Consider the following 96,259-nt stretch of genomic DNA (forward strand, 5'->3'; position numbering starts at 1 on the left):
TTTTCTTCGAATTTTGGAGAGTCCCCATCCCGCCCATGTCGTAAAAAATTGCGGTGAGGTGGCAATGATAATATCATATTTTTGAAATAGACCTATCCAAAAAGCCATGAAGGCAAAACTTACGTAATCCAATACCCGTTTAACAAAGCCGCTGTTAGCAGTGACATAGCTCCAGACTCGGATTACTTCGATACCATCCATATTTGTTTTTTGGTAGAGTTTATTTTTATAACCGTCATATATTTTTCCGTGAGGAAAGTTGGGTGCACAGGTGATAATAGTTACTTCGGCACCATTTTTAATCCATTCCTGAGCATGCTCATAGGTGCGAGTCGCTGGAGCATTTACCTCTGGCGGGAAGTTATCTGTGAGAAAGAGAATTTTCATAGGCTTATTTCCATTTTTAGGGTTTCGTTAAACATAATTTCAATAACAGTAGAGGGGATAAGAGTATTAAACTCTGGAGCATAGTTATAAGTATTTAGAGCTAATGAATTATGATTGAAGCAGGTAAGTTTGGCATTATTTATTTGTATTGCATTATCGTTGATAGTGACCGTGACATCCGGATGACAATGTAAATATGCGATGCATTGATGCAATTTTTTACCTTTAATCATATCTTCAATGGTAATTTTATGGGTATCAAATGAAAATTTACGGGTATGTAAAGCTCCGATTTTTAGATAACCGTCATGGGTAGCTTCAATACTGTCGTGGTTTTCAATAAGGCGGATGACTTTAGCCCTTTTAGCTACTCGAAATCCACCCCACACTTCACTTTGTTCTTTTCTGTCAATCACAACAGTGTTGTGGGCTGCTGTGGAGCGTTCTGAAGTGCGCTGTATATTGGTTTCATAGGTGGAAAGTCCAGTATCAACAATTATTGCTTTTTCATCAATATGCAGTTCAAAGTTAAAGGTATCGCTGTGTGCATGTCCTGGGATGTAATCGGGTCCGATATTTCCTACATCTATAATACATTCATAATGATCTTTGACAATTTTACGATATCCGGAGACTTGTAGGGGAAGTTTTGTCGAATAAATACCTTGCAGTAAGGCATATGCAAATAAATCGTGAGATGTTGGAGCAATACCGTTAGTACTGTCATTAAGTAGAGGTATCGAACCATTGGCATAGGTAATTGTTTCAAGCCATCCTAACATGACGGATGCTTTACTCTCAAGCAGTGCTAAAAGTTCATCTGTTTTCCAGGAATTATTTTTGACAAGATTGATACAATCAAGTATACGAAATAGCATGGTTTGATGATACATTGGGCTCAATTCAAAATGGGCGCCATCTGAGAGAATTTGCTCTTTCAATTCAGCCGATAGAATTTTTTTAGCTGTTGTATAAAACCGTTCATCTTGAAAATAATAGGCCCCAAAGAGGAGGCTAAAGCCATTTTCGAGTAGGTGGTTTCCCAATAGATGATATTCCAGATTTTCCAGCAAAATGTGATATTGTGCAAAGAGTGAATCATTAATTCTGGAATCAATTATATTCTGATTGGCAAGAAATTTGACCCAGTTAATACCGCGTAAAGAGATTGGGAAAGGTTCAAGGGCATCATTTAGGGTAGCGGATTGATCGATAAAATCGTGCATCAAGATCAATCCTTCCTTTTTAGTTATTGACTTTTGATGTAAAAAGTCAAAATAGGTGAGGTTATAAGTCCAAAGTCTGCCGTATTCCGAAAAGTTCCAATCGATAGTTCCACGAAATGCTTTGGTACGATTTAAAAAGGTAAATTCGTTATTTTGATAGCAAGTATAATGTTTGATTGAGCTTTCAAGTTTAATCGTGAATGATTTTGAACCTTTAACTTTTTTATAGTCAATAGCTGCATATTTTCTAAAGTTCATTTTGAAAAAATAAAAAAATCTGTAATAAAATTGTATCGGCTGTAGATATTTTATTGTATGGTAAAGTCTAATATATCTATTCATCCAACTGATTTTCCTTGAAAATGTATCATGTGTTTATTTATATTTACCAGACAGAATTTGATCAATGGGATCTTTATATTGAATACCTTTAATTTTGAAATAGATTTGTGAAACAATATTGAATAACAAGTATTTCAAAGGATTAATAATAACTCGAAAAGTGTAACCTTCCTTTAGAGAAGCACCGAAATGGCTTTTGAATTTTTGAATATCAGCATATTTTGTTCCGGGCTTGACATTAATTCTTGCTCCCACAAAATCATATACAGTAGTTCCTTGATCACGTAAAATCTTCATAATTTCATAATGCATAAGATTGATACTTCCATTGGATGGCTTTTCAATGCTTCCGGCATACATGGCATATCCTCTGACTCCATCATATATGACAACTGCCGCGCCCTGAGGTTGATTGTCTTTTTGTACGGTAAAAAACAAAGCATGTGTTTTGAGTTTTGACTGTAAAGTCTCAAGGTAATTTAGTGAAGGATAGTGAATGGAATTTTGACGGCTCAGGGTTTCTTTAATGATACGATAGACAAGGTTGATATCAGTAGTAGTCTGGACGTATGCACCTTCTTGTATCGCCTTGCGAATTCTATTTCGATGTTTACCGTCGAATGAGAGAAGAAGTTCTGTATCATCTTTATTGATATCAATTTCATGTGTTCCCCATGGTACTGATGTACTCTTGGTAGGAAACGTCGCGAATACGACATTCGATTGCGCTTTTGAGATAAAGTCACAGACTTTTTCTTTTTGACAGTATTCAACCATTGCATCTAAAAACTGCTGCTGATCTTCTACTCCAGTGTTTTCGACTCTAGGAATAAGATCATAAGTAAAAACCATTCTTTTAAAGATCAACCGTTTATCAATAAAAAACGGCAAAATAAATTTTTCGGATACAAACCACCCATATCTACTGCTTTTTGCTGATAAATAGGATTCAGAAGATAAGACGGGGAGAGGATCGGTTATCTCAGTTTGTGTTTGAATAATTTTCATTTTGATGCTTTTTTTTGAAGTGCGTATTCTATTGCTTCTTGATAGGTCCAATATTGGACCGTTTCAGGGTAATGATCGTTCAGATAGCTGTAAAAAAGATGTAGGTCATCACACCCATAACTTACTTTAGGGTGACCTAAAAGCATCAAAGGGATAATGGAGTCAGTTTCATAAACTGTATCATCATGTATGGCTCGTTCCACCATTTCAATGAGGGTTTGATAGCTCATTGTATTAATATCTGCCATATAATAATCTCTCGACAATATTTTGTAAAGTTTTTTCCAAATGGAAAAATTTCTTTCGCAGATTTTAGTAGAGTATAATTTTTGAACAATATTTTTTGAAAGAAAGTATTTTGAATTGAAATATTTCAGAAATGCAAAAAAAGTTTTTATTGTATACGGCGGTATTTCAAAAAAGTTTGTTTGTCCATTATTAGATTGTTTTGAAATAAAGTTATCGACCATCCAATATTTATAATGGTGGGGGCAATTCTCATATTTAAAAGTAACTTGTTCTGACTCAAATTTTGCATTAGGGACAACTGAACTGTCGGCATGAAAACCGCACGCTTTTAAAGCTTTGAGAAGTTTTGGCTCATCTCTTACTGCCCATGAACCGGATCTGAAGCCAATACATCTATAATTTGGATTTATAGGAGTAAGTAGATCCTCTAAAAATTTTTTGCCTTCTTTAAGTATTTCAACCATTGTTTGATAGTCCAAAGAGGTAAAATCGACATGATTTAAATCTACATCAAACGTGTGCATAATTGGATTATAGAGTGCTTTATACCATTGAGCATGATAATGGAGTTGAACATCATGCCCATTTTTAACCAAGTCAACTAATTGAGCCATTATTTGGGTATTTGAGATTTCGAAACTGTCGTTCCATTGTTTATTCTCTTCAAAAGCTTTAAATTGCCCATATTCAAAAAGGATTGAAAGCTTTGCACCATAGAGTGATGCAATGTTTTTTAAATGATCGGTAGGAAATATTTGCTCCCTATCTACTCTTCCACTACTATCACCAAAAAGTTCATAATCAAGTGATGTTATGATTGCTATTTTATTCATAAAGTTACTACAAATATTGTTGTAGGCATGGATCTTGTATCAACAATATCATCTTGCCTCGCTGGCTTTTGATAATTTCATCTTCTTCTACAACTCTCACATTTACTTCAAACTCTTTTAGCTTGGATCTGATTTCATCACTAAAAGTTTTACCTACACTTTCTGCTGATAAAAGACTGGTTGATTTTTGCAAGACACGTACCTCAATTTTCCCAAATTCTTTTTGGTGTATTTGATAATATACTATTTCACTTTGTATTTGAGAATGCAGATTTATAGCTGCTGTTGAAATCCTTTTATCCTTATTTAAATAAAGAAAATCTTTCCCCCATCTCCCCGTTAAGTTTTTTAGATAGAGATAATGTTCATCTTCAATCAGTTCGGCTCCGTCCCCTATCTTGTAGTTGATTAAAGGCATAGCCCGGTTGACGAATGACGTTAGAATAAGTTCACCGCCAATAACTCTAGGGTACCCATACGATGTATATACCCTATGCATATCATTAGAGTCAATATCCACGGCTATTAAGGCTCGTTCAGACTGTCCATAAAAGGAGATTACTTTGCATTTGAAGAAATCAGCGATTAAACGCTTGTCTTCGACAGTTGCATTCTCACTTGCCAAAAAAATTCCTTTTAACTCCGACTTGTAATGATTTTTTTGAAAATAAACCATATACTCTTTCACAAGTGATGGATATCCATGTATGTATTTTATATCATATTTGATGATTTCATCTAAAAGTTTGGCAAAATTGTTATGGTTGATTTTAAAAACATCAACCACCAGTTCATTGTACAATGGATTGTATTCTATGAGGTTATCACCGTTAAGACTTTTGCCGCGAAGTGTTAGCTTTATATCCCTTTGTCTATTGTATCCGGCATATGACCAAATATGATGGACATGAGCCCATTCAATGCCATAGAGTTCATTTGAAAGAAGGAGTGTTGTCGGATTTCTTCCTGTCCCTCCGGTTGTGGTTGTGTACGAATTCAGTCGGTTGAACTCATCAGATGTGTAATAATTCAAATTCCTTGCTAAATCATCAGAAGTTGTGAGGGGAAGTGATTCTAGAATAGTACGTACTTCAGATATATCAAATTTTTTTGGTATGTGATCTTTGCCGTATTGCGTGTGTTCTCGGGCATAATTCAGTGTATCGAACAAATTTTTATCAATGAGCGTTTTATCAAAGGATACTTTATTTTTCCATTCAATATACGATTTGCCAAATAATAATCGATCTGGAATATTTCGCAAAAATTTGAGATGTTTTTTCGGTAGGGAATCGTAAATTCGTTTCATTATTCCTAACATACTCTCCCCTCCCTCTCTATTTTATGGATCATATAGTTAACTCCTGCATTAACAAAATCATTTTATCTTTCTGGCCCACTAACGATCTCAATATTTTTTTACTATTATATCGAAATATGTTATACTAATATTAAATATAATGTTAAATGTTTTTAATAGTTTTTGAAATGAGGTTGCTGTATTTGTTTTTTTCATAGCAATTACTAATCCTTTTAAGTTTATATTTTTAGTTCCTGCACCAGTATCATGAGTTTTCCGCGATGGCTTTTTACAATTTTAGTTTCTGAAACAATACGGATATCGATATCGAAATCTTTTAATCTTTCTTTCATCTGATGACTGAAAGTGGTCGCTATTTCTTCTGCAGAAATAGGCGAAGTTATTTTCGGTACGATCCATATTTCAACTTTTCCGAATTCCTTTTGGTGAAATTGATAATAGAGAATTTCATTTTGAATAGAGGTATGGAGGCCCAAAGAGGTTGAAGCTATTTTTTTCTCTTTTGTGAGATAGATAAAATCTTTTCCTCTGCGGCTTGATAGATTTTTGAGATACAGACAATGTTCATCTTCGAATATTTCAGCACCGTCACCTATTTTATAGTTAACCAACGGAAGGGCTCGATTGACAAAAGAGGTAATAACTAATTCACCATCGACAATACGGGGATATCCATATGAGGTATAAACTTTATAGATCCCATTTGCCTCAAAATCGGCTGCGATAAGGGCTCTTTCAGATTGTCCGTAAAAAGAGAGAACTTTGCATCCGAAAAAATCGGCTATCCATTTTTTATCTTCGATATTGACCCCTTCACTTGTCAATAGGATAGCTTTTAGTTTAGGGATATAGTTATGGAGTTTAAAATAGGTTGTATACTCTTTAACAAGAGATGGATACCCATGGATATATTTGATATCATAAGATTTAATAGCTTCCAATAACTGCGGAAAGTTATTGGCATTGACTTTAAAAACGTCGACAACGAGTTCATTATAAACCGGATTGTATTCGACCAGTTTTTCCCCTTTTAGCATTTTCCCACGGAGGGTAAGCTTCGTATCTTTTTTGCGATCGTAGCCTACCGAAGACCATATATGGTGTACATGTGCCCACTCGATACCGTACAATGCATTTGATAAAATAATAGTAGTCGGATTTCCCCCTGTTCCTCCAGTAGTTGTGGAGTAGGAGTTAAATGAATTGTATTCATCAGAGGTATAGTAGGAAAGATTAGTTGCCAGATCATATGAAGAAATTAAAGGGAGGGTTGCTAAGATATTTTTAGCATCCTTAAGTTCAAAAGTTTTTGGTATATGATCTTTGCCATATTGAGTGTGCTTTCTTACGTAATTTAATGTATCGTACAGATTTTGATCTATCAAGTGTTTATCAAAAGAGACTTTAGATTTCCACACAAAATATGATTTTCCAAAGAGGATGCAGTCGGGAATATATTGTAAGCATGTCAAATGTTTTTTATCTAGCAGGTCATAGAATTTTTTTAAATAAAACAGCATTATAAACCTCTACTTTTTTAACAATGATATTAATATACTGATTCAATTGATTATTACTCTCAATTGAAATTAATTGTAGTAAAACAATAATGATTATCTCTTGTGTTTCATTAATTAAACATTTAATTCCTGAACCAATAAAATCATTTTACCTCTATAACTTTTAATAATCGCATCTTCTTTTACTATTCTGACAATAATTTCAAAATCAGGTATCTCAGTTTTGATTGCATTATTAAAAATGTTTGACAATTTATCAGGTGACATTGTGCTGTTGATTTTTTGTAATAATCGGATTTCAACTTTTCCGAATTCTTTTTGGTGAAATTGATAATAGAGTATTTCGTTCTCAACATTGGTATGCATCGCAAGCAGTGTCAGAGGTATTTTTTTATCTCTGGTAAGATAGATAAAATCTTTCCCACGTCGACTGGAAGGATTTTTGAGATATAGATTGTACTTGTCTTCCACTATTTCTGCACCGTCACCTGTTTGATAATTGATTAGAGGCATAGCCCGATTTACAAATGACGTGGCGACAATCTCTCCATTTACAACTCTAGGATAGCCATAAGATGTATAAACTTTATGCATTCCATTCGCTTCTGTATCGGCTGCAAAAGTCACTTTTTCTGTTTGGCCATACATGGATAAGACTTTTGCTTTGAAAAATATCGCCATTTTTTCTTTATCTTCAACGCTGATTTCTTCACTAGAGAGCAAAATACCCTTTACGCGAGGAATATAATCGTATTTTTCAAAATAGGTCATATATTCTTTTATAAGTGACGGATAGGCAAAAATATATTTAATATCAAACTTTTTGATTTCGGCAATGAATTGCTTAAAATTAGTATCATTTACTTTGTAGACATCAACGACAACTTCGTTATAGATAGGATTGTACTCTATTAACTTATTATTTCGAAGACTTTTGCCTCGGAGAGTAAGTCTTGTATCTTTTTTCCGATCATAGTCTGCCAACGACCAAAAATGAAGACCATGTGCCCACTCGATTCCGTAGGCCTCATTGGAGAGCAGGACGGTTGTTGGATTTCTGCCTGTTCCACCTGTTGTTGTTGTATACGAATTAAATCGATTGAATTCATCGGAAATATAGTAATCAAAATTCGTTGACAGATCATAAGAGGAAACCATTGGTAAAGACTCAAGAATACTTCTAACTTCTAGAATATCAAATTTTTCTGGAATATGATCTCTACCGTATTGTGTGTGTTGTCGTGCATAACATAAAGTATCAAATAAATTTTGATCAATTAGGTTCTTATCAAAAGATACTTTATTTCTCCACTCATTATACGATTTACCAAATAATAGTCGATCCGGAATGTAGCGTAAAAATGTGAGATACTCTTTTGGAAGAGAATCGTAAGTTTTTTTTATAATAGATAGCACTGATACCCTTTTGTGTGTAGATGAGCTAACGTATTATTACAAAAGACCAATATGTGCAAAAAATTGCTCAGTTTGATGGCTGGTTTCAAATTGATTAAACTGTTTCAGTGCGGCTTCCGATCGTTCGATATAATTGGTTTCTGTAAATGACTCAATGGCTTGTTTTAGTTGGTCAACATTTTTCGGTTCAATAAATACAGAGGAACGCTCATCTATCATCTCTCGAATCCCCTCTAAATTTGTTGCGATCACAGGAAGTCCGACGGAAAGAGCTTCTATAATTACTCCCGGGTATCCTTCAATATAAGAGGGAAGAACTAATACATCATACTCTCTGAGGGTATTAAGAACATCTGTGGCGGCCAAGGCTCGTTTGTATTTTGCTTTATAACCTTCAAAATTAAACGTTAAAAGATCGTCACCGATATACCCATATAAATCGATTATATAACTATTATCAAGCTGATTTGATGCTTCCAATAATTCTATGATTCCTTTTTCTTTTGTAACTTTTCCAAGAAAAATAAATCTTTTTTGAAATATACCCTGGCGAATCATATGAGGCTTTTCCCGAACATTTGGAAACCAGTAGGTGTTTTTGTTATAACGTGAAAAATAATCGACCAGATATTTGGTTTCGAAAAAATTTGCATCCGATTTTTTTAATGTCCAAGATACGACTGATTTTAATAAAAAGTTCATTGTGTCATATATTTCATAAAAACTGCCGGCAAACTTTCGTAAACTTACTGTTTTGCCAAACAATTTTGCAAGAAAAACGGCAACAGGAGCTATAAACATGTAATCATTGGCTGTTCCATGAAGTGAAACATGCGTACAGTGTCTCATTTTGATAAATAACATAAACCAGATACTTAAAAGGGCGGTTACTTTATTGGAGTAATGTGCTTTATTGGTATCGATCACAAAATAGTTAATATCATGTTTATCACATTGATGAAGTAAATCTGAAAAGAGAACAATAACCCCACCTGTTCTGGTAAGGTCATTTTTATTTTCCATGGGTCCTAGTAGCAATAATTTTTTCATTTCACACACTCACAATACGATAATCAAATTTATTTCTTGATGTGGCATCTAGTCTATTTTGAAAAAATTTCTCAATATTCAACATAATCATTCCTTTAAGAGATGTTATGTATATAGTTTGCTGAGCCAGTATTGGAAATTATTTTTGCTGGTATACCCCCAACTGAAACGCCATGAGGAATATCATTTATGACTACGGCATTTGCACCAATCGCCACATCATTTCCGATAGTTATATTACCAAAAATTTTTGCTCCGGGTCCGATGTATACTCTGTCACCGATTGTAGGAACGCCGGGGTGTTTGCCACCATTTGCTATACCAATCGTTACACCTTGAGAAATGTTACAGTTTTCACCAATTTTTACATGCTTATTGATGACAATATTGCCCCAGTGCCCAATATAAAAACCTTTGCCTATATCTGTTTCCGGATAGATTTCTATTCCGTATTGAATCATCTTGCGATGCAGTAAATATTTCATAAACCCATTCTTGTATTTTGATGCTAAGCGAAACCAAACCACATAGTTAAATCCGGGAGATAAAAAAAAGTTTTTGAGATACGATCGAAACGTGTGATTTGTACTTTGACGATAAAAATCATATTTCATAAATTCAATCATATTCTTATCCTTTATTATAGAGATTAAGATATTTTTGTGCAGTAGAAGTGATGTCATAAGATTTTTTAAAATCTATCAACACATTATTGGAAAGGGTTGTTTTTACTTCTGCCGTTAATGATAAAAACTGTTTTATTTTTGCATAATAGGAGTCGCTAGAGAGATCGGTACTTAATAGTCCATTCTCCATGTCACGGATAACATCAACAATACCTCCGGCAGGTGTACAAATGGGAATGACACCCAAAGACATTGCTTCTATCAGAGTGATTGGAAGTCCCTCGTAGAGTGATGAAAGACAGAACGCATCGCTGCAAAGGAGATAATCGGAAACATTTTGCCGTTCACCTAAAAAATGAATTTCAGGTTTGGCTATTTGTAGTAATTGCTTCAGTAGCGGATCACCTGCTTCAGTATCTTTGCCAATAATAAGTAAAAGAACATCCTCCCCTTCGACTAAAAGTTTATTAAATACATCGACCAGCATCTTGTGGTTTTTTTGATATGCAATACGCCCTATGGTTAAAAAGACTTTTGTTTTAAGGTTTTTTTTGTAGTTCTGAATTTCTTGACGAACGTATTCGATTTGATCCGTAGGTTCAAGTTGTTTGGTTCCATTATCAATTAGGGTATTAAATTGGTTTCCGTATTCAGTTTGGATGCTCTTGGATACTTTTGTTGAGATTCCTATGGGTGTAACCTTAAAAAGTTTAAATAATATTTTGTAGATAAGTCGCTGGGATTTCCCTGTTTCTTCTTGCGCCATATTATGCACTGTATGGAAAAAATTTGTTTTATTGAACATAATTGCCAGAGCACTATAGAAGAGTCCTCGAAGATGAGTATTTACACTATCATAATTGCCAGTTCGTATGAGCTGGTGAATTTTAAAAAATATGCTCGTATCCAATCCAAGTTGCTTATGGAGAGTTATTAGCGTTATGGTTGGACTTAACGCTTTTGCCATAAACATATGCTCTTCGATATCAAAGAGAGAGCAAATGGTTACGTCGTGCTCTTTAGAGAGCTCATTACATAAATTGATACAAAATGTTTCGGCACCTCCACCATGTAAACCGGGGATAATATGTAATATTTTCATAATTTGCGGCCTTTTTGTTGTAATTGGTAATTGAGATTCATAATAAGGGCAATAGAAAGCCATAGATATTTATCGTACAATATTCCAAGTGTCAATCCCATCAAAAGAATTGAAAGAAGAGACATGAAAAGAAACCATTCATTTTGATAAAACAATGTTTTAAAATTTACTTTAATTATATATATGAGGAAGGTCATGAAGAGTAAAAAGGCAGGAATACCTGATTCCGCTATCAGCTTAATATAGATATTGTGAGGAGCAGGAGCACTTCCTACCATATGAAATTCTTCATAAAGCGGTTCATTTACGGCAAAAGCATCACCACCGACACCAATAAGAGGATGGGCCTCCGTCATATGCATACCGGCAATCCATGAGTGCATGCGGAAAAGTGCTGTATCTGTATTTTTAGTTCGCCCAAGCATATTTTGAATAGCTTCTATTTTTGTGAAGTCAATTTGCGTCAAGATGATTAATAAGGTAAAAAGTAGAAGAAGCGCTTTTGCATTAAAGAAATAATTTGGTTTAATAATAAGGAATCGGATAAGACTGATCAAGCCTAGGCTGCCCAGTATCAAAAATGAAGTCATCGATCCTGCTTTAAAAAGACCATATGTAAAAAATACAACTGTCACTGCTAAGAATGTTTTACTTCGATTGTGTAGGTAAAGATAAATACTTCCAAATAAAAAGGCGAGTAGCTGTGTTGCAAATTCGTTGGGGTCTTCTGTCCCTCCCGATGTTCTAAAAGTCCATTCACTGAGTGGTTGGTTAAAATAGCATATAACTATCGAACCCATCATCGCAAACCATATAAAGTAAAGGGCTTTATCGATGGAATAGCGATTAAAATAAATAAGCATTGAAATAATGGCTAGCAATGCCGATCCTGCAGGGGCAAAAGTAACATTCCAGTCGAGCAATAATTCAAGCAGTAATAAAGTAAATAAATATGCGAATAGCGCATAAATTAATTTGAATTGTGTTGTATTTGTAGTTTTAAAATTCCTAAAAATAGCAGAAGCGAAGAAGAGCCAGAAGAGGGGAAATATCACTTTAAAGCCTGACTCACCGAGAATGTGATCAGCTACGAAATTGTCATTATAAAAGCTAAAGATAAATAATAAGATATAAAGATTGCTTAACAGTAATAAAAATTTATTAAACATAATGCAACCTTTTTAAAATGATTTTTGCTAAGAATACTTCTCCCAATAATAATACCAAATTGATGAGTAAAAATCCTAAAAGAGGATTTTCTAAAAATATGAACCGTGTGATGATAACGGTCATTATCAGACGGATAAGATTGATGCTAATTTCCAGGGTATTGTAATTCATTGTTCGGGCTAAAAATGTAATAAGACTCATCAAAAAAATGATCCCATAGGTGACAGTCATAATAAATACGAAAATGGGTGCATTGATCGACAAATAATTAGGCATGATAAGATAGACCATAGCGCTAAGAAGTGCAGCAATAGTAATAGCGTAAAAAACGAACAATTTCATTTGTCCAATATATTGATCCAAATGTAGGATAATTGAACTTTTGTCTCCTAAATGAAATTTAGCGACAAAAAAAGTTCTAAAGGATGCAGATGCGATTGACATTATTCCAAGAAATGTCATTGCATATCCCAAATCCGCTAGCATAGCTATCTGATGCATTTCAGTGAGATAAATAATCAAGTAGCGGCCTGAAAAAACATAAAGTACGCCGATAATAAAGGTCATAAAAGAAAATTTTATGAAACGTTTTAGATAAAACATAAATATTTTTTTCGTACGATTATAGTTGATAGTGTTATTTAACTGGGTTATGATTTCAATGCCGTTTGTAAGTAAAATGTAAAAGACCGGTATAAATGGAATGATGAACATTGTGATCAAAATACTATTTATAAAGAGTGTTTCCTGAAAGAAAAGATATCCAAGTAAAATTCCCCGTATAAGAAGAATTAAGCCGGAGAGAATGAAAATATAAGTAAACCTGCGTTCTGTCAATAAAATATTTCTACTAAATGACCAACCCACTTGAGTAATAAGAGCTATAAAAAAGAGAGGGATACTTATTGTACTTTGCCCTAAATGAAACCCTTTTAACAGAAGTGACCCTATGGGTGTAAATGTGGCAATTACTAACGTGATCAAAATTGTCATTTGTAAAACAGTATTGATTAAATAAGTAATTTTATACATTTGATAAAATCGTAAAAAACTTATCGGTATTCCAAATTCAAAAATACCGAGTAAAAGTATCAGGGCGTTGTAGACTGATGAAAATTCTGCCATCGATTCTACGGTTAGCATATACGGTACGAGCAACATTACCAAGTAGGTGGATGCACTAAATACAATATTTGCCAATAAAAAGATACTTTGATCACTTGAAAAAAGTGAAAGAAGTTTTTGCCGCATTAATTAGTTGTTAGTAACGTTACAAAAATCAAGTACAACTTTATTAGCAATCCTAAGTCCTTTGAACACTTTGTGTCCGACTAAGAATACAATAATATCGGCTTGGGCAATTGCCACTTTGAAATCTATGATATCGAATTCTTTGAACTTGTCAATATTTGGTTCCACTGCAAGTACATTTGTACCATCGGCTATCAAGCGACGTGTAATAAAGAGAGCCGGTGATTCACGCAGATCATCGATATCAGGTTTGAATGCCAATCCCATACAGGCGATTTTAGGTATTCTTCCATGCGTATTTTCAAAAGTAAGTGCCGTATTTTTTACTTTTTCTATTACCCATTCACTTTTGTAATCGTTAACACGACGAGCTGTTTCGATCAAACGGGCTGATCCACCTGCTGCATCGACAATAAACCACGGATCAACAGCGATACAATGTCCACCGACACCTGCTCCCGGCTGGAGGATATTGACACGCGGATGACGGTTGGCTAGAGCGATTAGATTCCATACGTCAATACCGAATTTATCACATAAAATCGAAAGTTCATTTGCAAAGGCAATATTAACATCGCGGAAGCTGTTTTCGGTCAATTTGGCCATTTCAGCTGTTTTTGCATCGGTTTCAAGCACTTCACCAGAGACAAATGTTCGGTAGAAGTCGGCGGTAGCTTTGGTTGCTTCTGCGGTAGTTCCTCCAACAATACGGTCATTTTCAACCAGTTCTCGCATGATATGACCAGGTAATACACGTTCCGGACAGTGTGCGATATGAACGAGTGATATGTCTACACCACTTTCAGCAAGTACCTCGGCTACTTTATCCGTTGTCCCTACGGGTGAAGTTGATTCGAGGATAACGATGTTTCCGGGGCGAACGTATGGTGCGATCGAACGAGTAGCTGCGATGACATAGTCAATATTGGGTGCAGGGCAGGCATGCAGGTCATCGTTATGATGAAACGGTGTGGGAACGGCAAGAATAAAGCAATCGGCTTCAATCGGTTTGATGTCGGCTTTTAGGTTACCGGAGTTTACCGCGGAACGGACAAATGTATCAAGCTCGGGCTCAACGATATGTATTTTGCCTTCATTGATCGTGTCAACAGTACTTTGTACGACATCCACACCGTGGACGTAATAATTTCGGTTGGCTAGAAGAGCAGCGGTAGGCAAGCCGATATAGCCTAGTCCTATGACACATACAGTTTTAATTTTCATGGGTATCCTTAGATAAAAAATTGACGATTCGCTTACATGCTTTGCCATCGCCATAAGGGTTATGAGCTTTGGCCATCGCCAGATATGCTTCGGGTGAATCTAAAAGCAATTGTGCTTCAGAGATGATCTTCCGGGTGTCGGTTCCGACCAGTTTAACGGTTCCTGCTTCAAGTGCTTCAGGGCGTTCGGTCGTATCGCGCATAACGAGTACAGGTTTACCTAGACTAGGCGCTTCTTCTTGTACACCGCCGCTGTCTGTGATGATGAAATACGATTGGTTCATTAGATAAAGGAATGTTTCGTATTGCAAAGGTTCAATCAAGAATACATTGGTAATCCCTGAGAGTATTTCACGAACCGGTTTTTGGACATTTGGATTCAAATGAACGGGGTAAACAATATCAATATCGGGATTGTTTTCAGCTAATGTTTTGAGGGCACTGCAAATATTAATAAATCCTTGCCCATGATTCTCTCTCCGATGACCTGTGACCAAAATGGTTTTTTTATCAGGACCATAAGGATAGAGATAGGTTAATTTGGTGATGATTTCCTGCTCAAGCTCAGGGTTGCTTTTGATTTTTTCAAGTGCTAAAAAGAGTGCATCGATAACGGTGTTTCCGGTAACAGCAATGTGAGAGGGATTGACATTTTCGCGTAAAAGGTTCGCTTCACTCGTAGATGTAGGGGCAAAATGGTAAGCGGTAATTTGAGTGGTGAGCTGACGATTTGCTTCTTCAGGCCAAGGGCTATAAATATCACCCGTTCGCAGACCCGCCTCGATATGGGCTATTTTAATTTGCTGATAAAAAGCAGCCAGTGATGCAGCAAATGTGGTGGTCGTATCGCCGTGTACAAATACAACATTGGGTTTGAAGGCGTTAAGAACCTCTTTCATTCCCAAAAGAACGTTCGCAGTTATGTCGTAAAGGTCTTGTCCCGGTTTCATGATGTTTAGATCAAAGTCGGGAGTGATTTCGAAGAGAGAAAGAACTTGATCGAGCATTTCACGATGTTGAGCTGTGACACATACTTTGGTTTCAAAGAGATCGGGATGTTTTTGAAACTCTTTGACCAACGGGGCCATTTTGATCGCTTCGGGACGAGTTCCGAATACGATGAGGATTTTTTTCATACGTAACCTTTTGGATTTTTGGATTGAAAATTCCACGCATCACGGCACATCGTCTCTAAGTCCCGTTTGGCACTCCATCCGATGATTGTTTTAGCGGAGGAAGGATCAGCATAGCATGCAGCGATATCTCCCTCCCGTCGAGGTGCAATAGTATAGGGGATGTTTTTACCGCTTGCTAAAGTAAAGGCATTTACGACATCCAAAACACTGTAGCCCGTTCCTGTACCGAGATTGACAGCAGTACATTGAGGATTGTTTAAAGCTTGGAGTGCTTTGACATGGCCATCGGCTAAATCAATGACATGGATATAGTCTCTGACTCCTGTACCGTCATGAGTAGGATAATCTCCTCCGAAGATATTTAGCGTTTCACGTCGACCGATTGCCACTTGAGTGACAAAAGGCATCAGATTGTTAGGGATCCCTTGAGGATCTTCACCGATAAGTCCACTCTCATGTGCCCCTACCGGATTGAAATAGCGGAGAATCATAATATGCCATGAAGTGTTCGAACGGAAAAGATCCCGTAAAATTTCTTCGATGACAAGTTTCGTTTGACCATACGGGTTGGTAGTACGCAGAGGATGATCTTCTCTCAGAGGGAGACGTTCCGGATCACCGTAAACAGTAGCCGATGAGCTAAAGACGATTCTTTTAATATTGTTAGTTTGCATTGCACGTAAAAGTACGAGGGTTCCCTGGACATTATTATCATAATATTCAAGAGGTTTCGCAACTGATTCACCGACTGCCTTGAGCCCTGCAAAGTGGACGATAGCATCACAGCCCGCCATTGCTTGTGTAAGAGCTGTTTCATCACGGATGTCACCGATGATTAATTGTACTGTTTTTCCGGTAATCGTTTCAACACGTCTTAGCGCTTCAGCTGAACTGTTTGAGAGGTTATCATAGACGATAACATCATAGCCGGCATTTAAAAGTTCTATACAGGTATGTGAACCGATATATCCGGCTCCCCCGGTCACAAAGATTTTCATTTTGTCTCCACTTGTGTGAGGCTTGAGGGCAATGTGGATTCATCCGATATTTGCTCCAAAGGAGAATTACGTTCTTTTGAAAGTATACGCATATGTTCTAGTTTATGCCTTCCCTTTTTTCGGCGTCTTAGACGCTGATCGAAGAGATTTAAGAAGGCAAAAAAGAGTAGACCGAAAAGGACAAGGGAAAGGAAATCATCTTCTTCACGAAGTTGAAAGCCGATAATAGAAAAGATGAGCTGAATAGCAATCAGAAGAATGACCGTAAAGCGGACATCCCCTTTCATGTTAAAGAGGAAATGGTGCATGTGATTTTTATCCGCTTTAAATGGCGATTTACCACGTTGTATACGGCGTGTCATAACAATAAAAGTATCCAATAAAGGGATGGCAATAATAAATAATACAGCAGTTGGGGTAATGTATTGGATCGATTGAATACTCAAAATGGAAATAACAAATCCTAGTGTCAAAGAACCGCTGTCTCCCATGAAGATTTTGGCCGGATGCCAGTTAAAAAGTAAAAATGCGATAACGGCAATAATAAATGAAGTGGAGAGGGTAATGATAAGGGTGTCGTTATAGGTGATTCCTATCGCAAAAAAGGTGATGAGCATTACCAACGATACGGTCCCTGCAAGCCCATCTAAGCCATCTATCAGGTTAAGTGCATTGGTGAATCCGGCAATGGCAAAAAAGGTAAAAGGGAAGATAAAGTACCAAGGGAGGGTAATGTGATAATTGAAATACGTCCCTAAATTTTCAATATGGATACCACCCTGATAGAGGAAGATGGTTGCAAAAAAGATAACGACAAATTTGAAACGAGGAGAAATATCGTTCCGATCATCCACAAGTCCAACCAAAAAAACAAATAGAATAGCGATATGAATGTACGCATGGGATAAAACATATTCCCAATTAAAGAAGAAATGGGCAAACGCAACTGAAAAAAATATTGCGATTCCGGCAGCGCGTGGAACCACTTTTTTATGCATACTCCGTTCATTTGGCGTATCTACTAATCCTAATAAATGAGCATAACGGATTAAGATAAAATGTAGAACAATGGCAATTATAAAAATCGAAGGTAACAGTATAATTTGCATAAAATAATTATATTCAATTATTTCTTAATAATCAGGCAGATTTTTTTTAATTGAAATAGTTTTTAAATAGCATTACAGAGCGATTACAACAACAACGTTGTTGTAATTGAGGAGCACTTAAATTGGCGACGTATTTTTTAAAAATGATGGATGTCGATTTTATGTTCTGAAAGGTTAGTCTTTTAGGGAGTTTGTAAAAGTTGGTGGTGGCCAATCTCGGAATCGAACCAAGGACACGCAGATTTTCAATCTACTGCTCTACCGACTGAGCTAATTGGCCACTTTTGTGAGGCCGAAATTATAGCTAGGTAAGCTTAAAAACAAGCTTAAGAGTCAAAAAACGACTATTTGGTCGCTTTTGCAAGTTCTTTGAAGAGATTACCGCGTTCGGCATACGAGCTGAATTGATCCAAGCTTGCTGCTGCTGGAGAGAGCATTGCGATGCTGTGGCGGTTATGTTTTTTGCTGATCTGCTCAACGGCAACATTGAGTGTGTTACAGAGAATGCATGGAATAGTATATTGTTTACATAATGCTTCAAGGCGTAGAGCGTTTGACCCGATTGCATATACATTCACATCATAGCGTTTGAGCGGTGCAAAAAGTTCTTCGAGATCAACCCCTTTATCATCTCCGCCTAATACCAGATGAATTTTATGATCACTGTAGGTGCGTAGTGCAGCCAAGGTAGCATCAATATTGGTCGCTTTGGAATCGTTTACCCAAAGACGATCACGCGAGTCACGGAACTCCTCTTGGCGGTGGGGGTCAAGGACAAATGCATTGATTCTATCATAATCGCAGCGATCGTAGAGAATTTTATCAATCCCCATCGCGATCATGGCATCCATCAAAAATGCCCCTTTAAACTTGATTTTACTTATATCAAATCCGAAGTATTCAGCAAGATCTTTTTCATCTTCGTAAATGATTTTAAATCCGTTAGTCGGTGCATCGGCAAACATTTTTGGAAGGATGATGGCTTCTCCCTCTTTCATCATGGATAGAGGTTTGAGTTTGGCATTGTAGTACTCTTCCATACTCCCGTGCCAGCTTACATGGTCTGGGGTAACTGGGAGGAGGGCGTAGATATTTGGATGTGATACATTATTATAATGCATACTGAATGAGCTGGTTTCTAAAATCCAGATAGGCGCCTCAGGTGACATCTCGGCAAGGGGAGTTCCAATATTTCCGCCACTGATAGCTCCTTTATCACTTAAAAGATGCTCGACCATTTGAGTGGTAGTGGTTTTTCCGTTGGTTCCGCTGATCCAGATCGAAAAGGGCATTTGTGGGGCAAAAAAATCGTATTCGCTGATGAGGTGCTGTGCGTGTTTAATCAGCGTATGTGAAGGAGGGAATCCTGGAGAGGGGATCTCATGGGTAAAGAGATTTGTCTCAAATTCAGTGACAGGTTTGAGTGTATTTCCTTCTTCATCAATAGATGAGGAGATGAATTTATCATCATAAAAGGTACACGGACCGAAATGTTTGGCTATGGCTCGGGTTGTTTTTCCGTACCCGAAGCAGGCAATATTCTGACTTTTCATTAGCGTATCTTTAGTGTAATAAGTGCGAAGATGTTCGAGAGAAGAGAGATGATCCAAAATCGGACGATGATTTTATTCTCTGCCCACTGTTTCATCTCAAAATGGTGATGGATCGGTGCCATGAGGAATACCCTTTTTTTACGGAGTTTATAACTTCCGACTTGGAGAATAACGGATACGGTTTCGATAACGAAGATGAGGCCGATAAGGATAAGAAGCACTTCGCTTTTACCGATGATGGCCATATACGCGATAAACGCGCCGAGGGTGAGTGAACCGCTATCCCCCATAAAAACTTGTGCCGGATGGCAGTTAAACCATAAAAAACCAAGCAAGGAACCCATGAGTGCCGCTGCGATAATGACCACTTCCCCCGCAGGTATTTTAGGCATTAATAGATAGTGTGCCAATGCAGCATTTCCGACAATGTAAACAATAATACTGAGGGAGAGAAGAGCAAAAATAGAGGGGACGGTGGCAAGTCCGTCCAGCCCGTCAGTGAGGTTTACGGCATTGGACGTAGCGATCATCACCAATACCCAAAAAGCGACACTCCACCATCCCATATCAAAAAGACTTGCTTTAATAAACGGAATATAAAAGCCGGTTTCAAGTTTGGCGACGTAAATCAGGAATAATCCGATGGCGATACCGAAAATAAGTTGCAAGAAAAGTTTTGCTCGGGCACTCAGCCCTGCTAAATTATCGCCGCCACGGATTTTTCCCCAGTCATCGGTAAAACCGATATAGGCGTAAAATATCAGCGTTAATAATCCGCCAATGACGAAAGGATTCATTACATTGACTGTCAGCAGTGAAGCAATTACGGTGGAAGCGACAAAAACGATCCCACCCATTGTCGGTGTTTTTGCTTTGCCTTGATGGGCACTTACATATTCGTTGATCGGTTGTACGCGGCTGGAGCGCTGTGCCCAGGCAATAAAGCGCGGCATAAAAAAGAGGGTGAGAAGTAGACCGATGAAAAAAGCGATGCCTGCACGGACGGTAATGTACTGAAATAGATTAATACCAAGTGCTTTGTGAAACCAATATAACATTCTATTAACTCTTTAAGATAAAATTTTAAAAGCAATGCAAAAGTGACATTTTAATATAATCCCCCAAAAGTTTGATTAATCGAAGGAGCGAATGTGAGCAAAAAAACCGTTTTGGTCATCACGGATGGAATAGGGTACTCTCCAAAACGTGAATATAACGCTTTTCATACGGCAGTCAAACCGACATATGATCGATTGTTTCGTGAAGTTCCTCATACGCTGATCGATACGTTTGGTCTAAGTGTCGGGCTTCCTGAGGGACAAATGGGTAATTCCGAAGTAGGTCATATGTCGATCGGAAGCGGTCGGGTACTGTATCAGGATTTGGTCAAAATTTCTCTTGCTCTCGAAGAGGGGACATTTTCGCATAACGGAATTTTTTCTTCATTGCTCAAAACGAGCAAGCGCCTTCATCTCATCGGTTTAATGAGTGATGGCGGTGTTCATTCGCATATCGATCATATTATGGGGGTTGCGGAGATCGCTGCCGAAGAGGGGAAAGAGGTATGGCTACATCTTATCACCGATGGACGCGATGTAGCTCCGACCTCGGCAAAACTGTTTTTACATACGGTCAATGCGCACGGGTATCCTAATGTTAAAATCGGCTCACTTGGCGGGCGATTTTACGCTATGGATCGGGATAATCGTTGGGATCGTGTCGAAAAAGGGTACAACGCGATGGTATGTGCTAATCCTCTGAGTGAGCAAAGCGTTGCTGATTATATTGAAAACGCTTATGCTGCGGGAGAGAGTGATGAGTTTATCACACCGACTGCATTCGAGGGGTATGATGGATTTAAAGAAGGGGATGCGGTATTGACACTGAATTTTCGAAGTGACCGAATGCGTGAACTTACTACGGCGATCGGCGATCCGGAGTTTAATGGATTTGATCGAACGTTTGTGCCGACCCATTTGGCGACAATAACGCAGTATGATAAAAACTTCCCGTATCCGGTCTTATTTCCAAAAGATGCACCGATAAATACTTTGGCCGAAGTGATCTCTAATGCAGGGCTTCGACAGCTTCATACGGCAGAGACGGAGAAATACGCACATGTTACTTTTTTCTTTAATGGCGGTGTTGAAGAGCCATATGAAAACGAAACACGAGTACTGATCCCCAGTCCGCAGGTTAAAACATATGATATGAAGCCTGAGATGAGTGCTCCTGAAGTGGGTGATGTCGTTGTCAAAGCAATAAATGAGGGGATCGATTTTGTTGTGGTCAATTTCGCTAACGGCGATATGGTTGGGCATACAGGTAACTTTGAAGCAGCGGTTCGCGGAGTCGAAGCGGTGGATGAGCAGCTTGGACGGATTGTCGAAACAGCGCGAAAAAATGGTTATTCAATGGTGTTAACTTCCGATCATGGTAACTGTGAAGAGATGCGTGATGATGCCGGTAATATGTTGACCAATCATACAGTTGGCAAAGTGTGGTGTTTTGTGATGGCAGATGGTGTGAGTGAAGTTCATCCTGGCGCATTGAACAATGTAGCACCGACGGTTTTAAAACTCATGGGTCTTGAAAAGCCTATTGAGATGGATATGGCATTGATTTAACAAACAAAGGAGTTAGTATGAAATTTAGTGGCAAAAATGTATTGGTAACAGGTTCAAGCCGGGGAATCGGTGCGGAAGTGGCAAAGGTTTTGGCAGGTTATGGTCTTAAAGTCTGGATAAACTATCGCAGCGGTGCAGCGGCGGCAGATGCAGTGAAAGAAGCTATTGAAGCTGAAGGGGGACAAGCGGCGGTTATCGGGTTTGACGTAGCAGACGAAGCGGCGTTTGTGGATGCGGTGAAAACTATTGTCGATGCAGACGGTGAACTTGCATATTTGGTCAACAATGCAGGAATTACCCTTGATAAATTAGCGCTTCGCATGAAAGCGGAAGAATTTACGAGTGTCATCGATGCCAACCTTACATCGGCATTTATCGGATGCCGTGAAGCGATGAAAGCGATGCGTAAACAAAAATTCGGAAGTATCGTTAACATGGCATCTATCGTCGGTGAAACAGGAAATGCGGGACAAACTAACTACGCAGCGTCTAAAGGGGGAATGATAGCAATGACCAAAAGCTTTGCAATCGAAGCGGCAACCAGCGGTATCCGCTACAACTGTATTACTCCGGGCTTTATCGCTACCGATATGACCGATGAACTCAAAGAGGAAGTGAAAGCGTCATTTACCGCTAAAATTCCGATGGCTCGTTTCGGAGAAGCGAAAGAGGTCGCGGAAGCGACGGCGTTTTTACTAAGTGATCATGCCAGCTATATCACAGGAGAGACTCTCAAAGTCAACGGCGGGATGTTTATGTAACACCGCTTGGAAGGGCTATTTTGCCTCTTAAGCTAAATATGGTATAATTTTGCGATTTTATTCATAGGAACAGGAGCTATTATGGCACTTATCGACGATATTAAAGAAGTAGTGGTTGAGCAATTGAGCGTTAACCCGGACGAAGTTAAAGAGGATTCTAAATTCGTAGAAGATCTTGGCGCTGACAGCCTTGACGTTGTTGAATTGGTAATGGCTCTTGAAGAGAAATTCGATATCGAAATCCCTGATGACGAAGCGGAAAAAATCCAAACTGTTCAAGATGTTATCAACTACATCCAAAGCAAAAACTAAGAATCCTTATCGAGGTGCAGCCTCGATAAATCCAAAAAATCTAAATTTATGGTCTAAGAGATTGGCTTAACGGAGCCAAAGTTTCAGACCATCCACCATCAGGAGAAAATGTGAAAAGAGTAGTAGTAACCGGAATGGGAATGATCAATGCGCTTGGTCACGATAAAGAGAGCTCGTTTAAAGCGATTTGTGACGGTGAATGCGGGATTGATATGATCACAATTTTCGATGCTTCGGCTCAAAGTGTTCAGATTGCCGGTGAAGTAAAAGGGTTTGACCCTGAGAGTGTAATGCCTCCTAAAGAGGTCAAAAAAGCAGACCGTTTTATCCATTTTGGACTCAAAGCGGCGCAAGAAGCGATGGCAGATGCTGCAATTCCTGAAGATATCGATAAAGATCGTTTTGGTATTAGCGCTGCGGCAGGTATCGGCGGATTGGCAGCTATCGAAGCTAGTTCTATTATTTTGGAGACCAAAGGGCCTCGTCGTATTTCACCATTCTTTATCCCGTCTGCCTTGGTTAATATGCTCGGTGGATTTGTGTCGATCGAACACGGGCTTAAAGGGCCGAATCTTTCTTCCGTAACAGCATGTGCGGCAGGTACTCACGGAATTAGCGAAGCGGCAAAAACAATTATGGTTGGCGGTGCAGATCAGATGCTTGTCGTTGCGGCTGAATCAGCAATCTGTGGTGTCGGTATCGGTGGATTCGCGGCCATGAAAGCTCTCTCAACACGTAACGATGAACCTAAAAAATCGTCTCGACCGTTTGATGCAGATCGTACAGGATTTGTCATGGGTGAAGGCGCTGCGGCATTGGTACTCGAAGAGTATGAAAGTGCAGTTGCACGCGGTGCTCGTATCTATGCAGAGCTTATCGGATTCGGTGAGAGCGGTGATGCTAATCATATTACCACTCCGGCTCCAGGCGGTGAAGGTGCAGCGCGCGCGATGAAAGCGGCGATGAGAATGGCGGGATATCCAAAAGTTGATTATATCAACGCGCATGGAACCAGTACAAAATACAATGACTGGTATGAAACTATGGCGACCAAAGAGACATTCGGCGGGGTAGAAAATTGCCCTCCAATCAGCTCAACAAAAGGCCAAACAGGTCACTGTCTCGGTGCTGCTGGCGGTATTGAAGCGGTTATTAGTATTATGGCAATGCGTGACAGTATCATCCCTCCAACCATTAACTATGAAACACCGGATCCGGATTGTGATTTGGATATTGTCCCTAATCTGGCACGTAAAGCAGAACTTAATATTGTTATGAGCAACTCATTTGGATTTGGCGGCACCAACGGTGTCGTTATTTTCAAAAAAATATAAGAGGGCAAGCCTTTGGCTACCTATTTAGATTTTGAACAGAATATTCGCCAAATTCAAGAGGAGATTATTGCTGCAGAGGTTCGTTACGATCATCACGCGGTAGAGATACTCAAGCAGGATTTGGATAAAGAGGTTCAAAAAACCTATAGCAATCTTTCTCCTTATCAAGAACTTCAATTGGCGCGTCATCAAGATCGTCCCTATGCACTTGATTACATCAATCTTCTTTTAGATAAAAAATACGAAATTCATGGAGATCGCCATTTCCGTGATGATCTCTCGATCATCTGCTACATTGGGTACATCGGAGATGAGCGTGTGATGGTGATCGGTGAACAAAAAGGGCGCGGAACTAAAAATAAGCTCAAGCGTAACTTCGGTATGCCTCATCCGGAAGGGTACCGAAAAGCACTCCGTGCAGCCAAAATGGCGGAAAAATTCAATCTCCCGCTTCTAATGCTGATCGACACTCCGGGTGCATACCCAGGATTGGGTGCAGAAGAGCGGAACCAAAGTGAAGCGATTGCTCGCAATTTGCTCGAACTTTCTAATCTTAATACCATTACTGTTTCCATTGTAATCGGCGAGGGGGGAAGCGGTGGAGCACTCGCTATCGGCGTAGCCGATCGTCTTGCAATGATGCGTTACTCGGTATTTAGTGTGATCTCTCCTGAGGGGTGTTCCGCTATTTTATGGAATGATCCGTCCAAAGTGGAAGCGGCTACCAAAGCGCTTAAAATCACCAGTGCCGATTTGAAAGAGCTTGATTTGATCGATGATATTATCGATGAGCCGCTTATTGGTGCGCATCGTGATAAAGAAGGGGCTGTTAGTGCCCTTAAAACGTATTTTATGGCACAAGTGAATGATCTGCGTCAGCTTAGCGATACGGAACGTCTTGATAAACGTTACGAGCGTCTTGTCGGGATGGGACGCTTTAGCGAGTAAGGGATTTGCCTCTTACTCTTCCTCTTTCTTTTCTTCTGCTTTCACTTCTTTTTTAACTTTTAGTCGTTTTAACCGTTTTGCTTCTTTCGAAAATGCGATCAATTCTTCGGTATTTTTAATGGTATTTGGAATTAGGGCAAGGGTTCGCTTGAGAAGCTTTGTAGTGGTCATCGCATCAGAGAGGGCACGATGATGGGTTGCATCTTTGTAGAGCTCAAGTTGTTCATTGAGATAGGCCAATCCGTAGCGTTCGCTCTCTATTGTTCGCTCTGCTAGATCGATCGTACACAGTGAACGGTTGAGAAGTTTATTTAGCCCCACGCGTTCCAACATTGCTGAGATAAAATTGTAATCGAATTTGGCATCATGCCCGACAAAAACAGCATCGCCTAAAAAGAGGCGGAATTCCCTCATTACTTTTCCAAGAGCAGGAGCTTTAAGGGTTTGCTGTACGCTGATACCGGTGATTTCCTGGATTTGATTTGATATTTCGGTGCAATAGACCAAAGACTCATAAGTCTCTAGAATATGACCGTTTTGTAGCTTGACCGCACCGATTTCGATGATTTGATCACGAGAGGGTTTGGAGCCGTTGGATTCAACATCGACAATACAAAAGAGGGTATCATCGACAGAAGTTATCGCACTTTGAAAACGATAAAAGTCATTATACAAAATAATATTCATCCCCTGAGCTTTGAGCAGTTCCATATTCAGATCGCATTCAGAGCCTAGCATAGCTTCAAATTCTTCTTTCGGGATACCGTTTTTACTCAAACGGTTGAGGATTTTTACTTCCATCGGATTCACGATTTAGCCCGTTTGATAAAGGTTTCTACGAGTAAAGGATTTTTTTTACCTTTGGTGGCTTCGACACCGCTGCTCACATCAACACCATAGAAACCGTATGGTTGCACACTCTCAATATTATCAGGACTCAATCCTCCGGCGAGGATGATTTTAGAGCAGTCTATCCCATCAAACCACTCAAGATTGAGCCGTTTTCCGCTTCCGCCATAAGCATCACAATAGGCATCTATCAAGCGGTATTCATCAGCGTACGAGAGTATATCTTCTCTTTTTTTGGCACGAATTACACGTAAAGTCGGAAAGTTAACGGCAGAAAAAAAATCATCATTAACGTCAAAATGAATTTGGGCTAACGTGCATTTACTCTCTTGGCAGATTGAACGTATTTGTTCAGGAGTTTCATTGACAAAAAGAGCCACTTTTTCAACAAACGGGGGAAGCTGTGTAATGATTGCTTTGGCATTTTCGACCGAGATGTGACGGGGTGATTCGGGATAAAAAACAAACCCCAACGCATCTGCTCCGGCATTTATGGCGATAAGTGCATCGTCGAGATTGGTAATACCGCAGATTTTGACTCTCATATGCGGAGGCTGTCTATGGCTGTTTTATAATCCTCGGCACCGAAAACGTAGCTTCCTGCAACACAGATATCGACTCCAGCCTCTTTGAGCAGCGCGATGTTTGAACTTCCGACTCCGCCGTCAATCTCAATCAGACAATCAGGATTGATACGATCACGCAGCACTTTGAGTCGGTGAATTTTTTCCACCACAGTAGGAATGAACTTTTGTCCTCCGAATCCCGGATTGACCGACATAACGAGAACCATATCCAAATCCCCCAGAAGATATTCGATCGATTCGGCAGGGGTGTGAGGATTTAAGACGATGGCTGGTTTGATTCCGAGTGAACGGATATATTGGATCAGACGGTGAGGATTTTTTTCCTCTTCGATGTGAAACGAGATATATTTTGGTTTAAGAGGTGCAAAAAGATCGACAAAAAAGGTATTGTTTTCTACCATCAAATGGATATCGAGCGGTTTAGTTGCCGCTTTTGCGATAGCACTGACCACAACTGGCCCGATGGTCATGTTGGGAACAAAGTGACCGTCCATGACATCGACATGAACCAGATCGCATCCCGCGTCACAAATGGCACGAACATCGCGCGCTAAATTTCCAAAATCGGCAGAGAGGACACTCGGAGCGATAAGCATAATAAAAGCCTTCGTTATTTTTTTGACATTTTAGCGAAAAACTTATCGCGTCAGGAAAAAGATAAAATTACTACCCTCGAAACTAAGGTTAACTTGAACCCCTTTTTTGTTTTGCGCCATCTCCATTAGCGATGCAACGTCATGATAGGTTCTGGGAAGGGTAATGTCTACATGATGTTTTTTATCTCCTAAAAGGGCTTTGGCGCGTCCTCCGATGATATTAACAAACTCAGCCAGAGAATCTAAAATTATCTCTTCATCTTCCGTTGATTCGCCGATGAGAAGTTCACACGCTTTTTTAGCTATTTCCTTTGGAAAAACGAGGATAATCATTCCATCCACATCCCCGTAAAATCCTATAGAACTGGCAAATTGGTTTTGGGTGTTTATAATCTCTAAGGTTTGGACATTCATTGACTCTTTGGAAGCTTTTGCATTGGTCATCATGGCAATAGTTGAGACAGTTGCTTCGATGAAGTGGGGGAGTTCATTGACAAGTGCTTTATTAAGGCTGCGAACGTGTTTTGAAACGGCAGCACTGCTTCCACCTAGTTCCTGGAGGAGCTCTTTGTTTTTGAGAATATCATCCATATTATCGAAAAAGAGGATACCGGCATCTTCGAGATCATTTTTAAAGCTTTGCGGAGTTTTTTCAAAGGTTAGTCCTACGAAACAAATCGATGCGTTATATTCTGCAGCGGAAGAGGCAAGCTTCGTGAAAAAATTGAGGGCATGGACATTCATCGAAACGACTTTATAGGCATCGAAAATAAAGAGGCGGAATCCGACATTGAGGGAATTGTTGTGATAGGCAATGTTAAAAGTATTTCCGATTTCGGCATCCAAAAAGTTTGCGATGGTATAGATAATTGCATTGCCGGTGACGCGTGTGGCAATTTTTTGCCCGAACAGACCCAAATAGGTGTCCTCAATGATCGCATAATAAAGATCAGGAGTTTTCTTTTTCTCGTCAAACTCTTTTTTAGTTTGCGCTATGACAGGGTTGTGTCCAAAATCGAATAGTTCAATTGCCATTGCGGAGCGTTGGGACGGATCATCGTTGTAGAGGAGAACGGTTCGGGAATCACCTTTGTTGGTAGGGGCAAAAAGTTCAGCAATTTTATCGGTTCGGAAAAGGGAAAAGTTGAGAGTGTCACCATAAAAACTGTTGATTGTTTTAAATTTGGTATGGTCATAATCACATAAACCGACGGCGATATGTTTGTGATTTCGAACCGAGATGAGAAGTTTAATAAAAACATCTAAGCCGTTTTTATTAAAAAAAATCACTTTTTTAAGCGATACCAAAAGCATATCGACATTAAGAGCTTCCGTTGCTTTGATGTCTTCAATTGTCAGATAAGAAGGAGCGTTGTTTCCATCTAAAAAGCCCTGAGGACTGAAAATGGCAACGCGTCCTTTAACAGTTGCTCTCATCGTTCCCCACCACCTGCATAAAAGATTCATATATTTCTTGGACAAAATCGATTTGAAAGTCAATAAACTCATTGAGCCCGGCACTGACATAAACACTTTGTGAGAGTTCATAAAAAAGGAGTAAATGCATCCATTGGCCCAAAATTTTTGTATCACCGCTGATAGAGGTATTTACTCCTGAAGAGGCTTGAACAATATCCGAAACGGTTGAGGGGATCTCCCATTTTTCCGCGATTTGCGCACAAAGATCAAATAAAGTGCTCCCCGTAAGGCGCTGAAGAATCGTATTATAATCCAACGCTTTTACGCTGCGTAACTGTTTGACTTCGTTAATATGATCTTTGAAAAGAGCATCGCAAACGATAATGCTGGCAGGTAACAGCGTTATTGCACTTTCATTATCCCGACTGTGAAGCCCCAAATGGTTAAGGATACGTTCCCATTTGCGTCCAAGTGATGCTTGCAAATCATAAAAGGCATGATTGGAGAGGGTAAACAGAGACCACTCTTTAGGTACTAACAACGTCATTAGGTAGTTGTAGAGAATCTGTTGAGCTGTAGCCGTCCCCAAGATTCCAAAAATTTGGGATATGTCCGTCACTTCGTTTCGAAAGCTGTAGATAGGACGGTTGACAAGGGTGCGAAGATAAAGTTTTAATGCAGGATCTTCTTCAGCACATTTGGCTGCTTTGGGTAAGTCACCGGCACGAACATACGCCAATGACTGACGTACAACTTCGGGGGTAGGAGGAATATTTTGGATATAAAGAGTGATTTGTTCAGAGGTAATCACGTAATGGGGCATCCGATCTTTTTATTTAAAGTTAACTATATTGTAATGGCGTATTGATTAAAGGAGCCTTTACAGGGGAAAAGAAAAATGAAAACACGATATTAAATCAGTCCTTAAGGTAAACTTTGGGTTTACTGCGATAGAATTCGCAACCAAAATTTTACGCAAGGAGCCTCAAAATGGCAAGAAGATGTGCTATTAGCGGTAAAGGCCCAATGAGCGGGAACAATGTTTCTCACGCGAAAAACAGAACTAAACGTCGTTTTTTACCTAATCTTCGCACGGTACGTGTAATGCTTGAAGACGGTACGACGAAAAAACTTAAAATCGCTGCTTCTGAGCTTCGTACTCTAAAAAAAGATTCGTAATCTTCCGCGTGGAGATCCACGCATTTCGGGAGTTTACTCCCATTCTTTCTTCACCAAAACTTCCTTTTATTACATTTTAAGAACACTGTTTTTACCTTGAGCTAGGTTATAATATTGTAATTATTAACATATCCTTTTGGGAGAATATCAACATGTATACTATTAATCGTATTGAAGGCGGTGTCTGCGCGGCAGAGGGATTTTTTGCCGATGGAATCCATATCGGTTTAAAAAAAGAGGGGGCATATGATTTAGCCTTTATCTATTCCGAAACTCCTTGTGCGATTGCCTCGGTTTTTACCACTAATAAAATGACAGCGGCACCGATTCGCCATTTTCGTGCCAAGGGTGAATTCGAGGGAAATTTTGTCCTCATAAATGCGAAAAATGCCAATGCAATGACGGGACAAGCGGGGATCGATGATATCGATGAGGTTCTGGATGCGGTGCAAGAGCAGTTTCCTCAAATTCAAAATCCGGTGATGAGTTCGACAGGAGTAATCGGAGTACGATTGCCCAAAGCAAAAATTATCGAGGGGGCTAAGACTCTCGATCTTACTCGACGCGAGGGAGTACATGCATCGGAAGCGATTATGACGACCGATACGTTTTCGAAGCGAATCGCGTATGAGGTTGTTTTGAATGAAGGAAAATCATTCCGAATCGGTGCGATGGCCAAAGGGGCTGGGATGATCAATCCAGCCATGGCAACGATGCTTTGTTTTATCACCACGGATGCTGAGGTGGATAGAACTACGATGCAAAGTATCCTTGATGAATGTGTCCATACGACGTTTAATGCGGCAAGTGTCGATGGAGATACTTCAACGAATGATACGGTATTAGTGATGGCTAACGGTGTGAGCGGAGCATTTCATGCAGGTGCTTTTAAAGAGGCATTGGAATCAATGATGCTCTTTTTGGCGAAAGAGATGGTACGTGACGGAGAAGGGGCGACGAAACTGGTTACTTACAAAGTTACCGGCGCTATCAATGCCCATGAAGCGGAGATTGCGGCGAAAGCTCTCAGCAATTCACTTCTTGTCAAAACGGCATTGTTCGGTCAAGACCCCAACTGGGGACGTATCGCTTCAACAGTCGGTGCCAGCGGAATCATGTGTGATGAAGCATTTTTGAGTATTTGGTTTGACGATGTATGTGTTTATAAGAAAGGAGAGCTGCTGTTTGATGAAAAACTCGAGCCATATGCCGCTGCCGTGATGCAAAAAAGTGCCTTTACGATCCATTGCGATATCGGGCTTCAAGACGGTGAATTTACCGCATACGGATGTGATTTGGGTCATGAATATGTCAAAATCAACGCGGACTATCGTACATAATTTTAACCGTTACTAAAGTCATGGGTCGCTATAATCGCGATAATTTATAGGCAACAGGAAGACTAATGCGCGGATATAAGATTTTCAGCGGTTCAGCGTGTACCGAGTTTGCAGCGGAAGTGTGTAGAACCCTCGATGTTCCCCTTTCCAAAGCTTCAGTAAAACGTTTCAGTGACGGAGAGATTAACGTTCAAATCTCCGAAAGTGTTCGCGGACGTGATGTCTTTATTATCCAAAGTACAGGTGCGCCATCGAATGATAATTTGATGGAATTGCTCATTATGACCGATGCCCTTCGCCGTTCTTCGGCAAACTCAATTACCGCGGTTGTTCCGTATTTCGGATATGCACGACAAGACCGTAAAGCGGCTCCTCGTGTTCCGATTACCGCAAAACTCGTTGCCGATATGTTCGAAACGGCAGGGATTGATCGTGTTGTAACAATCGATTTACATGCAGGTCAAATCCAAGGTTTCTTTGATATCCCTGTTGACAACCTTTACGGTGCGATTATTTTTGAAGAGTATATTCGCTCTAAAAATCTCTCAAATCCGGTCATCGCTTCGCCGGACATCGGCGGGGTAGCGCGTGCCCGTTATTTTGCCGAAAAATTGGGTTTGGATATGGTTATTGTCGATAAACGCCGTGAAAAAGCGAATGAAAGCGAAGTCATGAATATTATCGGTGACGTTGCCGGTAAAGACATCATTATCATCGATGATATGGTCGACACGGCTGGAACGATGGTAAAAGCGGCTTCGGCACTGAAAAAACGGGGAGCAACGTCGGTTATGGCATGTGCTACTCATGGTGTCCTCAGCGGAAAAGCGTATGATAATCTTAACAACGGTGAACTCGATGAATTGGTCATTTCCAATACATTGGTATTGAGTGGGCAAAGTGACAAAATTAAAGTGTTGAGCGTTGCTCCGCTGTTTGCCGAAGTCATTCGCCGTGTTTATCACAATGAGAGCGTTAACTCGCTATTTAGTTAATGAACAATATTCGCAATTTTTCGATTATCGCCCATATCGACCACGGCAAAAGTACCTTAGCCGACCGTATCATCCAAGAGTGCGGCGCGGTGAGTGATCGTGAACTCACCAAACAGATGATGGATACGATGGACATCGAACAAGAGCGCGGGATTACGATCAAAGCGCAAAGTGTCCGTCTCGATTACGTCAAAGATGGACAGCATTATATTTTGAACCTGATCGACACTCCGGGCCATGTCGATTTCAGCTATGAAGTCTCAAAATCATTGGCTTCAAGTGATGGTGCATTGCTGATCGTTGATGCGGCGCAGGGAGTTGAAGCCCAAACCATCGCTAACGTCTATATGGCGATGGAAAACAACCTCACCCTTATCCCCGTTATCAACAAAATCGATCTCCCGGCCGCAGAACCGGAACGGGTCGCCGAAGAGATCGAAACGACGATCGGGATCGATGCGACCGATGCAATAATGATCTCTGCTAAAACGGGTGTGGGCATTCGAACTTTGATCGATGCGATTGTTGATCGTATCCCAGCTCCAGCGGGAGATCCAGATGCTACGACCAAAGCGATTATTTATGATTCGTGGTTTGATACGTATCAAGGGGCAATGGCACTGGTGCGCGTATTTGACGGTGAGATCAAGATGGGTCAGATGATTAAACTGATGCATAATGATGAAAACCATCAAGTGCTGGAACTGATGTATCCTCATCCGCTGCGCCGCCAAAAAACTCAAAGCATTAAAGCCGGAGAGATCGGAATCGTGATCTTGGGGGTTAAGGAGGTAGGGTCTATCCGTGTCGGCGATACAATCACCGATGCTCGAAACCCTACGAAAGAGCCGGTAGGTGAATACGCTCCTGCCAAACCGTTTGTCTTTGCAGGATTGTATCCGATCGATACCGATGAGTTTGAAGCAGTGCGTGATGCTCTTGATAAGCTCAAACTCAACGACAGCTCTCTCAGCTATGAACCGGAAACTTCTATTGCTCTGGGATTTGGCTTCCGTGTTGGATTTTTGGGTATGCTTCATATGGAGGTGGTCAAAGAGCGATTGGAACGGGAATTTAATCTCGATTTGATTGCGACTGCTCCATCCGTTATTTATAAAGTTTATAAGACCGACGGATCGATGGTGGAAGTGCAAAATCCAAGCGAACTCCCTGAACCGCAAACGATCGAGAAAATCGAAGAACCCTACGTTCGTGCAACGGTGATCGTTCCGACCGATTATTTGGGGAATGTAATTACCCTTTTGACCAACAAGCGGGGTATGCAAGAGAAGATGGAGTATCTCAATGAGACACGCGTCATGCTCATCTACGTTATGCCGATGAACGAAATCGTCGTCGATTTTTACGATAAACTCAAATCAACCTCCAAAGGGTATGCGAGTTTCGATTACGATCCGATTGAATTTCGTCAGGGCGATTTGGTCAAACTCGATGTCCGTGTTGCGGGAGATGTGGTCGATGCCCTCAGCGTTATCGTTCCGCGCACCTCTGCCGATATGCGCGGCCGAGCATTGGTTACCAATATGAAAGAGATCGTTCCGCGTCAGCTGTTCGAAGTGGCGATCCAAGCGAGTATCGGAAACCGTGTTATCGCTCGTGAAACGGTCAAATCAATGGGTAAAAATGTTACCGCCAAATGTTACGGCGGGGATATTTCCCGTAAACGAAAACTCCTCGACAAACAAAAAGAGGGTAAAAAACGGATGAAAGCGATTGGGAAGGTTCAACTGCCTCAAGAGGCATTTATGTCCGTCCTCAAAATGGACTAACATGCGCTGTATGATGTGCGAGCGATTCAGCTTCTCGCATATCTGCTCCGCGTGTCAAGAATCGCTTCTCGCTCCAACGCTCCATAAGCGTAAAATTATGGGTTCTATCCCTGTCTATTCTTTTTTCCCGTACAACGATATCGAACCGCTATTACTCACGAAACATACCGATATCGGATACTATATCTATACGATTTTAGCCAAACGATCACTGGGGATTTTTGCACGAGAATGGCAATATGAAAGTTCTGTTGCTTCTATCGGTATTGACGATCATGCTACGAGTGGCTACTCTCATACGGCAGTGCTGAACCGGGCATTGAAATCTTCAAATATCATCCCTCACTTCGGCAAACTAAGGGCGACGCAACATTATAAATATGCGGGTAAAAGTGTCGAAGAGAGATTGATGAATCCGCGAAAATTTGTCTATAAGCCGTTTGAAGAAAAGGAGGTAATTCTAGTCGATGACATTGTCACGACGGGAACAACACTAAGTGAAGCCGCAGAAATACTTTCTGCTCAGGGAAAAAAAGTAATTTTTTGCCTTACTCTGAGTGATGCGGAGAATAAATAATTAATTTTCCAAAGGAATAGAAAAATAAAAACAGCTCCCCTCGCCAAGTGCACTGGTAGCCCAAATTTTTCCATGATGTGCATGAACCATCTCTTTAACAATGGCTAATCCTAATCCTGTCCCTTTGATAGCGTTTTGCGTTGAATCTTCAAGTTGGGTAAAAGGGTCAAAAATGGTTTCCAAATATTCCGATGCGATACCGTTTCCTTGATCGCATATGCTAAATTGATGGTTCTCCTTGCGTTGATAGGTTATTGTTATCGATGAGTGTTCCGGTGAAAATTTAATGGCATTACTCAAAATATTGATCAATATTTGCTGAATCATTTTATGGTCTGCTTTCATCGATTCTGTAGTAATGATAGGAAACTGCAAGGATATATGACGCTTTTTAGCGAGTGGTTCACTCATAACCGCGACATCGTTAAAAATTTCGGATAACTTAAATGTACTTTCGTTAAGTTCCATTTTCCCTGCTTTCATTTTTGAAAAATCGAGAATTGTATTGACCAAGTCAAGAAGATGTTTACCGGAAATGAGAATTTTTTCGATGTAGGTTGCAAATTCTTTCGGAGTATCGCTTCGTTTAATCAGAATTTGAGAGAACCCGATAATAGAGTTTAACGGAGTGCGCAGCTCATGACTCATTGTAGCAAAGAACGAATCTTTTGCAAGCGCCGCTTGGCGGGCTTCTTCAAGAGCGCTAATGAGCTCTGTTTGATATTTTTCTTTTTCGAGAATCTCTTGAAGTAAATTTTCATTAAGCTGCTGCGTATACTGCTGCTCTTCTTCCAAATTACGAACTAAATCTTCTTGTTGCAGCTGCAATATAACAACTTCGGAAAAATTAGCATGAAATTTTTTGCTTGATAGAATCATCATAACGGAAAAGAGTACGAGAGCCGTTCCAACCATCCATGAGGCTTCATGTAATTTATCCAGCATAAAATGCAAAGCATAAGGCCCGATTACAAACAGATTGTAAAACACATAGCTTTCCGGACGATATGAACTGGATCCTACTCCGCCTGCTACCATCCCGCCAACGATAATGAATAACAGCATCTCATGTAGGGGAGAGGCTGGAAGAAGATAAAAAACACTCGATCCCCATACGATTCCGGAAGCAATAATACCAATCATATAGATTCGGTAGGCAAAGATAAGTAAGTTGTGATGAATTGATGAACGAAAACGGAGGTAACTGATAGAACGAAATATAATGACAAGCAGATTCAAAATAATCCACAATGCAAGGGCATTATATGAAATCTGGTCTTTTAAAATAAAAGCAATAATAACGGAATTAAAGAGAGTTGCCACCAACGGTATGGGTAGAGCACGATAAAGTGCGTCTAGTTCTTTTGAAAATATTTCATTTTGCACCAAACAGTCCATTTAATCCAGATAATTGTTGATTATAGAAGAGATATCCTTTAATGCCTATAAGGTTGCTGAGTAGAAATCCGTGTATCGATAATAGCACGACCGATCGTAAAATGATAAAGAGATTGGAATTGTTGGTTTTGTATGCCCAGCAGGGCATGAAACTCATCATCCAAAAAGCAGCCGATACCGGTAGCACTTAAACCCAGGGATGTCGCTTCGAGATAGAGCATCTGTCCGATCATGCCGCATTGGTGATAGAGATTTTTGTATCCAATCGCACCGTATTTTTCGAGGGATGAGGCAAAATTGCAGAGCATTCCGAAACTAAAGGCGCCGTCTTTAGCAATCTCTTGGTTACACGAGATCATTTGTGCCGCGCCGCGATAATCCCCTTTTTGCAGTAAATACAATCCATTATGACAATCTTCCCAAACAAAGTTTTGATCCATCGATTTTTTGAGTTTTTCGAGATCATCCATATTCCGGATAAACGCATAGAGCCCTTTATCAAGCCGCTCGACGCGATGAACGAACAGTATGAAATGAACATCAGACGCTTCTGTACAAAAAAGTGAGCTATCAAGTAAAGTACGAAACTGCTCCATCGTGATCCCGCTCCCATCCATCATTTGGGCACTGCGCCGTTTTAAGATTATCTCTCCGGCATTTTTAGAGGGAGGGGGAATAGACCGTGTAGTACTTAAAGGTTCTATTTTGGGATAAACTCCTTGGGTCGCTTCGTCAATCACCGTCAAAATAGGCCACTCGTGATGAGATGGACTGAGGGTGTTGGCCGGATAAGGGATTGTCACAGCTGAGGGGAGCGAACCGCTATTCCCAATACGAATCAGCATATCAGGACTCTCATTTTCATACGGATCAAAGCGCTCACGTTGATCTAGACCGCAAAGCATTGCGATTTCATCTGAATTGACACTCACAATCTCGCATTTCCATCCGAGCATGCTTGCTGCCGCTTTGATTGCGCCATAGGCATGCCCTGCATCGAGCTGACAATAGCGCCAGCACCGCTCTCCGTATTTCCATGCTTCGCGCCACAGTATGGAACTAAGTACGATATAAAATCCATTCCCCTCTAAAGGCGTTTTATACGTATGAAGCAATTCAAGTGCGTGTTCACGTGGTGCATAATGCGATAGTGTAGCATGCGAACTGATCTCCTCTGTGGCAGGTACTATAACATAGCATTCTGTGGGTTGGAGATTGCCGCTGGAGGCATTGCAACGTAATGCCCATGATGAACCTCCGTGATTTTTGATCGCGGCAAGTCCGAGTGAATAGCGTAATAGCTGTGAAAGGGATTCGATGCACAGCGGTGCTGTCGGCAGAATATCTTTTTGAAACAGGAGATGATAGGGTGGGGTAGTTTCGGAATGAGTGAGAGGGATCAGTGGTGCACCCAGATAGCGCCGATAGGGGTCAGGCTGGGTTGCCCAGTCCATATAGCCTAAACTTGCGGCATATCGAGAGGGACGGTGTTTGGTTCGGTCGTGATAATGGAGGACATCGTTAATATTTTTCATGGGGAGATTGTCGGGTATCGGGGGTAAAATTTCCCTATACTTTTAAATCAGCGCAGGGTTTTTAAGAGTTCGGCAAGCATTTGATCGTGGGTTGTGGTATTGTCGATCTCCATACGGCTGAGATCCGATTTAAATGAGCCGTGATAATGGACCCCTTTTTCAGCGATATCGGCATGGACATCTGCATTGAAATGGATAAGTGGCTGAGTGATTTGATATTCATTACGTAATACGGTTGGAATTGTGGTACCTTTGGTGATGCTTACATTGAGATTACCACCTGTAAGATTTAGTTCTCCGTATACATCTCCTTGCCCCAATATCGGCGCGTTAAGGGCAAAAAGGGCAAACGTTTGCTCCATATTCGCGTGTTTGAAATTAAAGCTTACGGATGAGGGTTCCAAATCAGGGATAGTGACGACAAGGGAAGTATCACTTTGTGCAACTCCGGTATGAGCTCTTAAATGGAGAAGTTTTTCATTTCCGCGAAGGGTAGTATTTAGCTCTACTGCTCCCCCCAGAGGGATGCCAACGAATTGTTCTAAAATTCCGGCATGTGCCAATGAAGTATCAAGATTGATATTCACATTAAAAGGTTTGATCCGCCCGTATTTATCGGCCAATAGCGATTTAAGATCAAATGATTCGTTATCATCTTCTTTAATCGGTGTTGGAGTAAAACGGTGAGTTTTGGAAGTCAGATGAATATTTCCTTCGACATCACGGCGATCAAACCCGCGCAAAGAAATTTCTCCCGAAATGGCGGTATCGGTCAGCGACGGATAGTCAAGTAGATGAAGAAACGGTTCATAAGCGATATTATGGAGTTTAACGTCAAGTATCGCGAGATGAAAACGGTGTAATTCTAGTTGATAGAGAACATTTCCTCCAAAAATAGAGCCGTTTCCGCGAATATTAAATGCTGCGATCCCTCCGCTGAGAGCACCGTCGGTTTTAAATGCGACAGCAATCGGATTCATCCCACCCTCCTGAAAACACTCTAGTCGGTAATGGGCATAAAGCCGAAGGGTAAGGAGTGAAAATCCCCCCTGGGTCGAGAGTGTATTTCCATAGGTATCTTGAACAATCATATGAAAACGGTTGTGACGAAGTGAAAACTCTCTCAATGCAATAGGTGAGGATAGGGCTGAACTGAGCGCTTTTTCAAAAATCGGAGTCATCAGCCGATTTCCCCATGGGGTAAAGAGGAGCACATAGAGCAGAATCACTATTCCTAAGAGAAGATAAAGTGCTTTTCGCGTGCGACGGAGAAAGGCAAACCGTTTCATAGCTGCGTCACCGCTAAAATCCACGGCGTACCGATTGCTAAAAAGATGATGAGGTTGAGGAGTGTAATTGCTCCACCATAGATATAAATGTCACGGGCACTGATGTAGCCGGAACTGAGATAGATAGCGTTGCACGAGGAGCCTTGCGGGGTGATCGTAGCGTTGAAATTGGTTGCAAAAAGCAACATCATCGCCATCAACTCTCCGGGGACACCGGATGTGATTCCGATACCTAAAAAAATTCCGAAAAGGGCCAGTAAGTGAGCGCTTTGGGAGACGAAGAGGTAATGGATCAAGACGTAGACAATCACAAGCAACAAGTAAACCCAGCCCCAAGACAAACCGACCAGATAGAGTGTAAAATGGTCGGCGACGGCTCCCATAAATCCCATTTCAGCAAGCTGTGTACTCATGGAAAAAAGGATTGCGAACCAAATGAGAGTACTAAGTGCTTCACCTTGTGTTCTAAAATCGTCGATACCAAACACTTTGGACGCCATCAACAGTCCAAGCCCTCCAAAAGCAACGGCAGCCTTGTCGATCGGAAAGATACCCGAGAGTGACCAGAGGGTCAACATCCCCAAAAATACCGCTCCAGTAATCCATTCATTACGGCTGATTCGTCCCATATTCATCAATGCTTCACGTGCCATTTTGGGTGCATCGGGAGTTGATTTGAGCTCTGGGGGATAAATGTGAAACAAGACCCATGGTATAAGGATAAAGGCGACTAATGTCGGTAATAGCGCATAGAGCAGCCATGAACCGAACGAGATATGAATTCCCATCGTCTCGGCAATTTTTGCTCCGATCGGGTTGACCGCCATGGCGGTGAGCCATAATCCAGAAGAGATGGTAAGCCCCGCCATCGAGGTCATCATCAGATAGCTGCCGGCTTTTTTTTCGGTTCCGTCACCTATTTTCGAATGGCAGTCATGGGCGAGTCCGTAAACAATCGGATAGAGAACACCGGAACGGGCTGTATTGCTTGGAAATGCGGGGGCTATCAGGATATCGGTGGCAATAAGACTGTATCCCAGCCCCAGAGTTGAGTGGCCGAAGCGGCGAATAATATGCAAGGATAGCCGTTTACCCAGTCCCGATTTATGGACGGCATGTGACACCAAAAATGCTGCGACGATCAGAAGGATAAAACTCTCTGAAAATCCGGCATACGCTTTTGCGGGTTCGATTACTCCCAAAGAGACACTGAGCGCTAAGGCAATGACAGATGCGGCGATGATTGGCAGTACGTTACCTAAAATAGCTATAATAGTTGTCAGAAAGATGGTAAAGAGTTGCCATGCTTTAGGTGCAATAGCGAGTGGAGGGGGAGTAAACCATAAGGTTAGGGCGAAAAAGCCTAATAATGCTATAGGATAAAGTTGTTTGAATCGTATAGACATCAGCCCCCCTTTTATTAACCTTATTATAGCATTTTAGGTCGGTATATATACTTGATACAGATAGACTAAACTATTCTGCATAAAAATAATCATATACCACTTGACAACAGTTGACTCAATGTACTATAATAACGCCGGATTTCAAAAAAGGAGTCGTATAAACTTATGTCTAACGAAGTAAATGAAGAAGTGATCAGCGACGAACAGCCTACCCTGCAAGAGGGTGAGGAAGCAGTTGCTGAGAGCATGAATGAATTAGAAACTATCCAAGCCGAATTAGCGTCGTTCAAAGACAAGTATGCTCGCGTACATGCCGATTTCGACAATATCAAAAAACGTCTTGAGCGTGAGAAATATCAAGCGCTTGAGTATGCAAACGAAAAATTTGCGAAAGATTTGATCCCCGTTGTAGATTCGCTTTCTATGGCGATCGGTGCAACGGCTATTGAAGCGGATGCAAATGTGCTTCTCGAAAAACTTAAAGAGGGTGTTGAGTTAACTATGAAACAGTTGCTTAGCGTTCTTGAAAAGCACGGGGTAACCCCTGTCGATGAGAATGAGCCGTTTAATCCGGATATTCACAACGCCGTACAGCGTGTGGACAGCCCGGATCATGAAAGCGGAGCAATCGTAAACACTTTCCAAAAAGGGTTTCGATATAAAGAGCGAACATTGCGCGATGCAATGGTCGTTATTGCAAACTAAATTTAAAACAAGGAAATTATTATGTCAAAAGTTATTGGTATCGATTTAGGAACAACAAACTCATGTGTTGCAGTCTATGAAGGCGGCGAAGCGAAAATTATCCCGAACAAAGAGGGAAAAAACACTACCCCTTCCGTAGTAGCATTTACCGATAAAGGTGAAATTCTCGTAGGTGATCCGGCAAAACGTCAGGCGATCACTAACCCGGATAAAACAATCTACTCGGTCAAACGTATCATGGGTCTTATGATGAACGAAGAGAAAGCAAAAGAGGCTCACGACAAAGTTACTTATAAAATCGTTGATAAAAACGGTATGGCTGCGGTAGACGTTGCAGGTAAAGTATATACCCCTCAAGAAATTTCCGCGAAAATCCTTTCTAAATTGAAAGCGGATGCAGAGAGCTACCTCGGACAAGCGGTAAGCGATGCGGTTATTACCGTTCCTGCGTACTTCAATGATGCTCAGCGTAAAGCGACGAAAGAAGCGGGAACCATCGCAGGGCTTAACGTTCTTCGTATCATCAATGAGCCGACAGCATCTGCATTGGCATACGGTTTGGATTCAAAAGGGGATGAAAAAGTTCTCGTTTATGATCTAGGGGGCGGAACATTTGACGTTACGGTTCTTGAAATCTCTGAGGGGACTTTCGAGGTTCTCTCAACGGACGGTAATGCGTTCCTCGGTGGGGATGATTTCGATAATAAAATCGTAGATTTCCTCGCAAACGAGTTCAAATCCGATCACGGCATTGATCTCAAAGCAGACAAAATGGCGCTTCAACGTCTTAAAGACGCGGCTGAAAATGCGAAAAAAGAGCTCTCTTCAGCAGAAGAAACTGAGATTAATCTTCCGTTTATCACCGCAGACGCATCAGGTCCTAAACACTTAGTTGTGAAATTGACCCGTGCAAAATTCGAAGGGATGATCGACACGTTGGTTAAAGAGACTATTTCTCATATCAAAACTGCGATGAAAGATGCAGGGATGAGCAATAACGAAATCAACGAAGTTATTATGGTTGGGGGTTCAACTCGTCTTCCAATCGCACAAAAAATGGTTTCGGATGAGTTCGGCGGAAAAACCCTTAACAAAGGGGTAAATCCGGATGAAGTAGTCGCAGCCGGTGCAGCAATCCAAGGTGGAGTTCTTCGCGGAGATGTTAAAGACGTACTTCTTCTTGACGTTACACCATTGTCACTCGGGATTGAAACTCTCGGCGGTGTTATGACAAAAATCATCGAAAAAGGGACCACTATCCCGGTGAAAAAATCACAAATCTTCTCAACAGCAGAAGATAACCAACCGGCTGTTTCTATCTCAGTCGGTCAAGGTGAGCGTGAGTTTGCCCGTGATAACAAAGCCCTCGGATTATTCGAACTTACCGGTATCCCATCAGCACGTCGCGGTGTACCTCAAATCGAAGTAACCTTCGATATCGACGCGAACGGTATCTTGACGGTATCTGCTTCGGACAAAGGGACAGGTAAAACCCAAGAGATCAAAATCACCGGGTCAAGCGGGTTGAGCGAAGAAGAGATCAACAAAATGGTTCAAGACGCTGAAAACCACAAAGCCGAAGATGCAAAACGCAAAGAGATCGTAGATCTTCGCAACCAAGCGGATGCGTTGGCAAACCAAACCGAAAAATCTCTCGAAGAGATGGGTGATAAAATCGACGCAACGGAAAAAGCAACGATTGAATCAGCGCTTGAAGAGCTTAAAGCGGTACTCAAAAATACCGATGCTTCTAAAGAAGAGATCGAAGCGGCTACGAAAAAATTGGCAGACGCGAGCCACAAAATGGCAGAGCAAATGTACAAACAAAACGAAGGCGGCGAAGCTGCTTCAAGTCACGCGAAAAAAGATGACGACGTCATCGACGCTGAAATCGAGTAATTTCCCCCGTACGTCATACCCTATAGGGCACAAGAACCTCTAGGAGGTCCTCGGGCGTGACCCGGGGATCCATTTCCATAAATACAGCTTTCTCCTTTTAATTCTTTTCCTTTTCTTCACATTTATCGTCTCAATAATAAAAAACTATTTTCTGAAAAACCGATATTATTTTTTATAAGTAAAATATTGTATGATTAAAGAAAAAAAAGAGTAATCAATGTTTAATGAATTTCAACAAGAGATTATAATCACCGTAGCTGTCGTGGTAGCCATTTTAGTTGTTTACTTTATTTTTAAAAGAAGCTCAACCCCTCAAATTCCTAGTGAAAAACCGGAAAAACATGATATACCTGAAGTAGCGGCCCAAGAGAAGGTAACGGTTGCCCCGGAGATAAAAGAGGAGCCACAAGCAAAGCCGCTTCCGGAAATTCCCTTACCTGTAAAAGAAGAAAGAGATTTTGAAGGCATAACACCAGCTCATGAAGATACGTTCAAAGACGTAACGAGCAGACGAAAAAGTGACAAGACAATACCAAAACGGTCTGTTCCGGAGCATGGAAAAATTACAAAACAAAATTTTTCTGAATTCGCCGGGGAGAGAATATTGGTTGCAGAAGATAACATCATCAACCAAAAAGTTCTTTTGGGTCTTTTAGCGGGAAGCGGTATAGAGCTAATCATGGCCAACGATGGTCAGGAAGCTCTGGATATACTTGAAAATGACACTAACTTTTTGATGATTTTAATGGATGCGCACATGCCGCGAGTGGATGGTTTTGAAGCAACACGTATTATTCGAGAAAATCCTAAGTACGATCATATCTTAGTGGTAGCACTTAGCGGTGACACAGCATCGGATGACATACAAAAAATGAAGAGTGCAGGAATGGCTGAACAGCTAGAAAAGCCTCTAAGAATGGAATCCCTCTATAAAGTCATCTATGCATATTCAGGTAAAGAAACTCAAAAAGATGAGTCGATAGAAGTCAATTTGAGAAAAAATTTAGATGTTGAAAAAGGGCTTCAAACATGTGGAGAAGATGAGAATTTTTACCGTGAAATCTTAGCCGAGTTTATGCTTGACTATGCCAATTCTTCTGATAAGTTAGGAGAACTTTTACGTTCTAACAACCTTCAAGATGCTGATGCATACCTTCTTGATATTATCGGTGTAACTGAAAATATCGGGGCACACCCACTCGGTGAAATTGCTTCAAACATGAAACTTGCTCTCAGTGATCCTCATGAACAGAGCTACTTTATCCTTTTCGACCAGTACAAGATCCAGCTAGAGAGATTAAAGCAAGATATTAGAGAGTATCTTTAAAGCTTTTATCGTACCTGCAGTTGTTATTTTTTCTCCGCATTTGCGGAGAAAACCTCCTCTTTTAGATAACTCCAGTCAACCTTTGTTATAATCATTATCTATATTATTTTTTTGGATTTATATGAGCGATAGATATATCGGACGACAGCCTATTATCAATGCCAAAGCTAAAATTGTCGCATATGACTTGCTTTATCGTGAGTCAGGTCATAATGATGATAATGGATTGACCGCAGCTGTTATCAGTAATCTTCTGATTTCTATGGAGACGGTTCTGGGTAAACATATCGGTTTTATCCGCGTCAATACCGAGTTTCTCCACTATGATGTTATTGATTTACTTTTACAGGAAAAGGTAGTCTACTCTCTTTTTGCCGATGCTGTCATTGACGAAGCACTTGCGGATCGAATGCGGTTTTTACGTGATCAGGGATATCGCTTTGCTCTCAATGATTGTATTTTGACTCACGAGAGTATGAATCGATTTACGTTGATTTTACCTTCACTCAGTTATATCAAGATCGATGTGACTCAAAGCGATTTGGGATTGGTTGGACGTAATATTCCCATGTTTCATGATGCGGGAATCGAAGTGATCGGAACAAAAATCGAGACCCATGATGTGTATGATTTGTGCCGTTCGATGGGAATGGATTATTTTCAAGGGTACTTTATCTCGGAACCGAACATCATCAAAAATACCTCTTTTTCTCCTGAACAGGAAGGGATATTCCGGTTATGGAATCTCTTGCAAACGGATACCGAAATGTCTGAGCTGGTCGACGCCTTTCAAAACAATCATGCAATCAGTCTGAAGTTGCTCCGTTTTATCAATTCTGCCGCATTTTCACTCAAAACCCCGGTCGCATCGATCGCGCAGGTATTATTACTGATGGGGCGTGATCCGATTTCTCGTTGGATTATGCTAATGATGTTCTCCGAATCGCACGGCGGTGTTGAAAAGCGGGTTCCGCTTTTGCTAATGGTGGTTTATCGTACCGAGTTGATGAGTTCTTTGGTTCAGGTGATCAATCCAAACGCATCGAAACATGAACTTTCCATGGCTTATTTTACGGGAATGCTCTCGTTGATCCACCTTTTATTCCATATGCCGCAGCGTGAAGTTTTGGAAAAACTCAATATCTCAGATGAGATTAAACAAGCGCTTTTGGAAGGGAAAGGGTTTTATGGCGAGATGCTTGATCTGGTTCGCTCTATCGAGTTGTTTGATACCGAAGCGATCGAAGAGTATTTACAGACTTTGGGTCTAAAATATGCGATAATAGAGCCGATTATTACGCAAGTTATGGACAAAGTAAATAGGTTTGAAAAGGCGATGGAAGAATGAGAAAAAATGGGATGAAGTTTGTACTGATCAGTTGGATAATTTTGTTGGTATCAATCCATTCGCATGCCGCAGAGGCAGAGGGGTATAAAGTTGTATTGGCCTCATATGCTACTTTTGATGAAGCAAAAGATGCTTTGGGTAAGCTCGATTCTAAAATAGGGGCTTCGGAGCTTGCTCTACAGAAAGAGTACCATTTTGACATTGCTGCCCGAGCATCAGGAAAGGCATTTATGTTGGCTGTTGAGCCAATTGAGACCGAAAAAGGGGCTGGCACTGTACTGCAACAGTTTAAAAAGCATTATCCTGATGCATACATAAATGGCTATTTCGGACCTACCAAAGGGGCTGTATTTTTCAAGCCGTCGCAGCCTGAAATTGATATCAAAGAAGTGCCTGTACCCGAAGTAAATATGACGACAGCAGTAAAGGACGAGTTCGAGCAGAATACTACTGCGTCCGCACCTGTAAAACCTGTTATTGTGAATAAAAATCCTGAAGAACCAAAAAGTAAAATAGAAGTAATGATTGCTTTATTTAGCATCGTTGCTATTGCATTGGTGTTATGGAAAATGCGTAAGCAAAATTCTTCCAAACCGGTGAAAGAGTTCAAGGAAAAATACGAAGAGGCTGTTGAAGAGAGCGAGAGTGAAGATCGTGTCGAGAGGATTGAATCGGAAGCATTTATACCGGTTAATACAAAAGAAGTGCCTCAAAGTACTCAAGCAAAAGTATTTGAACCTGACCCCGATATTTTTTATAAACTTAAAAAAAATATTTTTTTTATGACGTTGATTGGAGAACTAAAAGCCGCAGCAGATAGCAAAGACGATCAACGATGCCATGCTTTAATGGATGAAGTATTACGTTATCAGAAGAATTTTCGCAAAAGTGAAACAATCACAGCCATGCAGAATTTAATAGATACGAAAGCGTACGACCAACTCTCTCTTTTTATCGCTCGAGAGTCGAATTAAGAATTCAAGGATAGAAAAATGGAACAATTTTTAGAAAAAGCAAAATCGGCCAGCCGTGTTCTGGCAACATTAAGCGGAAGCGAACGAAACCGAATTCTACGGGAGATGGCAGAGTCGCTTCGTGCCAATACGATGAATATCATCGAAGCCAATGCGATTGATATGCGTAATGCCGATGAAGGCAATCTAGCAACGTCGATGAAAGAGCGGTTATTGCTCGATGAAAAACGGATTGAATCTATGGCGGTAGCGATCGAAGAGATTGCCGCACTCAAAGATCCTATCGGAAAAGTGATTGAAGGGTGGGTAACCGAAGCGGGACTTAAAATCGAGAAAGTGAGTATCCCAATCGGGGTGATCGGGATCATTTACGAATCTCGTCCGAATGTCACCTCCGATACGGCGGCACTTTGTTTCAAAAGCTCCAACGGCTGTGTCCTCAAAGGGGGAAAAGAAGCGGAAAAATCAAACGCGGTTATAGCTGAGGTATTGCAGCAGGTTTTAATACGTAATAACCTCCCTAAAGAATTGATCGCTCTGCTGCCGGATGCGACGCGTGAGGGGGTGGCGAAACTGATCAAGATGGATCGATATGTCGATTTGATCGTTCCGCGCGGAGGAGAAGCTCTGATCCGTTTTGTGAGTCAAAATTCGAGTGTCCCTGTGGTTAAACACGATAAAGGGCTATGTCATACCTATATTGATAAAGAGGCGAATATTGAAAATGCTCTTGCCATTGCCATCAATGCAAAAGTACAGCGTCCCGGCGTTTGCAATTCAATGGAAACATTATTAATTGACGGTGCGATTGCGACAGAGGTGTTGCCACTGTTTAAAGAGGTATTTGATCGTGCCCATACCGAATTAAAAGGGTGTGAACAAACCCGAGATGTCATCAGTGTTTCACCTGCCAGTGAGGAAGATTTCGATACTGAATATCTCGCCAATATTTTGAATATTAGAGTGGTTGACGGTGTGGAAGGGGCGATTAGCCATATCGTCCGTTTTGGATCAGGGCACTCCGAAGCGATCATCACCGAAAATATCACAACGGCGGAGCGCTTTATGGATGCGATCGATGCGGCGGCTGTCTATGTCAATGCTTCAACAAGATTTACGGATGGCGGAGCCTTCGGTTTCGGTGCCGAAGTGGGGATCAGTACCAACAAACTCCACGCACGCGGACCGATGGGAGTAGAGGGATTGACAACGTACAAATACAAAGTATACGGAAAAGGACAGATTCGTTGAAATCTGTATTAGATATTGAAAATATATCTTTTAGATATAGTAAAGATATCGCTATATTTGATAATTTCTCCCTTACGCTTAGAGAAGGGGAAATAAAAGCGATTGTCGGCCCCAGCGGTGTTGGTAAGTCGACCCTGTTCGAACTCATATTAGGCCATCGCAAGCCTTCACATGGAATGATCCGATCAGAATCCTATTCTCAAGTCTTTCAAGACCCCTATAGCTCTTTTCATCCCACCTATACGGTACGTGAGCAAATCATGGAAGTGACATCAATGCAAGGGTACGAATCGCTTTTAGTACAGATGGGGCTAGAAGAGGCTTTTTTAGATTCATTGCCTCATAAGCTTTCCGGCGGGCAACTGCAACGATGTTCGATATTGCGCGCACTCTTGATGAAGCCAAAACTCTTGTTGCTCGATGAACCAACTTCGGCACTCGATAATCTTAATCAGCTTGATATTATGAAATTGATTGTGAGTCATATTGAGGGGATGGGGGTATTACTTATAACCCATGACGGAGATTTGGCACGGTGGTGTGCCGATGAGATTATTACTCTAAAATATTCTGAAACAGATAAAATCCCGCTCCAGCCATAAGAACCGTACCGAAGAGGTTCAGCGCCATATTCGCCGCCGCCATGATGATATTTCCGCCCCCGAGTAAAAAGACTGTTTCCATTGCAAAAGTGGAATAGGTGGTCAGTCCTCCTAAAAAACCGGTTGTCAAAAACGATTTGGCATGTACACTAAAGAGGGTTGTATAACTGAAATAAGCGAACAGTACACCGATGATAAAACTGCCGATCAGATTGACGGAGAGGGTTCCAAACGGAAGGGTGTGAGGGAAATGATGATTGACGACACCGTTCATATAGGCACGAAGGATCGCCCCTAAGAAAGCACCGCTACCGATAGCGAGGATGGTTTGCCAACTCATCGTCATACACCTTTTGCATTGTGATTTGTAGATTTTTCAGCCAATCCGGATCACTTTTATCCGCTGTGAAAGAGTCCAAATAAATTGCGTGAACGGTTCCTGAATTAAAGTCTTTGCGCTTATTGCTGAAATGCCATGCAGTAGCTAAAAAGACAACCGGTTGAACTTTGAGCGCAAATTTATCGGCAACCATTTTAGCGCCCGGTTTAAAGGGCTTCATTTTTCCGGTTTCGGTACGCGTTCCTTCCGGGAAAATGGTGATAACACGTCCTTGATCGATTCGGTCTTTACAATCTTTAATCAATTTTACAAGGGCTGTTTTGCTTTCACGTTCGAGTGCAATGTCATTGGGCAAACGGAGAACAAGGCTAAAAAAAGGGACTTTAAATAGCTCTTTTTTGGCAACCCATGCGAGGTCTTTGGAGGTGATGGTTTCCATAATCCCAATATCCATTTCACTCTGGTGGTTAATGAGGTACATTTGGGCATCTGGATCGGGAGTTCCATGGACTTTAACAGGGACAAAAACGAGTAACCGGATAAACCATGCTGAAAATTTGACGGCATAAGGTTTGGGGAGAAGATAGAACGTTGTAATCATCAGTGTCATCCCTGAAAAGATGACGACTATGGCATAAAGCCATTTAATTCGAGCAAATATCACGCTTATTTACCCATCCGACTTTTTCGTTAGTGAGGTGGACCTTTGTGAAGTCACCTACCTCTTTTTCAGCTTCCAAATGCTCTTCTTGAAGCGTTGTCTCGAAAATAGTCCCATTGTTGATTGGAAGCAAATAAATTGAAGCATCTTTTTTGACACAGATATCTTGGTTTGGCAGAATGGCAAAGACGATGTAGAACATCGGAACTACAGAGGCATACAAATACCCTTTTTGCCGTCTCCAGTAGAATAGACCAAACAAGATGACACTGACAACGCCTGCTGCTCCTACTTTGAGCTCTGTATGGCGTGCATCAGTAGGGGATAGATCACTTTGCGTCGAAACGGTATCATCATCCACAATGATGGGGATAACGAGGGATTCATAGCGTTGCTTCTTAAGATTGAAAAAAGAGAAGTTGAGATTTTGTTCAGTATTCGGGATAATTGCATAATAGGTCATCTGTGATTCGCCGACATTAGGGAGTTTGGACTCAAACCCTTGTTTGATGGCATTGGGAATCAAAAAATCGCTGATATTACATCGTGATGCTTTTACTGTGAAAATAACAACATTACTTTCGTTATTGTACGGAGTGGTTTTATAGTTTATGATCTCAAACTTATCGGCTAAAACTTTTGCAAACGTAGAGGGAGGATTGAGGGGCGTTGCGCTCAATGTTGTACCGATTAATGTTTCAGAGTTTGTCCCTGTAGAGGTTAGTGTGGCGGTAATATCGGGAAGACGTACTGCAGAGGATTGGACTAAAAAGTAGAAAGTGTCATATACACCGTCTTCTTTAACACTTCGGCGCGGGGTATCGCTGAAAATCCGAACTCCCTCTTCATTTTGAAGAGTGTATTCAATATTGCCCGATGCAACATCAACCGGCGTCAGTTTAACGGAAACGGCAATAATTTCTCCGACATATGAATGGGATGGAAGATTGTCAAATTGTAGAGTTAGGGCAGAGGCAGTACCCGAAAAGAGAGTATCTATTTCTGATTTCTGATCGGTAGGGGTAGCCGCTGTAGTTTCTTCTTGGACAGCTGTATCTGTCAGAACGGACGGCTCGGTCGCAAATAAGTGTGCAACAATCAGAAAGAAAAGTAACAGCGTTTTCAAGCGTTTATAAACCCTTCGAGCATAGCCCGTCCGTCATTCGAACCTAAAAGTGATTCCATTGCTCGCTCCGGATGCGGCATAAGGCCAAAAACATTTTTGGCTCTATTGCAAATTCCTGCGATACTATCGACGGATCCATTGGGGTTGTCGATACTTCCGGTGCTATCAGTATATTTTAAAAGAACTTGGTTGTTGGCATAAAGTTCTTTTAATCCGGCATCATCGATGTAAAAATTACCGTCATGGTGGGCAATCGGAATATTCAGCACCTGATCCGTTTTGCAGAAGCGTAAAAATTCATTCTCATTATTCACCACTTTGAGATGGTGATGGCGAGAGATGAAATGCAACCCCTCATTACGTTTAAGGGCACCCGGAAGAAGCCCGATTTCGGCCAATACTTGAAAACCGTTGCAGATGCCTAAAACTTTTCCGCCGTTGTCCGCATAGATTTTAAGTGCTTTCATAATCGGAGACATTTTTGCAATGGCACCGCTGCGAAGGTAATCGCCGTAGCTAAATCCGCCCGGAACTACTACTAAATCCGTATCGGAAGCGATCGTATCTTCTTTGTGCCAAAGAATTTGTGTTTCACACCCTAACTCAGCAAACGCATGTTGGGTATCGTACTCACAGTTTGTCCCCGGGAACTGAACAATACCTACTTTCATGCTTGAATCTCAATCTCGTAATCTTCAATAACGGTATTGGCCAAGAGCTCTTCGCACATATGGGCTACTTTTTCTTTGGCAGCGGTTTCATCGCTTTCATTCATTTCGATAATGATTTGTTTGCCGACACGAACATCACTGACCGTTCCAAAACCATGACCGCTAAGGGCATGAAGTACTGCTTTGCCTTGAGAGTCAAGAACGCCGTTTTTTAAAAATACGTTTACAATTGCTTTCATTCTAATTCCTTACTAAATTATCCGAGAATTCGGTTGAGAACTTCTTCATAGGCTACTTTAAGCCCGCCGAGACCTTGACGGAAACGGTCTTTATCCATTTTTTCACCCGTTGCTAAATCCCAAAAACGGCAGTTGTCCGGGCTGATTTCATCGGCGAGGATGATTTTTCCGTTTGCATCACGACCGAATTCGAGTTTGAAATCGACGAGATTGAGCCCTTTTTCATGGAAATAAGGGCGTAAAATTGAGTTGACTTCACGTGCCATAGCGCGCAATTGATCGAGTTCAGCTTCATTTTTGACGAGTTCAAGGATCAAGCAGTGTTGATCATTGAGTTTTGGATCACCGAGTGCATCGTTTTTATAGTCAAATTCAACAAGGGTAAACGGAAGGATTGTACCGTCTTTTATGCCGAGGTTTTTACTAAGGCTTCCTGTCGCAATATTACGTACAATAACTTCGATGAGGATGATGTCCACTTTTTTGCACAGCATATTATTATCATCGAGCATCTCTACGAAGTGCGATTCCACTCCGCGTTGCGCTAACATTTTAAACAGTTCGGTTGAAATTTTATTGTTCAACGCCCCTTTACCGGATTCACTATCTTTTTTAGCTCCGTTAAATGCCGTAAGATCATCTTTAAACTCGGCAATGACTAGATTCGGATCGTCTGTACTAAAGAGGCGTTTAGCCTTTCCTTCATAGATGAGATCGCGTTTTTCCATGGTTATTTTCCTTTGACTATGATAAGAGCTTTGATGATATCGACACCTTCTCTGAGTTGGATATCTTTATCCAATTGTTCAGGAGTGATAATGGTTTTATTGGTAGCATTGACTTCGGTGACATCAAGCATACCGCCGTCTTTTTGAAGTTCACTTTCCAAATGTTTTTTGAGATCGGACTCTTTGAGGTTGAATTGATTATCGTGATTTTTGACCTCTCCGGATGCTACGACAATATCAGGGACGACGCCGACGGCTTGAATAGTGCGGCCGCTTGGTAAATAATAGCGCGCAATCGTGAGCTTGATCGCTTCAGTTTCAGTGATCGGCATGACGACTTGCACAGACCCTTTTCCGAAGGTTTTTTCACCGACAACGACACCGCGTTTGAGATCTTGTAAAGCACCGCTCACAATTTCAGAGGCACTGGCACTTCCTTCATTTACAAGGACAACGAGAGGCAAATCGGTGATTTTGGCACTTTTAGTGGCACTGTAAGAGATGTCGTCTGCTTTGTTACGCCCTTTTTGGGATACGATGACTCCTTCACTCACAAACAAGTTGGTCAGTTCAACCGCTTGATCCAATAACCCTCCAGGATTATTGCGCAGGTCCAAGATGATCCCGTTGCTTTTAGCGGCGTGTTTTTTGATCGCGGTTCTGACATCGACTGCTACTTTTTTATCGAAGCTTGTAACTCGGATATAAAGGATATTGCCACCGATTTTACGGGTATAAACGGACTCTACGGTGATAATGTCACGGATGATATGAAATTTCAACGGTTCCGCTGCTCCTTTGCGAACGATGGTTAAATCGATTGGAGTTTTAGGAGTTCCTCGCATTAATCCGACTGCATCGTCAATCGTCATGCTCAGGGTGGATTTGTCATTGATTTTAAGGATAATATCACCTGCTTTGATTCCTGCTTTATCTGCCGGAGTCCCTTCGATTGGTGCGATAACCGTGAGGGCATTGTCGCGCATACCAACGGTAATGCCTAATCCGCCGAATTCGCCGTCTGTTTGACTTTTGAGGCTGTCGTAGCTTTGTTTGTCCATATAGGTAGAATGGGCATCAAGATTGGACAAAAGTCCCTGCAACGCTTTATCGATCAACTGATCAATGGTGAGTCCGTCAACATTGTATTGCTCAACGATCCCCAGTACTTTGGTAAATTTTGCTAATGATTGTAATCGGGAAGCCTCAACAGAAGTTTCGCTAACGGCAGGAACATCGCTTTTGGCTAAGAGGGTAGTGGAAAGAGCGACAGTCACGGCAACCGCACTGGCGAAGCCGACAACCATCATTTTGATATTTTTCATCTCTGTTTTTCCAAGCTTTATTTAATGCGTGATTATAGTCAAAACTCTATTAATAAACAATGTATTAGATCACGTCGATGGTGACGTCACCGATCGTAATTTTCTCCCCTTTGGTGATTTTTGCCCGCTTGCGGGTTTCAACTTCGCCGTTGCGGAATACTTGAGCATTTTCGATCAATAGTTTCGCTTGCCCGCCGGTATCGACAAGATCCAAAAGTTTAATAAGTTTGTGCAATTCGATAAAAGGTTCAGTGAGCGTATAAGTCATGATATGTCTTTGTTAAAAAGTTAAAAGAATTTTTAGAAAAAAGGAAAAGTATTGAGTGGCATGAAAGCCCCTAAGGGCTTCATGGAAGTGATTACCAGCGGTCGTTGCGTGGAGGGCGTGGTGCACGAGGACGAGCTTCGTTTACACGAAGTGTACGTCCGCCGAAATCGTTACCTTCGAGGGCTGTGATCGCTTTATTAGCTTCGTCTTGGTTCGCCATTTCAACGAAACCGAAACCGCGGAAGCGGCCTGTTTCTTTATCATTTACGAACTTAACCGAACTAACTTCACCGTATTGTCCGAAAAGATCTTTAAGATCGTTTTCGTCTTTGCCGTAGGGAATGTTCCCGACATAAATTTGTGTCACATTGTACTCCGTGAAAAAATCGAACTATAACCAGCATAATCCTTGGCACATTTTAGCCATTACAATCTTATGGGAATGTTAAATAAAATTGTATTTTAAAGATTAGTCTAACCATAGGGATGAACCTTTACAAAAATGCGCTGGCCTCGTGCAATGTGGTAAAACACGGCTTGGTGTGTTTGCGTAAATAAGAGAGAGCATCGCTCATCATTGCCCCACCTAAAAGAATGGGATAAATCGGTTTTTTCCACGGGTATTCGAGTAGTCGGACAATGTTTAGGGTATCGGTCATCATTTGCGGAGTGATCAGAAGATAGATCATTTCGATGGCCTCGATCGCATCCACACAACGCAACGCTGCTTCAAAACGTTCACTCTGGGCATCTCCGATAATATCGATGGGATTGTTGTTCGACCAGTTGGACGGTAAAACAGCGTTGAGTGCATCGATATCACGGACGGTTAACGTATAAAGTTTTGCCCCCCTTTCAATAATACAATCGGTTAATATGGTTCCAGGCCCTCCGGCATTGGTGATGATGGCAATATTATCAAAACTTCGGGGGTAGAGGAGTGCTTCCAGCGAATCGACGATTTTAACACCGACACTTTCCAATAACCCTTGGAACATTGGATAGTCTCCACTGAGATTTCCCGTATGAGAAAATGCCGCTTTTCGTGCTTGAGGTGACTTTCCTGCTTTGTAGACGCGAATCGGTTTTGGACAGTTACGGAGTGAATTTAAAAATGCTTTTCCATCCCGTATCCCCTCGGCATAAAGGGAAATAGCCTCGCATTCAGGGGAATCGGTAAGCATCGCAATGATATCGGCAAAATTCATATCGGCCATATTTCCCGCAGAGAGGATATGCGAAAATCCGATCCCTTCTTGGGTCGCCTTATCCATGAGGGATGAGAGGACAGCGCCTGATTGAGCGATAAGGGCGAGAGAACCTTTATGGATATTGGGCGAGCCGAAGGTGAGGTTGAGAGAATGTTTGGCCTCAAAATAGCCCAAACAATTAGGTCCGATAATATTAAGATTGTGCTGTTGTGCCAAGGTGCTTAATCGCTCTTCGCTTTGGGTATCGCCGATTTCTTTAAAGCCTGCCGAAACAATGATGAGGTTTTTGACCCCTTTGGGGATTAATGCTTCAATTGTTTCAAGGACACGATGAGAGGGGATGGTAATAACGGCGGTGTCAATCGTATCGTTAATATCATCAAGGGAAGAAAGCAGAGGATGACCGTCAAAACTTCCCCCTTTTTGATTTACCAAATAGAGTTTACCGCTAAAAGAGAGGGCGTTGCGGGCGATAGCATAGCCCACTTTGTTCGGATCCGTGGAAGCACCTATGACGGCAACCGTACGATTGTCAAAAAAATTATTGCGATGCCGTGTTACCGGTGTGTTATCGGGAAGAGTTTTATGATAGTCGATCCGTGCATCAACGACGTGCAATCCATGGGCGTTGAAAATGACGGGATTGAGATCGCATTCGCGAATGTTTGGATGGGTTTTGATGAAGCGTTGAAGGATTTGGATAAATTTGACGATTTCCGCAGTCATCGGTTTTGAACCTCGAAATCCTTCAAAAAGCTTGCTGATTTTGGTGGTATGAAGCGCGCGGATGATCTCTGCCTCATCGGCGTGGATATCAATGTAGCAGACGTCGCGGTAGAGCTCCAGTAAAACTCCCCCCTTGCCGAAGAGGATGATTTGACCGAAAATAGGATCATCGACGACTCCGGCAAAAAGTTCTTCCCCTTGAATCATAGCGGTGGCAATAAAACCGTCCTGAGGGTCCAATACGATCCCATGCTCGGCAATCCGGTTTACCATTTGTGTCCGAGCTGTTTCGAGCGCATCGTTATCACTAAGAGAAAGACTTACCCCTCCGATATCGCTTTTATGGATGATTTTAGGGGATTCGACTTTAAGTGCTACGGGATAAAAATCAAGAGCAATCGGTTCATTCAGAGCAAAGCGGCGAAATCGGGGGATTTGGAATCCCGATTGGGATAAAAGCGGATAAAGTTCGGATTCGAGCACGACGATTCCTTAGAACAAATTTTTAGGTAGTATAGCCTAAGGAGGGAGCGGGTGTAAAGTAGAGGTCTTTGTTTTTAAATTTTTGCAAGATCACATCTTTTGGGAGAGGGTGACAGAGGTGGAACCCTTGAAGGGTATCGATTTTATTTTCGATCAAATAATCAAAATGTTCGCTCCCCTCAACGCCCTCGGCCGTTACACTCATTCCGAGCACATGGGCGAGATTGGACATTGCTTCGACAATATGACGATGAGAATTCACTTCAAAGAGAGTGAGGATAAATGATTTATCAATTTTGAGGGTATCAATGGGAAGTTGAGCAAGATAGGCAAAAGATGAATATCCGGTTCCAAAATCATCCAATGCGATTCTAACCCCTCCCTTTTTGAGCTGCGTGAGCTGAACAGCGGCAATGTCAATATTTTCCATAACGGCACTTTCCGTTAGCTCAACTTTTAAAAATGCGGGCGGAATAGAACGTTCTTCTAAATACGTTAGGAGGTCATGCGCAAAATACTCTTGATGAAGCTGTTTGGCAGAGACATTAATTGCAATGAAAAACGGTTCATCCGAACGTTCGCGAAGAGTTGTAATAAAGTCACAGGCTTGCCGCAGTACCTCTTTTCCGATGAGAAGAATATCGCCGTTGGTTTCGGCAACCGCAATAAAAATGTCTGGAGCTATAAATCCCTCTTGGGGATGAGGGAGGCGCAACAGGGCTTCATACCCTTCCAAGCGAAGCGTTTTACTATCGATCAGGGGCTGGAAATAGAGTTCAAACAGGTTTTGGCTCAGACCGTCTCGTACCAATGATTCGATGTGTAAAAAGTTGTGAATAGCGCGTTGCATCGAGGCGTGGTAGTAAACGAATTGGTTTTTACCTTTGTTTTTGGCTTCGTACATCGCGGTATCGGCATGTTTGATCAAATCTTCGCCGTTTGAAGCATCTTGGGGATAGAGAACGATACCGATGGAAGTTGAAAGGAAAAAATCGAGTTCATTGATCTGTATCGGAGTTTTGAATATTTGGATTAGACGATTCGCGAAAATATCGATGTTTGATGTATCGGCATCTTGGAGCAAAACAACGAATTCATCGCCCCCGAAACGGGCACAAAAATCATATTTAGCCGCTGTTTCGAGAATGCGGCGGCTTACTTCGATAAGGATTTTATCGCCGATTTCATGCCCCATCGTATCGTTGATATTTTTAAAATTGTCCAAATCCAAGAAAAGGAGGGCAAACGGAGATGAGGGAGAATTTTCAAAGCGATTATCGAGCTGAAGTTTCAGTTTGGCTCGATTCGGAAGCTGTGTGAGCGGATCATGATAAGCTAAAAATGCAATCTCATCGCTTTGGGTTTTAGAGGAGGTAATATCACTGGTGATGCCGATAAAAAGTTGGAGTTTGGGATGGTGATGAATGCGGCTGTTGAGCCATCGAAATTCGCCGTCACTGCGAAAAATCCGGAATCGAATTTCTTGGGATTGTCCTGGAGCCAAGGTTTCAAAAAACATCTGTACCAAGGCTCGGTCATCAGGGTGAATTTGTTGCTGCCAAAGGGATTGATCGGCTAAAAAGATCTCTTTGGTAAAGCCGAAAATCCCCTCAACCGCATTATTGACGTAGCGCAGTGAGAGTGTTTTATTGTCGATATACCAGATCACCTCATTTATACTGCCTAATATCTCTTCAATCTCTTGATTTTTAGAGGTGAGTAGTACGGATAGCTCCCGAGCCTGATGTTCAATCAGCTCTTTGGACGAGAGCAGTTCTTTATTAAGACGATTGACGTCTGTGAGATTTCGCACATTGACAAAAAAACGGATATGGTTATTTTTACGAATCATCCGCACACTCTTAATGGCTTGGATGATTTTACCGTCACGATGGAGAAAATCGGTATCGGCATTAAGCGATTTGCCTTCTCTCATAACTTTGGCGATACACTCGGTGAATACGTCGATATCAGCGAGCAGGCTCAGCATATTGAGCCCTAAAAGGAGGTCATTTTCATAGCCGACCATATCGGAAAAGGCTTCATTGGCAAAGAGAATAACCCCTCGCTCATCGACCATAAGTATCCCTTCCGGAAGATAATTGAGTACATCATAAAGAGGGGCTTCGGCTTGCATATATTCCCAAACGTGATTATTTTGTGATATTGTAATTTGTTATAGTTTAAAACTTCCTTTTAAATGTATTAGGAATCCATAATCAGAATTTAGCTATAATCGCGAAATTTTAGTATGTAAAGAGTTTTGCAATGGTACAAGTCACAAAATTAACAATGCGTTTTGGAAGTCGGGTTTTATTTGAGGGGATCAACCTCAAACTTGATCGTAATAAACGTTACGGTCTTATCGGTGCTAACGGCGCCGGAAAAACAACTTTTTTGAAAATTCTCAGCGGTGAGATCAAAGAGTATGAGGGAGATGTCTCTATCGAGCCGGGGCTCAAAGTAGGTATTTTAGGACAAAATCAGTTTGCATTTGAAGATTTCACGATTGCCGATGCGGTATTGTGGGGGAACAAACGTCTTTACGATGCGATCAAAGAGAAAGAGTATTTATACGCCAACGGCGATTTTGAAGATGACAAAACCAACGATCGTCTTGCCGAGTTGGAGATGATCTCGGTCGAAGAAGATCCGACCTATGAATACGATGTTCAAATCGCCAAAATTTTGGAAAACGTCGGAATCAGTTCGGAGCATCACAATGATTTGATGTCAAGCCTCCCATCATCAGAGAAATTTAAAGTTTTGTTGGCACAAGTGCTCTACCCGAAACCGGACGTTTTGTTCCTCGATGAGCCTACCAATAACCTCGATATCGATACGATCGGATGGTTGGAGCGTGAGCTTCAACGCCATGAGGGGACATTGGTTATCATCTCGCATGACCGTCACTTCATCAATGCCGTTGTTACCAACATTCTTGACGTCGATTTCCAAAAAATTCGAGAGTTTACCGGAACCTATGATGATTGGTATCTCGCTTCTACCGTTATGGCAAACCAAGCACAGTTAGACCGTGATAAAAAAGTAAAAGAGAAAGAGCAACTCGAAGCGTTCGTCCGACGATTCTCGGCAAATGCATCAAAAGCGAAACAGGCAACCTCTCGTCAAAAACAACTCGATAAATTAACCATCGAAGATATCAAACCATCAAGCCGCCGTGACCCAAGTATCGTTTTCAAAGCGAAACGTCCTATGGGGGATGAAGCATTGCGTGTGGCGAATGTTTCTCACAGTTATGGCGATTTGAATGTCTTGCGCGATTTTGATATTCTTGTTTCTCCGGGTGAAAAAATTGCGATTATCGGTGCCAATGGTGCCGGTAAATCAACCTTGTGTAAACTTCTTATGGAAGAGATGAAGCCGACAAGCGGAACTATTACGTGGGGAGCGACGATTGAATATAGTTATTTCCCGCAAGATACTACGGATAAAATCAAAGGGGACGGAACGCTGTATGACTGGCTTCGCGGGTTTGATCCTAAACGTGAAATTTCAGAGATTCGTAACTGTTTGGGACGTATGCTTTTCAACGGTGAACAGCAAGAGAAAAGTGTAGAGAAAATTTCAGGGGGAGAAAAACATCGTATGATGCTCTCTAAGATGATGTTGGAGGGGGGGAATTTCCTCGTACTCGATGAGCCTACCAATCACCTTGACCTTGAAGCGATTATCGCATTGGGTGAAGCGTTGCTGGATTTTGAAGGTAATGTTATTTGTGTGAGTCATGACCGTGAGCTTCTTGATGCATTTGCAGATCGTATTATTGAGTTGCACCTCGATGGAACTTATATCGATTTCAAAGGTTCGTACGAAGAGTTTGCCGAAGCTAAAGCGAGCGGAAGTTTATAATTTGAATTGAGTGGAGAGAAGGATGGAGTATAAAGCTTTTATCGGATTAGGGGTCGCGGGCAACTTCGCCCTCCACCTCGAACAAGCAGGCGAAAGTGCTGATTTTAAGGATATTCTCACCGAAGACCCGAACGGTCCGAAAGGGATGTTTCCTTTTTACATCCCCGGGCGTGAGGGACAGCTTGGTACTTATCCGCTCAGTTCCAATACGATTCTACTTCCCAATGAAGAGTGTAACGTCCAGCCTGAACCTGAAGTGGCTCTTATTTGTGATCTTGATTATGATGCAGACGGTAACGTAACTGCGATCACACCGAAATTTTTCGGTGCCTATAACGACTGTTCGCTCCGTAAAGAGGGAGCTGAGAAAATCAGCCATAAGAAAAATTGGGGCGAAGCATCCAAAGGATTATCTTCGACCTTGATCGCGATCGATGCATTTGAGAAGGGTGGAGTGATGGATACCTATCGTATCGCCTCATTTTTACGACGTGAGGGGATGTTGATGCGCTATGGCGAAGATGTCGAACTCACGGGGTACAGCTTCTTTTACGGTAAATTACTGGAGTGGATGAAAAAGCAGATTAATTCCCAGAGTGATTTCGGTCCATTAGAGCCGATCAGAGAGTATTTGCTAGATGCCGAAAATCCTAAACAGGCGATTATTAGCATCGGGGCGACCCGTTATACCCGTTTTGGAGAGATAAACTTTCTACAAGAGGGGGATGAGGTGATCGTTGTGGTGTATGATAATGCAAAATACTGTACCAATCCGATTCTCTCTATGGCGAACCGTAATGCTTTTGAATCCGAAGGAATCAGCGCATTGGTGCAAAGGGTGATTCGTGCTTAAACCAGGACTTTATCGTCATTATAAAGGAAAACATTACGAGGTAATCGGAGTGGCAAAACACTCTGAGACCTCTGAAAGTCTTGTCGTATATCGTCCTCTGTATGGCGAACGGGGGTTATGGGTGCGACCGCTGGAGATGTTTATCGAGATTCTCCCCAACGGAACAAAACGGTTTGAATACTGCGGAGAGGTTCAGTGAGTCGAGGGATAAAACTCTCGCTCGATCTCGGCGCATCATGGAATGATGGATGGAGTATGGAGGAGGAGAAAACTTCTAACTCACTCGTTCTTCTCGATCCTTCCGCACACCGGCTTGTTTTCCAAAAAGAGAAGCGTAAAGGGAAAGTGGTGACGCTTGTCGGCCCTTTCAGTCTCAGCGAAGAAGATGCCCAAAAGGCTCTTTCAACTCTCAAAAAGTCACTTGCCTGTGGGGGTGCGTATAAAGAGGGGTGGATGGAGTTCCAAGGAGATATCTCTTTGAAAGTGCGTGAAAATCTCGAAAAACTGGGATTTAAGTTTAAAAATCCGAAATAACTTACAGTTTATTTCCAAATACCACTTGATTACGCCCCCGCTCTTTTGCCGCATAGAGGTTGGTGTCTGCCGCATGGATCAGTGCATCATCTCCCATCAGTGCCGTCGGAACGATACATATTCCTCCGATGGAGACGCTTAGTGTCGGTAAAATTTTGCTCCCCTTATGCTCTATTTTTAAACTTTCAATATTGGCACGTACTTTTTCCCCCATCAAGCGGGCATTTGTGCAATCCGTATCGGTGAGGATAACTCCAAACTCTTCTCCGCCCAGACGAAACGGATAATCTCCCGGACGCTGAAAGGTATTTTTGAGGGTTTTAGCGACTGCCTGAAGCGCTTGGTCTCCTTGCAGATGTCCGTAGGTATCATTGTATTGTTTGAAATAATCGATATCCAGCATCATAAATACAAACGGTTTACCGGAACGCAGGGCGCGTTTGAACTCCCGCTCATAAACGACATTAAAATAGCGCCGATTATATAGGGCTGTGAGAGAATCGGTGTAAGAAGCCTGTTCGAGTTTGAGATTAAGATGTTGGAGGGTTTCGGTTGATTCAATCAACTGTTGCTGCTGTAATTCGATACGGGCAAAAATTTTCCATGCCAATCCCATGACAAAAATCAATATCACCACCAAAAATAGGATCAGTTGAAGAAGAGCATTTTGATATCGTGCCATAAGCTCCGAATGTTCATATTGTGCCGCCGCACTTTCGTATATGCTAAGACGGTGGAGGGTTTCATGGATCGATTGAAGATTATCGTTTAAGGTCGCTAATGATATCGGATGGGATAATTTCGGATCGAGAATGATTGAGCGGAGTTGAGTAAAATAATTTCCCACTAGATCCATTTGTGATTCGGTGTAATCAACATAAGGCATCTCCTCAGGACGTTTGGGATGAGAGAGATAGTTGCTCCACCCTTGTTGAATCTTTTCCAATCCAACCGATATTTTTTGTGCCGCATCATCGTCACTGATAAGATGATTATTCCAGCGATAAACGGTTATGGCAAGATCGTTTTGATAGGTATCGGTTATTAATGAGAGTTCATTTAAAGGGAGAAGGGAACCGAAATAGAGGGTATCCATGTGCCGTTTGATATTTTGGATATTAAAATATCCGATCAGTCCTACGACGGTGAGCCCGAAGCCAACCAGCAACAATAAATAGAGCAGTTTGGACTTTAGTTTGAGTGATTCCACGGTTTGTTTTTATCTTTTATATTTGGATAAATAATCTAAGCAACTCCTATACCAAAAGCTATTACAATCACATATTAGAATCGGAGGTCAACGATGGCAAAACGACTTATCAAAGACGAGCGGATTAAAACGATTGTCCATAACATCGCTGAAGATTTTCGCTTTTCGCATGAGACAGGTGATTATGCGCTCTTGTTTTATAAAGCTGATACCGAAGGGGTGATTCGAGGGGTTGATATCGAATCGATGATTGAGTATCTTTCCACAGGGCTCACCGAACTTCAAGATAATATTCAATGGCGTCGAGAGTTTTTAAGCGATAATCCAGGCATGGATGAGATGCGGATGTTGGAAAATCTCGGTGTTATCGAAAAAGAATATATCGATTTACTCGAATTTTTACGTTGAGAATCGATTAAAGAAGGTTGAAAATATGAAATTGAAACGTTTAGCAGGATATAGCCTATTGGTTGCCTCAATACTCAATGCAAATGATGGTTTTAACAGTGAATTGAGTCATTTTGCCGGTGGGGCTGTTATGGCAGGGGGGATTACGGCTGTAGTCGATCGTTTCTATCCGGAATATCGATCGGATAGAGGGATGATCGGATTTGGAATAAGCAGTGCCGCTATTGCTGCGGAGCAGGGTATAGAGTATGCTCTTCATGGAAATGGCCGCGGTCAGTTAATTGATATCGCTTCACACGTAGCAGGTTCAGCACTGGGTGCATTTGTTACAGATCAGTATATTTTATCACCCGTATTCCAAAACTCGGCGAGTGAGGGGAAATATCTCGGAATGAGTCTCCAACATACTTTTTGAGTGAATCGTACTGCTTATTGCTTGGGTTTATAAGGTTCTAGAGGGAGTTTCTTTCCTATAGCGTATTGAATCCCCCCTTGCAAATCGATAACGTTATACCCTTGCTGTTTTCCTAAAAAATTTCCCACGACTTGGGTACGGTTTCCGCTGTTACAGATAAGGGCGAATTTTTCCCCTTTTTTGACGACTTTATTCAGTTGTCCTAAAAAGATTTCGGTATTGTAGTTACCTTGTTCATCAAAAAAGGTGATAGGGATGGAGCCTTTGACAAGTCCTGTCGTTTTCCACTCAGAAGGGGTACGGATATCAATAATCTTGATTTTTGAATCGATCAGTTTCTGATCAATCGGCTGACGGATATAATCGGCCATTAACGTCGTAGCAGACATCAATAGGGCAATGAAAAGAATACGCATTTTGAATCCTCTAATAGGTATAATGGTGGTATTGTATCGATGAATAATTAATATGAGGGTTTATGGGGACATCTAAAACAGAAAATTCAAAACGGCTTCGGTATATCCGGCTGTTGGGTCGTTTTATCAGCGGAATACTCTCGTATCTGGCCAAAAGTGAGTCCCCGACGAAAGAGCAGTATGACCAAAAAGTGGATATGAATTTTCGTTTTTTAGAAAAGAATGAAGCGGTAACACTTTACAAAGACGAGTACACCGAACTCGAAGCACTTGGTCAGAAAATCCTTGATTATCGAGCCAGTGATATGGAGATCGAGACGATTAAAGAAGAGTTATTTTATGCCCAAAATCAGCTGGAGAAGCGGGTAAATGCGCGCCGCTATAAGAAATCAAAACATGATAATCACGCTACGGACGGTTGGTAATTAAATAACCCCTAAATGTTCTAAGAGAATTTTAAATCCAAGTCCGATAAGAATCAATCCTCCGAGCATCTCCGCTTTGCTTTCAAGTAATGAACCCAGTTTTTTCCCGATATACACGGCTGCGAGACACAATGCAAACGTGACCAGTGCAATCACACCTGCTGCCGTATAGATATCGCTTTTTAAAAAGGCAAACGTTACCCCGATGGCCATTGCATCGATACTAGTCGCAATTGCTAAGGTGATGAGGGTTTTGGTTGAGAGGTCGGTAACCTCGTCATCAAACTCATTTTGATATGCTTCATAAAGCATTTTCCCCCCAAGACCTACTAGAAGGACAAAGGCTATCCAGTGATCGAATGATTGAACATATTCGGCGAAGGTGATCCCGATAAAATATCCCGCTAACGGCATAGCTCCTTGGAAGAAACCGAATATACTTGCGCTAAAGAGGGTTTTGGAGAGGTAAAGATCTTTGTATTTTGAGCCGATGGCGATCGATACGGCGACAGAGTCCATAGCCAAAGCCACGGCGAGGATAAGAAGGGTTTCGTTCACGGGGAGTCCTGAGCAATAAGTGCGCAATTATAGCGGACAAAGCCCCGAATTGTTAAGGTGCTGTTTTATGAGCAGCACGATCCCCCGTTGCAACTTGTATCTTTTTTTTGAAATACTCCACGGATGAGGTGCCATCCGATAAGCCCCAGCATGAGCACTGCAGCAGTTTCTTCGAGTATTCCGTGCTGCTCATGCAAATCGACATTCATAGTGATAGAGAGTGACTCAAACAACATATCGATGGATGCACCGAAGGCTATACTCCCGATGGCAATTACCGAGAGATAAATCACTAAGGCCCGTGTCCCCAGCATTGACTTAACCACTCCCATCGTCACGGTATTGGTAGCGGGACCTGCACTTAAAAAGATAAATGCGGCACCCGGGGAAACTCCGGCTATAATCAAAGAAGCCGCTATTGGAAGTGATGCGGTAGCACATACATACATAGGTGCTGCGATTGCAACGGCTATTAGATAGCTTAGAAATCGATTGTCATTAAAGAGCTCATGGAGATTGGAAGGGATTGCCGCTGTAATAAAAGCACCGAGCAACAGCCCCCAAAAGAGAGGTTTGCTGAAGCTTCCCAATAGTGTTACCAGACCGTACTGAAAAACACCCGAGACAGAAAATGGCTTTTTATCTTCTGTTTTAGTCACTTGGACAATTGTTGGCGTCATTTTCGGAGCTGTGGCTGTAAAAGAAAATCCTTTTTTGACAACCTCTTTGGGTTCAAAAATATTCATTAGCACGCCGGCCGCAATCGCTATAACAACGGAGGTACAAACTCGATAGAGGGTAAATACCCATCCGAACATTCCAAAGGTCGCCAAAATCGAGTCGACTCCCGTAATCGGAGTTGAAATCAAAAATGATAAAGTTGCCCCCTTAGATGCACCGTTGCGTCGAAGCGATGCGGCGAAGGGGATAACACTGCATGAACACAAGGGGAGCGGCGTTCCGAATAAGGCTGCTTTGTAGACAGAACCATGAGTCTCGGGACCTAAATGTTTTTGAATCCATGTTTCACTGATAATCTGATGCAATATCCCTGCGGCCAATAGACCAAAAAGGATATAAATCCCCATATCGATACTCAATTCCCAAAATGCGTCCCAAATCAAATACATAAGATACTCCTGAAAATAATAACTATTATCGAATTATGATTATTTTCACTTAAATTGGCCTTATGAAATCATTGAAATGAAGATGAATTACTCTTGGTTTATTTCCACCGTGATGTGAACCAGCTCTTCATGGATGCTCAATTGATCTTTGAAGTAATCGGGAGTAGCTTCTTCATTCGTATGCAGGGAGAGGATACAGGAGTATTTTCCTTTTCCGACACGCCAGACATGCAAATCGGTGATGGTCGCTTTGATAGGACTGGCTTCAATGACTTCATAGATTTCAGCAACGACCGGAGCGTCCATTTCTGCGTCTAACAAAATACGTCCGGAGTCCCGCAGTAATCCGTATGCCCATACCGAAACCAATCCGGCTCCGACGATACCCATTACCGGATCGAGCCAAGCCGCACCCCATAATTTACCGCAGATCAATGCAATAATAGCGAGTACTGAAGTGGCGGCATCGGCAATGACGTGCATATAGGCAGAGCGTAGATTAAGGTCGTGATGGTGATCATGCTGGTCATGGTGATGATGGCCATGATCGTGATGATGATCATGAGAATGTCCGTCTTTGAGCAGCCATGCACACGCAAGATTGACCAGTAAACCGATGATCGCAATTTCAATCGCTTGGTCGTAATGGATCGGTGTCGGTGAAATTAAACGCTCAGCGGATTGAAATAACATAAGAGCAGCTACGCCGACTAGAAAAATGGCACTGGTATAACCGCCTAGAACTTCGATCTTCCATGTCCCGAACGTAAAACGCTTATCATGGGCATAACGTCGTGCCGCACTGTACGCCATGACCGATAAGCCCAAGGCCAAAGCATGTGAACTCATGTGCCACCCATCAGCCAAGAGTGCCATTGAGTTATACACCCATCCGCCGATAATCTCAGCTACCATCATAAACGCTGTTAATGCAACAGCGATACGGGTATTTCTCTCCGCGAGAGGATTCCCCTCATCAAAAATATGGGAGTGATACCAGCGTTCGGCAGACGATGAAGCATACATGAAATTAAATCCTTTATTAAAATTATGATACTATACCCCAGTATACTTAATTATGATTAAAAAACAGAGAGCACTATGGCACACACGATTCATGCTAAGAAACAATTATTGACACGGGTTCGGCGGATAAAAGGGCAGGCTGAGGCATTGGAAAAGGCGTTGAATGATGAAAAAGAGTGTTCGGCGGTTCTTCAGCAGATTGCCGCGATCCGAGGAGCGGTCAACGGTTTGATGAATGAGGTATTGGAAGGATATATCCGCGAACATCTGAGCGCCGATGCTCCTGCCGGGCAGCGTGAGGAAGATTTAGAAAAACTGGTGGGCGTATTGCGCTCGTATTTGAAGTAACTACAGTCTCTCTATTGCGCCGCGTTCCAGGCGGACTTTCCCTTTGTGCTCTAAATCTTTAAGCAGTCGGCTGATAACGACGCGTGATGTTCCCAGCTGAGTCGCAATCTGCTCGTGGGTCATTTCAATACGGCTGTTTTCCTGATGCGCGAGCCATTCCAATAAACGTACATTGAGACGTTTGAATTTGATATCCTCTACGAGAGTAGCCAGCGATGCGAGACGGACGGTAAAGAGAGAAAATATGAAACTGAGATACTCCGGGCTTTGGGACATGAGTGAGCGGATCGATTCATGATCGAGGAGATAGCCGCTGATATCATTTTCAGTGACGGCGGTTCCGATGGCGACATCCTGAGCCACGAGGCTGGCGGTATTGATGACGCATTGTTCAAGTGGTTTGAGCGTATAGAGGGTGATCTCTTCGATCCCTTCCCCTTGGATATAGAGGCGGACATTTCCTTCGGTTAAAAAAAGGATATCTTTGCACACATCACCTTGATAAAATAAAATAGTATTTTTTGCGACGGTGATCGGACGGGCATGAGTATGGACAAAGTGTTGAAGTTCTGAGGATAGATGGGAGAAAAAAGTAAATTGTGCAAGTTCCATATAAATGCCTCAAGGGATTTGAGGCATTATAACACGAAATTATGATTCTTGTTTTATCTTGCATCCCGTATCGAACCCCAAAAGACCATAAAGCGGACAAAAGCTTATAAGGCCGGTAAGCAGCAAAATAATACCTGCATAGCCGAAAACACTTCCACCCATACTGGCCCATAGGATGAGGGAAACTCCCGCAACGATTCTAAGGGCACGATCAATTTTTCCTAGGTTACATACCATTGTAAACTCCTTGGTCGAGAATGTGATTCTCTAAATTTGTAGGAGCATTGTAATGCTTTGAGAGCAAAGGTGTCTGTAACATGAGTTACACAGAACATATAAATTATTTTTTCGGTGTATTGCAATCCGTCGCTTTTCCAAAAATACATCGCCCGTTAAAGATCAGTTTTCGGATAAAGAAGAAAAGTGAAATCGAGGCAATGATTCCACTGATAATAGCATGAGGGATTAATCCTTGAGTAAAAAAAGAGATCGTCGCAATCATAAATGCAAAGGTGAGGATAAGACACATAATAAATCCTTGATCTTGAATATAATGAACTATAGCTCATTAAGTGTTGGTGTGTCAGTAATAAAAGTTACAGAAATACCGCTTGGCATTGTGCTCTTGATAATCGTACCATTATTACGAATCAATACATAGGCGATTTTGAGTTTCTCTAACATTACGATTGCCTTTTTCTCCTTTATCACCGAAACGGCAGTGGCCAATGCATCTAGACGGGTATTGTCTCCCATATCTATTAATGTCACCGATGCATAATATTGTTCCGGTTGTCCTGTTTTTGGATCGATGAGATGATTATAGGTTTTATTTTTAATATAGCGCTCGTAATTTCCGCTAGTACTCACTGCAAAGCGAGGTAATGTAGATTGGATGGTTGCAATATGAGCATTTGGATGGAATGGATCTTGAATCTCAACCCTACACTCACTTAAACATCCAATATCACCGGATGCGGCTACAACTGCTTTGGTAACACCATTGCTTTGGAGTTTTCCCATTGCCAAATCGACTGCATACCCCTTACCGATTCCCCCTAAATCAATAATGGTTCCCGGAAGAATCTTGACCTGATTTCCCTCGATTTTCATTCGATAGGAGCCTACAAATTTTTCTGATTTCAGAAGCACCTCTTTTGAAGGTATACGTTCATTATCGTATCCAAAACGATATGCCCCATGGGTTAATGAACCAATCGTAACATCAAATGCTCCATCACTGATATGGGTTATCTCAAGTGAGCGTACCAAAATTTTGCGAGTTATCTCAGAAGTATTCAACTCATAGTCTCGATTAAGACGCGAAATTTCAGAATCATTTTTATACGTCGAAAGACGATTGTCCAACTCTCTAAATAAATCAAAAACGTTATCACTCAGATTTTCTTCGTTCACTTCAACACTAATGAGTGTCCCCATATGAACTTGTGTACGAGGGACTGCGTAGAGACTAGAAAGGGTTAATAAGAGTAAAAATAGTGTTTTCATACTAAGAAGTTTACCATGAATCGTCAAATATAGCTCTATAAACGATAGTCATTTTCATTATTAATATTATTTTTAGGTTTCCCTATTATACTTTCGCAATCAATAATCACTATCATAAAAGGATATGAAATGAAAAACCTCCTCTTAAGCTCGTGCGCTGCACTGGTCCTTACGTCCAATCTCTCAGCGGATGAGATCACTGATCTCAAAGCCCAACTCAAAGCCCTTACAGAGCGTTTAGAGTCCATTGAAACAAGTACGAAAAAACAGGCCGAACAAACGAATGCGCTGACTTCGGAACTTATCAATGTTCAAAATGCAACTTCATTTAGCACGGTTGATATGACAAAAACGGAAGCAGGGCTTGGTGCGGCAGCTTCCAAAATCTATTATTCCAAAACTCCTCTTTCAATTGGGGGATATGGTGAGATGTTTTATTCACACCAAACCCATGCAAATACAGATCAAACTGAAGTGTACAGATTTGTCCCCTACATCGGGTATAAATTTAGTGATAACATTATTTTGAACTCTGAAATAGAATTTGAACATGGGGGACAAGAAGTCTCTGTGGAGCAACTCTATCTTGATTTTTTACTTGATCCTACTTTTAATGTTCGTTTGGGACATCAAGTGGTCCCTATGGGTTTAATCAATCTGAATCATGAGCCGGTTTTATTTAATACCGTTGCACGTCCGGATGTTGAAAAATATCTTATCCCTTCAACGTGGCATGAAACAGGATTGACGGTCTATGGGAAAACAGAGAATTTTAATTATGCGGCCGGAGCGATTGTTGCGCTTGATATGAGTCTTGCTAATCATGATGGAGCTCCTGAAGCAGATAGCTTTGGAAAAAACTGGATTCGTGACGCACGACGCGGAGGAAATGAGTCCAACAGTGAAACCTCCAATCTTGGTATAGTTGCACGGTTTGATTATACCGGTATTAACGGATTGCTCGTAGGAACAAGTCTATATACGGGTAAAGCAGGAGCTTCTACCAACGGTGAAGGAGAAGGAAGAATGACGATAGCTGATATACATGCTCAGTATCAATATGAAGGGTTCAAAATAAAAGGGCTTTATACCCAATCCCATCTCAGTAATGCTGCTGCATATCTCGGCGATCACCAAGGGGTCATTGCCACTGAACACCCAGAGTCAGCGCGTGGAGGTTATATCAATATGGAGTATAATGTTTTACCATTTTTTGCACAGGCGAGTACACGATTACCGATTTTCTTTCAGTATGAAAACTATAATCTCGCAACATCGCTTACCGATGGAACTTCGTTTGGAAATACAGAAAGCTTTACTTACGGTTTAAATTACTTCCCTCATGAGCAAGTCGTTTTAAAAGGGGAGTATACATTGCGGCATAATAAGAATGGTGTTAATACCAATGAAAATGAAGGAGTGTATTCCTTCGGATTAGGATTTATATTTTGATTAAAATAACGCTCTTTGTAATCGCTCTTGCCACCCTCGGTTTCGCCCAAGTATTGGGCGATCCCACTGTTCTCACACAACGCACCTTTAGCGCCAAAAGTGTTGAGACCCAAAACATCATTTTAACCGATAGCCAGATGACACAGCTCTCACAGGCGTCTATGCAAAAAATAGATACTAAACTTTACCGACTTTATCTCGCTAAAAATGGGGAAAAAACGATAGGGTATGGTGTATTGATGAATAAAAAAGTACGAACTAAAACCGCTATTGCCCTCTATCTCATCGATCTTGGCGGTAAAATAAAATCGATTGAGATTGTTGCCTTTAATGAGCCTATCGAGTATCTTCCAAGTAAAACATGGTTGGATGTCTTCGATAATAAAAGCAGTGCCAATACGCTCAAACTTAACCAGGATATCCCCACTACGACAGGGGCTACTTTATCCGCTCGTGCAATTACAGATGGGGCACGCATAGCATTGGAATTATTAGAGATTGTAAAACCATGAAGTTTATTGCCTCAAAAAAGCTTTCCGATAATGTGACATTACGTGCTGTTATCCTATGGATGTTAATCACTCTCATGCTCGCGATGGGGCTTAGTCTAAGTGCCAAAAGGATCGATTTCGGACTCACGCCCGATGCATGGATTGCTACCGTAATGGGGAGTGAAGCAGAATTCGTCGATCCTTTACTCTTTAGTGATTTGCTTCTTGGAATTCACACGGATCTTTTTGGGCTTATTATCACCTTTATCCTTATAGCATCGCTTTATGTACGTACATCACGCACAACGTCGACGAAAATCACCCTTTTTGCGATTCTTCTCATTACATTGCTGAGCTATCCTCTTGGATTGCTCACGTCATCCGTTTTTGGTGCGATAGCTGTTGTCATCGGCTTGAGTTCTTTTATTCTTTTTCACAGTATTATTATTATGATGGCGATGGATCTACTCATTGCACTCATTCGAAGACGCCTTTAGATGAATCAACGGCTACTTACTATTTTAGCATTAGGATTTGGCGCCCTTGTGATTCTCCAAACGGTTTTGGGCGGATGGCTCTTTATTCATAATATTGGAATCTCTCCGCATGAGATAACAACTTATTATGCGGATAAATCGTTACACGGGTTACTTGAGGTACTTATGCCTCATATTCTTTTTATTGGTATTGCCCTCATGGTCGTACTTCATTTTTTGGCATTTATTGAAGTAATGCCCCAAAATACTAGAACACGGTTCACTCATATTCTCTTCACTCTTTATTTTTTTGATCAACTGAGTGTATTACCTATTATGATGGGAGTTGAAATTTTTTCCATCCTAAAACTCATCTCATTTATAGGATTCGAGGTTACCCTTGCATGGCTATGGATTTGGATGTTTAAAATAACGCTGGTGACACTCAGGGGAGGTGATTGAGATGCTCTTTGACATCGCTGAGACGGACGAAAGTGAACCCTTGTGTTTTGAGTTTGGCAAGCCCCTCTATGATCCCTTCACGTGTTCCGCTCTCAGGATGGTTCATATGAAAAATGAGAATATCTCCATTATGAGCACTTTCGATCTGCTGTGCTACTTTGGGTGCATTAAAGGTTGCCCCTGCATCCCCTAACACACTAAATCCTGCGATTTCAACTCCGTTTCTATGGGCAATTTCAACGGCCTGTTCATCGTAGTAAGCGGTGCCGGAACGGAAAAAACGGGGGCGTTTACCGGTGAGCTTTTCGATCAAATCACCGTTACCGTTGATTTCATGGGCAACCTCTTCGGCTGAAGCGGTCCCGGGGATATTGTAAATACTTTTACCGTTCACAGAGAGTGGGTGGTGTGCGGTACCGTGATTGGCGATCTCAAATAAAGGATTTGCCGCCAAACGTGCGAAGGCTTCAGGGTTGCTTTGAATCCATCTTGAGTTGATAAACAATGTTGCAGAAATGTTGTTTTCGCTCAGGTAATCGATGAGTCCCGCATCGTATCCAGAACTGCGAGCACTCCCCCCACACGCATCGAAGGTAAGGGCAAGCTCTTTTTTGTGTGTCTGAAAAGTTGTGACGACACCGGTTACGTTTTCACCCCATTGTACAGGTTCATTTGCCATGCCGGAGAAAAAAAGAAGTGCGGATAGAACCAGTGGTTTAATCATTCGGTTTTTTCTTTGACGTATCCGGCACCTTGATTTACTTTTCCCTTGGTCCAATCGACTGAGTTGGATGTATCTTCTTTAATGCCGCTCCATGTTGCGGCACAGCCTGAGAAAAAAACTAAAGTTAGTGTAAGAGAGAGTAGGAATTTCATGAGATTACCTCTTATTTTATAAAATGAGAAAATTGTAACTAAGAAATGTTAACAAGTTACAGATCTATTTTATAGCCTATGCCGTTTACATTGGAAATAATGTGGGGGTATGCTTTTTTACGAATTCCTCGTACAAGGGTTCTCAACGCATCCATACTCATCAAGGTGTCTTGCCAAACGTGGGTTTCAATAACCTCATAGGGGATGATAAGGCGCTTTTTGCTTAACAATATTTCAACTAATAGATACTCTTTTTTAGAGAGTTGAATGGTTGAATTGTCGGGATGGTTAATGGTTTTATTGATCGGGTCGTAACTGAACCCGTCATGTAAAGTGGTGTAGGCTGATGAATGACAATGGAGAAGTTTTTTTACTCCGACTGAGATCGCATCGAGCAGATCGCTATGATCGAACGGTTTTTTTAAACAACGGGTAGTATTGAGATTGATAGCATCCATTAAAATTTCTTGAGTTGTATAGGCTGTTGTAATGATGACAGGTGTTAGTACATCTTTTTGCCGGAGACAACGGATAAATTCCAACCCATTTTCATTGGATAGTTGCAGATCGACCAAAATGAGGTCAACTTTTTGCGTTCGAAAGAGATCGCAAGCTTTTGTGGAATTATCGGTTTCTAAAACTTTTAAACCGTTTTTACGTATCAACAGGGCATTGTTTTCCCGAATTCTAGAATCACTTTCGATATAGAGGAGCGTGAAATTGGCAGCTTTAAACATTAATCTTCTTCACCATCATTAGTATAAGCTAGCACTGTTTGATTTCTTCCTTGATTTTTAGCTTTATACATAGCTCTATCGGCATCTTTGATGGTTTCATCTATGCTTTTTGACGGATGATATTGGCTAATGCCGATACTGAGAGTTACAGGCTCAGTAAGACCGAAATCATGGTTCTGTACAAGGTTACGGAGTTTTTCTGCAATAGTGTATCCTATAGTTAAATCGGCTTTGGATAGAACAATGATAAATTCTTCTCCACCCCATCGGCAGAACAGGTCGCTTTTGCGGAGGGCATCGCGAGTCAGTGCCGAAAATTCAATCAATACACGATCCCCTTCCAAATGCCCATATCGATCATTAATGATTTTGAAATGGTCTATATCAATAAAAATAACGGTAAAGGTATTTTTACTGCGATATGCTTCTTCTACCTCGTGGCAAAGGAGTAGATTAAACTTGGATCGATTATAAATCCCTGTCAGCGAATCCATCGAGGCCTGCCGCAGCAGCTCTTTTTGTTCTGTAATATTCGTATAAATACCTAAGTATCCTAATATGCTATTGTTCCCTATCAGAGGTTCAATACATATCTTACTCCAATATACTTTACCGCATTTACTTTGATTTTTTATTTCACCGCACCACGATTTGCCTTTGGTAATTGTGTCCCATAAATTTGCAAACATCTCTTTTGGGGTGTCGGGATGGCGAATAATTTGATGATTTACACCGAGCAGTTCATTTCTGGTATAACCAGAAAGTATTTCAAAGCCCTTGCTGGCATCGATAATAATACCATTTCCATCAGTCGTAATGGAGACTAAATTGCGATCGAGTATTTCTGATTTAAGTTCTTCAATATGTGCGGAGTAATTGACCAAATATATCTCCTTTTAGAGATTATTGTAACCACAGATAATGAGATTTTAATGACGTTTTTGTTTTTCTGTACAACATGAAAAAAATAGCGTGCTAAAGTGATAAAAAGTTGGTGATTGGAGAGGTAAAAAATAGGGATTTAAAAGTGGTGACCCCAACGAGATTCGAACTCGTATGGCCAGAATGAAAATCTGGAATCCTAACCATTAGATGATGGGGCCACATAAATGTGGTTGAAAAAGTGGTGTCCCGTGATGGATTCGAACCATCGACCCCTTCATTAAAAGTGAAATGCTCTACCAGCTGAGCTAACGGGACGTAAATAACAATAAACTGTTCCAGCACAATTTATGGACGGGAATTATAGCGGTTGTAACCTTTTTTGTCAATAGATTTTAGACAAAAAGGGGACAAATGATGAAATTAGAAGAGATAATCGGCAATAATGCGGACATTGTTCTCATCATAGGCTTTAGTTTTGAACATTATTGTGCTCTCAGGGTCATAATTGATATGGGCTAAACGGGTGCGCAGACGAAATTCTTTGCGCGGTTGATAGGTCGCATCGAGATTATATTCGTCCGAATCGGGACGTGGATTTTGGGTGAGTGATGCAGGGTTGGATTGGACACTATCGCTTTGATCGATTTTCATGTATTTGGCGGAAATCTCGAACGTGGAGGCGGGGCGGTAGGTAAGGACAGTGCCGTAGGCTTCTGCTCCGGCATTTTCGCTCTCTCCGTCGATCTGTAGATCGGTATAGGTTATAAAGGCTCCCCATCCCATCTTCTCATACCGTCCCCCTGTTCCCAATAGGCTCTGATCGCCGATAAGGGTATACAGAGCACTTAGGCTCCATTCTCCCTTCGTGAGTGTCCCGCGTAGTCCTAGCAGATAGGTATCGACCTCTCCTGCGGCATGATCTCCGACACTCCGTTCGTTTAAATATTGCAATGCACCCGAGAAAGCTGTCCCCTCAGCGGATTTCCAAATTTCATTATTGATAACCTGCAGATACGGGGCATTCATCACATCCCGTACATAGGTGTCGTACAGTTCGACTTTCCATGCAGGAGTAGGAGAATAAATCACTCCAAGTACGGCGATATCACGGTCGATCCCAAGCGAGTAGGTTGGAGAGACAAAGGTGTCGGAGCCTTTGTATTTCCATCCGGTGATATAGGCGGCTTTGAACGTCGTATAGCTCAAAGATCGGTTTTCGATACTGAGCGCTTCGAAACTGTTCGGGAGCATCCGGTTGTAGTAATCGTTTGCGAGAGGAAGATCCAGGCGCTGACGACCGTATTTGAGGGAGGTATCGTGTCCCGTGTACTGAAGATAGGCTTCGCCGAGGGTATTGATGGAACTGCCATCGAGATTAAGATTATGGGTTTGTCCCGATTCGGGCATGTGGGTGAGTGAGGTAATGCCATTACTTGAAAAGAGTGAAACATCGCCGCTGAATCCAGCGTAAGGCGCCGTTTTGTAACTCAAAATCCCTCCGACGGTGAGGGCGGTACGGTCAATCCGCAGTTCGCGGTCACCGTCGTACCAAAAAGCGCGGAGATTACCGCTCACTTTTCCTTCGGTGAAAATATCCTCAAGACTCTGTGCCGATCCTGAAACACTAAAGAGCAGCGATAATAGAAGTGAGCGTTTAATCATTCGTTATTGACCCTGCTTTACTTCTTTGAGTTTTTGCAAGAACCCTTCGGGTGTGGCACCGCCCACCATCATCCGTCCGATTGGTTTGCCATCAGAGGTTAAGAAATAATAGGTAGGAGTGCCGAAAACCGTATAACCGTATTTGTCAGGGTGTTCTATGATATCGACTTCGATGGGGATGAAAAAAGTTTTGATGTATTCGGAGACGTCATCGTTTTCGTATACGGTTTTTTTCATGTAGTTACACATTTTGCACGTTTTGCTCGAAAACATCAGCATCACGACTTTATGCTCTTTTTTGGCTTTTGCCAATCCTTGCTCATAGGAAGGTGCCCAATCGAGTTCGGCGAAGAGCGAACTGCCGATCAGTAAGAGAGCTAAGAAGATTTTTTTCATGGTTTCTCCAATGTTTTAATATGGCTGATAAAGGTTTCAGCATCTTTAAATCCGATTAGATCGGCACTTTTGATGGATTTTCCACTCTCATCGAAAAAGATCATAGCCGGAGGACCGAAAAGATTGAACCGTTTTGCAAGCGCTTGCTCGGCGTCACTGTTGGCGGTTACGTCGGCTCGGATTAAAACATACTCTTTGAGTGATTCTATCACACGCGGGTCTTTGAAGGTGACATGATCGAGTTCTTTACACGAGGTACACCAGTCGGCATAAAAATCAAGCATCACTTTTTTCCCTTTGCTCTGTGCCAAAAAGGCATCCAGTTCCTCGGATGAGTGAATGATTTTAAACTCCATATCGCCGTTTTGACTCGATACGGGAGAAGACGGTATTCCATTGGCAAACGTGAGCGGTGCCAATGGATCTCCTGAGCCTTTAATCCCGCCGTAAAACAATATCAGACCATAGGCAAGGAATAGAATCCCAAGACCTTTTAAAAATGCTTTAAACCCTTTATAGTGTTCTCCTAACGGCTCCAATGCACCCAAATAAATCGATACGACAATCAACAATGCCGACAATAACAGCATGGAAACTGCCGGAGGGAGAATACGGCTGAGCATCCAGATGGCGATGGCGAGCATCACGACACCGAAAACATGCGATACCCTGTCCATCCATCCGCCCGGTCGAGGCATGTATTTGCCTGCACCCGTTCCGATTAAGAGTAACGGGACACCCATCCCAAGACTTAGAACAAAAAGTGCGCTACCGCCCAATAATGCATTCCCGCTCTGCCCGATATAAACCAATGCTCCGGCGAGCGGTGGCGCGACACACGGTCCTACGATCAGTGCCGATAAAAAGCCCATAATGGCGACACCAAGATATCCCCCCTTGGAACTTGCTTCATTAGAGGTTTTCGTAAGACGAGTTTGCCAAGATGAGGGAAGTCCTATTTTAAAGAATCCGAACATCGATACGGCTAAACCGACAAAAAGGAGTGCAAAAGTGGAAATTACCCACGGATTTTGCATCGCGATTTGAATGTTACCGCCGAATAATCCTGCCAATACTCCGGCGATGGTATAGGCAACGGACATGGAGAGAACATAAATGAGGGAGAGGATAAAACCTCTCATAGCACTCATATGTTTTCCCTGCGCGACAATGATAGAGGAGAGGATCGGAATCATCGGAAAAATGCACGGGGTCAGAGAGAGTAAAAGCCCGAAGGTAAAGAATGTCAGGAGAATCAGCGGTACATTTCCCTCGATAAACGTTTGGGTAATACGGTCGGTTTCAGAGACTGTGATCGGGCTTTTTTTCACCGATGGAGATGCTGTTACCGGGGTCGCTGCCTTGCCTTTGAAGACAAGCTTTGCCGTTTCAATATTAAAGGTAAACCGGGTATCGATCGGTTCATAACAAAGCCCTTGTTCGGAACATCCTTGATAGCTCAGTTGTAGGGTAATGGGAACGATCGTGTCTATCGGTCGATCTTTGGCAAGTTTGATATCGATAACGGGTGATGTGGTAAACACTATTTCACCCTCATGATTGACCCCCTCTGGCAAGGTGATATGATCGATGATAACACCGCTGTTTTTTTCAACAATAGTGGCTTTGATTTTGGATTTATAGAGGTAAATACTCTCACCCAGTTCGATAGTAGCACTAACCGTGCATTTCTTCTTCATGTACGCCGAAGCTTTGAACGCCTCTTCGGGCATCAAAAATTTGGGTTCGGCAAAGACCAAGGTAGTGAGAAACAATACCAATAATAAAAAAACTCTCATGTGGTTAATTCATCCTCTTTTAAAATGTTAATACTTTGTCGCTCTGAATCACCCATTCGGTGAGCTGATCCATCGTCGAGGAGATCTCTTCACTGAAATAAGGGGCGTTTTTGTAGAGCCCGCACCGTGCGTTGCACGTTCCGCAGGCACGAACGTTCACGCCGCGTTCATACAGCTTTTTGATCGTATCGTGCAAATCAAAATCGTATATCTCCGGTTTCACACAAATACCGCGCGCCAAATCGACGGCATCGTTCATCAAGAATATATTGACCGCTTCACCGTTTTTATGAAGATTCTTTGCCAAACGGAGCGCATTGTAGGTAATGTCGCTGCCATCATAGGGTTCATGGCTCAAAATCAAGGTAATCATATCAATCTCCTTATTGCTCTTTGGTCAGCAAAGTAACCCCCAAGCCGGTTTCAATCGGGTATCCTTCTTGAGCCCACCCTTTAAGTCCGCCTTTGAGCGTTGTTGCATTGGTAAATCCAAGTTTTCTAAGTGTTTGTGCCGCCAATGCGCCCCGGCTTCCGCCACGGCAATAGGTGACGATCACGGCATTTTTGTCTTTGATTTTATTGAGCACTTCAAATTCGAGATTTCCGCGTGTGATTGCCATGGTGCTCGGTGCGTAGATTTCACCCTCTGCACGCTGATTCTCTTCACGTACGTCCATCACGATTACTTTTTTTTCGGCATCTAGCATCTCTTTGAGTTGCTTGGGAGTCAATTCACCTGCCTCTTGTCTCGCAGTGTCGATCAATTTCTCGCTTTCTGGATGTCCGGCCATTAGAGACGATCCCATCATAAAAGCTACAAGTATTAGTCCAATTTTAAACGTTTTCATCAATAACCCTCAAGTACTTAAGATATTAGCTAAATAGCTAAGTTATTTGTATGATAGTACAATTACAATAATCTGTCAAGGGTTTAATGAATCGGGATATACGCGAAATGCTCATTTTGCTTATCAATCAGCCCGATTGTCGAGTTGGGTGTCAGCTTGACATAGTCATACACATTGCTTTTATCAATTTTGAGTGCTCTCATTGTTGCTTCGCACATTAAAAATTCTACTTCATAGGTATCTGCCATTGTCGCAAGGCGTTTGGCTAACTGATCATGTTCAGCAGCAAGTTTTTTGTCATCCTTATACGGTGAATTTTTCAAATCTTTGACGAAGAATTTGTAGGCATCGCCATGAACGACAACGGCGACATCGAGTTTTTCCAATTTTCCTTCATAGTAACTCTTTTCGAACGCAATCCCTTGGAGCACTTTTTTCTCAAACGTACCGATATCTCCGGTTTTTAAATCAAACACAACCAGTTTGACCCCTTCTTCGGCAAATAAAATTCCTGATAAAGCCAGAATGAGCAAGCATTTTTTCATGATGAGCCTTTGTGAAGATTTTATATCATTGTAATAGCCCATTGTAAAAATATTGTAAATATACTAATTAGCTAAATACTGAAATTATAACATTCTATTTAGCTAATTTGCTAATTTCATCTCGTATGCTATAATCAACGAATACTTTAGAATTATTTAGTAAAAAGGGATTGTATGCTCGATATGGAACAAAAGCTCAAAATCTTTAAAGCACTGAGCAATGAGACCCGTTTTTTGATTTTTAAAAATGTTTTTACGGGGGGATATACCTGCTCACTGGATAAAAAGCAGCCCGGTGTCGAGGTTAATCCTATCGCTACCTGCGTCAGTACCATCGCAGAGCATTTTAATTTTTCCCTTCCGACCATTTCCGCCCATATCAAAGAGCTCAAAGAGGCGAAGATTATCACGGTAGAGAAAAAGGGGAATAAAGTGTACATCGAACCCAACATTGAAACGATCCGTGAGATGGCGGGATGTTTTCAGACGTTGGTGAGTAATTTTGATGAGAATCGGGAACTATTTTTCGGCGATACTCTTACGGTGCAATGAGAAACTGCCTATATTAGCTTGCAGTACCTACAATAGGTTTCAAGACAAAAAAGCAATAGTGTTGTTCACTTCCGCTCGGAGTGATATGCGTTTCATCCATCACATTAATGATATCAAAGCGATCTTTCACAAGATTTTTCATTTGCTCTTCGTTGTATTGACGCACAGGCAATGCACTGCAGCTATCCGGTCCATTTACACCAAATGTGCCAATAATGGCGTGACCGTCAGGAGAGAGTGATTTATGCAGTGTCTCAAAGTAGGCTTGCTGCTCTTCTTCTTTTTGAAGGAAATGAAACACAGCCCGATCGTGCCATACGTCAAATAACTTTGCTGATGAAAAAGTGCAAACATTTCCGACACAATAGAGGGGTAGATCAGCGGAAGCACCAAGCCGTTTTTTGACAATTTCCAATGCGCTGGAAGAAAGATCGAGCAGTGTAATGTCACAATAGCCTGAATCAATCAGTGTGTCTGCAAGGACAGATGCACCACAACCGACGTCAATAATACGATCTTTGGAAGTTGAACCAATTTTTTCTAAAAGAGAAAGGGAAATCGCAGGTGTTTCTTGATACCAGCCGACTTTGCTTATGTCTTTTGTCGTATAGACATTTTCCCAGTGGCGTTGTTTGACATTTCCATCCCCTTTAATCGCTCTAAAGGTAGCTCCAACGGTGGTGGATGATGTTGTGTAGTGGTTGATTCCCATAAACTCAACATCCAAAAATCCCGCTTCGTTCATCATCTCAATCAGTTCTTCTTTTTTGAGCGTTCCCTCAACACAATTGGCCCAATCACCCTCTGAAGGTTGCGAACAGCACGACGTTGCACACGTCCCTTCGGATACATCAATCATATCCGCGAAATAGAGTTTCCCGTTCGGTTTAAGGACACGAAAAATCTCAGCAAATACTGTAGGCTTAGAGGAGGCGAGATTAATGGCTCCGTTGGAGATAACAATATCGACGCTTTCATTCTCAATAGGAAGATGCTCAAGATTACCTTCAATGACTTCAACCGTCTCAAAGCCTGCTTCTTGTGCGTGACGTGCGGCGGTTTGAACCATCATTGGTGTTAGGTCGACACCGATCACTTTTCCTGTTTTTCCTACGTGTAATGCTGCAACACATACGTCAACACCCGCTCCGCATCCCAAATCCAAGACACTCGAGCCTTCCGGAAACTCTCCGATTGAAAAAGGATTGCCGACAGCAGCACAGTAATCCCAAATATGCGAGGGTAGAGCATCAAGCCACTCCTCTTCATAGCCGTGAGCTTTGGCGTTATTTAACCCTTTGTCCCATCCAAAATCTTTTTCTGGATTAAGAGCCAATTGCGTGTATAAAGCAATAACTCCTTGTGTTGCACATGCAGATGTTGCCATAATGAATCCTTATGTGTAGCGATTTAGCTATTTTGCTAAATTGTTTGCACAATGGTATAATATTGCACATTAATTGTCAAGGTGCCCCGATGCTCGATATGGATAAAAAAATAAAAATATTTAAAGCTCTCGGTCACGAGACCCGTTTTCTGATTTTCAAGAATGTCTTTACCGGAGGGTATGCCTGTTCTATTGACCAGACTAAACCCAAAGACGACATCATTGCCCAAGCCACGTGCGTCAGTTCTATAGCCGAACATTTCAACTACTCGTTACCAACGATTTCACGTCATCTGAAAGAACTTAAAGACGCAGATATTATCATTATGCGAAAAGTGGCAAGTAAAATTTACATCGAACCTAATTTTGAGACAATCAAAGAAATAGCGGGATGTTTTGAGAATCTTGTCAGTAATTTTGAACAAAATCACGCCTATATTTTTGACAATACAAAAGAGGAAGTCTAATTCCCTTTAATTTGTTTCTCAGTTTTTAATCAATACCATTCGTTTAACAAATTAGCAAATTTGCTAAATAAGTAATTGGAGACATAATGAAAAAAATTGCAATAATGATATTGTTGAGTATAGGGCTTAATGCTGCACAATTCAACTGGATTTATACCTATAAGGAAGCTTCGGCTAAAGCACTTAAAGAGAACAAGCCGATGGTCGTCTATATGCACCGTCCCGGTTGTGAATCGTGCGATTTCTTGGAGCAAAAAGTTTTTAATGACGAAAATTTGAGTGCTTATGTCAATGAACATTATGTGCCGGTATTGCTCAATGTCAAAAAATCAGATGCTCCAAAACAGCTTGTTGTTAAAGCAAGCCCCGTATTTCACTTCGTTAACGGAAAAGGTGAATTTATTGAGGAGACTCAATATGGCGGTAAGAACGCTAAATTATTCCTAAAAATTCTTCAAGACGTAGAATCCAAATATACCAAAAAATGATTTTAGTCTGAGTACAATGTTGGTACGAAGATAATAAGGAACTGAACTATGACATGGCTCATTGTAAAATACCTACTAACCGCAGGAGTCGTGGTTCTCGTCTCCGAGATGGCAAAACGGAGTGATAAGCTTGGAGGATTGGTTGCGGCATTGCCGATCGTAACCTTTTTAGCACTCATATGGCTTTATGTTGAAAATCAAAGTACCGAAAAGATCGCCAACCATGCGTGGTATACGTTTTGGTACGTTGTCCCGACATTGCCGATGTTTTTGGCGTTTCCGATATTGTTGGAAAAAATCGGTTTTTGGTGGGCAATGGGGACGTCGGTGATGATTACGGTGGTCTGTTTTATTGCTTTTTCGCTTGTTGTCCGGCAGTTTGGAATCGAGTTGTGGTAAAAGCGACACTGTTAATATTTGATTAAATTCTTTAGTCAGAGAACATGATAAACTGCTCTCACAATTTAATAGGGGTTATAGGATGAAAATAAAAATTATTGGTGCAGTGCTCATGGTATTCACTTTTAACCAATCGCTTTTGGCAATGGATATGGGTATGATGCAAGAGGATGACAATAGGCAATCCTTAGGCATTAAAGGGACCATGCAGGGGACACACCAATTATCCAATATGCGAGAACATTTGATTGCTTTGTCAGAAATCGTACAACTTATGAATACTGCAAAATATGATGAAGCGTCTAAGATTGCATCTGAAAAATTGGGTTTAACACTTGAAAAGAACACGATGTGCGGAAGTTTTAATAACAAATCTTTTGAGGAAATGGGGGTTAGATTTCACAAATCAGCAGATGATCTTGCCCAAACATTAAAGACGAAAGATCAGAAAAAATCTATGGTGGCCTTGGAAAAAGTATTGAACGGGTGTGTACTCTGTCATAGTACGTTTAAACAATAACGACACTTCTTTATCCATACTTCGGTAATATAAGATCAGTTTTATGAAAGGGAGTTATATGCCGTCGATGAAGTTTTTTTTGCTCTTTGTCTTCACTCTGAGCGCAAGTGCTGGCGTATTAACACTTGATGAGGCGGTTTTAATGGCTTTGAAATCTCATCCCGACGTGCAATCGGCATCGTTAAAGGTTGAAAGCGCCAATGCCGACACCCGTTCCATCCAAGCCTCTTTGTATCCTCGTATCGATCTAAATGCCGATTATTTTCCGACAAAAACTTTTGTTATGCCTTCAAACGGTACATTCTCAACTCGTCAAAATAACGCATTTCATGCTGATGTCAGCGCAAGCTATACGTTATGGGATTTTGGGCGGAATGTGGATAGACGTCAAGCAGCAGGTTACAATGAAGAAGAGTCTGCTTCGGATAAAGTCTCTTTGGAAAACAGCATCATCGAGCAAGTATGGCTTCGTTATACGACCGTCGCGTATTTGGAGCGGCTGATCGATACGGCGCAAAAATCATCACAATTTTACAAAGAGCAGTATCATCAATCGGTGAAGATGCGTGAAGCGGGATTAAAAACACAAGCCGATGAATCGAGGTTTAAAGCCTCTTGGATGGAAGCTGATGAGCATCTTCGTGCCACTCGTGCTGAAGTCGATAAAACACTTTTGGCTCTGGGGTTATTGGTCGGGAGTAATCAGCCCATTACTATTGACGAAGAGGATTTTGATCGTCGTGTGAACGCTATTTCTTACACAGCAGACGATTTGGGTCTATTGCGTCAAGAACTCTCAAAGAATAATCCAAAGCTCATAGCGCTTAAGGCTATAATTGATCATTCCAAAGCGCTCTCCGATGCGGCTTCCAAAGAAGCTTACGGGACGGTATCGCTTGTCGGCTCTTACGGACACGACAATTCGCTTTCTTCGTACGACAGTTCGCAGATAGGGGTCAAAGGGACGATTCCCCTTTATGATGGCGGCAAAATGAGTGCCGATGCGCAAAAAAGCCGTATTGCATTTACTCTCGCTCAAAAAGAGTATGAGAGTGCCGAGCGGGCATTATGGCAGGAATTATACGGTGCGATAATCGATCTTAAACGTTCCGATGAGACGATTGCGACCAAGACCGGGGTTATTGATGCTACGCAACGGGCATTGTCTCTTATGGAGGGACGATACGCCCAAGGGTTGGCGACCTATATCGACGTTTTAGAATCACAGAGTGTTTTGGAGAGCGCCCGTATTGCACATGCTGAGGCAAAACTTCAAAAAATACGAGCATGGGCGCAGATACGGCGTTTATTGAATAAAGGGTGTGACAATGACATTTGCAAAAATTAAGCCGATATTCATCGGTGTGGGGATCGCCGCCGTAATCGGAGGCGTGGTTTATACCAAGATGCATCTTTCTAAGACGACGCCTGAGCTGGTTACGCCTAACAAAGAGAAACCGATTGAAAGCGTCAGCGGAGTGGGAACACTGGAAGCCAAAGAGATCATTATCCTCGCTTCTAAAAGTACTGCTAAAATTAGCGCGCTTTATGCCGATGAAGGGGATCGTGTCCGAAAAGGGGAGGTCTTGGCACGTATGGAACTTTCCGAATTGGCAGGGAACCAAGCGGAAAGCGGTGCTCTAATCGATAAAAGCCATGCTCAAATGGCGAGTCAAAAAGCCCTAATCGAGGATTTAAAAGCGAAAAAAGATTTAGCTGATACGACATTGAAACGGTATCAAAGCCTTAGTAAAGGGGGATATGTGACACAAGCGGAGCTTGATAGTGCCGATGCAACGGCGCGGAGTGCACATGCTCTTTTAGTGAGCGCACAAGAGGGATTGATACAGTCACAGCATGAGATTGAACGCGCACGCGGATCGCTCCATGCCATCAATGCTAAAATCAGCGATCTTTCCCTCCAATCCCCTATTAATGGAATCGTTATTTCTCGCGACGCCGAAGCGGGAAGCACTATCGGTTCAGGATCGAGCGTATTTCGGCTTGCTAACCCCGAAACGGTGTGGGTGAAGGTTTACATAGACGAGCGTCAAAGCGGAAGGTTAGCGGTGGGTCAAAAAGCAACCGTTAATCTCCGCTCTTTCCCGGATAAAAAATTCAGCGGGGAAGTTCGTCGAATCGGCGTAGAGAGTGATCGAATCACGGAAGAGAGGGTAGTATATATCGGATTGGATACACTCCCCGATCCGTTGCATTTGGGAGAACAAGTCGAAGCACAAATTATGATCGCTCCCAAAGGCTCTTCGCACCCATGATCAATTTAGCCGCACGCGATATCGCTCACTCAAAAGGGAAGTTTATTACCACCGCATTGGGTGTCGGAATGTTGATCGGAGTGGTACTCATTATGATCGGGGTCTATCGGGGGATGGTACATGATGCGATGATTGTCCCTAATGACATCGGTCCCGATTTGTGGGTCGTCCAAAAAGATACGTTAGGTCCCTTTGCCGAAAATTCACGGTTGCATGAAGATCTCAAATACTCTCTTAAAGGGTTTTTAGGGGTCAAGGATGTCTATCCTCTGACGTTTCAGAGTTTACAGATTCACCAAGGGGTAAAACCGATTCGCGTTTATGCTCTTGGGTACGAAGCAGGGGGCGGTTTTGAACCTTTCACTCTGATCGAGGGGAGAGCGATAGCGATTACACACCGTGAGATTATCGTCGATAAAAATACGGGATTCAAACTCAATGATCAAATTAAATTAGGTCGTAATATCTATACGGTAGTGGGGATGACGCGTAAAGCGGTTTCTTCGGGGGGTGATCCGATGATTTATCTCGACCTGAGCGAGGCACAAGAGTTACAATTTTTGTTTAGCAATGAGCAAATTCGTAATGACCGTGCTCGTGGTGGAAATGGAGGATCGACGGATACCGTTAATACATTCGCCATCACATTACAGAGCGGATTTGAGCCTGAATCTGTTGCAAAAGAGATCCGTAGATGGAAACACCAAGAGGTTTATACCGCTCAGGAGCAATCGGGAATTCTCACAAAAAATTTGATTGAGCGTTCTGCCAAACAGATCGGGATGTTTACGGTGATTTTACTCATCGTCTCTTCTGTCATTATCTCTCTCATCATCTACACGATGACAATGGGGAAAATCAAAGAGATTGCAATTTTAAAATTGATCGGAGCATCCAATTTCATCATTATTAAAATGATTGCTTTGCAATCGCTTCTTCTAGGGATCATGGCTTTTATTGGAGGAAATCTCTTTGCCCATGCGAGTGCCAACCTATTTCCAAAAACGGTTATCCTCATCCCCACCGATGCGTTAAAGCTTTTTGTTGTGGTGATTATAGTCAGTATCCTTGCATCGCTCTCAGGGATTCGTTCTGCGCTACGGATTGAGCCTGCAACTGCGATAGGGGGGTGATATGCGCGAACTTGTTATAGCAGTAGAGAAAATATCAAAAACGTATGGCTCCGGAGAAAGTGCTGTCACTGCGATCAAAGAAGCAACATTTGAAATTTATTCGGGAGAGACGGTTGCACTTCTTGGCCCCAGCGGCTCGGGTAAAACGACATTGATTACAATGATTGGCTGTATCACCGAACCTACGACGGGTAAACTTACACTGAATGGTAATTTGATGTATGAGGGGGGATGGAAGGTAAACGATACCCGTCAAATCCGGCGTGAAAAAATTGGATTTATTTTTCAAACGCATAATTTGATCCCTTTTCTCAATGTTTTAGAAAATGTGACATTGATTCCTCAAATGAATGGGATAAAAAAAAGTGAAGCCGATCAAAAGGCCAAAGACCTTTTGGACTATTTAGGGGTAGGTGACAAGATAACAAAGTTTCCTTCGCATCTTTCCGGAGGGCAAAGTCAAAGGGTAGCCATCGCTAGGTCATTGGCAAATAACCCTAAGATTATTTTAGCCGATGAGCCCACAGCCGCGTTAGATGCGGATCGAGCGCTTTCGGTCATGCAATTACTGAAAAAACTTTCCATTGAGCAAAAGGTAGCTATAGTCGTTGTCACACATGATGAGCGGATGCTGCCGCTGTTTGATCGAATTTTACGCGTTGAAGACGGGTATGTTCAAGAAATAATACAACAGCATACGGCTGAGTATTCCCAAAAGTAACATTGTAATTGCTTATAAATTAATAGATTTAAATTCTTCTTTAATGAATAGAAAATTATGATAATATTGTGATAGATTAACGAAAATAAAGGGACAGAGTGATTAAATTTATTGTTTTAGTATGGGTAATGGTTATCGGAGTATTTGCCGCCCCGATTCAAAATGACGATCAGTTTAAAACAGCGGTTGCATCGATGGGAAAAGAGAATAAACTCGTACTGATGATTTACACGACCGACGATTGTCCCGAATGTGCTTATATGAAGCAAAAAGTTTTTCACGATAAATCGGTAGAGCCGTACATGAATCGTAATTTCGTTGTGATTGAGAAAAACGTCCACAAAAGCAAACTTCCCGACGGGTATGATTTTTTCGGGATTCCGACGATGTTTTTTATCGATAAAGCAGGCATTAAAAAAGAAACACTTGTAGGAAGTCAGCGTCCCAAACCATTTTTGGCAGATCTTCGCCGTATCCGAGGGATCAAATGAGAGGGGTGTTTTTAGCTCTTTTGATGGGAACTTCTTTGAGTGCCTACGATGTGGCTCATCTGAAAAAAGCATTGGAAGAGAAAGAGTGCATCGGATGCGATCTGCGGGGAGCTAATTTATCCAAAAGCGATTTTAGCGGCGGGGATTTTCACGGCAGTGATCTCAGTAATGCCGATTTGAGTGGAAGTATGTTTGAGATGGGGGATTTCAATGACTGCAATCTCAGCGGGGCTAACGTCGAAAAAGCCCTTTTTTGGAAGGGGACGATGAAACGCTCCGATCTTACCCATATCCGTGCGCGCGGGGCAAATTTCAAAGGGACGCATTTGGAACAGAGTAATCTGAGTTTTGCCGATCTTCGAGAGACTAAAAGCTGGAAAGCTAATTTTTCAGATGCTCTCCTGTATAAAACCGATTTTACGAATGCAGAGTTAGGTGATGCCAAGTTTATTCGTAATGATTTACACTTAGCCAAAATGAAAAATACGCTGTTATGGCAGACTCGCTTTAGTAATACCGTGATGAGTAAAGTACAATGCGCCCATGCCAAAAAAGAAGAGGCGCTTTTGGACGCCAATGTGACGTGCCGCTGAGCCACAGTGATTAGGAATTAAATATTAACTCGATTCTAAAATACGTTTCATCCTGTGTGATGGTGTAATCAAATCCTATTTCACGACTCAGTCGTTTTAATATTTTTTCTCCTATCTTGGAGCTGAATAAGTATTTCTCATGTCCTATTTGATTACCTATCCAAAGTTGTCTTTTCGATGAATCACATCCAACTTCTATTGTACTATTCTCTTGTGCATACGTAATAGCATTTTCAAGCAAAGCACTTAATACTTTGAAAAGTAATCGCGCTGAGGCCAAAACACTAAATGTTTCATTCGGAAGTACTAATGTGAGTCCTTTGCGTTGAATTAAAATTGCCATCTTATTTTCAAGTATTTTAAGCATTTGAATGATTCCAATATGGCTTGTTTCTTCAAAATCTGAACTCTCAAGAAAAAGAACATTTTTAAGTTCTCTTGTTAATCTTTCTATATCGTGCCCAAGATCGATAATAAATTTGTCTTTATTATAATTAATACTATTTTCATAGACATCCAGCCGTGACCTCATTAGTGCCAAAGGTGTTTTAAGTTCATGAGCAGCTTCTTTAAATAATTCAGCTTCTTTTTGGCGATATCCTTCCAATCGTCTGACTAAAGCATCGAAAGCGGTCGAGACCTCTTTAATCTCGGAAGAAGCATCATCCAAAACCAAATCGAATGGACTTTCCCGTTTCCATTCTCTTGTTTTGATTGCTAATAATTCTAATGGTCTCATATAAAAATCAAGCGTAAATATAATAATAATTAAAATAATAAGCAAAGAGATAATATAGCGAATAAGTAGTTTTTGAGTGTATTTATAAGTGGCTTTGTCAATTTTTTGGTGATCGCTGATCGCATTAAGATAATAATTATTGGAGAGTTTTATAGATGAAGCGATTAGCTTGTCATTGGTCCTATGCGGATTGGCTGAAATAACAAAACGGAGTGCGTTCACTTCTGAATCACTTAAAATCATTATGTTGTGCGGAATAGTGTAGAGAAAATTTACATTACTGGATGGGTTCAAAGGGATCGTTATATATTCGTCGGTACTCTCAACAAGAAGGTGTTTAAGAACATTTTCTACCTCTTCTTCTTTTTGTGTATGGATCGTCTTTACTGCAATTAATAAGTTTATACTAAACGCTATAGCAAGCCCTATTGAAAAAATAAGGGCAATTTTAAATTTTAGGGATCTTGCCCATTTAAATTGCAATTAAATATCCTCGTGTTTTTATGGTTTTAATAATACCGGGATGAAGCTTACGACGCAGACGTCCGATCAGTTCATCAATCGCATTGGAAGTAATATTTTGAGGATTGTCATAAAGCGCGTCCATGATTTCATCACGAGAAGCAATATTTCCCCGCTCTAAAAGATAAAAAAATAATTTTTGCTCGTTGCTGGTCAGAAGAATTTCATTCCCGGCTTTTTTGATTGTTTTGGAATGTGTGTCGATCTCAATATCTTCAAAGTTTTTTACTTTTGGTGCATAACGACGTGACAAGGCAATCAAACGCGCTCGCAGTTCTTTAATATCAAACGGTTTTTCCAGATAGTCATCCGCCCCATATTCAAGACCCTGAACTTTTTCATCAATGCTTCCCAGTGCACTAAGGACTAATATACCCATAGAAGAGTTTTTATGTCTAGCGTAAGTGATTAATTCTCTTACACGATCTTTCCCATGAAAGGTACGGTCGACCAGAAAAATCTGGTACGAGTATGCATCCAGATATGTTTTGGCATCATTTACATCACTGACGGTATCAATAATCCACTCTGCATTTTGCAAAGAAAGTTTTAATAATTCAAGGAGCTCAGGCTCGTCATCAGCAATGAGTATACGCATTTACAACTCTTTCACTCCGCTCATGAATATCTTAATGGTTTTGTCTTTTAATTCTCTTTTAATAGCTGCAGAGAGAACTACCGTTTCGGTTTCATGCATGAAAAGACGAAACAACCCAAAATCCCGTCTTGCACTGACTTGTTCTTCGGCGCTTATTAAAAAAGCTCCGGCACTGTAGCGTTTGCAAGGGAAAAAGTAGAAATCATCATATCCTTCTTCCAATAATAAATCAACCAATATATCTTTATTGGCAATTTCAAAGTAAATATCCATACTTGTCATGCTCATCATTTACCCTTTTTGTAAATCATTTTAAACGCAGGCGGCAAAATGAGAAGTGTTAAAATCGTTGATGTTACCAATCCCCCCAATACAACTATCGCCAGCGGTTTTTGGATTTCACTCCCGACGCCTGAGGCAAACAGCAACGGTAAAAGACCCAAAGCGGCTATAAAAGCCGTCATAAGGACAGGGCGAAGCCGTCTGCGTGCCCCCTCTGCAACCGCATCATCGATTGAATAGCCATTTCCTAAAAGGGTATTAAAATAACTGACCATAACAACCCCGTTGAGTACCGCGATTCCGAAAAGTGCGATAAATCCGACGGATGCCGGAACAGAGAGATACTCTCCGCTCAAATACAGTGAAATGATACCTCCGGTCACTGCAAACGGAATGTTAAGCAAAATAAGAGCGGTCGCACTCACAGAACGGAATGTAAAGAAAAGAATCAGGAAAATGACCCCGATACTGATGGGGATAACCGTCATTAACTTAGCGGCAGCACGTTGCTGATTTTCAAATTGTCCGCCGTACACGATGCTATACCCTTGAGGAAGTTTAATATTGGTATCGATTTTTTGTTTGGCTTCCTCTACAAAGCCGACCAAATCCCGCCCTTCAACATTCGCGCGAACCGTACTGTATCGTTTCCCATTTTCACGATCTACCTTCAAAGCCCCTTCACTGGTTTCAATTTGAGCCACACTTGAAATAGGGACCGAGAATCCGTCGCTTAAGGGAAGCTCCAGTGATTTGAAAAGCTCCATATCTTGAGAGACTTCACTGTCAAGCCTCATCAAAACGGGGATTCTTGTATTATCGACCGAAAGCTCATCAATCGTAACCCCTTCTAAAGCCGTTTTTAGAAACAGTTCGAGTTCAGCCGTATCAACACCGGTCTTGGCCGATTCGGTCCGGTTAGGTTTTACGCTGAGATAATTTACCCCTTCGTTAAGTGTTGTAAACACTTCGGACGACCCTTTTATCTCGCCAAGCGTATCGGCAATAGTTTGACTGAGTTCATTCAGTTTGTCAATGTCGTTTCCATAAATCTTGATCGCCAAATCACCCCGGGAACCTGTTAGCATTTCCGATATACGCATTTCGATCGGTTGGGTAAAGCTAAAACTGATGCCCGGAAAATTTTTAAGCGACTCTTGAATTTTACTTTTGATCTCTTCTTTATTCTTCGCTTTCCATTCTGTTTGCGGTTTTAGCGTAATAAACGTATCCGTTTGATTTAACCCCATAGGATCCAGTCCGAGTTCATCGGATCCGGTTCTCGCAACAATCGTTTTGATTTCAGGAACATGCTCAATTAACGTACGTTGTATGGCCAGATTAAGTTCTTTGGATTTTTCAAGTGAAATAGAAGGAGGGGTTTCAATCCCTAAAATAATATCTCCCTCATCCAAAGTCGGCATGAAGCTTTTTCCTACAAATGCGAACAGAGTAAAGCTGATAATTAAGAAAACAATAGCTCCGGTAAAAAGGACTTTTGTACGGGTCAATGCAAATTTGAGCATCGGTTCATACAAACGCGCAAAGAATTTACCGACAAACGTATCTTCATGAGGGGTACTCTTTAAAATCAAAGAACTCACAACCGGAATAAGCGTTAATGACAGAAGAAGCGAACCGAAAAGTGCGAAAACGATCGTCATCGCTACCGGAGCAAATAATTTCCCTTCCAGTCCTTCCAGTGTCAATAACGGTAAAAAGACGACGGCAATAATCAAAATACCGCTGAAAACGGCGGTACTCACCTCTTTGGTAGCTCGATAAATTTGATGCAATTTTGGAAGTGACGTATCATTTTCACTTAGTTTGGCAAACGCATTTTCAACGACTACGACAGCGGAATCAACTAGCATACCGATGGCGATAGCCAATCCTCCCAAACTCATCAAATTGGCACTCAATCCAAAATATTTCATCATTAAAAAAGCAATCGCGATTGAAAACGGCAAGATGACACTTACGGCTATTGCCGCACGGACATCCCCCAAAAAGACCATTAACAGAACGATAACCAATACGATAGCTTCCACCAACGCTTTGGAAACCGTACCGACTGCCTTCTCGATAAGATTGCTCCGATCATAAAAAGGGACAATACTCACACCTGCGGGAAGCATCGGTTTCAGTTGATCGAGCCTTTCTTTGATCTGTGAAATAGTCTCTTGGGCATTTGCCCCTTTAAGCGTCAGGACCAGACCCTCAGTCGCTTCTCCGACACCATCTTTGGTAACAAATCCCAATCGCGTTCTCGAATCGTCTCGTACTTCACAAAAATCGCCTACACGGATCGGTCCGTTATGGGAATGGATCGTGATATTAGCAATTTCACTCGCATCTTTGACACCGCTTTGAACTTTAACCAAATAGCTCTCTTCGTTTGCGTCGACCCGTCCCGCACCGTCATTTTTCAGATTTTTTTCCAAAGTATCCTGCAATGTACTCAAAGGAATCCCCAGATTGCGCATTGCCGTATAATCAGGCTGTACTACAATAGCACGAGCTTCACCGCCAAGCGAATTGACATCCGCCACCCCTTTTGCACCCCGTAATACCGGACGAATGACAAAATCGAGTAATTCACGTTTCTCTTTTGGGCTTATATTCCCTTCAATCGTAAACATAAATGCTTCGCCCAACGGTGTCGTGATAGGTGCCATCCCCCCTTCCACCCCTTTTGGAAGTGACGGCAAAAGCGATGCAAGTTTTTCAGAAACTTGATTACGCGCCCGATAAATATCCGTACCGTCATTAAAATCAATCGTTATGTCGGCAATCGCATATTTTGATGTACTCTTGAGAAGCTTTTCATTTTCCAATCCCAATAATTCTGCTTCTAACGGTTTAACAACACGGTTTTCAACCTCTTCAGGGGTCATTCCCGGTGCTTTCAAAATGATTTTCACCTGAGTCGATGAAATATCCGGAAAAGCATCAATCGGTATTTTATAAAACGAATAGACCCCATACCCGAATAGGGCCAGGGAGAGGAGAATGACGATGAGCCGCTGTTTGAGAGAAAATTCAATAATAGAGTTCAGCATTATTCAAATCCCAATCCGCTTAATGCACCTTTTAGGGTAATGATCCCGTCACTCGCAACTTTTGATGCAGAGTCCAACCCCTCAGGTTTCACTGCGATATAATCTTTATAAATCTTCTGAATCTGTATGGTTTGAGGTTTAAATCCTGTCGGCGTTAGTACAAAGCAGATATCATTTTTCTTGTATTTAGTAACCGAAGAGCGTGGAATTAATATCCATTTATCGGTTTGCATTGAAGCAATATAAAACTCACCCGAAGTCCCTGCACGGTTATTATTGTTGGCATTCAAGACAGCAATAGCGGTCGCAGAATTACTCATGACATCCACGGCGGAAGAGACTGCTGTGATCTTTCCGGCTTCTGCACCTGTCTTGTCCATAACCAGCGCACCTTTATGGATGCTTCCGATCATTTTAGGAGGGATTTTGATAAACGCACTGAGGGCATTTGCACTGGCAATTTTTAGATAAGGGACAAACGGTTCAATCTTTTCTCCGGCTTTGAGAGGAGCATGCGCCAATATACCGCTTTGACGGGCTCTAATCGTAAACATCATCCCGTTTTTCGGGTGAATATCCGCACCTGAAAAAACAAATCGGTTTTCTATCTCGGCGACTTTGGATTTCAGACTCAGAACTTCAATGCTGCTTTTTTGCGATTCGCGCAAAGATATCACTCCGTCTTTGTACAGAGTATCATCTTTTTTTGCATACTCTTGAGCCAATTTAAGGCGATTTCGAAGATCGTTGAGCTCATAGCTGCTTGAAAGTAATTCTGAAGAGGCAATGGTGCAAATCACTTCCCCTTTTTTGACGCTATCCCCGGTTTGTTTCATCAGCTCCGCCACCGTAGCTTCACCGCTTAACGTATAACTTCTAGCACCCTTGTCGCTGTAATCAAATGTTCCGATAAACGGTCCCATGGCTTCAGACTTGATCATTCGTACTTGTTCTACTGCGATGCCCATTTTTTTCATCTGAGCTTCATTCATTGTAATTTGTGCCATTAATGCCGTAGCACTTAATAGAATCAATAAACTTTTTTTCATTACCAAATCCCCCCTAGTTTTTCTTCGATTGCAGACATTTCTTCAATGTAGTTTTGTTTGACTTGCAGCGTGCGTAAGCGTGCATCATAGTAAGCGTTTTTGGATGCAAGATATTCAAACTGCCCAATTACACCCCCCTCATACCCTTTTTGAGCTATCGTAAAGAGAGTTTCATAACTGTTTTCGTTTTCGCTTAAAACCTTGATTCTCTCTTCACGCTCTTGTAAATGTTCCACCAATCCGCGAACACTGATGTGAAGTTTTTGTTTGCTTACTTCTCGCAAATGGACCAAAGCACTTCGTTCGCTCATCAATGCGGCAACTTTATTCTCATTTTTACTGCTGAGTGCCAGCGGAACGGTCAGACGGAAATCTAGACTATTTTGTGTAGGCTCCTGTGTCATTCCAACCCCAAGTGAGACGGATTCGATTGTAGAGTGGCGCAACGTGGAAATCTGGGCATCTATCGCTTCAATCCGGACGTTCAATGATTTCAACAACGGTGCATTGTTAATACGCTCCTCCAATGCAGCTGTTTTTATAAATTCAAAATTTATGTCATCGACGATAACGTTTTCCTGCGACATAACCGATTCTTTTAGATAGTGCTGTGCATGTTCAGCTTCCATCATTACCGCGGCTACTTCTTGAAGTGTATTTTTGTATTCGCTTTCCAAACGCAAAAGTT

104 protein-coding genes and 3 tRNA genes (1 of these 107 only partly in view) are annotated in these 96,259 nt (G+C 41.7%); 40 read left to right on the top strand and 67 right to left on the bottom strand.

The annotated features are described in order from the left end of the window. The 19 genes from PHI47_RS02865 to mraY all read right to left on the bottom strand — a co-directional run. A protein-coding gene (locus PHI47_RS02865) for a glycosyltransferase family 4 protein (RefSeq protein WP_299933555.1) crosses the window boundary here: on the bottom strand, positions 1–387 show its start. 831 nt of this gene lie to the left of the window's left edge; 387 of the gene's 1,218 nt are visible here — the first part of the coding sequence; its start codon is at positions 385–387; its stop codon lies off the left edge, out of view. After that, positions 384–1,871 carry an alginate lyase family protein gene (locus PHI47_RS02870; protein ID WP_299933557.1) on the bottom strand — a complete coding sequence of 496 codons (1,488 nt, stop codon included), beginning with the start codon at positions 1,869–1,871 and terminating at the stop codon, positions 384–386. Before PHI47_RS02870 ends, PHI47_RS02865 begins: the two co-directional genes overlap by 4 nt. 117 nt (positions 1,872–1,988) lie before the next feature. Beyond that, positions 1,989–2,963, bottom strand: a complete 975-nt coding sequence (locus PHI47_RS02875) for a GNAT family N-acetyltransferase (RefSeq protein ID WP_299933559.1) — start codon at positions 2,961–2,963, stop codon at positions 1,989–1,991. After that, positions 2,960–4,045, bottom strand: a complete 1,086-nt coding sequence (locus PHI47_RS02880; RefSeq protein WP_299933561.1) for a hypothetical protein — start codon at positions 4,043–4,045, stop codon at positions 2,960–2,962. Before PHI47_RS02880 ends, PHI47_RS02875 begins: the two co-directional genes overlap by 4 nt. Before the next feature lie 7 nt (positions 4,046–4,052). After that, entirely contained in the window at positions 4,053–5,366 is a 1,314-nt protein-coding gene (locus tag PHI47_RS02885) for a hypothetical protein (RefSeq protein WP_299933563.1), read from the bottom strand. Between the two features lie 218 nt (positions 5,367–5,584). Next, the gene (locus tag PHI47_RS02890; RefSeq protein ID WP_299933565.1) at positions 5,585–6,784 is read right to left on the bottom strand and encodes a hypothetical protein; all 1,200 of its coding nucleotides are present in this window, start codon (positions 6,782–6,784) and stop codon (positions 5,585–5,587) included. A gap of 216 nt (positions 6,785–7,000) precedes the next feature. Beyond that, positions 7,001–8,302: a hypothetical protein gene (locus PHI47_RS02895; protein ID WP_299933567.1), complete on the bottom strand. Its 1,302-nt coding sequence runs from the start codon at positions 8,300–8,302 to the stop codon at positions 7,001–7,003. Positions 8,303–8,338: 36 nt separating this feature from the next. Further along, positions 8,339–9,325, bottom strand: coding sequence for a glycosyltransferase (locus PHI47_RS02900; protein WP_299933569.1), 987 nt, complete (start codon positions 9,323–9,325; stop codon positions 8,339–8,341). 122 nt (positions 9,326–9,447) lie between these two features. Continuing rightward, on the bottom strand, positions 9,448–9,978 hold the full coding sequence (locus PHI47_RS02905) for a serine O-acetyltransferase (protein WP_299933571.1): 531 nt from the start codon (positions 9,976–9,978) through the stop codon (positions 9,448–9,450). 4 nt (positions 9,979–9,982) lie between these two features. Further along, entirely contained in the window at positions 9,983–11,080 is a 1,098-nt protein-coding gene (locus PHI47_RS02910) for a glycosyltransferase family 4 protein (RefSeq protein ID WP_299933573.1), read from the bottom strand. Then, positions 11,077–12,249: an O-antigen ligase family protein gene (locus tag PHI47_RS02915; protein ID WP_299933575.1), complete on the bottom strand. Its 1,173-nt coding sequence runs from the start codon at positions 12,247–12,249 to the stop codon at positions 11,077–11,079. The genes PHI47_RS02910 and PHI47_RS02915 overlap by 4 nt, the downstream gene beginning before the upstream one ends. Next, positions 12,242–13,450: a hypothetical protein gene (locus tag PHI47_RS02920; RefSeq protein ID WP_299933577.1), complete on the bottom strand. Its 1,209-nt coding sequence runs from the start codon at positions 13,448–13,450 to the stop codon at positions 12,242–12,244. Before PHI47_RS02920 ends, PHI47_RS02915 begins: the two co-directional genes overlap by 8 nt. Positions 13,451–13,504: 54 nt before the next feature. Continuing rightward, complete coding sequence (gene wecC, locus PHI47_RS02925; RefSeq protein WP_299933579.1) at positions 13,505–14,725, bottom strand: UDP-N-acetyl-D-mannosamine dehydrogenase; 1,221 nt, start codon at positions 14,723–14,725, stop codon at positions 13,505–13,507. Next, on the bottom strand, positions 14,715–15,860 hold the full coding sequence (gene wecB / locus PHI47_RS02930; RefSeq protein ID WP_299933580.1) for a UDP-N-acetylglucosamine 2-epimerase (non-hydrolyzing): 1,146 nt from the start codon (positions 15,858–15,860) through the stop codon (positions 14,715–14,717). Before wecB ends, wecC begins: the two co-directional genes overlap by 11 nt. Next, complete coding sequence (gene galE / locus PHI47_RS02935) at positions 15,857–16,858, bottom strand: UDP-glucose 4-epimerase GalE (protein WP_299933582.1); 1,002 nt, start codon at positions 16,856–16,858, stop codon at positions 15,857–15,859. The genes wecB and galE overlap by 4 nt, the downstream gene beginning before the upstream one ends. Continuing rightward, positions 16,855–17,967: a glycosyltransferase family 4 protein gene (locus tag PHI47_RS02940; protein WP_299933585.1), complete on the bottom strand. Its 1,113-nt coding sequence runs from the start codon at positions 17,965–17,967 to the stop codon at positions 16,855–16,857. Before PHI47_RS02940 ends, galE begins: the two co-directional genes overlap by 4 nt. 204 nt (positions 17,968–18,171) lie before the next feature. Further along, positions 18,172–18,247, bottom strand: a tRNA-Phe gene (locus PHI47_RS02945). A gap of 64 nt (positions 18,248–18,311) precedes the next feature. Then, entirely contained in the window at positions 18,312–19,520 is a 1,209-nt protein-coding gene (gene murD, locus PHI47_RS02950; RefSeq protein WP_299933587.1) for a UDP-N-acetylmuramoyl-L-alanine--D-glutamate ligase, read from the bottom strand. Further along, the gene (gene mraY, locus PHI47_RS02955; protein WP_299933589.1) at positions 19,520–20,578 is read right to left on the bottom strand and encodes a phospho-N-acetylmuramoyl-pentapeptide-transferase; all 1,059 of its coding nucleotides are present in this window, start codon (positions 20,576–20,578) and stop codon (positions 19,520–19,522) included. The genes murD and mraY overlap by 1 nt, the downstream gene beginning before the upstream one ends. 93 nt (positions 20,579–20,671) lie before the next feature. On the opposite strand from mraY, the gene gpmI reads away from it, so the two are divergent. From gpmI to accA, 5 genes are all read left to right on the top strand, one after another. Further along, a complete protein-coding gene (gpmI, locus tag PHI47_RS02960) occupies positions 20,672–22,147 on the top strand; it encodes a 2,3-bisphosphoglycerate-independent phosphoglycerate mutase (protein WP_299933591.1) in 1,476 nt (491 codons plus the stop codon). Between the two features lie 17 nt (positions 22,148–22,164). Continuing rightward, positions 22,165–22,908 (top strand): 3-oxoacyl-ACP reductase FabG, encoded by a 744-nt coding sequence (gene fabG, locus PHI47_RS02965; protein WP_299933593.1) that lies wholly within the window; start codon positions 22,165–22,167, stop codon positions 22,906–22,908. A gap of 81 nt (positions 22,909–22,989) precedes the next feature. Beyond that, on the top strand, positions 22,990–23,220 hold the full coding sequence (acpP, locus tag PHI47_RS02970) for an acyl carrier protein (protein ID WP_015652770.1): 231 nt from the start codon (positions 22,990–22,992) through the stop codon (positions 23,218–23,220). A 110-nt stretch (positions 23,221–23,330) separates the two neighbouring features. Then, positions 23,331–24,554 carry a beta-ketoacyl-ACP synthase II gene (locus tag PHI47_RS02975; RefSeq protein ID WP_299933595.1) on the top strand — a complete coding sequence of 408 codons (1,224 nt, stop codon included), beginning with the start codon at positions 23,331–23,333 and terminating at the stop codon, positions 24,552–24,554. A gap of 12 nt (positions 24,555–24,566) precedes the next feature. Beyond that, positions 24,567–25,502, top strand: coding sequence for an acetyl-CoA carboxylase carboxyl transferase subunit alpha (accA, locus tag PHI47_RS02980; protein ID WP_299933597.1), 936 nt, complete (start codon positions 24,567–24,569; stop codon positions 25,500–25,502). A 12-nt stretch (positions 25,503–25,514) separates the two neighbouring features. Here accA and PHI47_RS02985 read toward each other — a convergent pair whose 3' ends face one another. The 5 genes from PHI47_RS02985 to PHI47_RS03005 are packed head-to-tail and all read right to left on the bottom strand — an operon-like array spanning position 25,515 to position 29,776. Further along, positions 25,515–26,303 carry a 3'-5' exonuclease gene (locus PHI47_RS02985; RefSeq protein ID WP_299933599.1) on the bottom strand — a complete coding sequence of 263 codons (789 nt, stop codon included), beginning with the start codon at positions 26,301–26,303 and terminating at the stop codon, positions 25,515–25,517. Between the two features lie 5 nt (positions 26,304–26,308). After that, positions 26,309–26,896 (bottom strand): phosphoribosylanthranilate isomerase, encoded by a 588-nt coding sequence (locus PHI47_RS02990; RefSeq protein WP_299933601.1) that lies wholly within the window; start codon positions 26,894–26,896, stop codon positions 26,309–26,311. After that, positions 26,893–27,534, bottom strand: coding sequence for a ribulose-phosphate 3-epimerase (gene rpe, locus PHI47_RS02995; RefSeq protein WP_299933603.1), 642 nt, complete (start codon positions 27,532–27,534; stop codon positions 26,893–26,895). The genes PHI47_RS02990 and rpe overlap by 4 nt, the downstream gene beginning before the upstream one ends. Before the next feature lie 42 nt (positions 27,535–27,576). Then, entirely contained in the window at positions 27,577–28,971 is a 1,395-nt protein-coding gene (locus PHI47_RS03000) for a chemotaxis protein CheX (protein ID WP_299933605.1), read from the bottom strand. Further along, on the bottom strand, positions 28,955–29,776 hold the full coding sequence (locus tag PHI47_RS03005) for an HDOD domain-containing protein (protein WP_299933607.1): 822 nt from the start codon (positions 29,774–29,776) through the stop codon (positions 28,955–28,957). Before PHI47_RS03005 ends, PHI47_RS03000 begins: the two co-directional genes overlap by 17 nt. A 167-nt stretch (positions 29,777–29,943) precedes the next feature. On the opposite strand from PHI47_RS03005, the gene rpmB reads away from it, so the two are divergent. The 5 genes from rpmB to PHI47_RS03030 all read left to right on the top strand — a co-directional run bounded on the left by rpmB (position 29,944) and on the right by PHI47_RS03030 (position 34,834). Continuing rightward, entirely contained in the window at positions 29,944–30,132 is a 189-nt protein-coding gene (rpmB, locus tag PHI47_RS03010; protein ID WP_299933609.1) for a 50S ribosomal protein L28, read from the top strand. A gap of 152 nt (positions 30,133–30,284) precedes the next feature. Beyond that, entirely contained in the window at positions 30,285–31,472 is a 1,188-nt protein-coding gene (gene argJ / locus PHI47_RS03015) for a bifunctional glutamate N-acetyltransferase/amino-acid acetyltransferase ArgJ (protein ID WP_299933611.1), read from the top strand. A 65-nt stretch (positions 31,473–31,537) separates the two neighbouring features. After that, complete coding sequence (locus PHI47_RS03020; RefSeq protein WP_299933613.1) at positions 31,538–32,467, top strand: ribose-phosphate pyrophosphokinase; 930 nt, start codon at positions 31,538–31,540, stop codon at positions 32,465–32,467. Beyond that, the gene (gene lepA / locus PHI47_RS03025) at positions 32,467–34,257 is read left to right on the top strand and encodes a translation elongation factor 4 (RefSeq protein WP_299933616.1); all 1,791 of its coding nucleotides are present in this window, start codon (positions 32,467–32,469) and stop codon (positions 34,255–34,257) included. Before PHI47_RS03020 ends, lepA begins: the two co-directional genes overlap by 1 nt. Before the next feature lies 1 nt (position 34,258). Then, positions 34,259–34,834, top strand: coding sequence for a phosphoribosyltransferase family protein (locus PHI47_RS03030; protein WP_299933618.1), 576 nt, complete (start codon positions 34,259–34,261; stop codon positions 34,832–34,834). Here PHI47_RS03030 and PHI47_RS03035 read toward each other — a convergent pair whose 3' ends face one another. The 4 genes from PHI47_RS03035 to PHI47_RS03050 are packed head-to-tail and all read right to left on the bottom strand — an operon-like array spanning position 34,835 to position 40,462. Continuing rightward, complete coding sequence (locus PHI47_RS03035; protein ID WP_299933620.1) at positions 34,835–36,232, bottom strand: ATP-binding protein; 1,398 nt, start codon at positions 36,230–36,232, stop codon at positions 34,835–34,837. 38 nt (positions 36,233–36,270) lie between these two features. Then, on the bottom strand, positions 36,271–37,767 hold the full coding sequence (locus PHI47_RS03040; protein ID WP_299933622.1) for a SagB/ThcOx family dehydrogenase: 1,497 nt from the start codon (positions 37,765–37,767) through the stop codon (positions 36,271–36,273). Between the two features lie 47 nt (positions 37,768–37,814). After that, a complete protein-coding gene (locus PHI47_RS03045; RefSeq protein WP_299933624.1) occupies positions 37,815–39,080 on the bottom strand; it encodes a hypothetical protein in 1,266 nt (421 codons plus the stop codon). Further along, a complete protein-coding gene (locus PHI47_RS03050) occupies positions 39,053–40,462 on the bottom strand; it encodes a DASS family sodium-coupled anion symporter (RefSeq protein WP_299933626.1) in 1,410 nt (469 codons plus the stop codon). The genes PHI47_RS03045 and PHI47_RS03050 overlap by 28 nt, the downstream gene beginning before the upstream one ends. Before the next feature lie 165 nt (positions 40,463–40,627). On the opposite strand from PHI47_RS03050, the gene grpE reads away from it, so the two are divergent. The 7 genes from grpE to PHI47_RS03085 all read left to right on the top strand — a co-directional run bounded on the left by grpE (position 40,628) and on the right by PHI47_RS03085 (position 48,568). Continuing rightward, positions 40,628–41,167: a nucleotide exchange factor GrpE gene (gene grpE, locus PHI47_RS03055; RefSeq protein WP_299933628.1), complete on the top strand. Its 540-nt coding sequence runs from the start codon at positions 40,628–40,630 to the stop codon at positions 41,165–41,167. Between the two features lie 21 nt (positions 41,168–41,188). Beyond that, positions 41,189–43,066 (top strand): molecular chaperone DnaK, encoded by a 1,878-nt coding sequence (gene dnaK, locus PHI47_RS03060; protein WP_299933630.1) that lies wholly within the window; start codon positions 41,189–41,191, stop codon positions 43,064–43,066. Positions 43,067–43,283: 217 nt separating this feature from the next. After that, on the top strand, positions 43,284–44,393 hold the full coding sequence (locus PHI47_RS03065) for a response regulator (protein ID WP_299933632.1): 1,110 nt from the start codon (positions 43,284–43,286) through the stop codon (positions 44,391–44,393). Positions 44,394–44,514: 121 nt separating this feature from the next. Beyond that, positions 44,515–45,741 carry an EAL domain-containing protein gene (locus tag PHI47_RS03070; protein ID WP_299933634.1) on the top strand — a complete coding sequence of 409 codons (1,227 nt, stop codon included), beginning with the start codon at positions 44,515–44,517 and terminating at the stop codon, positions 45,739–45,741. Next, positions 45,738–46,715 (top strand): hypothetical protein, encoded by a 978-nt coding sequence (locus PHI47_RS03075; protein ID WP_299933636.1) that lies wholly within the window; start codon positions 45,738–45,740, stop codon positions 46,713–46,715. The genes PHI47_RS03070 and PHI47_RS03075 overlap by 4 nt, the downstream gene beginning before the upstream one ends. An 18-nt stretch (positions 46,716–46,733) precedes the next feature. Next, a complete protein-coding gene (locus PHI47_RS03080) occupies positions 46,734–47,966 on the top strand; it encodes a glutamate-5-semialdehyde dehydrogenase (RefSeq protein WP_299933638.1) in 1,233 nt (410 codons plus the stop codon). Further along, positions 47,963–48,568 carry an ATP-binding cassette domain-containing protein gene (locus PHI47_RS03085; RefSeq protein WP_299933640.1) on the top strand — a complete coding sequence of 202 codons (606 nt, stop codon included), beginning with the start codon at positions 47,963–47,965 and terminating at the stop codon, positions 48,566–48,568. Before PHI47_RS03080 ends, PHI47_RS03085 begins: the two co-directional genes overlap by 4 nt. On the opposite strand, the gene crcB is transcribed toward PHI47_RS03085, so the two are convergent. The 11 genes from crcB to PHI47_RS03140 all read right to left on the bottom strand — a co-directional run bounded on the left by crcB (position 48,522) and on the right by PHI47_RS03140 (position 58,483). Then, positions 48,522–48,908: a fluoride efflux transporter CrcB gene (crcB, locus tag PHI47_RS03090; protein WP_299933642.1), complete on the bottom strand. Its 387-nt coding sequence runs from the start codon at positions 48,906–48,908 to the stop codon at positions 48,522–48,524. The genes PHI47_RS03085 and crcB overlap by 47 nt on opposite strands. Next, a complete protein-coding gene (locus tag PHI47_RS03095; RefSeq protein WP_299933644.1) occupies positions 48,877–49,572 on the bottom strand; it encodes a lysophospholipid acyltransferase family protein in 696 nt (231 codons plus the stop codon). The genes crcB and PHI47_RS03095 overlap by 32 nt, the downstream gene beginning before the upstream one ends. Next, on the bottom strand, positions 49,553–50,695 hold the full coding sequence (locus tag PHI47_RS03100) for a hypothetical protein (protein WP_299933646.1): 1,143 nt from the start codon (positions 50,693–50,695) through the stop codon (positions 49,553–49,555). Before PHI47_RS03100 ends, PHI47_RS03095 begins: the two co-directional genes overlap by 20 nt. Next, positions 50,692–51,366, bottom strand: coding sequence for a phosphoribosylformylglycinamidine synthase subunit PurQ (gene purQ / locus PHI47_RS03105; RefSeq protein WP_299933648.1), 675 nt, complete (start codon positions 51,364–51,366; stop codon positions 50,692–50,694). Before purQ ends, PHI47_RS03100 begins: the two co-directional genes overlap by 4 nt. Continuing rightward, positions 51,363–51,605 (bottom strand): phosphoribosylformylglycinamidine synthase subunit PurS, encoded by a 243-nt coding sequence (gene purS / locus PHI47_RS03110; protein ID WP_299933650.1) that lies wholly within the window; start codon positions 51,603–51,605, stop codon positions 51,363–51,365. The genes purQ and purS overlap by 4 nt, the downstream gene beginning before the upstream one ends. Before the next feature lie 17 nt (positions 51,606–51,622). Then, the gene (purC, locus tag PHI47_RS03115) at positions 51,623–52,333 is read right to left on the bottom strand and encodes a phosphoribosylaminoimidazolesuccinocarboxamide synthase (protein ID WP_299933652.1); all 711 of its coding nucleotides are present in this window, start codon (positions 52,331–52,333) and stop codon (positions 51,623–51,625) included. 2 nt (positions 52,334–52,335) lie between these two features. Next, a complete protein-coding gene (locus PHI47_RS03120) occupies positions 52,336–53,658 on the bottom strand; it encodes a S41 family peptidase (protein WP_299933654.1) in 1,323 nt (440 codons plus the stop codon). A 64-nt stretch (positions 53,659–53,722) separates the two neighbouring features. After that, entirely contained in the window at positions 53,723–53,926 is a 204-nt protein-coding gene (locus PHI47_RS03125; protein WP_299933656.1) for an RNA-binding S4 domain-containing protein, read from the bottom strand. A gap of 91 nt (positions 53,927–54,017) precedes the next feature. Further along, positions 54,018–54,293: an RNA-binding protein gene (locus PHI47_RS03130; RefSeq protein ID WP_299933658.1), complete on the bottom strand. Its 276-nt coding sequence runs from the start codon at positions 54,291–54,293 to the stop codon at positions 54,018–54,020. Between the two features lie 127 nt (positions 54,294–54,420). Further along, positions 54,421–56,346 (bottom strand): acetate--CoA ligase family protein, encoded by a 1,926-nt coding sequence (locus PHI47_RS03135; protein ID WP_299933660.1) that lies wholly within the window; start codon positions 56,344–56,346, stop codon positions 54,421–54,423. A gap of 22 nt (positions 56,347–56,368) precedes the next feature. Further along, a complete protein-coding gene (locus tag PHI47_RS03140; protein WP_299933662.1) occupies positions 56,369–58,483 on the bottom strand; it encodes a GGDEF and EAL domain-containing protein in 2,115 nt (704 codons plus the stop codon). Positions 58,484–58,614: 131 nt separating this feature from the next. Between PHI47_RS03140 and PHI47_RS03145 the strand changes: the two genes are divergently transcribed. The 4 genes from PHI47_RS03145 to PHI47_RS03160 are packed head-to-tail and all read left to right on the top strand — an operon-like array spanning position 58,615 to position 61,606. Beyond that, positions 58,615–60,219, top strand: a complete 1,605-nt coding sequence (locus tag PHI47_RS03145; protein ID WP_299933664.1) for an ATP-binding cassette domain-containing protein — start codon at positions 58,615–58,617, stop codon at positions 60,217–60,219. Between the two features lie 22 nt (positions 60,220–60,241). After that, on the top strand, positions 60,242–61,072 hold the full coding sequence (locus PHI47_RS03150; protein ID WP_299933666.1) for a DUF5718 family protein: 831 nt from the start codon (positions 60,242–60,244) through the stop codon (positions 61,070–61,072). Beyond that, complete coding sequence (locus PHI47_RS03155; protein WP_299933668.1) at positions 61,065–61,271, top strand: DUF1653 domain-containing protein; 207 nt, start codon at positions 61,065–61,067, stop codon at positions 61,269–61,271. The genes PHI47_RS03150 and PHI47_RS03155 overlap by 8 nt, the downstream gene beginning before the upstream one ends. Next, complete coding sequence (locus tag PHI47_RS03160; RefSeq protein ID WP_299933670.1) at positions 61,268–61,606, top strand: translation initiation factor; 339 nt, start codon at positions 61,268–61,270, stop codon at positions 61,604–61,606. Before PHI47_RS03155 ends, PHI47_RS03160 begins: the two co-directional genes overlap by 4 nt. 1 nt (position 61,607) lies before the next feature. Here the strand turns inward: PHI47_RS03160 and PHI47_RS03165 are convergent, their stop codons facing one another. Continuing rightward, positions 61,608–62,816 (bottom strand): diguanylate cyclase, encoded by a 1,209-nt coding sequence (locus PHI47_RS03165; protein WP_299933672.1) that lies wholly within the window; start codon positions 62,814–62,816, stop codon positions 61,608–61,610. Between the two features lie 93 nt (positions 62,817–62,909). Between PHI47_RS03165 and PHI47_RS03170 the strand changes: the two genes are divergently transcribed. Next, positions 62,910–63,224, top strand: a complete 315-nt coding sequence (locus PHI47_RS03170) for a hypothetical protein (RefSeq protein WP_299933674.1) — start codon at positions 62,910–62,912, stop codon at positions 63,222–63,224. 25 nt (positions 63,225–63,249) lie between these two features. Then, positions 63,250–63,639 (top strand): hypothetical protein, encoded by a 390-nt coding sequence (locus PHI47_RS03175; RefSeq protein WP_299933676.1) that lies wholly within the window; start codon positions 63,250–63,252, stop codon positions 63,637–63,639. A 14-nt stretch (positions 63,640–63,653) separates the two neighbouring features. On the opposite strand, the gene PHI47_RS03180 is transcribed toward PHI47_RS03175, so the two are convergent. Beyond that, a complete protein-coding gene (locus tag PHI47_RS03180; protein WP_299933678.1) occupies positions 63,654–64,055 on the bottom strand; it encodes a rhodanese-like domain-containing protein in 402 nt (133 codons plus the stop codon). A 62-nt stretch (positions 64,056–64,117) separates the two neighbouring features. Here PHI47_RS03180 and PHI47_RS03185 point away from each other — a divergent pair, with 62 nt between their 5' ends. Next, a complete protein-coding gene (locus PHI47_RS03185; protein ID WP_299933680.1) occupies positions 64,118–64,480 on the top strand; it encodes a hypothetical protein in 363 nt (120 codons plus the stop codon). Here PHI47_RS03185 and PHI47_RS03190 read toward each other — a convergent pair whose 3' ends face one another. The 3 genes from PHI47_RS03190 to dmeF all read right to left on the bottom strand — a co-directional run bounded on the left by PHI47_RS03190 (position 64,481) and on the right by dmeF (position 67,194). Beyond that, entirely contained in the window at positions 64,481–64,999 is a 519-nt protein-coding gene (locus tag PHI47_RS03190) for a manganese efflux pump MntP family protein (RefSeq protein WP_299933767.1), read from the bottom strand. It lies immediately after the preceding gene. A gap of 104 nt (positions 65,000–65,103) precedes the next feature. Further along, entirely contained in the window at positions 65,104–66,168 is a 1,065-nt protein-coding gene (locus PHI47_RS03195) for an SO_0444 family Cu/Zn efflux transporter (RefSeq protein WP_299933682.1), read from the bottom strand. Positions 66,169–66,255: 87 nt separating this feature from the next. Beyond that, on the bottom strand, positions 66,256–67,194 hold the full coding sequence (dmeF, locus tag PHI47_RS03200; protein WP_299933685.1) for a CDF family Co(II)/Ni(II) efflux transporter DmeF: 939 nt from the start codon (positions 67,192–67,194) through the stop codon (positions 66,256–66,258). 75 nt (positions 67,195–67,269) lie between these two features. Between dmeF and PHI47_RS03205 the strand changes: the two genes are divergently transcribed. Further along, positions 67,270–67,542, top strand: coding sequence for a metal/formaldehyde-sensitive transcriptional repressor (locus PHI47_RS03205; protein ID WP_299933687.1), 273 nt, complete (start codon positions 67,270–67,272; stop codon positions 67,540–67,542). Here PHI47_RS03205 and PHI47_RS03210 read toward each other — a convergent pair whose 3' ends face one another. The 4 genes from PHI47_RS03210 to PHI47_RS03225 form a co-directional block, all read right to left on the bottom strand. After that, positions 67,543–68,154 (bottom strand): Crp/Fnr family transcriptional regulator, encoded by a 612-nt coding sequence (locus PHI47_RS03210; RefSeq protein WP_299933689.1) that lies wholly within the window; start codon positions 68,152–68,154, stop codon positions 67,543–67,545. It lies immediately after the preceding gene. Between the two features lie 39 nt (positions 68,155–68,193). After that, positions 68,194–68,391, bottom strand: a complete 198-nt coding sequence (locus tag PHI47_RS03215) for a DUF2892 domain-containing protein (RefSeq protein ID WP_299933691.1) — start codon at positions 68,389–68,391, stop codon at positions 68,194–68,196. A gap of 103 nt (positions 68,392–68,494) precedes the next feature. Then, the gene (locus tag PHI47_RS03220; RefSeq protein WP_299933693.1) at positions 68,495–68,683 is read right to left on the bottom strand and encodes a hypothetical protein; all 189 of its coding nucleotides are present in this window, start codon (positions 68,681–68,683) and stop codon (positions 68,495–68,497) included. Between the two features lie 29 nt (positions 68,684–68,712). Beyond that, complete coding sequence (locus tag PHI47_RS03225) at positions 68,713–69,663, bottom strand: FAD:protein FMN transferase (protein ID WP_299933695.1); 951 nt, start codon at positions 69,661–69,663, stop codon at positions 68,713–68,715. 129 nt (positions 69,664–69,792) lie between these two features. Here PHI47_RS03225 and PHI47_RS03230 point away from each other — a divergent pair, with 129 nt between their 5' ends. The 4 genes from PHI47_RS03230 to PHI47_RS03245 are packed head-to-tail and all read left to right on the top strand — an operon-like array spanning position 69,793 to position 72,544. Next, positions 69,793–71,115, top strand: a complete 1,323-nt coding sequence (locus PHI47_RS03230) for a porin (protein ID WP_299933697.1) — start codon at positions 69,793–69,795, stop codon at positions 71,113–71,115. Continuing rightward, positions 71,112–71,627 (top strand): FMN-binding protein, encoded by a 516-nt coding sequence (locus tag PHI47_RS03235; protein ID WP_299933699.1) that lies wholly within the window; start codon positions 71,112–71,114, stop codon positions 71,625–71,627. The genes PHI47_RS03230 and PHI47_RS03235 overlap by 4 nt, the downstream gene beginning before the upstream one ends. Further along, positions 71,624–72,103 carry a hypothetical protein gene (locus tag PHI47_RS03240; protein WP_299933701.1) on the top strand — a complete coding sequence of 160 codons (480 nt, stop codon included), beginning with the start codon at positions 71,624–71,626 and terminating at the stop codon, positions 72,101–72,103. The genes PHI47_RS03235 and PHI47_RS03240 overlap by 4 nt, the downstream gene beginning before the upstream one ends. Further along, positions 72,104–72,544, top strand: a complete 441-nt coding sequence (locus PHI47_RS03245; RefSeq protein ID WP_299933703.1) for a hypothetical protein — start codon at positions 72,104–72,106, stop codon at positions 72,542–72,544. It begins immediately after the preceding gene. On the opposite strand, the gene PHI47_RS03250 is transcribed toward PHI47_RS03245, so the two are convergent. The 12 genes from PHI47_RS03250 to PHI47_RS03305 all read right to left on the bottom strand — a co-directional run bounded on the left by PHI47_RS03250 (position 72,528) and on the right by PHI47_RS03305 (position 80,292). After that, positions 72,528–73,268 carry a polysaccharide deacetylase family protein gene (locus PHI47_RS03250; RefSeq protein ID WP_299933705.1) on the bottom strand — a complete coding sequence of 247 codons (741 nt, stop codon included), beginning with the start codon at positions 73,266–73,268 and terminating at the stop codon, positions 72,528–72,530. The genes PHI47_RS03245 and PHI47_RS03250 overlap by 17 nt on opposite strands. Continuing rightward, positions 73,265–73,420 (bottom strand): hypothetical protein, encoded by a 156-nt coding sequence (locus PHI47_RS03255; protein WP_299933707.1) that lies wholly within the window; start codon positions 73,418–73,420, stop codon positions 73,265–73,267. The genes PHI47_RS03250 and PHI47_RS03255 overlap by 4 nt, the downstream gene beginning before the upstream one ends. A gap of 56 nt (positions 73,421–73,476) precedes the next feature. Next, positions 73,477–74,157 (bottom strand): response regulator, encoded by a 681-nt coding sequence (locus tag PHI47_RS03260; RefSeq protein WP_299933709.1) that lies wholly within the window; start codon positions 74,155–74,157, stop codon positions 73,477–73,479. Next, positions 74,157–75,041 carry a sensor domain-containing diguanylate cyclase gene (locus tag PHI47_RS03265; RefSeq protein ID WP_299933711.1) on the bottom strand — a complete coding sequence of 295 codons (885 nt, stop codon included), beginning with the start codon at positions 75,039–75,041 and terminating at the stop codon, positions 74,157–74,159. Before PHI47_RS03265 ends, PHI47_RS03260 begins: the two co-directional genes overlap by 1 nt. A gap of 144 nt (positions 75,042–75,185) precedes the next feature. Next, positions 75,186–75,260: transfer RNA gene (locus PHI47_RS03270), tRNA-Glu, on the bottom strand. Positions 75,261–75,281: 21 nt separating this feature from the next. Continuing rightward, positions 75,282–75,357, bottom strand: a tRNA-Lys gene (locus PHI47_RS03275). 105 nt (positions 75,358–75,462) lie between these two features. Further along, positions 75,463–76,704 (bottom strand): OprD family outer membrane porin, encoded by a 1,242-nt coding sequence (locus tag PHI47_RS03280; RefSeq protein ID WP_299933713.1) that lies wholly within the window; start codon positions 76,702–76,704, stop codon positions 75,463–75,465. 3 nt (positions 76,705–76,707) lie between these two features. Continuing rightward, positions 76,708–77,100 carry a DUF255 domain-containing protein gene (locus PHI47_RS03285; RefSeq protein ID WP_299933715.1) on the bottom strand — a complete coding sequence of 131 codons (393 nt, stop codon included), beginning with the start codon at positions 77,098–77,100 and terminating at the stop codon, positions 76,708–76,710. Continuing rightward, a complete protein-coding gene (dsbD, locus tag PHI47_RS03290; RefSeq protein WP_299933717.1) occupies positions 77,097–78,899 on the bottom strand; it encodes a protein-disulfide reductase DsbD in 1,803 nt (600 codons plus the stop codon). The genes PHI47_RS03285 and dsbD overlap by 4 nt, the downstream gene beginning before the upstream one ends. A gap of 19 nt (positions 78,900–78,918) precedes the next feature. Then, entirely contained in the window at positions 78,919–79,272 is a 354-nt protein-coding gene (locus tag PHI47_RS03295; RefSeq protein WP_299933719.1) for a DsrE family protein, read from the bottom strand. Between the two features lie 10 nt (positions 79,273–79,282). Next, complete coding sequence (locus PHI47_RS03300) at positions 79,283–79,747, bottom strand: rhodanese-like domain-containing protein (RefSeq protein ID WP_299933721.1); 465 nt, start codon at positions 79,745–79,747, stop codon at positions 79,283–79,285. 83 nt (positions 79,748–79,830) lie between these two features. Continuing rightward, on the bottom strand, positions 79,831–80,292 hold the full coding sequence (locus tag PHI47_RS03305; protein ID WP_299933724.1) for a DsrE family protein: 462 nt from the start codon (positions 80,290–80,292) through the stop codon (positions 79,831–79,833). A gap of 174 nt (positions 80,293–80,466) precedes the next feature. Here PHI47_RS03305 and PHI47_RS03310 point away from each other — a divergent pair, with 174 nt between their 5' ends. Next, positions 80,467–80,844, top strand: a complete 378-nt coding sequence (locus PHI47_RS03310) for a helix-turn-helix transcriptional regulator (RefSeq protein ID WP_299933726.1) — start codon at positions 80,467–80,469, stop codon at positions 80,842–80,844. Positions 80,845–80,857: 13 nt separating this feature from the next. Here the strand turns inward: PHI47_RS03310 and PHI47_RS03315 are convergent, their stop codons facing one another. Continuing rightward, positions 80,858–82,231: a methyltransferase domain-containing protein gene (locus tag PHI47_RS03315; protein WP_299933728.1), complete on the bottom strand. Its 1,374-nt coding sequence runs from the start codon at positions 82,229–82,231 to the stop codon at positions 80,858–80,860. Between the two features lie 89 nt (positions 82,232–82,320). Here PHI47_RS03315 and PHI47_RS03320 point away from each other — a divergent pair, with 89 nt between their 5' ends. From PHI47_RS03320 to PHI47_RS03365, 10 genes are all read left to right on the top strand, one after another. Next, on the top strand, positions 82,321–82,698 hold the full coding sequence (locus tag PHI47_RS03320) for a metalloregulator ArsR/SmtB family transcription factor (RefSeq protein ID WP_299933729.1): 378 nt from the start codon (positions 82,321–82,323) through the stop codon (positions 82,696–82,698). A gap of 86 nt (positions 82,699–82,784) precedes the next feature. Next, positions 82,785–83,186 carry a thioredoxin family protein gene (locus PHI47_RS03325; protein ID WP_299933731.1) on the top strand — a complete coding sequence of 134 codons (402 nt, stop codon included), beginning with the start codon at positions 82,785–82,787 and terminating at the stop codon, positions 83,184–83,186. 48 nt (positions 83,187–83,234) lie between these two features. Beyond that, positions 83,235–83,585 carry a DUF3147 family protein gene (locus PHI47_RS03330; RefSeq protein ID WP_299933733.1) on the top strand — a complete coding sequence of 117 codons (351 nt, stop codon included), beginning with the start codon at positions 83,235–83,237 and terminating at the stop codon, positions 83,583–83,585. A gap of 82 nt (positions 83,586–83,667) precedes the next feature. After that, positions 83,668–84,105 carry a cytochrome c gene (locus PHI47_RS03335; protein ID WP_299933735.1) on the top strand — a complete coding sequence of 146 codons (438 nt, stop codon included), beginning with the start codon at positions 83,668–83,670 and terminating at the stop codon, positions 84,103–84,105. Between the two features lie 67 nt (positions 84,106–84,172). After that, positions 84,173–85,453 (top strand): TolC family protein, encoded by a 1,281-nt coding sequence (locus tag PHI47_RS03340; RefSeq protein ID WP_299933737.1) that lies wholly within the window; start codon positions 84,173–84,175, stop codon positions 85,451–85,453. Continuing rightward, positions 85,434–86,381 (top strand): efflux RND transporter periplasmic adaptor subunit, encoded by a 948-nt coding sequence (locus PHI47_RS03345; protein ID WP_299933739.1) that lies wholly within the window; start codon positions 85,434–85,436, stop codon positions 86,379–86,381. The genes PHI47_RS03340 and PHI47_RS03345 overlap by 20 nt, the downstream gene beginning before the upstream one ends. Further along, complete coding sequence (locus tag PHI47_RS03350) at positions 86,378–87,514, top strand: ABC transporter permease (RefSeq protein ID WP_299933742.1); 1,137 nt, start codon at positions 86,378–86,380, stop codon at positions 87,512–87,514. Before PHI47_RS03345 ends, PHI47_RS03350 begins: the two co-directional genes overlap by 4 nt. Position 87,515: 1 nt before the next feature. Next, positions 87,516–88,235, top strand: coding sequence for an ABC transporter ATP-binding protein (locus PHI47_RS03355; protein ID WP_299933744.1), 720 nt, complete (start codon positions 87,516–87,518; stop codon positions 88,233–88,235). Between the two features lie 98 nt (positions 88,236–88,333). After that, a complete protein-coding gene (locus PHI47_RS03360) occupies positions 88,334–88,726 on the top strand; it encodes a thioredoxin family protein (RefSeq protein ID WP_299933746.1) in 393 nt (130 codons plus the stop codon). Beyond that, positions 88,723–89,319: a pentapeptide repeat-containing protein gene (locus tag PHI47_RS03365; protein WP_299933749.1), complete on the top strand. Its 597-nt coding sequence runs from the start codon at positions 88,723–88,725 to the stop codon at positions 89,317–89,319. The genes PHI47_RS03360 and PHI47_RS03365 overlap by 4 nt, the downstream gene beginning before the upstream one ends. A gap of 10 nt (positions 89,320–89,329) precedes the next feature. Here the strand turns inward: PHI47_RS03365 and PHI47_RS03370 are convergent, their stop codons facing one another. The 6 genes from PHI47_RS03370 to PHI47_RS03395 all read right to left on the bottom strand — a co-directional run. After that, a complete protein-coding gene (locus PHI47_RS03370) occupies positions 89,330–90,541 on the bottom strand; it encodes a hypothetical protein (RefSeq protein WP_299933751.1) in 1,212 nt (403 codons plus the stop codon). Next, entirely contained in the window at positions 90,531–91,178 is a 648-nt protein-coding gene (locus tag PHI47_RS03375) for a response regulator transcription factor (RefSeq protein ID WP_299933753.1), read from the bottom strand. Before PHI47_RS03375 ends, PHI47_RS03370 begins: the two co-directional genes overlap by 11 nt. Further along, positions 91,179–91,460 (bottom strand): DUF3240 family protein, encoded by a 282-nt coding sequence (locus PHI47_RS03380; protein ID WP_299933755.1) that lies wholly within the window; start codon positions 91,458–91,460, stop codon positions 91,179–91,181. 5 nt (positions 91,461–91,465) lie between these two features. After that, positions 91,466–94,522, bottom strand: a complete 3,057-nt coding sequence (locus PHI47_RS03385) for an efflux RND transporter permease subunit (protein ID WP_299933757.1) — start codon at positions 94,520–94,522, stop codon at positions 91,466–91,468. Then, positions 94,522–95,571 (bottom strand): efflux RND transporter periplasmic adaptor subunit, encoded by a 1,050-nt coding sequence (locus PHI47_RS03390; RefSeq protein WP_299933759.1) that lies wholly within the window; start codon positions 95,569–95,571, stop codon positions 94,522–94,524. Before PHI47_RS03390 ends, PHI47_RS03385 begins: the two co-directional genes overlap by 1 nt. After that, positions 95,571–96,259, bottom strand: a 689-nt coding sequence (locus tag PHI47_RS03395; RefSeq protein ID WP_299933761.1) for a TolC family protein, incomplete at its 5' end; no start/stop codon positions are given. The genes PHI47_RS03395 and PHI47_RS03390, both read right to left, overlap by 1 nt.

The sequence above is a fragment of the Sulfuricurvum sp. genome (genome assembly GCF_028713855.1).
Lineage (GTDB): Bacteria > Campylobacterota > Campylobacteria > Campylobacterales > Sulfurimonadaceae > Sulfuricurvum.

Excerpts from the sequence above, each read along its gene's own strand:
- PHI47_RS03120 (WP_299933654.1), bottom strand. The coding sequence starts at position 53,658 with ATGAAAAATATCAAAATGATGGTTGTCGGCTTCGCCAGTGCGGTTGCC.
- rpmB (WP_299933609.1), top strand. The coding sequence starts at position 29,944 with ATGGCAAGAAGATGTGCTATTAGCGGTAAAGGCCCAATGAGCGGGAAC.
- PHI47_RS03285 (WP_299933715.1), bottom strand. The coding sequence starts at position 77,100 with ATGAAAAAAATCTTCTTAGCTCTCTTACTGATCGGCAGTTCGCTCTTC.
- PHI47_RS03305 (WP_299933724.1), bottom strand. The coding sequence starts at position 80,292 with ATGAAAAAATGCTTGCTCATTCTGGCTTTATCAGGAATTTTATTTGCC.
- PHI47_RS03250 (WP_299933705.1), bottom strand. The coding sequence starts at position 73,268 with ATGATTAAACCACTGGTTCTATCCGCACTTCTTTTTTTCTCCGGCATG.
- PHI47_RS03065 (WP_299933632.1), top strand. The coding sequence starts at position 43,284 with ATGTTTAATGAATTTCAACAAGAGATTATAATCACCGTAGCTGTCGTG.
- PHI47_RS03050 (WP_299933626.1), bottom strand. The coding sequence starts at position 40,462 with ATGTCTATACGATTCAAACAACTTTATCCTATAGCATTATTAGGCTTT.
- PHI47_RS03070 (WP_299933634.1), top strand. The coding sequence starts at position 44,515 with ATGAGCGATAGATATATCGGACGACAGCCTATTATCAATGCCAAAGCT.
- PHI47_RS03170 (WP_299933674.1), top strand. The coding sequence starts at position 62,910 with ATGGCAAAACGACTTATCAAAGACGAGCGGATTAAAACGATTGTCCAT.
- purC (WP_299933652.1), bottom strand. The coding sequence starts at position 52,333 with ATGGAAAAACGCGATCTCATCTATGAAGGAAAGGCTAAACGCCTCTTT.
- argJ (WP_299933611.1), top strand. The coding sequence starts at position 30,285 with ATGTATACTATTAATCGTATTGAAGGCGGTGTCTGCGCGGCAGAGGGA.
- PHI47_RS03300 (WP_299933721.1), bottom strand. The coding sequence starts at position 79,747 with ATGAAAACGTTTAAAATTGGACTAATACTTGTAGCTTTTATGATGGGA.
- PHI47_RS02880 (WP_299933561.1), bottom strand. The coding sequence starts at position 4,045 with ATGAATAAAATAGCAATCATAACATCACTTGATTATGAACTTTTTGGT.
- purS (WP_299933650.1), bottom strand. The coding sequence starts at position 51,605 with ATGAAAGCAATTGTAAACGTATTTTTAAAAAACGGCGTTCTTGACTCT.
- PHI47_RS03295 (WP_299933719.1), bottom strand. The coding sequence starts at position 79,272 with ATGATTACCTTGATTTTGAGCCATGAACCCTATGATGGCAGCGACATT.
- PHI47_RS03365 (WP_299933749.1), top strand. The coding sequence starts at position 88,723 with ATGAGAGGGGTGTTTTTAGCTCTTTTGATGGGAACTTCTTTGAGTGCC.
- murD (WP_299933587.1), bottom strand. The coding sequence starts at position 19,520 with ATGAAAAGTCAGAATATTGCCTGCTTCGGGTACGGAAAAACAACCCGA.
- PHI47_RS02990 (WP_299933601.1), bottom strand. The coding sequence starts at position 26,896 with ATGAGAGTCAAAATCTGCGGTATTACCAATCTCGACGATGCACTTATC.
- dnaK (WP_299933630.1), top strand. The coding sequence starts at position 41,189 with ATGTCAAAAGTTATTGGTATCGATTTAGGAACAACAAACTCATGTGTT.
- mraY (WP_299933589.1), bottom strand. The coding sequence starts at position 20,578 with ATGTTATATTGGTTTCACAAAGCACTTGGTATTAATCTATTTCAGTAC.
- PHI47_RS03355 (WP_299933744.1), top strand. The coding sequence starts at position 87,516 with ATGCGCGAACTTGTTATAGCAGTAGAGAAAATATCAAAAACGTATGGC.
- PHI47_RS02905 (WP_299933571.1), bottom strand. The coding sequence starts at position 9,978 with ATGATTGAATTTATGAAATATGATTTTTATCGTCAAAGTACAAATCAC.
- purQ (WP_299933648.1), bottom strand. The coding sequence starts at position 51,366 with ATGAAAGTAGGTATTGTTCAGTTCCCGGGGACAAACTGTGAGTACGAT.
- PHI47_RS03125 (WP_299933656.1), bottom strand. The coding sequence starts at position 53,926 with ATGACTTATACGCTCACTGAACCTTTTATCGAATTGCACAAACTTATT.
- PHI47_RS02910 (WP_299933573.1), bottom strand. The coding sequence starts at position 11,080 with ATGAAAATATTACATATTATCCCCGGTTTACATGGTGGAGGTGCCGAA.
- dmeF (WP_299933685.1), bottom strand. The coding sequence starts at position 67,194 with ATGTATGCTTCATCGTCTGCCGAACGCTGGTATCACTCCCATATTTTT.
- crcB (WP_299933642.1), bottom strand. The coding sequence starts at position 48,908 with ATGAGTTGGCAAACCATCCTCGCTATCGGTAGCGGTGCTTTCTTAGGG.
- PHI47_RS03315 (WP_299933728.1), bottom strand. The coding sequence starts at position 82,231 with ATGGCAACATCTGCATGTGCAACACAAGGAGTTATTGCTTTATACACG.
- PHI47_RS03280 (WP_299933713.1), bottom strand. The coding sequence starts at position 76,704 with ATGATTAAACGCTCACTTCTATTATCGCTGCTCTTTAGTGTTTCAGGA.
- PHI47_RS03330 (WP_299933733.1), top strand. The coding sequence starts at position 83,235 with ATGACATGGCTCATTGTAAAATACCTACTAACCGCAGGAGTCGTGGTT.
- PHI47_RS03150 (WP_299933666.1), top strand. The coding sequence starts at position 60,242 with ATGGAGTATAAAGCTTTTATCGGATTAGGGGTCGCGGGCAACTTCGCC.
- PHI47_RS03325 (WP_299933731.1), top strand. The coding sequence starts at position 82,785 with ATGAAAAAAATTGCAATAATGATATTGTTGAGTATAGGGCTTAATGCT.
- PHI47_RS03075 (WP_299933636.1), top strand. The coding sequence starts at position 45,738 with ATGAGAAAAAATGGGATGAAGTTTGTACTGATCAGTTGGATAATTTTG.
- PHI47_RS03260 (WP_299933709.1), bottom strand. The coding sequence starts at position 74,157 with ATGTTTAAAGCTGCCAATTTCACGCTCCTCTATATCGAAAGTGATTCT.
- PHI47_RS03245 (WP_299933703.1), top strand. The coding sequence starts at position 72,104 with ATGAATCAACGGCTACTTACTATTTTAGCATTAGGATTTGGCGCCCTT.
- PHI47_RS03185 (WP_299933680.1), top strand. The coding sequence starts at position 64,118 with ATGGGGACATCTAAAACAGAAAATTCAAAACGGCTTCGGTATATCCGG.
- PHI47_RS03335 (WP_299933735.1), top strand. The coding sequence starts at position 83,668 with ATGAAAATAAAAATTATTGGTGCAGTGCTCATGGTATTCACTTTTAAC.
- PHI47_RS03205 (WP_299933687.1), top strand. The coding sequence starts at position 67,270 with ATGGCACACACGATTCATGCTAAGAAACAATTATTGACACGGGTTCGG.
- PHI47_RS03140 (WP_299933662.1), bottom strand. The coding sequence starts at position 58,483 with ATGCAAGCCGAAGCCCCTCTTTATGATGTACTCAATTATCTTCCGGAA.
- PHI47_RS02870 (WP_299933557.1), bottom strand. The coding sequence starts at position 1,871 with ATGAACTTTAGAAAATATGCAGCTATTGACTATAAAAAAGTTAAAGGT.
- PHI47_RS03350 (WP_299933742.1), top strand. The coding sequence starts at position 86,378 with ATGATCAATTTAGCCGCACGCGATATCGCTCACTCAAAAGGGAAGTTT.
- PHI47_RS02885 (WP_299933563.1), bottom strand. The coding sequence starts at position 5,366 with ATGTTAGGAATAATGAAACGAATTTACGATTCCCTACCGAAAAAACAT.
- PHI47_RS03005 (WP_299933607.1), bottom strand. The coding sequence starts at position 29,776 with ATGCCCCATTACGTGATTACCTCTGAACAAATCACTCTTTATATCCAA.
- PHI47_RS03385 (WP_299933757.1), bottom strand. The coding sequence starts at position 94,522 with ATGCTGAACTCTATTATTGAATTTTCTCTCAAACAGCGGCTCATCGTC.
- PHI47_RS03255 (WP_299933707.1), bottom strand. The coding sequence starts at position 73,420 with ATGAAATTCCTACTCTCTCTTACACTAACTTTAGTTTTTTTCTCAGGC.
- PHI47_RS03195 (WP_299933682.1), bottom strand. The coding sequence starts at position 66,168 with ATGTATTTGATTTGGGACGCATTTTGGGAATTGAGTATCGATATGGGG.
- PHI47_RS02940 (WP_299933585.1), bottom strand. The coding sequence starts at position 17,967 with ATGCAAATTATACTGTTACCTTCGATTTTTATAATTGCCATTGTTCTA.
- wecC (WP_299933579.1), bottom strand. The coding sequence starts at position 14,725 with ATGAAAATTAAAACTGTATGTGTCATAGGACTAGGCTATATCGGCTTG.
- PHI47_RS02875 (WP_299933559.1), bottom strand. The coding sequence starts at position 2,963 with ATGAAAATTATTCAAACACAAACTGAGATAACCGATCCTCTCCCCGTC.
- PHI47_RS03040 (WP_299933622.1), bottom strand. The coding sequence starts at position 37,767 with ATGAAAAATATTAACGATGTCCTCCATTATCACGACCGAACCAAACAC.
- PHI47_RS03035 (WP_299933620.1), bottom strand. The coding sequence starts at position 36,232 with ATGGACTGTTTGGTGCAAAATGAAATATTTTCAAAAGAACTAGACGCA.
- PHI47_RS03225 (WP_299933695.1), bottom strand. The coding sequence starts at position 69,663 with ATGAAAACACTATTTTTACTCTTATTAACCCTTTCTAGTCTCTACGCA.
- PHI47_RS03230 (WP_299933697.1), top strand. The coding sequence starts at position 69,793 with ATGAAAAACCTCCTCTTAAGCTCGTGCGCTGCACTGGTCCTTACGTCC.
- PHI47_RS02900 (WP_299933569.1), bottom strand. The coding sequence starts at position 9,325 with ATGGAAAATAAAAATGACCTTACCAGAACAGGTGGGGTTATTGTTCTC.
- PHI47_RS03340 (WP_299933737.1), top strand. The coding sequence starts at position 84,173 with ATGAAGTTTTTTTTGCTCTTTGTCTTCACTCTGAGCGCAAGTGCTGGC.
- PHI47_RS03000 (WP_299933605.1), bottom strand. The coding sequence starts at position 28,971 with ATGAGAGCAACTGTTAAAGGACGCGTTGCCATTTTCAGTCCTCAGGGC.
- dsbD (WP_299933717.1), bottom strand. The coding sequence starts at position 78,899 with ATGAGAGTTTTTTTATTATTGGTATTGTTTCTCACTACCTTGGTCTTT.
- PHI47_RS03380 (WP_299933755.1), bottom strand. The coding sequence starts at position 91,460 with ATGACAAGTATGGATATTTACTTTGAAATTGCCAATAAAGATATATTG.
- PHI47_RS02915 (WP_299933575.1), bottom strand. The coding sequence starts at position 12,249 with ATGTTTAATAAATTTTTATTACTGTTAAGCAATCTTTATATCTTATTA.
- galE (WP_299933582.1), bottom strand. The coding sequence starts at position 16,858 with ATGAAAATCTTTGTGACCGGGGGAGCCGGATATATCGGTTCACATACC.
- PHI47_RS03310 (WP_299933726.1), top strand. The coding sequence starts at position 80,467 with ATGCTCGATATGGAACAAAAGCTCAAAATCTTTAAAGCACTGAGCAAT.
- PHI47_RS03145 (WP_299933664.1), top strand. The coding sequence starts at position 58,615 with ATGGTACAAGTCACAAAATTAACAATGCGTTTTGGAAGTCGGGTTTTA.
- PHI47_RS03080 (WP_299933638.1), top strand. The coding sequence starts at position 46,734 with ATGGAACAATTTTTAGAAAAAGCAAAATCGGCCAGCCGTGTTCTGGCA.
- PHI47_RS03220 (WP_299933693.1), bottom strand. The coding sequence starts at position 68,683 with ATGTGTCTTATCCTCACCTTTGCATTTATGATTGCGACGATCTCTTTT.
- grpE (WP_299933628.1), top strand. The coding sequence starts at position 40,628 with ATGTCTAACGAAGTAAATGAAGAAGTGATCAGCGACGAACAGCCTACC.
- PHI47_RS03345 (WP_299933739.1), top strand. The coding sequence starts at position 85,434 with ATGACATTTGCAAAAATTAAGCCGATATTCATCGGTGTGGGGATCGCC.
- PHI47_RS03180 (WP_299933678.1), bottom strand. The coding sequence starts at position 64,055 with ATGCGTATTCTTTTCATTGCCCTATTGATGTCTGCTACGACGTTAATG.
- PHI47_RS03210 (WP_299933689.1), bottom strand. The coding sequence starts at position 68,154 with ATGGAACTTGCACAATTTACTTTTTTCTCCCATCTATCCTCAGAACTT.
- PHI47_RS03320 (WP_299933729.1), top strand. The coding sequence starts at position 82,321 with ATGCTCGATATGGATAAAAAAATAAAAATATTTAAAGCTCTCGGTCAC.
- rpe (WP_299933603.1), bottom strand. The coding sequence starts at position 27,534 with ATGCTTATCGCTCCGAGTGTCCTCTCTGCCGATTTTGGAAATTTAGCG.
- PHI47_RS03240 (WP_299933701.1), top strand. The coding sequence starts at position 71,624 with ATGAAGTTTATTGCCTCAAAAAAGCTTTCCGATAATGTGACATTACGT.
- PHI47_RS03390 (WP_299933759.1), bottom strand. The coding sequence starts at position 95,571 with ATGAAAAAAAGTTTATTGATTCTATTAAGTGCTACGGCATTAATGGCA.
- acpP (WP_015652770.1), top strand. The coding sequence starts at position 22,990 with ATGGCACTTATCGACGATATTAAAGAAGTAGTGGTTGAGCAATTGAGC.
- PHI47_RS02985 (WP_299933599.1), bottom strand. The coding sequence starts at position 26,303 with ATGGAAGTAAAAATCCTCAACCGTTTGAGTAAAAACGGTATCCCGAAA.
- PHI47_RS03215 (WP_299933691.1), bottom strand. The coding sequence starts at position 68,391 with ATGGTATGTAACCTAGGAAAAATTGATCGTGCCCTTAGAATCGTTGCG.
- PHI47_RS03020 (WP_299933613.1), top strand. The coding sequence starts at position 31,538 with ATGCGCGGATATAAGATTTTCAGCGGTTCAGCGTGTACCGAGTTTGCA.
- PHI47_RS03375 (WP_299933753.1), bottom strand. The coding sequence starts at position 91,178 with ATGCGTATACTCATTGCTGATGACGAGCCTGAGCTCCTTGAATTATTA.
- PHI47_RS03190 (WP_299933767.1), bottom strand. The coding sequence starts at position 64,999 with ATGGACTCTGTCGCCGTATCGATCGCCATCGGCTCAAAATACAAAGAT.
- fabG (WP_299933593.1), top strand. The coding sequence starts at position 22,165 with ATGAAATTTAGTGGCAAAAATGTATTGGTAACAGGTTCAAGCCGGGGA.
- wecB (WP_299933580.1), bottom strand. The coding sequence starts at position 15,860 with ATGAAAAAAATCCTCATCGTATTCGGAACTCGTCCCGAAGCGATCAAA.
- lepA (WP_299933616.1), top strand. The coding sequence starts at position 32,467 with ATGAACAATATTCGCAATTTTTCGATTATCGCCCATATCGACCACGGC.
- PHI47_RS03175 (WP_299933676.1), top strand. The coding sequence starts at position 63,250 with ATGAAATTGAAACGTTTAGCAGGATATAGCCTATTGGTTGCCTCAATA.
- PHI47_RS03030 (WP_299933618.1), top strand. The coding sequence starts at position 34,259 with ATGCGCTGTATGATGTGCGAGCGATTCAGCTTCTCGCATATCTGCTCC.